Annotated in this window: 101 protein-coding genes, 2 tRNA genes and 6 pseudogenes (1 of these 109 cut by a window edge); 54 read left to right on the top strand and 55 right to left on the bottom strand. The window is 38.3% G+C overall.

Going from position 1 to position 115,343, the window contains the following annotated elements:
- The first annotated feature begins 384 nt into the window (after nt 1–384).
- Nucleotides 385–2,082 (top strand): SulP family inorganic anion transporter, encoded by a 1,698-nt coding sequence (locus tag PLEUR7319_RS0127895; RefSeq protein ID WP_036800967.1) that lies wholly within the window; start codon nt 385–387, stop codon nt 2,080–2,082.
- A 58-nt stretch (nt 2,083–2,140) separates the two neighbouring features.
- On the opposite strand, the gene PLEUR7319_RS36940 is transcribed toward PLEUR7319_RS0127895, so the two are convergent.
- The 3 genes from PLEUR7319_RS36940 to PLEUR7319_RS0127880 all read right to left on the bottom strand — a co-directional run bounded on the left by PLEUR7319_RS36940 (nt 2,141) and on the right by PLEUR7319_RS0127880 (nt 4,712).
- The gene (locus tag PLEUR7319_RS36940; protein WP_036799177.1) at nt 2,141–2,728 is read right to left on the bottom strand and encodes an MFS transporter; all 588 of its coding nucleotides are present in this window, start codon (nt 2,726–2,728) and stop codon (nt 2,141–2,143) included.
- A 390-nt stretch (nt 2,729–3,118) separates the two neighbouring features.
- Nucleotides 3,119–4,078 carry an LCCL domain-containing protein gene (locus PLEUR7319_RS38625; protein ID WP_019508521.1) on the bottom strand — a complete coding sequence of 320 codons (960 nt, stop codon included), beginning with the start codon at nt 4,076–4,078 and terminating at the stop codon, nt 3,119–3,121.
- A 151-nt stretch (nt 4,079–4,229) separates the two neighbouring features.
- Nucleotides 4,230–4,712, bottom strand: a complete 483-nt coding sequence (locus PLEUR7319_RS0127880) for a hypothetical protein (protein WP_019508520.1) — start codon at nt 4,710–4,712, stop codon at nt 4,230–4,232.
- 147 nt (nt 4,713–4,859) lie between these two features.
- Here PLEUR7319_RS0127880 and PLEUR7319_RS0127875 point away from each other — a divergent pair.
- Nucleotides 4,860–4,931 (top strand) — tRNA-Asn (locus PLEUR7319_RS0127875).
- Nucleotides 4,932–5,040: 109 nt separating this feature from the next.
- On the opposite strand, the gene PLEUR7319_RS0127870 is transcribed toward PLEUR7319_RS0127875, so the two are convergent.
- A complete protein-coding gene (locus PLEUR7319_RS0127870; RefSeq protein WP_019508519.1) occupies nt 5,041–6,177 on the bottom strand; it encodes a hypothetical protein in 1,137 nt (378 codons plus the stop codon).
- Nucleotides 6,178–6,720: 543 nt separating this feature from the next.
- Here PLEUR7319_RS0127870 and PLEUR7319_RS0127865 point away from each other — a divergent pair.
- Together PLEUR7319_RS0127865 and PLEUR7319_RS0127860 are read left to right on the top strand one after the other, a co-directional pair.
- Complete coding sequence (locus PLEUR7319_RS0127865; protein WP_019508518.1) at nt 6,721–8,190, top strand: dihydroorotase family protein; 1,470 nt, start codon at nt 6,721–6,723, stop codon at nt 8,188–8,190.
- On the top strand, nt 8,187–9,170 hold the full coding sequence (locus PLEUR7319_RS0127860; protein ID WP_019508517.1) for a zinc-binding dehydrogenase: 984 nt from the start codon (nt 8,187–8,189) through the stop codon (nt 9,168–9,170). The genes PLEUR7319_RS0127865 and PLEUR7319_RS0127860 overlap by 4 nt, the downstream gene beginning before the upstream one ends.
- A gap of 25 nt (nt 9,171–9,195) precedes the next feature.
- Here PLEUR7319_RS0127860 and PLEUR7319_RS0127855 read toward each other — a convergent pair whose 3' ends face one another.
- From PLEUR7319_RS0127855 to PLEUR7319_RS0127835, 4 genes are all read right to left on the bottom strand, one after another.
- Nucleotides 9,196–11,307: a bifunctional diguanylate cyclase/phosphodiesterase gene (locus tag PLEUR7319_RS0127855; protein ID WP_019508516.1), complete on the bottom strand. Its 2,112-nt coding sequence runs from the start codon at nt 11,305–11,307 to the stop codon at nt 9,196–9,198.
- A gap of 3 nt (nt 11,308–11,310) precedes the next feature.
- On the bottom strand, nt 11,311–11,700 hold the full coding sequence (locus PLEUR7319_RS0127850; protein ID WP_019508515.1) for a response regulator: 390 nt from the start codon (nt 11,698–11,700) through the stop codon (nt 11,311–11,313).
- Between the two features lie 37 nt (nt 11,701–11,737).
- Entirely contained in the window at nt 11,738–13,381 is a 1,644-nt protein-coding gene (locus tag PLEUR7319_RS0127845; protein WP_019508514.1) for a sensor histidine kinase, read from the bottom strand.
- A gap of 572 nt (nt 13,382–13,953) precedes the next feature.
- Nucleotides 13,954–15,138 (bottom strand): sensor histidine kinase, encoded by a 1,185-nt coding sequence (locus PLEUR7319_RS0127835; protein ID WP_019508512.1) that lies wholly within the window; start codon nt 15,136–15,138, stop codon nt 13,954–13,956.
- 269 nt (nt 15,139–15,407) lie between these two features.
- Here PLEUR7319_RS0127835 and PLEUR7319_RS0127830 point away from each other — a divergent pair, with 269 nt between their 5' ends.
- The 4 genes and pseudogenes from PLEUR7319_RS0127830 to PLEUR7319_RS43705 form a co-directional block, all read left to right on the top strand.
- Nucleotides 15,408–16,055: a hypothetical protein gene (locus tag PLEUR7319_RS0127830; RefSeq protein WP_026102830.1), complete on the top strand. Its 648-nt coding sequence runs from the start codon at nt 15,408–15,410 to the stop codon at nt 16,053–16,055.
- Between the two features lie 169 nt (nt 16,056–16,224).
- Entirely contained in the window at nt 16,225–16,788 is a 564-nt protein-coding gene (locus PLEUR7319_RS0127825) for a YdcF family protein (protein WP_019508510.1), read from the top strand.
- Between the two features lie 115 nt (nt 16,789–16,903).
- Nucleotides 16,904–17,233, top strand: a pseudogene (locus PLEUR7319_RS0127820) (RNA-guided endonuclease TnpB family protein); the annotation flags it as partial.
- Nucleotides 17,232–17,303 (top strand): annotated as a pseudogene (locus tag PLEUR7319_RS43705) (transcriptional regulator); the annotation flags it as partial. The pseudogenes PLEUR7319_RS0127820 and PLEUR7319_RS43705, both read left to right, overlap by 2 nt.
- Before the next feature lie 150 nt (nt 17,304–17,453).
- On the opposite strand, the gene ilvB reads toward PLEUR7319_RS43705, so the two are convergent.
- Nucleotides 17,454–19,307, bottom strand: coding sequence for a biosynthetic-type acetolactate synthase large subunit (ilvB, locus tag PLEUR7319_RS0127815; protein ID WP_019508508.1), 1,854 nt, complete (start codon nt 19,305–19,307; stop codon nt 17,454–17,456).
- A 194-nt stretch (nt 19,308–19,501) separates the two neighbouring features.
- Entirely contained in the window at nt 19,502–20,038 is a 537-nt protein-coding gene (locus PLEUR7319_RS0127810) for a hypothetical protein (RefSeq protein WP_019508507.1), read from the bottom strand.
- Between the two features lie 77 nt (nt 20,039–20,115).
- Here PLEUR7319_RS0127810 and PLEUR7319_RS0127805 point away from each other — a divergent pair, with 77 nt between their 5' ends.
- From PLEUR7319_RS0127805 to PLEUR7319_RS36920, 12 genes and pseudogenes are all read left to right on the top strand, one after another.
- Nucleotides 20,116–20,946: a metallophosphoesterase gene (locus PLEUR7319_RS0127805; RefSeq protein WP_026102828.1), complete on the top strand. Its 831-nt coding sequence runs from the start codon at nt 20,116–20,118 to the stop codon at nt 20,944–20,946.
- 141 nt (nt 20,947–21,087) lie between these two features.
- Entirely contained in the window at nt 21,088–21,507 is a 420-nt protein-coding gene (gene msrB / locus PLEUR7319_RS0127800; protein WP_019508505.1) for a peptide-methionine (R)-S-oxide reductase MsrB, read from the top strand.
- Nucleotides 21,508–21,844: 337 nt separating this feature from the next.
- Nucleotides 21,845–22,507, top strand: coding sequence for an isoprenylcysteine carboxylmethyltransferase family protein (locus PLEUR7319_RS0127795; protein WP_019508504.1), 663 nt, complete (start codon nt 21,845–21,847; stop codon nt 22,505–22,507).
- Between the two features lie 332 nt (nt 22,508–22,839).
- Nucleotides 22,840–23,841, top strand: a complete 1,002-nt coding sequence (ccsB, locus tag PLEUR7319_RS0127790; protein WP_019508503.1) for a c-type cytochrome biogenesis protein CcsB — start codon at nt 22,840–22,842, stop codon at nt 23,839–23,841.
- A gap of 58 nt (nt 23,842–23,899) precedes the next feature.
- Nucleotides 23,900–24,109: a hypothetical protein gene (locus PLEUR7319_RS0127785; RefSeq protein ID WP_019508502.1), complete on the top strand. Its 210-nt coding sequence runs from the start codon at nt 23,900–23,902 to the stop codon at nt 24,107–24,109.
- Nucleotides 24,110–24,678: 569 nt separating this feature from the next.
- Nucleotides 24,679–25,203, top strand: coding sequence for a type IV pilin-like G/H family protein (locus PLEUR7319_RS0127780; RefSeq protein ID WP_019508501.1), 525 nt, complete (start codon nt 24,679–24,681; stop codon nt 25,201–25,203).
- Between the two features lie 94 nt (nt 25,204–25,297).
- Nucleotides 25,298–25,798 carry a type II secretion system protein gene (locus PLEUR7319_RS42915; protein WP_019508500.1) on the top strand — a complete coding sequence of 167 codons (501 nt, stop codon included), beginning with the start codon at nt 25,298–25,300 and terminating at the stop codon, nt 25,796–25,798.
- A 32-nt stretch (nt 25,799–25,830) separates the two neighbouring features.
- A complete protein-coding gene (locus PLEUR7319_RS0127770) occupies nt 25,831–26,625 on the top strand; it encodes a hypothetical protein (protein WP_019508499.1) in 795 nt (264 codons plus the stop codon).
- Between the two features lie 166 nt (nt 26,626–26,791).
- Nucleotides 26,792–27,262, top strand: a complete 471-nt coding sequence (locus tag PLEUR7319_RS36925) for an IS5 family transposase (protein WP_019508498.1) — start codon at nt 26,792–26,794, stop codon at nt 27,260–27,262.
- 121 nt (nt 27,263–27,383) lie between these two features.
- Nucleotides 27,384–28,784: an IS4 family transposase gene (locus tag PLEUR7319_RS0127760; protein WP_019503395.1), complete on the top strand. Its 1,401-nt coding sequence runs from the start codon at nt 27,384–27,386 to the stop codon at nt 28,782–28,784.
- A 95-nt stretch (nt 28,785–28,879) separates the two neighbouring features.
- Complete coding sequence (locus PLEUR7319_RS0127755) at nt 28,880–29,272, top strand: hypothetical protein (protein WP_019503396.1); 393 nt, start codon at nt 28,880–28,882, stop codon at nt 29,270–29,272.
- A gap of 125 nt (nt 29,273–29,397) precedes the next feature.
- A pseudogene (locus PLEUR7319_RS36920) lies at nt 29,398–29,662 on the top strand (transposase); the annotation flags it as partial.
- Nucleotides 29,663–29,924: 262 nt separating this feature from the next.
- Here the strand turns inward: PLEUR7319_RS36920 and PLEUR7319_RS0127745 are convergent.
- Complete coding sequence (locus PLEUR7319_RS0127745) at nt 29,925–30,116, bottom strand: hypothetical protein (RefSeq protein ID WP_019508496.1); 192 nt, start codon at nt 30,114–30,116, stop codon at nt 29,925–29,927.
- A 196-nt stretch (nt 30,117–30,312) separates the two neighbouring features.
- Here PLEUR7319_RS0127745 and PLEUR7319_RS0127740 point away from each other — a divergent pair, with 196 nt between their 5' ends.
- Nucleotides 30,313–32,103, top strand: a complete 1,791-nt coding sequence (locus tag PLEUR7319_RS0127740; RefSeq protein ID WP_019508495.1) for an SLC13 family permease — start codon at nt 30,313–30,315, stop codon at nt 32,101–32,103.
- 319 nt (nt 32,104–32,422) lie between these two features.
- On the opposite strand, the gene PLEUR7319_RS39720 is transcribed toward PLEUR7319_RS0127740, so the two are convergent.
- Both PLEUR7319_RS39720 and PLEUR7319_RS0127730 read right to left on the bottom strand, forming a co-directional pair.
- Nucleotides 32,423–32,638: a hypothetical protein gene (locus PLEUR7319_RS39720; protein WP_071592944.1), complete on the bottom strand. Its 216-nt coding sequence runs from the start codon at nt 32,636–32,638 to the stop codon at nt 32,423–32,425.
- A gap of 284 nt (nt 32,639–32,922) precedes the next feature.
- The gene (locus PLEUR7319_RS0127730) at nt 32,923–35,544 is read right to left on the bottom strand and encodes a chloride channel protein (protein ID WP_019508493.1); all 2,622 of its coding nucleotides are present in this window, start codon (nt 35,542–35,544) and stop codon (nt 32,923–32,925) included.
- Nucleotides 35,545–36,047: 503 nt separating this feature from the next.
- Between PLEUR7319_RS0127730 and PLEUR7319_RS0127725 the strand changes: the two genes are divergently transcribed.
- The 3 genes from PLEUR7319_RS0127725 to PLEUR7319_RS0127715 all read left to right on the top strand — a co-directional run bounded on the left by PLEUR7319_RS0127725 (nt 36,048) and on the right by PLEUR7319_RS0127715 (nt 39,946).
- Nucleotides 36,048–36,962 carry a ParA family protein gene (locus tag PLEUR7319_RS0127725; RefSeq protein ID WP_036799176.1) on the top strand — a complete coding sequence of 305 codons (915 nt, stop codon included), beginning with the start codon at nt 36,048–36,050 and terminating at the stop codon, nt 36,960–36,962.
- A complete protein-coding gene (locus PLEUR7319_RS0127720) occupies nt 36,949–39,261 on the top strand; it encodes a putative PEP-binding protein (RefSeq protein WP_019508491.1) in 2,313 nt (770 codons plus the stop codon). Before PLEUR7319_RS0127725 ends, PLEUR7319_RS0127720 begins: the two co-directional genes overlap by 14 nt.
- Before the next feature lie 88 nt (nt 39,262–39,349).
- On the top strand, nt 39,350–39,946 hold the full coding sequence (locus PLEUR7319_RS0127715) for a DUF4126 domain-containing protein (protein WP_019508490.1): 597 nt from the start codon (nt 39,350–39,352) through the stop codon (nt 39,944–39,946).
- Nucleotides 39,947–40,065: 119 nt separating this feature from the next.
- Here PLEUR7319_RS0127715 and pstA read toward each other — a convergent pair whose 3' ends face one another.
- Both pstA and pstC read right to left on the bottom strand, forming a co-directional pair.
- Nucleotides 40,066–40,965, bottom strand: a complete 900-nt coding sequence (gene pstA / locus PLEUR7319_RS0127710; protein WP_019508489.1) for a phosphate ABC transporter permease PstA — start codon at nt 40,963–40,965, stop codon at nt 40,066–40,068.
- Nucleotides 40,966–41,004: 39 nt separating this feature from the next.
- Nucleotides 41,005–41,901, bottom strand: coding sequence for a phosphate ABC transporter permease subunit PstC (gene pstC / locus PLEUR7319_RS0127705; protein WP_019508488.1), 897 nt, complete (start codon nt 41,899–41,901; stop codon nt 41,005–41,007).
- A 215-nt stretch (nt 41,902–42,116) separates the two neighbouring features.
- Here pstC and PLEUR7319_RS0127700 point away from each other — a divergent pair, with 215 nt between their 5' ends.
- Entirely contained in the window at nt 42,117–42,554 is a 438-nt protein-coding gene (locus tag PLEUR7319_RS0127700; protein ID WP_019508487.1) for a peroxiredoxin, read from the top strand.
- Between the two features lie 389 nt (nt 42,555–42,943).
- Here PLEUR7319_RS0127700 and PLEUR7319_RS0127695 read toward each other — a convergent pair whose 3' ends face one another.
- Both PLEUR7319_RS0127695 and PLEUR7319_RS0127690 read right to left on the bottom strand, forming a co-directional pair.
- Complete coding sequence (locus tag PLEUR7319_RS0127695) at nt 42,944–43,570, bottom strand: CPP1-like family protein (RefSeq protein WP_019508486.1); 627 nt, start codon at nt 43,568–43,570, stop codon at nt 42,944–42,946.
- Between the two features lie 64 nt (nt 43,571–43,634).
- Entirely contained in the window at nt 43,635–43,850 is a 216-nt protein-coding gene (locus PLEUR7319_RS0127690) for a DUF2839 domain-containing protein (RefSeq protein WP_019508485.1), read from the bottom strand.
- 100 nt (nt 43,851–43,950) lie between these two features.
- Between PLEUR7319_RS0127690 and PLEUR7319_RS0127685 the strand changes: the two genes are divergently transcribed.
- A complete protein-coding gene (locus tag PLEUR7319_RS0127685; protein ID WP_019508484.1) occupies nt 43,951–44,601 on the top strand; it encodes an HAD-IB family phosphatase in 651 nt (216 codons plus the stop codon).
- 167 nt (nt 44,602–44,768) lie between these two features.
- A complete protein-coding gene (locus tag PLEUR7319_RS0127680) occupies nt 44,769–46,412 on the top strand; it encodes a CTP synthase (RefSeq protein WP_019508483.1) in 1,644 nt (547 codons plus the stop codon).
- 131 nt (nt 46,413–46,543) lie between these two features.
- Here the strand turns inward: PLEUR7319_RS0127680 and PLEUR7319_RS0127675 are convergent, their stop codons facing one another.
- On the bottom strand, nt 46,544–47,323 hold the full coding sequence (locus tag PLEUR7319_RS0127675; protein ID WP_019508482.1) for a hypothetical protein: 780 nt from the start codon (nt 47,321–47,323) through the stop codon (nt 46,544–46,546).
- An 869-nt stretch (nt 47,324–48,192) separates the two neighbouring features.
- Between PLEUR7319_RS0127675 and PLEUR7319_RS0127670 the strand changes: the two genes are divergently transcribed.
- On the top strand, nt 48,193–49,644 hold the full coding sequence (locus PLEUR7319_RS0127670) for a CIA30 family protein (protein ID WP_019508481.1): 1,452 nt from the start codon (nt 48,193–48,195) through the stop codon (nt 49,642–49,644).
- 556 nt (nt 49,645–50,200) lie between these two features.
- Here PLEUR7319_RS0127670 and PLEUR7319_RS0127660 read toward each other — a convergent pair.
- The 3 genes from PLEUR7319_RS0127660 to PLEUR7319_RS0127650 all read right to left on the bottom strand — a co-directional run bounded on the left by PLEUR7319_RS0127660 (nt 50,201) and on the right by PLEUR7319_RS0127650 (nt 52,410).
- On the bottom strand, nt 50,201–51,112 hold the full coding sequence (locus PLEUR7319_RS0127660) for a hypothetical protein (RefSeq protein ID WP_019508480.1): 912 nt from the start codon (nt 51,110–51,112) through the stop codon (nt 50,201–50,203).
- 19 nt (nt 51,113–51,131) lie between these two features.
- Nucleotides 51,132–51,887, bottom strand: coding sequence for a trans-aconitate 2-methyltransferase (locus PLEUR7319_RS0127655; RefSeq protein ID WP_019508479.1), 756 nt, complete (start codon nt 51,885–51,887; stop codon nt 51,132–51,134).
- Nucleotides 51,888–52,116: 229 nt separating this feature from the next.
- Nucleotides 52,117–52,410 (bottom strand): hypothetical protein, encoded by a 294-nt coding sequence (locus PLEUR7319_RS0127650; RefSeq protein ID WP_019508478.1) that lies wholly within the window; start codon nt 52,408–52,410, stop codon nt 52,117–52,119.
- 111 nt (nt 52,411–52,521) lie between these two features.
- Here PLEUR7319_RS0127650 and PLEUR7319_RS0127645 point away from each other — a divergent pair, with 111 nt between their 5' ends.
- From PLEUR7319_RS0127645 to PLEUR7319_RS0127630, 4 genes are all read left to right on the top strand, one after another.
- Nucleotides 52,522–53,028, top strand: a complete 507-nt coding sequence (locus tag PLEUR7319_RS0127645) for a hypothetical protein (RefSeq protein WP_019508477.1) — start codon at nt 52,522–52,524, stop codon at nt 53,026–53,028.
- 313 nt (nt 53,029–53,341) lie between these two features.
- Nucleotides 53,342–53,956, top strand: coding sequence for a hypothetical protein (locus tag PLEUR7319_RS0127640; protein WP_019508476.1), 615 nt, complete (start codon nt 53,342–53,344; stop codon nt 53,954–53,956).
- Nucleotides 53,957–54,291: 335 nt separating this feature from the next.
- Complete coding sequence (locus PLEUR7319_RS0127635; protein WP_158441886.1) at nt 54,292–56,472, top strand: glycosyl hydrolase family 28-related protein; 2,181 nt, start codon at nt 54,292–54,294, stop codon at nt 56,470–56,472.
- 294 nt (nt 56,473–56,766) lie between these two features.
- Nucleotides 56,767–57,678 (top strand): tetratricopeptide repeat protein, encoded by a 912-nt coding sequence (locus PLEUR7319_RS0127630; RefSeq protein ID WP_036800951.1) that lies wholly within the window; start codon nt 56,767–56,769, stop codon nt 57,676–57,678.
- Nucleotides 57,679–58,228: 550 nt separating this feature from the next.
- Here the strand turns inward: PLEUR7319_RS0127630 and PLEUR7319_RS41490 are convergent.
- On the bottom strand, nt 58,229–58,402 hold the full coding sequence (locus tag PLEUR7319_RS41490; RefSeq protein WP_019508473.1) for a hypothetical protein: 174 nt from the start codon (nt 58,400–58,402) through the stop codon (nt 58,229–58,231).
- A gap of 453 nt (nt 58,403–58,855) precedes the next feature.
- A complete protein-coding gene (locus PLEUR7319_RS38620) occupies nt 58,856–59,740 on the bottom strand; it encodes a hypothetical protein (RefSeq protein ID WP_019508472.1) in 885 nt (294 codons plus the stop codon).
- Nucleotides 59,741–60,241: 501 nt separating this feature from the next.
- On the opposite strand from PLEUR7319_RS38620, the gene PLEUR7319_RS36910 reads away from it, so the two are divergent.
- Entirely contained in the window at nt 60,242–60,652 is a 411-nt protein-coding gene (locus PLEUR7319_RS36910; RefSeq protein WP_019508471.1) for a hypothetical protein, read from the top strand.
- A 23-nt stretch (nt 60,653–60,675) separates the two neighbouring features.
- Here the strand turns inward: PLEUR7319_RS36910 and PLEUR7319_RS0127610 are convergent, their stop codons facing one another.
- The 4 genes from PLEUR7319_RS0127610 to PLEUR7319_RS0127595 all read right to left on the bottom strand — a co-directional run bounded on the left by PLEUR7319_RS0127610 (nt 60,676) and on the right by PLEUR7319_RS0127595 (nt 64,416).
- Entirely contained in the window at nt 60,676–61,506 is an 831-nt protein-coding gene (locus tag PLEUR7319_RS0127610) for a class I SAM-dependent methyltransferase (RefSeq protein WP_019508470.1), read from the bottom strand.
- Nucleotides 61,507–61,515: 9 nt separating this feature from the next.
- Entirely contained in the window at nt 61,516–62,283 is a 768-nt protein-coding gene (locus PLEUR7319_RS0127605) for a phytanoyl-CoA dioxygenase family protein (RefSeq protein ID WP_019508469.1), read from the bottom strand.
- Between the two features lie 113 nt (nt 62,284–62,396).
- On the bottom strand, nt 62,397–63,719 hold the full coding sequence (locus tag PLEUR7319_RS0127600; protein WP_019508468.1) for an aminopeptidase P N-terminal domain-containing protein: 1,323 nt from the start codon (nt 63,717–63,719) through the stop codon (nt 62,397–62,399).
- A gap of 58 nt (nt 63,720–63,777) precedes the next feature.
- Nucleotides 63,778–64,416 (bottom strand): phosphatase PAP2 family protein, encoded by a 639-nt coding sequence (locus tag PLEUR7319_RS0127595; RefSeq protein ID WP_019508467.1) that lies wholly within the window; start codon nt 64,414–64,416, stop codon nt 63,778–63,780.
- A gap of 202 nt (nt 64,417–64,618) precedes the next feature.
- Here PLEUR7319_RS0127595 and PLEUR7319_RS0127590 point away from each other — a divergent pair, with 202 nt between their 5' ends.
- The gene (locus tag PLEUR7319_RS0127590) at nt 64,619–64,948 is read left to right on the top strand and encodes an N-acetyltransferase (RefSeq protein WP_019508466.1); all 330 of its coding nucleotides are present in this window, start codon (nt 64,619–64,621) and stop codon (nt 64,946–64,948) included.
- 111 nt (nt 64,949–65,059) lie between these two features.
- Entirely contained in the window at nt 65,060–65,584 is a 525-nt protein-coding gene (gene ilvN, locus PLEUR7319_RS0127585) for an acetolactate synthase small subunit (protein ID WP_019508465.1), read from the top strand.
- 310 nt (nt 65,585–65,894) lie between these two features.
- On the opposite strand, the gene PLEUR7319_RS0127580 is transcribed toward ilvN, so the two are convergent.
- A complete protein-coding gene (locus PLEUR7319_RS0127580) occupies nt 65,895–66,692 on the bottom strand; it encodes an alpha/beta fold hydrolase (RefSeq protein WP_019508464.1) in 798 nt (265 codons plus the stop codon).
- Between the two features lie 307 nt (nt 66,693–66,999).
- Nucleotides 67,000–67,722: a 1-acyl-sn-glycerol-3-phosphate acyltransferase gene (locus tag PLEUR7319_RS0127575; RefSeq protein ID WP_019508463.1), complete on the bottom strand. Its 723-nt coding sequence runs from the start codon at nt 67,720–67,722 to the stop codon at nt 67,000–67,002.
- 646 nt (nt 67,723–68,368) lie between these two features.
- On the opposite strand from PLEUR7319_RS0127575, the gene metG reads away from it, so the two are divergent.
- The 3 genes from metG to lptC all read left to right on the top strand — a co-directional run bounded on the left by metG (nt 68,369) and on the right by lptC (nt 72,102).
- The gene (gene metG / locus PLEUR7319_RS0127570; RefSeq protein WP_019508462.1) at nt 68,369–69,967 is read left to right on the top strand and encodes a methionine--tRNA ligase; all 1,599 of its coding nucleotides are present in this window, start codon (nt 68,369–68,371) and stop codon (nt 69,965–69,967) included.
- Nucleotides 69,968–70,246: 279 nt separating this feature from the next.
- Nucleotides 70,247–70,843, top strand: a complete 597-nt coding sequence (locus PLEUR7319_RS0127565) for an NYN domain-containing protein (protein WP_019508461.1) — start codon at nt 70,247–70,249, stop codon at nt 70,841–70,843.
- A gap of 107 nt (nt 70,844–70,950) precedes the next feature.
- The gene (gene lptC / locus PLEUR7319_RS0127560; RefSeq protein WP_019508460.1) at nt 70,951–72,102 is read left to right on the top strand and encodes an LPS export ABC transporter periplasmic protein LptC; all 1,152 of its coding nucleotides are present in this window, start codon (nt 70,951–70,953) and stop codon (nt 72,100–72,102) included.
- Between the two features lie 105 nt (nt 72,103–72,207).
- On the opposite strand, the gene PLEUR7319_RS0127555 is transcribed toward lptC, so the two are convergent.
- Both PLEUR7319_RS0127555 and PLEUR7319_RS41720 read right to left on the bottom strand, forming a co-directional pair.
- Nucleotides 72,208–72,411, bottom strand: a complete 204-nt coding sequence (locus tag PLEUR7319_RS0127555) for a hypothetical protein (RefSeq protein ID WP_019508459.1) — start codon at nt 72,409–72,411, stop codon at nt 72,208–72,210.
- 135 nt (nt 72,412–72,546) lie between these two features.
- On the bottom strand, nt 72,547–72,702 hold the full coding sequence (locus PLEUR7319_RS41720; RefSeq protein WP_019508458.1) for a hypothetical protein: 156 nt from the start codon (nt 72,700–72,702) through the stop codon (nt 72,547–72,549).
- A 463-nt stretch (nt 72,703–73,165) separates the two neighbouring features.
- On the opposite strand from PLEUR7319_RS41720, the gene trmFO reads away from it, so the two are divergent.
- The 4 genes from trmFO (at nt 73,166) to PLEUR7319_RS0127530 (ending at nt 77,726) form a co-directional block, all read left to right on the top strand.
- Entirely contained in the window at nt 73,166–74,530 is a 1,365-nt protein-coding gene (gene trmFO / locus PLEUR7319_RS0127545; RefSeq protein WP_019508457.1) for an FADH(2)-oxidizing methylenetetrahydrofolate--tRNA-(uracil(54)-C(5))-methyltransferase TrmFO, read from the top strand.
- A gap of 16 nt (nt 74,531–74,546) precedes the next feature.
- Nucleotides 74,547–74,804, top strand: a complete 258-nt coding sequence (locus tag PLEUR7319_RS0127540) for a hypothetical protein (RefSeq protein WP_019508456.1) — start codon at nt 74,547–74,549, stop codon at nt 74,802–74,804.
- A 173-nt stretch (nt 74,805–74,977) separates the two neighbouring features.
- Nucleotides 74,978–77,239: a transglycosylase domain-containing protein gene (locus PLEUR7319_RS0127535; protein WP_026102822.1), complete on the top strand. Its 2,262-nt coding sequence runs from the start codon at nt 74,978–74,980 to the stop codon at nt 77,237–77,239.
- Between the two features lie 25 nt (nt 77,240–77,264).
- Nucleotides 77,265–77,726: a DUF29 domain-containing protein gene (locus tag PLEUR7319_RS0127530; RefSeq protein WP_019508454.1), complete on the top strand. Its 462-nt coding sequence runs from the start codon at nt 77,265–77,267 to the stop codon at nt 77,724–77,726.
- Here the strand turns inward: PLEUR7319_RS0127530 and PLEUR7319_RS0127525 are convergent.
- Together PLEUR7319_RS0127525 and PLEUR7319_RS0127520 are read right to left on the bottom strand one after the other, a co-directional pair.
- Nucleotides 77,723–77,953: a hypothetical protein gene (locus PLEUR7319_RS0127525; RefSeq protein ID WP_019508453.1), complete on the bottom strand. Its 231-nt coding sequence runs from the start codon at nt 77,951–77,953 to the stop codon at nt 77,723–77,725. The genes PLEUR7319_RS0127530 and PLEUR7319_RS0127525 overlap by 4 nt on opposite strands.
- 58 nt (nt 77,954–78,011) lie before the next feature.
- Nucleotides 78,012–78,350 (bottom strand): P-II family nitrogen regulator, encoded by a 339-nt coding sequence (locus PLEUR7319_RS0127520; RefSeq protein WP_019508452.1) that lies wholly within the window; start codon nt 78,348–78,350, stop codon nt 78,012–78,014.
- Nucleotides 78,351–79,135: 785 nt separating this feature from the next.
- Between PLEUR7319_RS0127520 and PLEUR7319_RS0127515 the strand changes: the two genes are divergently transcribed.
- From PLEUR7319_RS0127515 to PLEUR7319_RS38615, 3 genes are all read left to right on the top strand, one after another.
- Complete coding sequence (locus PLEUR7319_RS0127515) at nt 79,136–79,402, top strand: hypothetical protein (RefSeq protein WP_019508451.1); 267 nt, start codon at nt 79,136–79,138, stop codon at nt 79,400–79,402.
- Between the two features lie 225 nt (nt 79,403–79,627).
- Nucleotides 79,628–81,178 carry a DUF1194 domain-containing protein gene (locus tag PLEUR7319_RS0127510; protein ID WP_019508450.1) on the top strand — a complete coding sequence of 517 codons (1,551 nt, stop codon included), beginning with the start codon at nt 79,628–79,630 and terminating at the stop codon, nt 81,176–81,178.
- A gap of 353 nt (nt 81,179–81,531) precedes the next feature.
- Nucleotides 81,532–83,394, top strand: a complete 1,863-nt coding sequence (locus PLEUR7319_RS38615; protein WP_019508449.1) for a hypothetical protein — start codon at nt 81,532–81,534, stop codon at nt 83,392–83,394.
- Nucleotides 83,395–83,474: 80 nt separating this feature from the next.
- Here PLEUR7319_RS38615 and PLEUR7319_RS0127500 read toward each other — a convergent pair whose 3' ends face one another.
- The 6 genes from PLEUR7319_RS0127500 to PLEUR7319_RS0127475 form a co-directional block, all read right to left on the bottom strand.
- Nucleotides 83,475–83,939, bottom strand: a complete 465-nt coding sequence (locus PLEUR7319_RS0127500) for a DUF29 domain-containing protein (protein ID WP_019508448.1) — start codon at nt 83,937–83,939, stop codon at nt 83,475–83,477.
- Between the two features lie 77 nt (nt 83,940–84,016).
- The gene (locus tag PLEUR7319_RS0127495) at nt 84,017–84,799 is read right to left on the bottom strand and encodes a pentapeptide repeat-containing protein (protein WP_019508447.1); all 783 of its coding nucleotides are present in this window, start codon (nt 84,797–84,799) and stop codon (nt 84,017–84,019) included.
- Between the two features lie 235 nt (nt 84,800–85,034).
- Nucleotides 85,035–86,747 carry an IS1634 family transposase gene (locus PLEUR7319_RS0127490; RefSeq protein ID WP_019503630.1) on the bottom strand — a complete coding sequence of 571 codons (1,713 nt, stop codon included), beginning with the start codon at nt 86,745–86,747 and terminating at the stop codon, nt 85,035–85,037.
- A 154-nt stretch (nt 86,748–86,901) separates the two neighbouring features.
- Nucleotides 86,902–87,795, bottom strand: a complete 894-nt coding sequence (locus tag PLEUR7319_RS0127485; protein WP_019508446.1) for an ABC transporter permease — start codon at nt 87,793–87,795, stop codon at nt 86,902–86,904.
- Nucleotides 87,796–87,889: 94 nt separating this feature from the next.
- The gene (locus tag PLEUR7319_RS36900; RefSeq protein ID WP_019508445.1) at nt 87,890–88,516 is read right to left on the bottom strand and encodes a hypothetical protein; all 627 of its coding nucleotides are present in this window, start codon (nt 88,514–88,516) and stop codon (nt 87,890–87,892) included.
- 34 nt (nt 88,517–88,550) lie between these two features.
- Entirely contained in the window at nt 88,551–89,507 is a 957-nt protein-coding gene (locus PLEUR7319_RS0127475) for an ABC transporter permease (RefSeq protein WP_019508444.1), read from the bottom strand.
- 224 nt (nt 89,508–89,731) lie between these two features.
- Here PLEUR7319_RS0127475 and PLEUR7319_RS38610 point away from each other — a divergent pair, with 224 nt between their 5' ends.
- Entirely contained in the window at nt 89,732–90,301 is a 570-nt protein-coding gene (locus PLEUR7319_RS38610; RefSeq protein WP_158441885.1) for a pentapeptide repeat-containing protein, read from the top strand.
- A 29-nt stretch (nt 90,302–90,330) separates the two neighbouring features.
- Here the strand turns inward: PLEUR7319_RS38610 and topA are convergent, their stop codons facing one another.
- Nucleotides 90,331–93,030 (bottom strand): type I DNA topoisomerase, encoded by a 2,700-nt coding sequence (gene topA / locus PLEUR7319_RS0127465; RefSeq protein WP_019508442.1) that lies wholly within the window; start codon nt 93,028–93,030, stop codon nt 90,331–90,333.
- Nucleotides 93,031–93,311: 281 nt separating this feature from the next.
- Here topA and PLEUR7319_RS0127460 point away from each other — a divergent pair, with 281 nt between their 5' ends.
- The gene (locus PLEUR7319_RS0127460; RefSeq protein WP_019508441.1) at nt 93,312–94,889 is read left to right on the top strand and encodes an NAD(P)H-quinone oxidoreductase subunit N; all 1,578 of its coding nucleotides are present in this window, start codon (nt 93,312–93,314) and stop codon (nt 94,887–94,889) included.
- 508 nt (nt 94,890–95,397) lie between these two features.
- On the opposite strand, the gene PLEUR7319_RS0127455 is transcribed toward PLEUR7319_RS0127460, so the two are convergent.
- Together PLEUR7319_RS0127455 and PLEUR7319_RS38605 are read right to left on the bottom strand one after the other, a co-directional pair.
- Nucleotides 95,398–95,883 carry a DUF29 family protein gene (locus tag PLEUR7319_RS0127455; RefSeq protein ID WP_019508440.1) on the bottom strand — a complete coding sequence of 162 codons (486 nt, stop codon included), beginning with the start codon at nt 95,881–95,883 and terminating at the stop codon, nt 95,398–95,400.
- Between the two features lie 160 nt (nt 95,884–96,043).
- Nucleotides 96,044–96,946, bottom strand: a complete 903-nt coding sequence (locus tag PLEUR7319_RS38605; protein WP_019508439.1) for a trans-aconitate 2-methyltransferase — start codon at nt 96,944–96,946, stop codon at nt 96,044–96,046.
- 648 nt (nt 96,947–97,594) lie between these two features.
- Here PLEUR7319_RS38605 and PLEUR7319_RS0127445 point away from each other — a divergent pair.
- Nucleotides 97,595–98,338: an SRPBCC family protein gene (locus PLEUR7319_RS0127445; protein WP_019508438.1), complete on the top strand. Its 744-nt coding sequence runs from the start codon at nt 97,595–97,597 to the stop codon at nt 98,336–98,338.
- A gap of 44 nt (nt 98,339–98,382) precedes the next feature.
- Here PLEUR7319_RS0127445 and PLEUR7319_RS36885 read toward each other — a convergent pair whose 3' ends face one another.
- The 5 genes from PLEUR7319_RS36885 to carA form a co-directional block, all read right to left on the bottom strand.
- Nucleotides 98,383–98,937 (bottom strand): FAD-dependent thymidylate synthase, encoded by a 555-nt coding sequence (locus tag PLEUR7319_RS36885; protein ID WP_019508437.1) that lies wholly within the window; start codon nt 98,935–98,937, stop codon nt 98,383–98,385.
- Nucleotides 98,921–99,337, bottom strand: a complete 417-nt coding sequence (locus PLEUR7319_RS36880) for an HNH endonuclease (RefSeq protein WP_019508436.1) — start codon at nt 99,335–99,337, stop codon at nt 98,921–98,923. The genes PLEUR7319_RS36885 and PLEUR7319_RS36880 overlap by 17 nt, the downstream gene beginning before the upstream one ends.
- Before the next feature lie 87 nt (nt 99,338–99,424).
- Nucleotides 99,425–99,679, bottom strand: a complete 255-nt coding sequence (locus PLEUR7319_RS0127430; RefSeq protein ID WP_019508435.1) for an FAD-dependent thymidylate synthase — start codon at nt 99,677–99,679, stop codon at nt 99,425–99,427.
- Between the two features lie 2 nt (nt 99,680–99,681).
- Nucleotides 99,682–100,284, bottom strand: a complete 603-nt coding sequence (gene dcd / locus PLEUR7319_RS0127425; RefSeq protein ID WP_019508434.1) for a dCTP deaminase — start codon at nt 100,282–100,284, stop codon at nt 99,682–99,684.
- Nucleotides 100,285–100,379: 95 nt separating this feature from the next.
- Nucleotides 100,380–101,519, bottom strand: a complete 1,140-nt coding sequence (gene carA, locus PLEUR7319_RS0127420; RefSeq protein WP_019508433.1) for a glutamine-hydrolyzing carbamoyl-phosphate synthase small subunit — start codon at nt 101,517–101,519, stop codon at nt 100,380–100,382.
- A gap of 282 nt (nt 101,520–101,801) precedes the next feature.
- Here carA and PLEUR7319_RS0127415 point away from each other — a divergent pair, with 282 nt between their 5' ends.
- The 3 genes from PLEUR7319_RS0127415 (at nt 101,802) to cutA (ending at nt 104,665) form a co-directional block, all read left to right on the top strand.
- The gene (locus PLEUR7319_RS0127415) at nt 101,802–102,857 is read left to right on the top strand and encodes a hypothetical protein (protein WP_019508432.1); all 1,056 of its coding nucleotides are present in this window, start codon (nt 101,802–101,804) and stop codon (nt 102,855–102,857) included.
- A gap of 507 nt (nt 102,858–103,364) precedes the next feature.
- On the top strand, nt 103,365–104,318 hold the full coding sequence (locus PLEUR7319_RS36875; protein WP_019508431.1) for a pentapeptide repeat-containing protein: 954 nt from the start codon (nt 103,365–103,367) through the stop codon (nt 104,316–104,318).
- Nucleotides 104,319–104,344: 26 nt separating this feature from the next.
- A complete protein-coding gene (gene cutA / locus PLEUR7319_RS0127405; protein WP_019508430.1) occupies nt 104,345–104,665 on the top strand; it encodes a divalent-cation tolerance protein CutA in 321 nt (106 codons plus the stop codon).
- Nucleotides 104,666–104,728: 63 nt separating this feature from the next.
- On the opposite strand, the gene PLEUR7319_RS0127400 is transcribed toward cutA, so the two are convergent.
- Together PLEUR7319_RS0127400 and PLEUR7319_RS0127395 are read right to left on the bottom strand one after the other, a co-directional pair.
- Complete coding sequence (locus tag PLEUR7319_RS0127400) at nt 104,729–105,103, bottom strand: phosphomannose isomerase type II C-terminal cupin domain (protein ID WP_019508429.1); 375 nt, start codon at nt 105,101–105,103, stop codon at nt 104,729–104,731.
- Between the two features lie 215 nt (nt 105,104–105,318).
- Entirely contained in the window at nt 105,319–105,696 is a 378-nt protein-coding gene (locus PLEUR7319_RS0127395) for a DUF4359 domain-containing protein (RefSeq protein WP_019508428.1), read from the bottom strand.
- An 84-nt stretch (nt 105,697–105,780) separates the two neighbouring features.
- On the opposite strand from PLEUR7319_RS0127395, the gene PLEUR7319_RS0127390 reads away from it, so the two are divergent.
- Nucleotides 105,781–105,853: transfer RNA gene (locus tag PLEUR7319_RS0127390), tRNA-His, on the top strand.
- 40 nt (nt 105,854–105,893) lie between these two features.
- Here PLEUR7319_RS0127390 and PLEUR7319_RS43700 read toward each other — a convergent pair.
- The 4 genes and pseudogenes from PLEUR7319_RS43700 to dnaE (PLEUR7319_RS43685) form a co-directional block, all read right to left on the bottom strand.
- Nucleotides 105,894–107,699, bottom strand: a complete 1,806-nt coding sequence (locus tag PLEUR7319_RS43700; RefSeq protein WP_371265403.1) for an LAGLIDADG family homing endonuclease — start codon at nt 107,697–107,699, stop codon at nt 105,894–105,896.
- Nucleotides 107,694–108,812: pseudogene (gene dnaE, locus PLEUR7319_RS43695) on the bottom strand (DNA polymerase III subunit alpha); the annotation flags it as partial. The pseudogene dnaE (PLEUR7319_RS43695) and the gene PLEUR7319_RS43700, both read right to left, overlap by 6 nt.
- 27 nt (nt 108,813–108,839) lie before the next feature.
- Nucleotides 108,840–110,033 (bottom strand): annotated as a pseudogene (locus tag PLEUR7319_RS43690) (LAGLIDADG family homing endonuclease); the annotation flags it as partial.
- A gap of 12 nt (nt 110,034–110,045) precedes the next feature.
- Nucleotides 110,046–111,179, bottom strand: a pseudogene (dnaE, locus tag PLEUR7319_RS43685) (DNA polymerase III subunit alpha); the annotation flags it as partial.
- Nucleotides 111,180–111,347: 168 nt separating this feature from the next.
- Between dnaE (PLEUR7319_RS43685) and PLEUR7319_RS0127380 the strand changes: the two are divergent.
- A complete protein-coding gene (locus PLEUR7319_RS0127380) occupies nt 111,348–111,929 on the top strand; it encodes a Uma2 family endonuclease (protein WP_019508426.1) in 582 nt (193 codons plus the stop codon).
- 197 nt (nt 111,930–112,126) lie between these two features.
- Nucleotides 112,127–112,720 carry a hypothetical protein gene (locus PLEUR7319_RS0127375; protein ID WP_019508425.1) on the top strand — a complete coding sequence of 198 codons (594 nt, stop codon included), beginning with the start codon at nt 112,127–112,129 and terminating at the stop codon, nt 112,718–112,720.
- Between the two features lie 100 nt (nt 112,721–112,820).
- Here the strand turns inward: PLEUR7319_RS0127375 and PLEUR7319_RS0127370 are convergent, their stop codons facing one another.
- A complete protein-coding gene (locus tag PLEUR7319_RS0127370) occupies nt 112,821–114,647 on the bottom strand; it encodes a hypothetical protein (RefSeq protein WP_019508424.1) in 1,827 nt (608 codons plus the stop codon).
- A 198-nt stretch (nt 114,648–114,845) separates the two neighbouring features.
- A protein-coding gene (locus PLEUR7319_RS0127365) for a vitamin K epoxide reductase family protein (RefSeq protein ID WP_019508423.1) crosses the window boundary here: on the bottom strand, nt 114,846–115,343 show its 3' portion. Its footprint extends 495 nt past the window's final position; 498 of the gene's 993 nt are visible here — the last part of the coding sequence; its start codon lies off the right edge, out of view — the gene reads right to left on this strand; the stop codon is at nt 114,846–114,848.

Raw genomic sequence — 115,343 nt, 5'->3', positions numbered from 1 at the left:
ATTTCTTTATATTGGTTAATGCAGTTTATTTACAATGTCATGATTTATCTACAAAGCTAATTTAAAAACTATTTTTTCTTGACTTACCAAAAAATAGGGAAAAATTTATTGATTAGTCAAAACTGATACGAAAAGAGCGGGTTAATTTGTCTAATATCAAAGATTAGAGATTTAACATTTTAAATATCATTGCTTGATTTTTAAGCCATTTAAATAGCATATTCGTTCGGATCGCAATTTTTAAAAAGCGATTAAACGTTGTGATCAGAGCAATCTATGAAGCTAGTGTGCAGAGCGCGAGCGTTGTCCGTAGCTTTCACGATCGCAGCTATGAATTGGCATACAAAAATCAAACAACCAAATTTGTTACTTGGTTTAGGTAATATGCAGCTAATTAACCGCTTTAAGTTCGATAATCTAAAAGGAGATTTGTTTGGCGGATTAACCGCCTCCATAGTTGCGCTACCCTTAGCCTTAGCTTTTGGGGTGGCTTCGGGAGCAGGAGCGATCGCGGGGCTTTATGGAGCTATCTTTACAGGATTCTTTGCCGCTTTATTCGGGGGTACTCCATCTCAGGTAACGGGTCCGACTGGTCCAATGACTGTAGTAATGGCTACTGTGTTTACCAAGCTGATAGCTGAAAACCCTGAAAATGGCATGGCTATGGCTTTTACGGCAGTGATGCTAAGTGGCGTGTTTCAAATTTTATTTGGCATCCTGCGCCTGGGACAGTTTATTACTCTAATGCCTTACACAGTAGTTTCTGGCTTTATGTCTGGTATTGGCGTAATTATCGTTGCACTACAACTTGCACCTTTGTTGGGTCATCCAGCTCAGAGTAGCGTCCTTGCAGGACTACAGCAGTTACCCGAAGCTCTGACAAATCCCGATCCCGTAGCAGCAGGATTGGGCATTTTCACCTTGGCAATTGTGTTTGGGTGGTCTGGAAAACTGGCGAAAATTGTTCCCTCACCTCTACTAGCACTTATTGTTTGCACTTTAATCTCAATTTTTGTATTTCCCAACAGCGATATTGCTCGTATTGGCGACATTCCCCAGGGATTTCCTCAATTGCAGTTGCCCCGACTCAATCTCAATCAGATTAGAGATATTGTCAGTTATGCTTTAATGCTGGCTACCCTGGGAGCTATTGACTCATTGTTAACCTCTTTAGTCGCTGACAATATTACCCGCACTCGCCACGATTCTGAACAAGAATTAATCGGTCAGGGAATTGGCAATTTACTATCTGGATTGTTTGGTGGGCTTCCTGGGGCGGGAGCAACCATGCGTACGGCTATTAATGTACAGGCGGGAGGAAGTACGCCCTTATCGGGAATGTTTCACGCCCTAATTTTGCTCTGCATAGTTCTCTGGGCTGGAGAAACTACAGCTCAAATCCCTCACGCTGTGCTGGCTGGTATTTTAATTCAAGTAGGGATTAAGATTGTTGACTGGAGCTTTTTGTGGCGCATATGTCAGGTGTCTATGCGAGCTACACTGGTTACATATGGGGTGTTGCTCCTGACAGTGTTTGTCGATTTAGTCACGGCTGTTGTGGTTGGAGCTTTTGTGGCAAATATACTCACTATTCATCGCTTAACCAGCATTCAAGTTAATCAGGTTCGGGCGATCACCAGTACTGATGATGAGTTCATAACCGAGTTAACCCCATATGAATGCGAACTTCTGCGTCAGGTTCAGGAACGAGGGCAAATTATTTTAGTTCATATGAGTGGTCCAATGAGCTATGGGGCAGCAAGAGCGATCTCTTTTCATATGGGGCAAAATTTTGACATTCTAATTCTCGATCTGACCAATGTACCATTAATCGGTGTAACAGCAGCGATGACTATTGAAGCGGAAATTAAAGCAGCCCGTCGCCAACAGCAGGGAGAGATTTTTATTGTTGGGGCTAGTGGTCAGGTGAAACAACGATTACGAAGGTTTCGCGTACAAGATACGCTGCCAGCAGAGAATTTTTTACCTAGTTGCGATTCTGCTTTGAATGTAGCACTAAGTTTTTTCGATACTCATGCTTCAGAGCAAGAGATCTTGCATCATTCTCAAATAGTAAAATGATTTGTACCCGATACAACAATAACTTGATAGACACGACTTGGAAGGTTAGGGCGATCGCTTAACAATTTCGGCAGAAAGTCTTAATTTGTTTTTTGAGAGCGAAAAAGGCGATCGCCACAAACAGCAAAGCAATTCCTGTAAAAACGTAAGTTTGATCTAAGCCAACCATATTAGTGATGGGTTGAGAAACTAGGGGAGATAAAAACTGACCCAGAAAGAAAAAAGTAGTTAGACCGCCCAAAGCCCTACCTCTCAAACTATCGGGAATAATACTGGACAGCCAGACATTAAGATTGGGCATCAACAAGCCAAAGCCTAAACCAGCAATAATCAAACCAATAAGAACGATATTGTAACTGCCAGCTATCCCGATGACTAAATAGCCTGCTGCTGCAATGCCAAAAGCAGTTACCACAATACTGACAAAGCCCAAACGTTCTTTAACAAAGCCATATCTCAGCGAAGCGATCGCACTAGCTAAAGTAGAACCAGCGATCGCCAGACCAGAAGCAGAAGCAGTAGAATTATTAAGGTTTTGCAGATAAAACGGCAGCTGTACGGGAATTAGATAAAACGCCACCATATAAAATAGAGCTACACCATAAATCATTGCCAGCACGCCAATGGGCATACTAGGCTTACTCATGGTTGATTGTTAATAATTTTTGTTTATTAATAGTTACTGATATATTTGACAAGGTTTAATAAAATAGTCTAATATCGAATTAATCACCAAACTGTATATTGATTTACAGTTACACGCAAGAGAAGAGTCCCACTTTGTATGGAGATATTGTCTCTTTCTCTCTTGCTAGTATTGATTACAGTCTATGACTTAGCTGTTAACAGTGAGTACTAAGTAGGATTTGTAGGGGTACTAGTAACATGAAGCTACTAAAACTTAATCGGGGAAAAGACAAAGAGAGATGAAAATTTGTGCTTCAATGTAATGATTTTCCCGCTTTAACCATAATTTTATTAATCATCAATTTTTGTACAGCGCTGTCTTAACTATAGGCAGCGCTTTTTTAGGCTATTAGAATAAACCTCGAAGTGCATCTCTGACACCATCTTCAATACCATCTTCCACGCCTTTTCTAACTCCCTCTTCAACTGGATTAGGACGACCAGAAGCAGGGGAATTGGAAGTGGATGAAGTAGAAGGATTAGAGTTATTATTGACTACAGGACTACCGATAAAAGCAAAACTCATATTAGTAGCTCCATAATCCCAAGTTTTAGCACCATTTCGTTCGCTACCAGTATAAAAGGGCTGTCCGTTATTTAAACGTAGAGTGACAATTCCCCCTTGGATAGTAATCAATCCTGCATTAAGAGCTGATTTACAAATACTGGAATTAGTTGTGTAATTATCAGTTCCCCAGCCCGAAAAACTCGAAGGTCTAAAATCAATCGGGGCAGGACTACATTCAAAAGTATATTGACGACCAATGTATGCTTGTTTATCAAGATCGAAGCTACTAATACTGCTACGCCAATCAATTTCTCTAATGACTTCTGGAGGTTGTTCTTGGTTGGTTGAAATATGTTGCGAGGCCACTGGAGTACCGATAAATGAAAAACTGTTATCTGTGGCTCCATAATCCCAAGTTTTAGCACCATTACGCTCGCTACCAGCATAGAAAGGTTGTCCGGGATCGATACTTAAGGTGACAATTCCCCCCTGGATGCTAATCATCCCTGCATTAAGAGCTGATTTGCAAATGCTGGAGTTGGTCGTGTAGTTATCCGTTCCCCATACCGAAAAACTTGAAGGTCTAAAATCAATTGGGGCAGGACTACATTTAAAAGTGAATTGTTGACCAATATTTTCTGGTTTATCTAGTCTAAAACTATCAATACTACTACGCCACTCAATTTCCTTAATATTAGTAGGTTGAGTGGTTTGGGAGTTGACTTGGTCGATCATCAACAAGTTCAAACTACAAGAAACCGCAGTTAAGCCCAAAGTTGTTCCTAAATATTTGTAGATCATAAACAAATGAAATGCATACTATACTTGGGTTAATCGTTGAATTAAAAATTTTAATATAGTTAGATTATCAACCTAATATACTACAAAAATACACCTAAGGGAAGTCCAAAAAATAAAGCATCCTAACTTAACATTTTTATTCGATGTCTATTTAAGACTCGATATCCAAATGTAAAATATAAGAACCCAAGTGTACTTTTTCTGACCACATTTCATATTCAATCTGGAGATTTTTAGGAAAAGGAGCGTTCTCAACTTTTAAGTAACGGGTAAAGTTGCGAAAACGTATTGATTTACTCGGTTGATTAGAATCAGTATTAAGGCAATATCGGCTCACACCGTATACTCCTCTTTCCCAAAAGTGTCTATAACTTAACTGGCTATTACTCTGCATTGTTAGCATCACTCGATAAGGAGAGATTTCTAACCAAAATAATCCTTGATTAGATTTAGGTTTATCTTCTTCATCTAGTACAAGAGAGTCTGAACAAGGTAAATTTTGTTGATTTAGTAGTAAATGGAATCTCTCTTGATCTTTTTGATAAAGAGATGCCGTCGCCTCAATCACATTCCAGACAGGTAAATCTGTAGAGATAAAGGAAAGATAAACACTTTTATAGCGGTTCACTAACATGTAGAAAAACAAGTATTTTTGCCGAAGCTCATATTCTCTCTAGGATATCCTCAAAATAATGTAGATTGGTAGACTCGAAAATAGTTTTATTAAATACTTGCTAATTGTTTTTCCATTCGTTATTATTGTTTATGGCTACAAAAGCTTTCCTCAGTAGCTCAGTGGCAGAGCGGTCGACTGTTAATCGATTGGTCGTAGGTTCAAATCCTACCTGGGGAGTTTTAAAACATCATCATTAGGTGGATACAAAGGCGCGCTGAGAAAATCCAAACTATTGAGAATCTTAGCTTTCACCACTTGTCCTGTACTAATAATTTGCTGAGTACGGTTAATCAACCATGTAAAAAAAGCCCAGGGTAAATAACGCAACTACATATATAGTTGGAAATGCAAATCGACATATACGATCTAATTGAATGGCAATAAACTTTAGATTTGCCTTATTTAATCCATCAATCACAATATTTTCGGCAACAGTTAACGCCATTACAACAAAGGAAAGAGATAAAATTGCATCCATTAATGTTAGGTAGGAAATGTTGGGAAGATTTTCTGAAATTAGAAATTGATAAGCAACAACTGTCAAAATACCTGTTAAGGAAAAGCTAATGCGATCAGCTAAGCTTTCTTCCCCCATCCAGAACACAGACCAAGAAATTATTACCAATATAACTAGAGGGATTATAATTTTCCACAGATAAAACCCTGGTTTTCGGATTAGTTTGATGTGCATTAAAAACTTGGAAAATGGTTCTATTCCTCTTACTTCCTGCTTTTGCTCTATCCGACTTTTTAAATCTCCAATTTCCCACTCAGGCAGATTAAGATTAGGATTAAATCCTATTTTTTTCTCTTCTCTATCTAATTCCAAATAATTCTCACTCCAAGCAAAAGACTCAATCTCAACATCCAGAGTTTGCTCGTCAAAAGGGAACTTCGTTAAGTCGAAGAAAGATTTAAGTTCAACACTAAATTTTTCTTGATACTCAACAGTACCGTCAGCCAAGATAATCAGTTCTTCATTTTTTCTAAAATATTCTTCTACTTGATTAACGAAAGTAATACTGGGCCACCAGATTCGTTTGAGCTTGACTGCTGCATCTTCTTCCAGATAGGTCTGTTTTTGGAGTTGTTGATCTTGACTATTGTGTTGGAGGCGTGGGTCACACCAAACTAAATTGATTAAACCTTCAAGCCTATAAGTAGTTTCCACAGCATTGACATTAGAAATATTGATAACGTAGAGACCTATATCAACCTTTGTTGTTCCATTAGGGTTGGGCGAATTAACAAAAACTGCTTCCTCAAAGTCAAATTGTGCTTCAGGATTTTTAGCTCCAGAAGTTTTGGGTAATTTATAATCTACCTGTGAGCAAGCAGCAGAGGATACTTCTCTTGGTTGCTGAAGGCTAGGATTATCTTGAGCACTTATTCCAACTTCAATGGCAGAAATAAAATTCACCATTAAAGATGAGGTAAGGCTTAACACGAAACACATAATCAACAATAAACTTTTGTAACCGATTAATCTAAATTTCATTGGTTTCGTAAGTAAATATAATTATGTTGTCAAAGTTGTTGGTAACTCCTAGCTGTATTGAATTGAATAATTTTGATATGTTTTTTCTGCCATCAATATCTACAAATTACCTCCTGATAAGAGACAAACTAGAGACAAGAACACTAAATATTTACCTTTTTTAACTTTAAATATGGCTCTTTATAGATTCGAGGGGCTGAAGCCGAGAGACACTCAAGTAATTATAGCAATAGGGTTTTCACCTTTTTCTCTCGATTGAAAACAGCTTTGTCGCTACTAAAAGAAAGCCGGTATATGTTTTGTTCTCTACAAGATGTAGCTAGGGCTAAAGCCCGTTCTAAATCTTTGATTTAGGATGGGTAGTTTACTGTTCCTTGATTCCAATAGCTAAAACCCTTGATTTTTCTTTGCACTGCTTAGTCTTAATCTTGTCTCTAGTCATTCTCATGCAGAAATGTGAGGTTTATCATGTCTGAAGTTCCAAAATTAGATCTGATTATCAAAAATGTACGGCTAATTCGTCCCCATGATGATACTGTGCAACCAGTCGATTTGGGAATTAAGAATGGCAAATTTACCCAAATAGCACCCGATCTTAACCCAGATATAGGGAAAGAAGTTTTTGATGCCCAAAACTTGCTGGGATTTCCTGGAGTGGTAGATGCCCATATGCACATTGGTATCTATCAACCGCTCGATCGCGATGCAGTTACTGAAAGCAAAGCAGCAGCAATGGGAGGAGTCACTACTAGCCTGAATTACATCCGTACAGGACAGTATTATCTTAATAAAGGCGGTTCTTACAGAGATTTTTTTCCGGAAGTATTGGCATTATCCCAAGGAAATTTTTTTGTTGACTACGGCTACCATATTGCCCCCATCAGTGGAACTCATATTGATGAGATGCAAATGCTGTTTGAGAATTATGGGATTGGGTCATTCAAAATTTTTATGTTTTATGGTGGTTATGGTTTACATGGACTATCTGACCAACAGAACCTCTTTTTGATGATTAATAAAGAGGAAAGATATGACTTCGCCCACTTTGAATTTATTATGCGCGGTCTAACTAAACTGAGAGAATTACACCCCGAAGCAAGCGATCGCCTCAGTCTCAGTTTACATTGCGAAGTAGCCGAAATTCTCAATGCCTATACTAAAATTGTCCAGTCGGATTCAAGCCTTACAGGGCTCAAAGCATACAGTGCTGCCCGTCCACCCCATTCTGAAGGATTAGCTATTTGCATCGCTTCTTATTTGGCACATGAAACTAATTGCCTGAATATAAATCTCCTACATCTCAGTTCTCGTAAGGCAGTAGAAGCAGCTTTGATGATGCAAACCGTTTTTCCCCACATCAATTTCCGTCGAGAAGTAACTGTCGGACATTTATTATTAGATGTAGATACTCCTACAGGCAAATGGGCAAAAGTTAATCCGCCGATTCGTTCCCGTACTGACGTAGAATACCTATGGCAAGCTGTACTGGAACGTAAAATTGACTGGATTGTCAGCGATCATGCTTGTTGTTCGGCGGAGAAGAAAGCTAGTCTACAAGAGCCTAATAATATTTGGCTAGCCAAATCAGGCTTTGGCGGGACTGAATATCTGCTTTCTGGTGTGTTTAGTGAAGGTAGTAAGCGTGGTATGTCTTACAATCATATGGCTGAGTTATTATGCTGGAATCCTGCCCAAAGATTTGGCTTGAGTACCAAAGGGGATATTGCAATTGGTTACGATGCTGATTTAGTATTGTTCGACCCCGATGAAACGTTTGTCGTGAGTGCTAGTGATTCGTTATCACAGCAAGGCTACTCACCGTTTGAGGGGGTAGAGTTGACAGGACGAGTCAAAACAACTTTTTTACGAGGTAATAAAATTTACGACCGAGGACAAGTAATCGGTGAACCCACTGGACATTATTTAAACCGCAAATGAAAGTAGCTCGTATTCATAATTTTAGTGGTCCAACTGCTGTACAGATAGATGAAATAGATGTTTTGGAACCTGGTTCAGGTGAAGTCAGGATTCGGGTAGGTGCTGCTGGAATTAACAATTCTGACTTGCAGACAACCTATGGAAACTATCGAGGACCTGGCTATGAAGGACTGCCCCATATACTAGGTCAAGAGGCTGCTGGTGAGGTTGATGCTGTGGGTTTAGGAGTTACGGATTTTGTACCAGGAATGCATGTCGTGGGACACGTTAAGGGAACTTTTGGCGAAATGGCAATTGGGTCCGCAACCGAGTTGCTACCCTTGGCAGATGAAGTTCCATTTTCTGTAGCCGCTAGCTTACCGATCGCCTATATGACTGCTAGCATGGCATTAATTCATAAAGCGAAGATTCAGAAGGGGGAATGGGTGCTGATTCACCCTGGTAGTGGGGGAGTTGGTACCGCAGCAGTTCAACTTGCTAAATTGTTAGGAGGGCGGGTTATTGCCACTGCGGGCAACAAGTCCAAGATGCAGCGAGTAATAGAATTAGGTGCAGATTACGGAATTGACTATAGCTGTCAAGATGTAGCTGCCGAGGTTTTAAAAATTACCGATAACTCTGGAGTCCAAGTAGCACTAGATGGTGCAGGTCAAGCTACCTTTGCCCAATGCTTAGAAGCGATCGCCAATAATGGTCGTATTGTTTCCTATGGTACTACTACTGGTATGGATGCTAGGCTGCCAATAGGGAAACTATTGGGACGCAATGCAACAATTTACGGGATTGCTCTCTGGTATAACAGCGACTATCAAACGGCTTTGTCCACACTAGGTAATCTGGTAATTCCTGCCGTGGCTGAGGGAAAGTTACAACCGGTGATTGATCGAGAAATTAGTCTAAAAGATGTGACTGAGGCACTGCTTCAGATGGAAAAGCGTCTTATTATGGGCAAAATCATCGTCATCCCACAATTTTTTTGAACAATTTTGTCGGTGCCAGCCTATATCAAGATTCAACTAGTAAATTAGTAGCTTGATCGACAGTTACAGGTGGACTGAAAAAATAACCTTGCATATATTCACAATGTAAATTTTCCAGTAATTTTTTTAATTGTTCTGATTCCACTCCTTCGGCAATGATTTGCATATTTAGCTCTTTCCCTAGGGCAAGAATAACATTGATAATTGCTAAATTCTTAGAATTGGTTCTTAAATCCTTAATAAAAGAACTGTCAATTTTGATGGTATGAAAAGGAAAATCTTTGATATAGCTAAGAGAAGAATATCCTGTGCCAAAATCATCCATTGCCAGAGAAACTCCCATTTGATTTAAATCAAGTAGGATTTCCTTGGTTATATCTGTATTTTGTATGGTCGTCGTCTCGGTAATTTCTAACTCCAACCAATAGGGATTTAAGCCAGTTTTTTGTAAAATTTTAGCTACTGTTGCTACTAAATAATGGTTGCAAAATTGACGCACAGATAGATTAACTGCAACTTTGACGGGGGATAAACCCATCTCCTGCCAAATTTTATTTTGAGCGCAAGCTGTTTGTATTACCCATTCTCCTAGGGAGATAATTAAACCATTTTCCTCGGCAATAGGAATAAATAAATTGGGAGAAAGTAAACCAAGATTCGGGTGCTGCCAACGTATTAAGGCTTCCATTTTTACTATCTTTCCCGTAGTAACTTCAACAATGGGTTGATAGTAAAGAATTAATTCTTCCCTCTCTAAAGCGAAATGTAAATCATTTTCTAAATTCAATAATTCATAAGCTTGAGAATTAATGGTTAGAGTGTAGAATTGATAATTGTTTCGCCCTTGGTCTTTAACTCGATACAAAGCAGCATCAGCATTTTTTAGCAATGTATCAGCATCCTTACCGTCATCAGGAAAAATAGCAATCCCCATGCTAGAAGAAATGTGTAAATAATGTCCATCCAAATCAAAACCTGGTTTGAGAATTTCTAAAATTCTGCTGGCGATCGTAGTAACATTTTCTCGATGACTAATTTCAGGCAGTAGTAAAGTAAATTCATCTCCTCCCCAACGAGAAATAAAATCCTGTGGTCTCAGACAGTGCTTAAGTCTTTCAACTACTTTTTTTAGGAGAAGATCGCCCACTGCATGACCCAAGGTATCGTTAATGATTTTAAAGCGGTCTAAATCTAGAAACATCACCGCTAACATTTGATTGTTACTGTGAGCTTGGTTCAAAGCTTGAATTAGTTGCTGCTCGAAAAAATGACGATTAGGTAAATTGGTCAAAGAGTCATGAAAAGCTTGATGTTGAATTATGGTCAGGGCTTTCTTTTGTTCGGTAACATCGCGAAAGCTCCAGACACGACCCACTGTTTGTTCTTGAAGCTGCTGTGCTTTGGAATAATATTCTAAAATTCGACCATTTTTCAATTCCAGACAATCATAAATATTCTCAGCAGATTGAGTCAAATTTTTTCTCAAACTATCAGCATAGGGGTCAGCCAGCTGTTCGAGGAATAAATTAAGGAGTTGTTGACGATCAATTTTAACTGCTGAAGGTACTCCCCAAATGTCAACCAATTTCTGATTGTAACTGACGACTTGACCACCGTTGTCTAGAACTAAAATGCCATCAGCTGTAGCCTCTAAGGTAGCTTGTAGTAAAGAGATTGAGCTAGTTAATTGCTGATTAACGTCCCTTAAGATTTCATTTTGTGCGGCTAACTGTTGTTCTTGGTGATAGCGTTTTAAAGCTTCTTTGACAGTTAGAATTAAGTCGGTTTCATTCCAGGGTTTAGTAACATAACGATAGAGAGCCGCGGCATTTACAAGACTCCCCACTGCATCAGCGTCAGCCTGTCCGGTTAAGAGAATTTTTAAACTTTTCGGATAAAGGGAATGTAGTTGAATCAGTAATCTGTCTCCTGTCATTCCAGGCATGATTTGATCGGAAATAATCAGAGGAATCTCGATTTCTTCTGCTACTAATTCAGCACAAAGTGCAACTGCTTCGGCAGCACTATCAACCAGTTCGAGGTCATATTCTTGACCAAGACTACGTTTCAGTTGTTCTCCTAAACTATTGAGAATTACAAAATCATCATCCACACAAATAATTGCGGCCTTAGTCATTATTTACTCCAAAGCTGAAGCGATCGTTTGGTATAACTCTTTTTCAGTCCAAGGTTTGTGTAGACAAGCATAGAGATTAGCTTCTTTTTGCGCTCGTTCGATGGCAGTTTCGTCTGCTTGTCCGGTGAGCATTACAGTAATTAGTTGAGGAAATTTTTGATGGACTTGAATCAGGAATTCATCTCCTTTTATCCCTGGCATTAACCAATCTGAGACAATTGTGAGAATTTTAATCCCATCATCATGTAACTCCTCAATTACTTCCCAAGCTTCTTCGGCACTTTCGGCTACTTCATAAATATATTGCTCGCCAAAACAACGTTTAAGCTGTTCTTTGAGGCTATCTAATATGACTATTTCATCATCAACACAAAGAATTGCTGCATTAGACATTGTTAAAATTTCTCCTTTCTCAATTGTCCCCTTCTAATTAAGCACAACTAATTGGAAGCCAAACACTGAATTTAGTCTGTCCAGGATGACTTTCAACTTTGATACTTCCTTGGTGCTTCTTAATAATTTTTTGACAGATATGTAAACCTAAACCGCTCCCTTCTCCCATTGGTTTAGTGGTAAAAAAAGGCTCAAAGATTCTTGCTTGTATTTCTGAATCGATACCAGAGCCAGAATCAGTAATTTGAACTTGAACACCTTTTTCGACCTGCTCCGTAATAATTGCTATCTGACCTTTTCCTTTGATCGCCTGAACTGCATTGTGAATTAAGTTCGTCCAGACTTGGATTAGCTCATCAGGATAACACTTTACCTCAGGTAAAGATTGATAATTACGAATTATTTCAATGTCTCGTTTGATCTGATTATGATAAATTTCCAGGACGGTTTCAATCCCATCAGTAATTTGTATCAGTTGTTGTTCGCCAGTTTGATCTTGCCGAGCATAGTTTTTAAGTGCAAAGACTACTTTGGATGCTCTTTTTATTGCGGTCAAAATAGTATGATTATTGCCAAGTAGGCGAGTTAAGTTGTAGGCAAGTTGTAAAATCCAATCAACTTGAGGATGTTTCAGTAGAGGTAAAAATGAAGACAGATACTGATTATCTGTTGCCATTTTTCTCTCATAGATTCCAATATCGAGCAAAATATCAGCTATATTTCTGGCGTTATCAATCTTTTGCTCTTGCAACCACTTAGTCAGCTTTCGTTTTAAGGGACGTTTTTCACTGGAAGTCAGAACGGTTTTATTCTCTGTGGCCTGAGCTAATAAATCGAAAAAGCATTCTTGTTGAGCTGCATTAAGAATTTGATTGAGTTGTGGTAATTCTGATAGAGCTTCTCTTAATGCTTTGGTGATATTATTGGCAGAAGCTTGAATTGCTCCTAAAGGAGTATTGATTTCGTGGGCTACTCCAGCTACAAGCTGTCCTAATGCTGCCATTTTTTCTTGTTGAATTAACTGTCCTTGAGTTAGTCTGAGTTCGGTTAATGTTGTTTCTAAATCTTGATTTTTAGTCCATAGCTGACGATTAAACTGCCAAAATCCTCCTCCTAAAGTCAGACCAGCTAACAGTAAAGATAAAGTAGTACCAAAACTGGCAATTGTTCTTGCTTGTTGCTCTCGATCTAGATAAACTTTTTCTAAAGTAACAATTTCTGCATATAACTCATCGTAGATTTCATCTATTTCTTCTTCACTAATTTCGAGAACTTTTTCTAATTGTTGAGCAGCTATTAAATTTAAAGCTCGTTCTACTTCTGTTTGATAGCGATTGTAAAGCAGAAAAAAGCGATCAAATTTATTTTTTTTCAGGTTTATTTGCTGAATTTGAGCGAGTAGTACCTCGGTATCTTCCTCATTCTCGGTTAATTCTTCTCTGACATTATCATCTAGTTTTCCTTTGGCAATAGCTTCCCATTCCAAAGAATTAGTCCTACTCAACTGTTCTTTCAGGTTTACTAAAAGAGTTTGAATATGTTTGTTTGTTTCTGCCCATTGATTAATACGATTGATTGAAATCGCTGTAGCAGTAAAGATAAAAGTCACTCCTATTAATACCAGCCATACTGGTACGCGGTGTTTCTGGTCTAAATTTTCCTCGTAGAATAAATTATTCATATAACTGGCAATGGCTGAAATATCTTTTATTTCGTTAATTAGCTCTCAAAAGACAAGCACATTAAAAGTAAAATTTGTAATTGCTGAAAAATGCTATTTTTAAGATTCCCAAAATAGGGATCTAAATTTATATTTTTTTCAGTAAAATCAAATCCATAAATCTCTAGACGATCTGGGAATTGTCGAGGTGATATTAATCCTTTCAATTCAGAAGAATTTCCACGGAGTTTGGGCGAAGTGGTTGGAGAACCAATCTCGGCAAAAAGTGCCAAGATAGACTGTGCAACTCTTCTAGGGGTCAATTTTGGTTGAGGAGATTGCCTTGGCAATCAAAGTGTCAATACTTAAACAAAAAGTATAAAGCTCTTAAACCCCGTCCACATTGAAAACTGGAGTTTTGCTGGTTAAATAGGGTTTGAGTTAGAAGGGTCAACAACAACTTTTTACTTGCTACTTGCTACTTGCTACTTGTTACTTTCTCGAACAGTTACATTAAAAACTACAGGTTTCAACAGCGTGGTTGGATATGCTGAACTAAATTCAGCATCCCCCACGCTCAAACTAGATGCGGTCTAAACAGTAGGAATTTCAACTTCTATACGACAGCCATTTCCTGGTGAAGCGTGTAACTGGATATGACCTTGGACGGCAGTTACTCTCTCTTGCATTCCTTGAAGTCCGTATCCAGAACGTTTTTGGTTTAAATCAAATCCTTTACCGTTATCTTCTACGGTCAAATTTAGTCCTTTTTGGGAACTGCTCAGTTGAATTTGTACTTCTGTAGCTTGGGCATATTTAAAGATGTTGGTCAATGCTTCTTGTACGATTCGATAAACAGTTTGGGCTACTGGTAATGGAACTGAGCCACAGCGACTAATGTTAGCACAAATTTCTAGACCAGTTCCTTTGCGAAAATCATCAACCAAAGTATCGATTTTGACTTCGAGAGGTGGTTCGTCTTGAGCATCTTCTCTAAGTGTACTAATAGATTTACGCACTTCCTGCATGGCAGTCTTACCTAGTTTTTGGGCTTGCGTTAAAAACGAATGAGCTTGAGCTGGTTCTTTGTCCCAGAGTTTGACAGCAGTTTGCATCTGAATGTTTAAACTGGTGAGGGCATGACCTAAAGAATCATGGATATCGCGAGCAATACGATTACGCTCTTGTACCGTTGCCAGTTCTTCTATCTTCTGGGAGTACTGCTGTAACTTCTCGTGAGCGTGAGCTAGCTTTTGCCGCATCTGACGTTCGTTGAGCATTTTATTAGTCAGCTGCAACACAAAAAAGATCGCTAAGCCAAAAACAAGAGTTTCAGCTATTATGTGCATCCCAAAATTAACCTGATCTTCTGGTGCTTCTGGTAATGCGCGCTGAATATATTTAAACTGGTCGCTCAGAAAGAGAAGAAAGACCACACTAGTAACTACCCATCGACCAAGATTTTCAAACAAAAAACAACTCCGCATTACCACAATTAAATACAAGGTCGGTAAGACATGAAGATATCCCAAAAACGTCCCGTAAAAAATTAAGCCAATTTCGAGGACAGTATAGATAATTTTGACGAGAAGTCTTCCAGTAGGCAAGATTAAACCCATCAAACCCAGCACAACTAGAATTGAGATATGTCGGACAGGAATCATATGACCCTGCCAAGCTTCCACCACAGCCAAAGCACCACAACTGGCAAGCATGATCCATTCGGCAATAAGCAAAAAGCGAAAAGGATTGGGCAGAAATTTGATAGAGGAAAGCATGGTAACTATAATGAGCAGCTGAATATCTCTTTATTAAACTGCGAAATGTTTTCCGATCGCTAGTACAAAGCGGGAATTTATCACTTTAGTGGCAATTGATATTGCAGCTAGTAAGCTTTAGTCTTAGGTAAATACACTTAGGTTTCAGCGAAAGTTGCAGGAGGATTACTTCTTTCGTTGATGGTAGATTCGAGACGTTTTTCAGATGTTTTTCCCTAGTCGAATCTCTACGATTAATTTAAATGAATTTGAATCAGGAGAAATTAATTATGAAATCTACAGTTGCAATTGTTGGTACTTTATTAATTACAACTTTCGGCTTTAATAGTGTTGCTACAGCTAATGATAGTTTGGTCGATACTATCAAGCAACAGAACCAGCAAGAAATTCTTATAGCAACTAGAAAAGGAAAAGGAAAAGGAAAAGGAAAAAAAACTGGAGGAACTAGCACTAACCCTAACCCTAACCCTCCTAAACCTAGCTCTATCACTAACCCTTCTCAACCTAGCTCTAGTTCTCAAGATAGCACTTCGTTAAATGGGAAGCATAAAGAGCAAGATATGGACACTAAAGGTTATAGACCAAATAAAAAAACCAAGGAAAAAGCCGAGGTTGCAATAGATGGACTTCAATATGCAGATCTCGCACGTGGATCTGGTTCAATTCATAAGTCTAATAACTCAACTGACCCTAGGATTGATGTTCAAGGTAATACTGGTACACACCAAAACATTCAAGTTCAAGTAGGAAAAAGTACTATAGCTGGGGTACTGATACCAGATGAATATCTCAATTCCAACAAACCGGAAGAAATGGAGCAAGTTGAAAACACTGTGAAAAAAGTCCTCAAACAAAGTTTACAAACTACTGCCGACGGTAATCCTAAAATGTATACACTTGGAGATAAGTCATTCTAAACTCAATAAAGCAGATAACAGAGTATTAGCAACATCACTATTGAGCCGCTCACCAATACGTTAACGCTGAATTGATAGAGAGTGGCTCGCTCTAGAAAAGCGAATCAAATAAAAAGCTTTATATCTCATTCAGATTATTCCGCAGGGATGCAACGCCAAATTTCCTTTCGTGAAAATATTATTGAAAAACCAGAAGTTAATCCTCATCACAACCATAAGTGTTCTAATTAGTATCATTAGTATTATTCCCCTCAAGCTAGCGATCGCCCGTTATCAATCACCTAGTCCTCAAGCAATTTTGACTCTTGGTGGTGGTCATCAACGGGAAGTATTTACCGCAGAATTTGCTAGGTCACATCCTAATTTACCAATATGGGTTTCTTCAGGTACTAACGAAGTTCGAGCTAGAGAAATTTTTGAGAGTGCAGGTGTTGACAATCATCGATTTCATCTTGATTATCGGGCAACAGATACAGTAACTAACTTCACAACTGTAGTTGCTGATTTTAAACAACAAAATATTAACCATATTTATTTAATTACTTCTGATTTTCATCTTCCCAGAGCAAAAGCGATCGCGTTTGTGATTCTAGGTAGCCAAGGAATTACTTATACTCCTGTTTCCCTAGCCACCAATAGACCATCTGAACCAAAATTCAAAATTGTACGGGATTTTGGACGAGCTTTTCTGTGGGTTTTTATTAAACGCACAGGATCCAGCCTCAATTTTTAGCAACATATTCATTAACCAGACTGTTTATTACAAATATTTTTTAACTCATTCTGAATGCGATAAGGATAAATGGAAAAATGACCCTTATTTTTGATAAGATTGCTTACTCTAATTTATGAAGTACATAGGCGAAAAAACTGGTGCTTCAGTTGTCGCAGTAAATCCCGCGTATACCTCAATGATATTGCCTTACAAAGACGAGTTTGTCTTTACCGATGTCAGTATCAGAAAGTATTGGGATGAAGAATTAAAGCTCTGGGTTGACCGAGATATTGCTTCTTCGGTCAACGTGAAGAGGGTTGGGCTGGATGTGTTCCCAACCATAAAACGGCGTAGAGGAAATCCAGTAGTTATCTCATCTACTACTAATAGTACCTCCAAGCTAGTTCTCTCTTCCCTACGGGGTCTGGAGAAGCCTACATCCGTATGCGAAGCATCGGTGTAGGTACATCACTAAAGCACAGGCAAAAGCACTGGGAGAATATTTTAAAGTTTCACCGAGTTTGTTTATTTGAATCAGGTGATCGTTTTTGATTGGCTCTATGTCAGTGCGATCGCCCTTAACTTTCCAGTTCTATGAAGATCAATATCTGCTTTAGAACATCTTGAATTGAGATTTATTTAACAATTAGCACAAACTGAAGTTTGGGCATCTGCATAAACAATTACAACTTACTACCACATTCAGGACAGAACTTATTAGCAACAGGGTTAGTTGTACCGCAGTCAGTACAGTTAATAAACTCAGCAGCAGGATGTTCTTTCTCAGGTAATCCCAACATTTGAGAATTGCTTTTGCCAGGGGCAATCATTGGATAACAGTTTTCATCCTTGGTTACTTGGACATCCATTAATACCGGACCATCGTGGGCTAACATCTCGGCAATAGCTGGAGCCAATTCAGAGCGATCGCGCACAATCATTCCTTTGAGACCGTAAGCTTTAGCCAAAATTTCAAAGTCTGGAGCACCTACTTCCATATTGGATGAAGAATATCGCTCACCAAAGAAAGTCTGCTGCCACTGACGAACCATTCCTTGCCAACCGTTATTGATGATTACGGTTTTAACATTGATCCCAAACTGAGCTAAAGTCCCCAACTCTTGAGGATTCATTTGGAAACTGGCATCCCCACTGATACAGATAGTTTCTTCATTGGGAATAGCAACTTTAACACCCATAGCTGCAGGTAAACCATAGCCCATAGTACCTAAACCAGCACTGGAAATCCAACGACGAGGACCATTTTTCAAAAATTGCGCTGCCCACATTTGATGTTGTCCAACATCAGTAGTGTAATAAGCGTGGGGTGCTTGATTATTTAGTTCAACAATCACTTCCTGAGGAGAGATACCTTGTTCAGGGTGGGGAGCAACCAAGGGATATTCTTCCCGCCAGTGATTAATTTTATCTAGCCAGGGCTGAGTAATGTTGGAGTTAGAACTAAAGTTAGCTTCTTTCGCTCTTTCGAGCATTTGCTCTAGCACCTTGCGAACATCCCCCACAATTGGCACTTCAGGAGCGCGATTCTTGCCAACTTCGGCAGGATCGATGTCGATGTGAATTACTTTAGCTCGATTGGCAAATTCGTCTAATTTACCTGTAACGCGATCGTCAAATCTGGCACCAATGGCAATTAACAAATCACATTCACTGACGGCAAAGTTAGCATAAGCTGTACCGTGCATGCCTAACATTCCTACCGATAGGGGATGATATTCATCAAAAGCTCCTAGGCCCATCAGAGTAGTAGTTACAGGAATCTGAAATTTTTCTGCCAGTTCTTTAATTTGACCATGAGCATCGGCAGATATTGCGCCACCACCAACATACATCAGAGGTCTTTCTGCTTTGGCTATCAACTTGAGAGCAGCGCTAATTTGGCGAGGATTTCCCCTGACAGTAGGTTTATAACCTCTGAGGTTTACCTGTCCTGGCGACACAGGTACATAATCAAATTCTTCATAGCCAACATCCTTGGGTACATCAATCAAGACTGGTCCAGGACGGCCCGTACTAGCAATATGAAAAGCTTCGGCAACAATTCTTGCCATGTCTTTAGCATGACGTACCACATAAGAGTTTTTAACTATGGGTGTAGTGATACCAAAAATATCTGTTTCCTGAAAAGCATCCGTTCCAATTGCCGGACGAGTTACCTGTCCCGTAATTGCCACCATGGGAATAGAATCAAGATGAGCAGTCGCAATACCTGTAACGAGATTAGTAGCTCCTGGCCCAGAAGTCGCAAAACAAACTCCCACTTTCCCTGTCGCACGAGCATACCCATCTGCTGCATGGGAAGCAGCTTGTTCGTGACGAACTAGAATATGCTGGACTTCTCCCCTTGCTTCTGAACGATATAATTCATCATAGATCGGCAATATTGCTCCACCAGGGTAGCCAAAAATATGCTGGACACCGTGACGACGTAGACTGTCCATTAATGCAAATGCACCTGTCTGACGCTGGGGAGTCTGGGTTGATTGTGAGCCTTTGGGAATACTTGTAGATACCACGCTTGCTATCCGCCTAATTTTCTTATCTTTTATTGTAAATTTTGCTGTCTAATCTGCAACAAAAAACTAGCTTAATTTTTAAGGTTAAATTTACTAATATAAGTTAGTTTGTTCTCTCTGTCGAGGGAGCGACCCTCGAATAATTATATATTGTGGTAATCATAGGTTCCTTATTTCAGCGACTAATTACTTGATTAATGTGAGGAATCGATGATATTTATCAAGTAATTAGTTAGAGAATCACGAGTCTTTAGACCAGAATTATTTACTCGCCATCCGCTACAATTGCTGGGCGATCGCCATAAGTCTAGATGTTCGACCTCAGGATCGGCATAAAAGCCTTCTTTTCCAGCACCTAAAAGAGCCGAACTCCAATGAGTAAAATAATCATGGCTAATTCGATAAATTGGGAAATTACCTAATAAAGGCATTCCCCAGCCATCTAAAGCAACAAAGCTGGCAATCTTCCCTCCTTGAAACTGCCAAGCCCAAGCTGCACCAATTGCCCCGACAACTCCAGCACTAAAGGCGATAAAGTGTAGAGGTTGAGACTCAGCAGGCATAAGTTGATTCTGTTTGAGCCATAGATAAATATCGATAGCAAGGTAGGGTCGATATTTGGTAGTTGGAAAAATCAACCAATTTTGGTCAACTGTGTTGTTTTTAATGTCTTGAACAAAATCCTCTGTTAATTGAGGTGCATGAATACCAGGACAAATAACGACCGACATAAAGATCTATATCTTAAAAAGACCTCAGAAAATGATTAATGTTGGTTAAAGTAATATTAATTCCAAAAGGGTATGAGATGAGCTTGATTATTACTGAACCAATTAAAGTAGAGAAAATTGCGATCGCCATTAAGAATTTACCCTCTCATTTGTCTGGCACCAAAATAGTTCAACTATCAGACTTACACTATGACGGGATACGTTTATCAGAATCAACTCTACAACAGGCGATCGCTCTCAGTAATCAAGCCAATCCAGATTTAGTTATTATCACGGGAGATTTTGTTACCGACAACCCCCAACCCATTTATAAATTGGCGACACGCCTAAAGCAATTAAAAAGTAAATATGGAGTGTATGGTTGTTTAGGCAATCACGATGCAATTCCCCCATCTGCGGGACAGAAAATAATCGAAGCTCTAGCTCAAATTAACCTCAAGATATTGTGGAATGAAGTAGTTTATCCACTGGGTGATGGTTTGGCGATCGCCGGTTTAGCCGATTTATGGTCAGGAGAATTCAACCCAGCCCCTGTACTAGAGCAAATTCCCACGGATATTCCCCGTATTGTCTTGTCTCATAATCCTGACTCCGCTGTGGTACTGAAGCAATGGCGAGTAGATCTACAGCTTTCTGGACATACTCACGGTGGACAAATCGTGATTCCCGAATACGGTCCCCTAATTGCTGTTTTACCCAAAATCAGGAAATATGTGCCTAAATCTCTGCGTAATCATCTTCCCTACCTCAAAGACTGTGCCAAGGTTGTCAAGCATTGGAATTGGTCGGAGGGTTGGCACCAGGTAGGTATCAACCAACTGTATGTTAATCGAGGCTTAGGTACTTATCTTCCTGGTCGTTTTTTCTGTCCCCCGGAAGTTACGATGATTACCTTGGAATCTAGATAGCTTAAACTTCGGTAACGATGGTAAGTACAGAACAATTGATTTATCTAAAAGTCTATTTTTTAGATCTGATTCCCACCTAGATTAAAAAGTGAATCATAATAATAATATTTGCAATTCTTCATAATTATCAATTTAGTTATTATGGCAACTTCAGAAAATCAATACGAAATTCAAAAAAGCGAACAGGAATGGAAAGAAGCTCTTACTCCTGAACAATATCGAGTCTTACGCAAACATGGCACAGAGCGAGCAGGAACAAGTCCTTTGGATAAAGTATACTCAGAGGGAACTTATTTCTGTGCTGGTTGTGGTCAACCTTTATTTAGTTCTGATACTAAATTCAATAGTGGTACAGGATGGCCCAGTTTCTATCAACCACTTGAAGACGCAGTCGGTACAACTGTTGATCGCTCTTTATTTATGACGAGAACCGAAGTACATTGCGATCGCTGTGGTGGACATCTAGGTCATGTGTTTAATGATGGACCTAAACCTACAGGTCAACGCTATTGTATGAATGGTGTTTCTTTGAAATTTGTCCCTGAGGAATCAGCTAGTTAAAATTAAAGGAAGGAATTAAACCCCAAAAATATTTCTTTTAGCTGAAATTCTGGAAACAATACTCTTTTGACACTCCCCTGCCTAGAAGGCGAGGGGATTCTTGATTCATCCCAAGATAGCTAGATCCGTCTTTGACGCATCCCCCTAAAGGGTTCAGCAGTTCCTTTAAGCGGGTGAACCCCGCCAACGGACTGCTTCACCGCTAGAGCTTGATCCACAAGCATGTCTTGGTGCGCGTTCCTTGGGCGATTGAAAATCGCCAGGGTCGCACCGCAACACGGTCTGCCCGACCGCTAAAATATTTTTTGCTGAAATAAATAATTTAGATAAAAAATAAATGAAGATAAAACACGCAATTAATTTACATAAATTTCTCACCTTTGCCTATATTTTAGGATTAATGGCTTTTTATCAAAATTTTACGATCGCTCCTTGGGTATACCTTGCTCTTCATGGAACTTACGGTATGTTGTGGTTAGTTAAAGACAGTCTTTATCCAGATCCTAAGTGGGAAGAAGACATATCCGTCCCGATGGGAATTTTTACTTTCATTCTGTTGGGTTTATATTGGGTTGCTCCCTATATCCTGATTAGCAGTAATATCACACCTTCTGCTGCTTTAATCTGTATGGCGATCGCCACTAATCTAACGGGAATAATGCTTCATTACGGTAGCGATGCTCAAAAGTATTTCACTCTTAAATATCAAAAAGGCTTAATTACCGAGGGTTTCTTTAGTCGTAGTCGTAACCCTAACTATTTAGGCGAAATCTTAATTTATCTTGGTTTTGCCATGTTAGCGCAACACTGGCTACCCTTTTTAATTTTGGGAGTTTTTGTTTCCTTAGTATTTGTGCCCAATATGCGGAAGAAAGATCAGTCTCTTTCACGCTATCCAGAGTTTGCTGCCTATAAAGAGCATTCGGGTTTACTATTACCAAAATTATTTATCAATAAATTAGCAAAGTCCGAGCAATCAGAAGCAGCAATTAATAGTTAATCAATCAATTTTAAGTATTTTTGAGATTTTGTCTACTAGCTATCAGCTATCAGCTAAGTAGCAGAATGGAGCTTAAACTCCTCCCTACTATATACTCCTTAAAGAGCGAGGCTTCTAATCCATACTAGCTATAAATTATCAGCTACTATGCGGGTAGTTTATTAAAGCTTAAAGATTATGGCTTAGAGCTTACAGCTTCAAGAGTGACCTAGACTACCGACTTGCCTCTAAACTAAAGTAAAGAGAGATAATAGCAAAATACACTGATTGGATGATACTGAATATCAAACAATTGCCAGTCGGGAATTTAAGAACGGTTCTAGAACAAAATTATGGATTTAATTGCACTTGAGAGTTTTTTAGATAACACCTCTTTTGGGGTTTTACTAGTCACTATGTTGATCTACTGGGGTGGTGCAGCTTTTCCGAACCTTCCCTATTTAGCAACTCTGGGAACTACAGGCATGGCGATCGCCAATCTTTGTATGGCTACCTTATTAGGTTCCCGTTGGTTAGAGGCTGGTTATTTTCCCCTGAGCAATCTTTATGAATCTTTATTCTTTCTGGCTTGGGGCATTACCACTATTCACTTTATCGCCGAAAGAATGAGTCGGAGTCGTTTAGTCGGAGTGGTTACTAGCCCAGTAGCGATGGGAATTACAGCTTTTGCTGCCTTGAGTTTACCGGTGGAAATGCAGCAGTCTGCACCATTAGTACCAGCACTAAAATCAAATTGGTTAATGATGCACGTCAGCGTTATGATGCTCAGCTATTCTACTTTGATGGTGGGCAGCGCGATCGCTATTGGTTTTTTAATTGTGACTCGTGGACAAAAAGTTGAACTAAAAGGTAGTTCAGTAGGTACTGGTAGTTTTCGCGATCGTGTAAAGCAAAAGACGAGCTTAAATCCTGCTTCCAGTGCAGATAGTGTTTTTGCGAGTACTTCGGCTACTGGTAACACCGCAGTTCTAGATTTACCTCAAACCGAAACTGTCAAACTGTCTCCCGAACGCCTGAGTCTGGCTGACACTTTGGATAATATTAGCTATCGCGTAATTGGTTTAGGGTTTCCTTTATTAACTATCGGTATCATTGCTGGCGGTGTTTGGGCGAACGAAGCTTGGGGTTCATATTGGAGTTGGGACCCTAAAGAAACCTGGGCATTTATCACCTGGTTGGTATTTGCGGCCTATCTCCATGCTAGAATTACTCGCGGTTGGCAAGGTAGAAAACCTGCTATTTTGGCGGCGATCGGCTTTGTCGTCGTTTGGGTTTGTTACTTAGGAGTTAACTTATTAGGTAAAGGTCTACATTCCTACGGTTGGTTTTTCTGATAATAATTTTAATTTTTCGCTCTAAATTAGAGGATGTCTTTCAGAGCATCCTTTTTTTATGAAAAGTTTTTTGGAAACTTGGAGTAAAAACGACACAAACTCAGGCAATAAAGAAACTGCAAGTGAACTACAACATAAAAGTGAGTATCAACATATAAATAAGCAACAACAGCAGTATCAAGAGATTTTTGATTTTTGTCAGCAGAATAATCTGGACGTAAGCAATATCAATGCATTTAATTCTGCGGAGACGATAGTATTGGGTTAGTTTTTTTGGCATTGCATCTCTGCGGGATGATATTGTGGCGGGGACTCAATTCATTCTCCGTGTCCCCGTATCAAGGGTGTGGTCAAAAGCGCTTGGTTCAAGTCGCGATCGCTGTTGACCTCTAACCATCTAATTCGGATTTCATCTCTGATGAATGCTTGTCTTGGGATGAATCAAGAATCCCACAGCTTCTAGCTGTGGGAGTGTCAACCTCCGAATTGTAGCCAAGACATGAATGGCATCCGTACGTTGTTGACCTCGTTTTTTGATTAGCGCTTAAATCGATTACGTCGAGAAATTAATTAATTTGTCTGGACACGGTAGCCCATAATTTGTAAGGCTAAGTAGGCAAAATAATCAAATCTTTCAATTTAATCGTGTTTAAATATCCTTCTAAATTGTGATTTAGATCGCTGTTAACATTTTATTTAACTATTAGCAAATATTTCTAAAAAAAAGTTTTTAAGGGTGATATGTTTTGCTGATCTTTGGGGTAATTTCTAAATAGGAAAACAAAACCCTAAACAAACACACAAAACACAAACACTTATTAACTGAAGGATATAAACATGAATAACGTATTTACTGCTAAATTATTACAAAACCTAAATAACAAAAAAGGTAATAAAGGTTTTACTTTAATTGAATTATTAGTTGTTGTAATTATCATCGGTGTACTAGCTGCTGTTGCTCTTCCCAACCTACTAGGTCAAGTTGGTAAAGCTCGTGAAACTGAAGCCAAAACTACTGTTGGTGCAGTTAATAGAGCTCAGCAAGCTAATCGCATCGAAAGACCTACATTTGCTGATAGTATTAATTTGACTCTTGCTGATAACCTACTGGGAGTTGTAGTTCCTACTTCAAGTATTTATAGTTATACCATCGCTGGTGATGCTGATCTCGGTACTGTTACAGCAGATGCAGGGACTGCGGCAGCCGACAATGGTGTCAGAAATTATGCTGGTGCTGTTTCTTATGGTTCGGGTGCTTTTGCTACTATCGTCTGTCAAACTGACACTGTAGGAGGTACTGTAGCAGCCCCTGCGGGTGCGACTGCTACCGATTGTCCTACCGATACTACTTTGATTCGCTAGTTATTGGTATTAACTTAAATTTGGAAAAAACAGGTATTATTTACCTGTTTTTTTACTTATTTCATAAACAAAATCTGATTTAAAAAAACTAAAAGTGAATGTTAAATATTTATATCTTTTATTACAGAAGAAGAAATCTAGTCACGAGAGTGGTTTTACCTTAATTGAATTGCTAGTAGTAGTTATTATTGTCGGTATCCTAGCAGCTATAGCCTTACCTAGTTTTTTAGGTCAAGTTGGAAAAGCTAAAGAGTCAGAGGCAAAAAATAATTTAGGAGCAATGGCTCGCGCTCAGCAAGCACATCATTATGAAAAACAAGTGTTTGCTGATACTTTAGTCAAGTTGGCTGGTAATTTTGTTGGGGAATACTATAATTATCCTAATCCTGACATAGCTACTAATTCTTTAGTAAAACAAAAAGCTACTTCAATAGACTCTATCAATAATGTAACTAGAGATTACGCTATAGGTATTTACTATGATGCTGGTGCTTATGAATTCGCTTTTTGTCAGGCAGCAAAAGTCGGAGATACTGTTGAAGCGCCTAATATTGCTGGGAATTCTTGTACTAATGGAGGATTTAAAATTCGTTAAATAAAAAATCTAAATTACTTGGTAGGAAAATAATGTTAATTTTAAATCAAAAATTTGGTAAATATGTTTCTATCTCTCTTAGTATAATTTTGATTTTTGTAGGCTTGATTCAACTTCAAAAAAAACAACTATCTCAACTAAGGGCATTTGAAGAAAAAAGTAATTATCTTGAAGAAGAAGAATATTTAAAGACCAGAGTAAAATTTCAAAAAAAGATGCCTGTATTTGGCTTTGATAATCTTTTTGCTGATTGGAATTATTTACAATTCGTTCAGTATTTTGGAGATGGAGAAGCAAGACAAGTTACAGGTTACTCTTTAGTAACAGATTATTTTGAAGATATAGTCAATCGCGATCCTAATTTTATTCAGTCTCAATTGGTCATGTCTACTGCTAATTCTCTATTTGCAGCACGACCTGAAAAAACCATAGATTTAATTAATCAAGCTTTAGAAACAGTTAATCCAAAAAATCCTTATTATCCTTTTTTTCTCTGGACGTATAAGGCTACAGATGAAATTTTATTTTTGGGTGATATTGAAGCAGCTAAAAATTCTTATAAAATGGCTTCTAAATGGGCAAGTTTACGCCAGGATGATTTAGGCAACAAAATGGCAGATCGCTTTCAAAATACAGCTAAATTCTTAGCGACCGGTCCCGATCCAACTGAAGCAAAATTTGGAGCTTGGATGACTGTTTTATCTAATAGTCAGGATCCTAAAACTCAGGACTATATTCTCAATAAACTCAAAGAATTAGGGGCAGAAATTAATATTTCTCCCGATGGCAGGTTAGACATTAAACCCCCGAAATTAGATCGGGCTTAAGGCTTGGTATCTCTATTTTCAAAAATATTACTCAGAGGATGTCTAAAAAGTCAAAATAAATGCGATTGCGCTCCGCGTACCAGCAAAGCTGATCGCTGATAAAAATTAGAAAAACTCTCGTTAAATTAAATCTGTCAATAGCTTAAAAAGACAGAAAACGAGAGTCATGAGACAATCATATCGCAGCGATTTAACCGATGAACAATGGGAAATAATCAAAAGCTTAATCCCAGCAGCTAAAACTGGCGGTCGTCCTCGAACGGTAGATATGAGAGGAGTAATGGATGGAATTTTTTACGTCTTGGTGGCTGGATGTGCCTGGTGTTTACTGCCACATGATTTTCCGAAATGGAAAACAGTCTATCATTACTTCAGACAATGGCGCATCAGTGGGGACTGGGAACGTATTCATGAACAGTTGAGAAAATGGGTTCGAGCAATTGAAGATCATCATCCCAGTCCATCGGCAGCCGTTTTGGATAGTCAATCTATTAAGACAGCAACAATGATCCATCGTGATGTTGGATACGATTGTGCCAAGCAAATCAAAGGACGTAAACGTCATGTTCTGGTTGATACTCTAGGACTTTTGATTGTGGTAGTAGTCACAGCAGCTAATTTACCTGAAAGAGCCTGACTTTTCACGGCATCTTTTGGAGGAAATATAAGTTGTGTAACAATATTCGCTAACAATTACTCATTTAGAGAAATCTGCGCTCTCGATAGAGCAAAATAATTGAGCCGATTGTAAGTTATGAATGAATCAGACCAAAAATTCAATAACGGAAAAATGCGACTTTGGAGATCAACGTTTAACCAAAAGGGCGATGTTCATCGAATCAAGATTATCGTTAAAATATGGCAAGCCACTCTCAGAGATTTTTGAGAGAGCAAGTGACCTGAAAAGAGCTTATGAATTCTTTGCCAATCCGAAAACTAGCTTAAGCAGTGTGTGCCAACCCTATCATCTTCAAACAGCAGCTCAGATTAAAGCACTCCCCATCGTATTAGCAGTGGGAGATACAACCTATCTCGATTACAAAAAAATCCTCGACAAAAGAGCCGAATATGGACCGATTGGCAATGGGGGAAATGGACTAATTCTACATAGCACCTTAGCCCTTGATGCCGACAATGGACAACCAATAGGATTACTAACAGAAAAACTGTGGCATCGAGAGCATGAAGAAAAAGGGGAAAATCTAACGAAGAAACAGAGGAAGAAAAAACAAGCAGAAGCCAGAAAACGCCCAATTGAAGAGAAAGAATCTTATAAATGGATAGAAGCTCTCAAAGAAGTCGAAAAACTCTTAAAAATCTCCGTTCCAGAGCCTACAAGGCCCAAAATTATCCATGTATTTGACCGAGAAGGGGACATTGCGGAAGTCTTTGCTCAAGTCAGTAAAACCTCAAATACAGGGTTAGTAGTAAGAGCAGCACATAATCGAGCACTTGAGGGAGAAAACAGTTATCTATGGTCATGGCTACCATCCCAACCGATCAAGATGGAAGTAGCGATAGAACTAGCCAAAACCAAACAGAGGACAGAGCGAATCGCAGTTTTGGCAATTAGATATGCACCTATTAAACTTCGTAGTCCCGCCAGAATTAAAGAACCAGAATCTTTTGAAGTTTATGGGGTTTATGCCGTAGAAATTGACCCCCCAGAGGGCTGTGAACGCGTAGAATGGATGATCTTGACTACAGAACCCGTTACAAATGAGGAACAGGCACAAACCATTTTACGGTGGTACACTTACCGTTGGCGAATTGAAGAATATCATAAAATTCTCAAGTCAGGATGTAAGGCGGAAAGCTATCGTCTATCTGGAAATAGTATGCAGGTATTATTAGGATTTTTAACAAATATTGCGGCACAATTGTTAAAAATGACTTATTTAAATCGAACCGAACCAGAAGCACCGGCATCTTCGGTTTTAAATGAGGTACAACTTGAGGTTTTAGCTGCCAAAGGAAGAAAATCAGTCCCCGTAGTAGATTTGACGGTAGCCTGGGCGATGCAAGCTGTAGCTCGTTTGGGCGGTTACTTGAGTCATCGAAAGAAAAGTAATATTGGTATTACCGTTTTATGGCGCGGATTTTTAGAATTGCAATCTTTGTGTGAAGGATGGCAATTACGCTCCCATTTTAAAGTTTAGGAGGGAGTTGATTGCTACGAGGTGCGGGAGTAGGATAAGGATTTGGTTAGCGAACTTTATTACATAATGAATTAGGACTTTTTCTGGTCTTAACTATGCCCAATGCCCGTCAACAGAAGGATGTAGCCAGTCGTCTAGATGAACTTAAACATCTTCTCAAACAACTCCAACAAGATATTGAAGACATCCGCTCTGAAGGAGAAATTGCTCCGTCTGGTTGTTGGATTGTCCGTTACCAAGCCAAAGGACAAAAGGGGGGTCGTTATTGGTATTACAAATGGATGTCCCATGAACCGATTTTTGTCACCAAAAATGGGACTCCATCTCGTCATCGATATTTAGGCAAAGCTGGAAGTAAAGATTATTTGAACGCGGTTGAAGCTCTATCTCGTCGTGGCCGAATTGAAGCATTGGAGCGAGGGATGAGTACACTTTCAATGGGGTTGGAGGATTTGGTAGAGGAAGCATCAAGATTCAGCAAAGGTTAGCGAACATTGTTACCTAACTTATACTCTTTTCCAAAGATGCCGTGAAAAGTCAGGAAAGAGCAGGTGCTAAGTTAGTCTTGGCAAAAGTCAAAAAAGAACAGACAAAATTTTGACCAAACGCCAAAATTTGGGTTGATGGGGGATATAGAGGAGAGGAATTTATGAAATGAATGGGTCATGGACACCTATCGATGGATAATAGAAACTGTCCTACGTTCAGACCAACAGAAAGGATTTAAGATTTTACCCCGACGTTGGGTAGTCGAGCGTACTTTCGGCTGGTTCAATTGGTGTCGCCGTTTGAACAAAGATTATGAAGTTTTACCTGCCACTTCCGAAACTATGATTCGAGTCGCTATGATTCGTTTGATGTTAAGAAGGTTGGCATAATCTAATACTTTTCAGACATCCTCTCAGACTGGACGGCAAGATTCAAATTACCCACAACGGTGTAACAGTTTATTTTTTAAATTCAGAACAAAACCTAGCAGTACATCTTCTCCATGAAGAGTTGTGGGATTCTGTCTCAAAAAATGAGGTGCTTCTAAACTAGAAATACACCCCATTTCTTAGGTAATGCCAAATGCCTCAAAATAAGTCGCATTTGCTTTAAAGTTAAGTTATTAAATTTTTTTGAAAGTTAGTTTAGTCTTTAGCTCATCGCAGCGTTGCTACGATTACTACCTATATCGTTAATTGTTTTACCTTGAATATGACTGTGAAATTGGGGATCGACATCTACGCCAATTTCGGTAGCAGTCCGAGCCAGCATAGATTGTTTACGCTTCATGACTAATTTTTGTTGGCGCGTTAGCAAAGAGCGAGCTTGGTTTTGAATAGACATTGGATTTTTTTGATTTTCTTTTTACACATTCACAAATATATCATAAATTCTGTATCAACCGCTACTTTTTGTTCCTCATTATACAAAATCCGCTTGTAAAATATCTGTTCTAACAGGGTTCGATATTGCAGCGAGCTTAAGTTGACCATGAGTATAATTAACAGGTTTATATTATTGATTACTCAGACCAAGCTAAATGGAGATTTATCTGACTTTTAGTATTCTAACCCTAGCTTTGGTTGCGTTTATCTTCGAATGGTTTCCTGTGGACTTAACAGCCATCATGGTTGCAATCATTTTGATGTTGCTGGGGTTAGTTACCCCCGAAGAAGGGATTGCAGGGTTTGGAAACACGGCGACAATTACAGTGATGGCGATGTTTATCCTTAGTGCAGGTGTGACTCGAACGGGAGCAATTCAGGTTGTGCGAGATTTACTGTTGTCCTGGAGTGGCAAAAATATTTATCAGCAGATTGCTGTAATGGGTATAATCGTGGGACCGATTAGTGCATTTATCAATAATACGGCAGTAGTGGCAATTTTTATTCCCATCATTGAAGATTTTGCCCAAAAGAGAGGAATTGCCAGTTCTAAATTGCTGATGCCCTTGTCTTTCGCCTCTATTTTAGGGGGGACATTAACTTTAATTGGCACTTCAACTAATATTTTAGCCAGTAGTTTATCGAAAAAATTAGGTCAAGGAGAGTTTCAATTATTTCAGTTTACAAAGTTAGGAATTATTATTTTTTTTATTGGTTTATTGTATATCGTGATTGTCGCACCGAGAATTTTGCGTAATCATAAAACTGGTAAGACCGGCCGTTTGAGTGAAGACTATGAAATCAAAGAGTATGTCACTGAGGTCGTAGTTTCTCCTAGATCTAGTCTTATTGGGCAGACGCTACGTCAAAGCGAGATCCAGCGTAAGTTTGATGTTGACGTATTAGAAATGATCCATAATGGTACTCATTTTCCCCAACCAATTGCCGACAAAAAAATTAGAGCTGGAGATATTTTAATAGTAAGAGGTAGCAAAGATACTCTTCTACAAATTAAAGCTGAAAGAGGTATTGAAATTTTACCTGATGTCAAGTTCAATCAAGAGCAATTAGAGGCAGAGTTAAATACGGGAGAAGAAAAAATTGGGGAGGTTTTGATTCTATCTAACTCCCGTTTTATTGGCGCAACCCTGAAAGATTTGCGTTTTCGCCAACGACGAAATGCTACCGTATTGGCAATTCGCCGAGGACAGGAAGTACTAAGAGACAGACTAGGGAAAGTTCCCTTACGTTTTGGTGATTTACTCTTAGTTCAAGGTCCTAAACAAAGTTTTTTAGGTTTGCAGACTTCCCGTGAATTACTAGTCTTAGAGCAACGAGATGTAGAAAACTTAAGGCTAGACAAAGCTATGGTTGCAGTTTTTATCTGTTTGGCGGTAATTCTGACTGCGGCATTTAATTTAGCACCAATTTTGGTTAGTGCCTTGGCTGGTGTGGTCTTGATGGTTTTAACTGGCTGCCTCAAACCAGGAGAAATTTATGGTGCAGTGCGTTGGGATGTGATTTTTTTATTAGCTGGATTAATTCCTTTGGGGACAGCAATGCAAAATTCCGGTGCAACGGCATATTTAGCCAAGCCTATATTATTTATTGGCAACAATTTATCAGGTTACTGGATTTTGTTGTTCTTCTATCTGATTACAACAATCTTGACCTCAATTTTGTCTAATAATGCCGCTGTTTTACTGATGATTCCTCTTGGTGTTCAAGTAGCTCAATCACTAGATTTAAATCCTTTTGCCATTATGATGGCAGTTACTTTTGCTGCTTCCAATAGCTTTATGACTCCCATTGCCTACCAGACAAATACTATGATTTATGGACCAGGGGGATATCGATTCATTGATTTCATTCGTTTAGGAACACCATTAAGTCTTATTATCACTCTAATTACTCCCGCCCTAATTATTGGTTTGTATGGTTTATAAACCATATTTGCCAAGTTTTCTAGCTCAAAATTATCATGATTAAAAACAAATGTGAAACATCAAAATTTTACATTACATTTATTAATGTGAGTCTATTCAAAAAAAGTGGAGAATAATACAGATATTTATCAAAGGTTATTCTGATAATAATTTGTTTTATCTGTTAAAATCTTGAAGTTTGTGAAAAAATATTTCAGTGTATTTTTAGATATAAGCTGTAGCTTAACATCTCAAATGTTAAAATCATAGCCAAAAACTAAGTTATCAAGTCATGACAATTATCTACTTGTAAATAAAGCAACTAAATAAATTAATAATTTCACACAACTGGTATTGGTTCAGTTTTTTGCTGAGAAGATATTGCCGCTTGAATTAAAGATGAATTAAGCTGAATTTTATTTTTTGTGGTTGCTGTAGCTTTTGTCTCTAAGTCGGGCATCTCTTGACGACAATGAGAACAGAACCAGTAACTACGCTGGTTTCCTAGGTGGCGAAGCATTGAGCCGGAACAGCAGGGACAAGAGTTATTATTCATGGGTCTTATTTACCTTGTATTTACAATGATTTAGTTAAAGAAATATTTAAAATTTAAAGAGTTCGTAACGGATATATATATCCAATATAAAGAATATTTTTGAGATGTAAGTAAATTGTCAAAATCTGCAACAATACAGCTCCACAAACTTTAAGTTTTAATTAAAGACCACTGTCATTTTTGACAAGCAAATGCTAAGCAACCCTTAAAAAAAAATTGCTTCCTAAAATAACTTAGAGATATTTTGATTTAAATCATTAAAATGATCTGTAGTGTTAGACACTTTACTGATTAAAACTACGAAAAATAATTACTGTGGTTTCTGTCTGTCTAGCGATCGCATGAGGAATATTGCCTTTGACAGCATTTTGGAGCATACCTTCGTTACTAGCCCCTAAAATGACTAAACCATACTTTTTACGTCGAGTAAGGTGAACAACAGCCTCAGAAACCGAGTAGGAAGGAATTAGTAACGGAATAATTGGGCAGTTCATAGCGTTTCTGAGCAACTCAGTAGCTTGCTGAAAATCATTAGTAGAAGGCTTAGATTCGTCTGGAGGATAGATATGACATAGCTGTAACTTTGGCGGTACACAATCCAAACCAGCCAGAGGGGGTAAAATAGTTAATAGTTTCTTAATGCGATCGCCTCCTGTAGTCGGAATAAGCCACTTATGTCGCAGATCGCGTTCTTGAGGAAAAGCATGAGGTGATTTGCCAAGTTTGACTAGCATCAAATCACAACTTGCTTGTTTAATCAAAGAGTCAGTTACAGTTCCAAAAATTGACTCAATACTAATGGTTTGACTTTTCCAACCCATCAAAAGTAAATCTATATGTTCTCTGGCAACGGTTTCCAAAATTGCTTCACTAACATCGGTAGCAACGCGAATTTGAGTATGCACGGGAATAGCTAATTTGCTGCCCCAGTTTTCTAGACTTTGCATCAACTGTCGATTTTTGGCGGTTTCTACCCCTGCCTGTGCTGGAAAAATATGATTGGGTACGCATATGACCTGTAAAAATTCAATTTCATACTGATGGTATCTGGCAATTACACCAGCAATTTCTACCAAGGCCTGAATATTCTCAGGATTAGCTACGGGCAATAAAATCCGACCTTTTCCTGTAGCTGGGGAACGAGTTTGATAGACCACATAGGAAGGTTCAAATCTAGCCTTTGGTTGATGCTCGCAATTCAACTGTTTGGCTTCAGCTTTAATAATATCGCTACGGGTAATAATTCCCAGTAGTCTATAACCTTCCGTTACCGGCAAACGTGACAATTGATAACGGTTCAGCAGATAAAGTACATCAGCTAGAGAAGTATCAGGACTAACTGAGATGGGCTGGGAGGTCATAATATCTTTAAGTAAAGTAGCGGCGTTTTTTTGGCTATCTTCAGGAATATCTGATTGAGTAATAATGCCTACTAATTTTCCTTCCTCCACCACAGGAAAACCACGATGATGCGATCGCGACATAGCTTGAATTAACTCTGGAAGAGTTAGGTTGCTGGGAAAAGTTTCTACCCTTGACTGCATGACATCATCTGCTGTCAGTTCTGCCATAAAGTCGTTTTGGGGATGCTCTTCGGTTAATTCAATGCCACTAGCTTCTAATAAATGTTCATATAAAGACCCCTGAGAAACACTTTCTGCGACAATATAGGCAATTGCACAACTAATCATCAGAGGCAATACCAAGTTAAAATCGGCAGTCATTTCAAAGACAATGATAATTGCCGTGACCGGAACTCGCACCACTGCCGTAAAAAAAGCTCCCATACCTGCTAGCGCAAAAGTATAAGCAGATTCAGAACTAATTAGGGCAACTTCAGCAGCCCCTACTAGATATCCTAAAGCCGAACCCAAGACCAAAGCCGGAGCAAACAAGCCACCAGGCGCACCGGCACTATAAGCTAAGATGGTGAGACAAAACTGGGCGACAAATACTAAAGCTGTCATTTGCCAAGAGAATTGTCCGGCAATCAGTAGTTCTCTTAAACCAGCATTATCCTGAAAAAAGGGCGGTAGCCAAGCGACGATGGTTCCCGAAATCAATCCTGCTAAGCCAATACGAAGTGGGATGGGAAACGGCAAACGGCGACTAAACTTCATGCCTCTAATAATGGCACGGTTAAAAACCCCTCCAAGGATACCCGCTAGGATACCCAGCAAGATATAAAAAGGAATTTCGGGAGGGGCAAAACTGCCCCGACGAGCCGAGTCGATTACTGCCAACGGCACATTAAGATCCGCTGAACCTAAAATCCGAGAAACAACCGCTCCCGTAAAAGAGGCAGCGATCGCCGTTTCGAGAGTTAAACCGGAAATATCTCGCATCAACTCTTCGACTACAAACAAGACTCCGGCAATAGGAGTATTAAATCCTGCCGCCAATCCGGCTGCTGCCCCCGCCGCAATCATTTGACGACGATTAGTAGGGGAATTAGGAATCCAGCGACTAACTTGCGCCCCTAATGCCGCACCAATATGTACTGTCGGGCCACGACGACCTAAAGTAAAACCTGCCCCAACAATTAAGATAGTTGCCAGAGTTTTCACTAAAGCTGTTCTGAGGTTCAAAATAATGGGGTATTTAGCCAAGGCTGCTTTTACTTGAGGAATACCACCACCGGCAGCAGAGGGAGATAATAGCTCGATAACCGCCCCTGCTAAAGTGCCTAAAATCAAACCTACCAAAGGTAAGACGATTTTTGCCCCTACTATATGGACTGTCCGAATGCGCCATCCTCCTAGCCAGCTAATCCCCTGCTTAAGTAATACAGCAGCTAACGCCGAAAACAACCCAATTAAACAAGCTTCGATCAGTGCGTAGCGAGTATCTAGAGAACTACTTGCGAACCACGAAGATTTACGCCAGTTGGCAAGCAGATTTTTCATTCTTCTAAGTCAAGCTGTAGTTTGAATTATTGCTACATCTATCCTAAACTGCTAACTGCTCGATAGTTAATAGTCTATTGTCAATTAGTTGATCTAGCGATCGCCTAAAGGGAACCAAGATTTATCCTTAATCATGAAATTTTGCCTAAAATACCGCCATTAATAGACCCTCAATTTACAGCTTAGAATTCAAAACTACTAACTAAATAAAAGCTGCCAACTACTATGTTCTAATTTTTTAAAAAAAACTGCATTTAATTAACTATTCTAAAATTAACTTCATATTTTATAGCTCTCAAAAATTGTTTTAGATTGATAAAAATCAGCAGTATTCGATTAAATACGAGTTCGCCAAAGTAAATTATTCCCACAAGTCTCCAGATTTATTGCTAGGTATAGTTATCTTTATTGACTTAAAAAACTTTAGGAAATATTATGATTTATCCTTGTCACAATATCTTCTGGCACACTTACGTTAACTGAGACTGTTAGGAATTTCAAACATGGGAACTATCATCAGCACCGTCAACATGAAAGGTGGAGTAGGTAAAACTACTCTAACTGTTAATCTTGCTACCTGTTTGGCTAAAAGACATAACAAGCGTGTATTAGTTTTAGATTTAGATTCACAAATTAGTGCCACCTTGAGTTTGGTCTCGCCCCACGATTTTGCAAAATTACGTAAGAAGAAACATACTTTAAGCTATCTCCTGGATAATGTAATTAATCCTAATCCTTGGAGTAAATTAGAGATTCAAGATATCATTGTCCCCAATATTTGCGAAATAGATGGTTTAGAATTACTTCCGGGAGATATTGAACTTTATGATGAGTATCGAGTCTCAGAAATGTTACATCAACAAGCTGTTGAAAATGATGAACAAGAGTTTCAAAAAGTTTGGGATAACTTTGAGAGAATTCTGATCAAACAAATTATTGAACCAGTCATCGATCAATATGATTTCATTATTCTTGACTGTGCCCCAGGATATAATCTACTAACCCGTAGTGGTATTGCTGCTAGTAATTATTATCTGTTGCCTGCGCGACCCGAACCTTTATCTTTAGTGGGAATTCAACTATTAGAAAGGAGAATTGCCAAACTAAGAGAAAGCCATAAAAATATTCAGCCTCTAGATGTAAATCTTTTGGGAATTGTGTTTATTCTCTCTGCCGGTGGACTGATGGGCAGATATTATAAACAGGTTATGAAAAGAGTTAAAGATGACTTTTATCCTGAACAATTATTTGAACAATCAATTCCGATGGATGTTAATGTTGCCAAGGCAGTTGATTTATTTACCCCTGTCACTTTAGCCATGCCAAATTCTGGAGGTTCCAAGGCATTTATGAAATTAAGTGACGAATTCTTAGCAAAAGCTTTAGTTAAAGAGCAAGAGTTGGTTGCTGTTACGTAAAACAGTGAGCTATATTTACTGGCTTTCACAAATTCAGCATTCAGAACAGTTTTTGGTTGGGGAACAACTATTTATCCTCAGCCAATTACTTCAACACGAATGTTCAATTTTCCCCGGATTAGTTTTAAGTAATGACCTATTACATCAGTTTTTAGCCAATCTAAAAGAGGAACAGTCTTTAATTTATCGTTTGTTTGATTCCTGGAAATATTTAAATGTTAATGACTATCAAGCTCTACAGTCACTTGCCAGCCAAAGCCGGCAAATAATTAACCAGGCTAAATTGCCGATAGCATGGCAAACAGAGATCTTTCAAGTAGTACAGCAATTAAATGCGGACAGTTTTATTCTGCAACCTTTTGTCACCATTCCCCATCATCAACATCTAGATAGTAACGGTTTATGGCGATCGCATACTTGCAATAATAATCCCGAAGCTTTAGCTCAAGCAATCAAACGAGTTTGGTCAGAATTATTTACTGCCAAAAGTTTATTATATTGGCATAAATTAGGGGTGAGTGTCGAAAAAATCGAGCTGGCGATTTTAGTTAGACCATTAAAATCTGCTTATGCTTCGGGTAGTATTGAAGTTGCTTCGGGTTTGTTCCGAATCAAAGCTAGTTGGGGTTTAGAGCAGAGTTTAATCCAAGGAGACGTAGAACCAGATGAATATTATGTAGATCGTCATTCAGGCTATGTAATATCACGCCATCTGGGACATAAAAACTATGCATATCGTCCCCAAAAAATAGACCTCACCTCACCATTATCCGATTGTTTGGAAGGCTATATTCCTCAGGAAACCTCCTCGGATACTTATGTTTTAGAGCCAAAGGCGATCGCCAGACTACTTGAGTTGACCCAAGATATTTTAGAGAAACAACCACAGATTAAATATCTAATTTGGGTAGCGCCAGAGATAAAAGATCAATCTGAGTCGATATCACATTTTTACTTCACTCAGTTTAATCATCTTTTAGCTTCGTCTACCAATCTACTTCCCAAGAAAGTAACTCAAGTTTTACTACCTTCATCATCAATACGACCCTTATTAACTGGTATTGCAGCTTCTCCAGGTAATGTTCTAGCGAAGGTGATCGTCATTGAGAATTTTGAAACTCAATCATTCTCTATTCCTGCTGCTAGCATTTTGGTCACTAAAAACATTACTCCCGATCAGGTATCTTTGATTAAGCACGTTAAGGGAATCATTACCGAAACAGGTGGCAAAACCAGTCATGGAGCAATTATCGCTAGAGAATTAAGTATTCCGGCGGTGGTTAATGCTGTCAATGCGACTAAGATTCTTCACAATGGATTAGAGGTGTTATTGAATGGGAATGACGGCAATGTTTATCCCGCTGCTGCGGCCAAACAATTATCACGGTCTCATCTGTCTCCTGACCATTTGTTTACGCCCAACTATCCCATCGCTACTAAGCTCATGGTTAACCTTTCTCAGCCGGAAAGCCTTGCCAATGCTCTTGATTTACCGGTGGATGGAGTTGGGCTATTACGTTCAGAATTGATGCTGGCAGATTTATTGGCTTCTCAGTCAATAGACCATTGGCGAGAAGAATTATCTCGAACTCAGTTTCTCTCTGCCTTGACTGATTCTCTCTATCAATTTGTGGCAGCTTTTGCCCCTCGTCCTGTATTTTATCGCTCTCTTGATTGGTATGCTAAAGACTCACACCATCCTAGTTTAGGTTCTCGAGGTACATATAGTTATTTAGCCGATCCTACTTTATTCTCTTTAGAATTAGAAGCACTAGCAAATATTACAGCAGAAGGTTATTCAAATCTAAATTTGATTTTGCCCTTTGTTCGCAGTGTCGAAGAGTTCAAATTTTGTTATCGTTGTTTAGAAAATACTGGTTTAACTGCTGAAAAATCATTTCAAGTCTGGATTATGGCAGAAGTCCCATCGGTAATCTTTTTACTCCCTGATTATATCCGTGCCGGGGTTCAAGGTATTGCTATTGGTACTAATGATTTAACCCAGTTACTTTTGGGGGCGGATCGAGAACAGTCTGATTTGAGCGATCGTGGTTTAAATGCTAATCATCCAGCTATGCACAAGGCGATCTCTGAGTTAATTACTACTGCTAAAGATAACGGTATCGATTGCTGTATTTGTGGTCAAGCACCAGTAGAGTATCCTAATCTGATTGAGGAACTGGTGAAATGGGGAGTTACTGCAATTTCCGTTGAACCAAATGCAGTCGAAAAAACTTATCAGGCGATCGCTCGTGCGGAAAGAAAAATACTGTTAAGTTCTCTGAACAAACAACTATAGTTCTATCGTTCGTTGTTATTTATTCGTCGTTACTTATTACTGAAAAATTTTACTGAAAAATTTATTTTAATTCTATAGCCGAAAAGATATGGAAATTATATTAGCTCTCTGTTTGGGAGTTACTCTGAGTGCAGCTTCTGGATTTCGCTTATTTTTGCCACCATTAGCGATGAGTTTAGCCTCTCTTTTTGGAGATTTGCAATTATCATCTGGATTTGAGTGGTTGGGAACTTATCCAGCAGTGATCGCCTTGGGAATTGCTACGATTGTCGAAATCTTAGCTTACTATGTTCCCGTTGTAGATAATCTACTAGATACGATTGAAATCCCTACCGCAGTTGCTATTGGGACGATTTTAACTGCCGCTAACTTAGGTGATATAAATCCCGTGTTGCAATGGGGTCTGGCAGCGATCGCCGGAGGGGGAACAGCAGGAATAATTGAAACCTTTACGGCTATGACTCGGGCAGCTTCTACAGGAATGACAGGAGGAACAGGCAATTTCTTGGTCGCAACTATTGAAGCCTTAAGCTCTGGAGTTTTGTCTATTTTGGCTTTAACTCTACCTTTTCTGGCTGCTGCTTTAGTAATTAGCCTTTTGATTATGGCACTCACTAAATTACCGAGGTTGATTGCTTCTCGCCGACGCAAACAAACCAGGGCAAATGATACCCATTTAAATTAAAAACACGATCATTACCGTTTGTAGGGGCGAACGGTCGTTCGCCCTTATGATTTATTTGTCGTGAATACCATTGTTTTGTAGGGAAAAGATTAGAGCTGATAGCTAATAGCCAAGCTTGATTAATATGTACGTTTTGCCGTTGCTAAACGAGAAATGATACTGGTTGCTAAAACCAAAAGTACCAAAATAAATGCTGCCCCCCAAGCTAAATCCTGCTGATTTTTAAAAGGAACGATCGCAAAATTATAAACTAATACTGCTAAAGAAGCAGTCGGTTCAACTAGTAAGTTGTCCCAGTTGGGCCAATATTGAGTAAACAAAGCCGTAAAGAGTAATGGTGCAGTTTCCCCAGCAGCACGAGCGATCGCTAATGTTACCCCTGTAATAATGGCTGGTATCGCCGCAGGCAAAACGACTTGTAAAACTGTTTGATATTGACTAGCTCCAACACCGACCGATGCCTGACGAACTTCTTGAGGCACAAGCTTCAGAGATTCTTCAGTTGTGCGGACAATAATTGGTAACATCAAAATCGCTAAAGCAAAACCACCTGCCCATGCCGAATAGTTTTTGGTAGTCAAGACAATAGCACTGTAGGCAAATACGCCCACAATGATTGAAGGTACACCACTCAAAACATTAGTCGCAAAACGGATCCAGTCGGCAACTTTGCCCTCATTAAATTCTGAGAGATAAATCGCCGCCATAATTCCCAGAGGAACGCTTATCAGTGCTCCAATTCCCACCATAATAACTGTTCCTAAGATGGCATTACCAAAACCACCTCCATCGACTAGAGGAGGAGGGGGTAATTCCGTAAAGACAGAGGCTGAGAGAGAGCTGATCCCTTTGGTTAGGAGATAAGTCAGAATAATAAATAGAGGCACAATTGCTATGAAAGTAAATAAACCAGCAATGCCACTCATAACTAAACCGAAAAGGGTACGAGGCGAGGTGGGATTGCGTTTTAGGCTAACTACTTCAAAATCCTCATGTTTTGGGGTTTGTTTTACAGTCATTATTTTATTAACTCGTTTTACTTAATCTCGATGATGTTTTTAAATTTTTTGTAGTCTGGTTACTAGTAACTGAGCAAGCACATTTACCACCAAGGTAATGACAAATAAAATTAATGCTGCATACATTAACGCCGCTACCTGTAAACCACTGGCTTCCGCAAATTGATTAGCTAAGAGAGAAGAAACTGTATTTGAAGGTGCAAACACTGAAGGGTCTACTTTATTGGAGTTCCCGATCAGCATTGTGACAGCCATTGTCTCTCCTAATGCACGCCCTAAAGCCAACATAATGCCACCAATAATACCTGAAGACGCAGCTGGTAAAATGATTTGTAAAATTGCTTCCCAACGAGTCGCCCCTAAGCCTACCGCAGCTTGACGTAGACCTATATCTACATTAGTTACTGCATCTCTTGAAATGGCAGCAATAGTAGGTAAAATCATTACCGATAGAACTAAAGCGGCTGGTAACATCCCTGGACCCCTTAAGGGGGTAAAACCTTTGAGAAAAGGAATTAAAACAAAAATGCCCCAGAGTCCATAAACCACACTAGGTACAGCAGCTAATAGCTCTACCAAAAAAACGATAATTCGCTGAACTGCCGGGGGAAAATAATCTTCACTGAGAAAAATAGCTACTCCCAGACCAATCGGCACAGAAATTGCCAGAGCAATTAATGAACTGACCAGAGTACCGTAAATTGCCGGCCAGACTCCGTATTGATTATTAACAGGGTTCCAGCTACTAGTAGTCAGAAAGTCTAAACCAAATTGTTGAACAGCAGGCATGGCTTTAATCGCTACTTGGATTGTAATCCAAACCAAAACACCTGCGATCGCAAAAGCTAAAATTTTGGCGATCCAATAAAAACTATTATCTAAAATTCTTTCAATACTAGAACGGGGTTCAATTCTCGGCTCGTAACTTTTATTCATAAAATTTATTTATTTACTTTTAATTGTTGCCAAAGATACTATTTCTAATTAGAATTTGAAGTTTCGTTAATTTCAGTATTTTACTAAATATTTTTTTACCATATATTTATTAAGCCCAGTTAAAGCTCGAATTATTACACACCTAATTAATCTGTCATCGTCTAATTACGTTAAAGTTTAAAAGTGAAAGCCAGATTAAATAGGATTTTTAGACTATGACTTTATCAGTAGGCACAACTGCTCCAGCTTTTACAACTACCGATGATGAGGGGAACAGCATTTCTTTATCAGATTTTGCTGGCAAAATAGTTGTTTTGTATTTCTATCCTAAAGACGACACTCCCGGATGCACCAAACAAGCCCAAAGCTTCCGCGATAATTTTGCGGAATACCAAGATAAAGACATGGTAGTTTTAGGTGTGAGCATGGACGATCAAGCATCTCATCAACAATTCAAAGAAAAGTATGGCTTGCCCTTTAAGCTTCTAGTTGATAGCGATGGAGCAATTACCAAAGCTTATGATGTTGATGGTGGGGGGTATGCTAAACGCGTAACTTACATTATTGATGGCAACGGTAATATTACTCATGTTGATGACAATGTAAATACTAGTACCCATGCTACTGATGTATTATCCAGTGTTGGAAAATAGATTGCTGTCAGCTATTAGTATCTTATCTCTCAACTTATCTTGAGAACTAAAAAAGTAACTGATAGCCTTCATAAGCGGAACTGTTCAGATGAGACCTCTATCTCCATCTGAACAAGATAACTTTTCCAACAGCTTTTTTCTTGGCAAGCTAATAGGGCAACAGGTTGGCTTTTAGAATCAAATAAATTCGTTATTGGATAAAAAATACTTTCATAGCAAATCGTATTTAAAATAAGTGGCTATAGACATGAAAAGCAAGCCTCTTGGGAAACAACCAAGAAAGCAAGTGTCGTAAAATTATTGTTTATTCTTCCTCTAGTTAACTGGCAAGTAGAGGTTTATTCTCTGCATAAATGAAAATATTATCGAATCGACATTGAGATTTAAAACTAACGTAAAAAACAGCTAACCAGCCAAAAAAGACAAAAAGTCACTGCTGAAGTAAATTGATCTCCTCCTAAGACTGTCACATTACCTTGGCTAAAAAGCAAGTTAACCAATACTGTGCCAAGAGCAATTCCGGCAAATAGAGTAACAAAGCTCATTAAAAACGCTCGCCCAGAACGACCTTCTTTGCGATTAAGAAAATAGATATTAGCAATAAAGCCTAAAGCCATGAGCAGTGGCACTATGGAGGCCTCTGTATTCTGAGAAAATACAGCGATCGCTGATAAAGTCAAGAAAATTCCAGTCGGCCACAAAATATCAGCTTGAGAGGGAGTATCAATAAAATCTTGTAACCAAGCAGCTGAATTATCGTTGACCATCTGCGGTACTTTCAAGGATTTTTCAACTGTACGTTCAGGAAAGCGAATCTTCTCTGGCACTTTAATCTTGCCTTCTTGGCGTAACCGCAAACGGTCCATAATAATGGTATCGTAAGCGATTTCGACACTTTCTAAAACAGTACTATCATTCCCGTGTTGTTCATACAGCCGTTTTTTAGCAGCTTGTATTTCTTCAAAAGAAGAATTTTCCGTGACCCCAAGTTGTTCGTAGGGATTTTGTTCGCTCATCTCTTAACCTGCTTTATGTACCTAAACTAATTTTAAATTTTTCAAGTCTGCCAGATTGTTTTTTTTAATAAACTTCCCAAAACCCAAATGCTGGTCCAATGAATCTAACCGTTACCCAAACAGCGATCATAATCCCAATACCAATCCAAGCTCCTGTACTTGTCAGTTTCAGAAATTTTTCTGATTGAGCCTTGGTGATGGGTATCCAGGGCAAAATCCTCTCAGAATTTTGTCCATATTGTTCTCCCAATGCTTCTTTCCGGCGCTTTGCTTCTCCCATAATATAAACTATTGATTATCAATGAGATAGTTATGAGTCGATCATAACGTTTTCTGGTCCTGCAATAAACTAGTCTGTTGAACACTTTGTATTAATAATAATGAAATTTTCAAGAGTTGTTTTCTGTGATTTTGATGGCACAATAACCACTCAGGATACTTTTGTCACTATGGTCAAAAAATTTGCTCCCGAAGTATCCGTTCAGCTACTTCCGATGATTTTCAGCCGTCAAATCACTCTAAAAGAAGGTGTTCGACAAACTCTAGAGTCAATTTCAACTAATTATTACCCGCAGATTATTGAACATACTGCTAATCAACCAATTCGTCCAGGATTAAAAGATTTTTTAGATTTTCTTAACTATGTCAAAACTCCTTGTGTCATCATTTCTGGGGGATTAACAGACGTTGTCAAAGCATTATTAGAACGTCAACAGCTAATAAATAAGATAGCTGGAATTTATGCGGGAGAAGTCGATCAAACAGGTCAATATTTACGAGTTTATTCCTCAATTGAAAGTGATACCGAACTAGTGGCTAAAGTTAAAGCGATGGCTAAATATCCAGCAATAGAGAAAATTGCTATTGGTGATTCTGTAACTGATATTAATATGGCATTGGCGGCTGATTTGGTTTTTGCCCGCGATCGCCTCACGGAATATCTAGATGATGAAAAAAAATCCTATGTTCAGTGGCAAGATTTTTTTGATGTGCGAGATTATTTAGCATCTCATTGGCAAATAGATTTTTAGAAGTAATTTTTTAGCTAAAATACCAAGAAAAATACTTGTATGAAGTACCTGATTCCAGTAACGTTATAAGCTTATGGACTAAATCAGTCCTGATTTTAGTCTATTTGATTAGTCATAGATTACTAGATTAATTTACTTACCATCCAATAAAAATATGAGAAATTATTATGACTAAATTTGTATTTATTACTGGTGGTGTCGTCTCCAGTATTGGTAAAGGTATTGTTGCTGCTAGTCTAGGTCGGTTATTAAAATCTCGCAACTACTCCGTATCAATCCTCAAACTTGACCCCTATATTAATGTTGATCCTGGTACGATGAGTCCTTATCAACATGGAGAAGTATTTGTAACTGATGACGGAGCGGAAACCGATCTAGATCTAGGACATTATGAACGTTTTACTGATACATCCATGTCACGTCTTAATAGTGTAACTACTGGGTCAATATATCAATCAGTAATTAATAAAGAAAGGCGAGGGGACTATGATGGCGGTACGGTTCAGGTAATCCCCCATATTACCAACGAAATCAAAGAGAGAATTCATCGCGTTGCCAGTAACACTGGTTCCGATGTAGTGATTACTGAAATCGGCGGGACGGTTGGCGATATTGAATCTTTACCTTTTATGGAAGCAATTCGTCAATTTCGTAAAGATGTGGGTCGGAATAATGTAATTTATATGCACGTTACCCTAATTCCCTGGATTCCCGCTGCGGGAGAAATGAAGACAAAACCGACTCAACATTCAGTCAAAGAATTACGTTCAATTGGTATTCAACCAGATATTTTAGTCTGTCGCTGCGATCGCCCTTTATTTCCTGGCATCAAAGAAAAAATTGCTGAATTCTGTGATGTAGCTGTAAGCTCAGTGGTTACATCTCTCGATGCCAGTACTATCTACGAAGTGCCACTTATTCTCGAACAAGAGGGATTAGCGCAACAAACCCTAGAATTATTACACTTAGAACAACGTCAACCCGATCTAGAAAATTGGCGTAATTTGGTGATTAAGATGAACTCCAGTCGCACCAAAATTGAAGTGGCGATTGTGGGTAAATATATACAACTGAGTGATGCCTATTTATCGGTAGTTGAAGCTTTAGGGCATGGTGCGATCGCCGCTGATTGTGAAGTGAATTTACGCTGGGTGAGTGCGGAAGATATTGAACTTCATGGCGCAGCTAAATATTTACAGGATGTGGGCGGAGTGATTGTACCAGGAGGTTTCGGCATTCGGGGAGTAGATGGCAAAGTCGCAGCGATTAAATATGCCCGTAATGAAAAAATTCCCTTTTTAGGCTTGTGTCTGGGAATGCAATGTTGTGCGATCGAGTGGGCGCGAAATGTAGCCGATCTTAAAGATGCGAATAGTTCTGAATTTGATCCTGAAAGTTCCAATCCGATTATTAACATACTACCAGAGCAGCAAGATGTTATCGACCTGGGAGGAACAATGCGCTTAGGAACTTATCCATGTCGTCTCAAACCTGATACCTTAGCTTTTTCTCTATATCAAAAGGAAGTAATTTATGAACGTCATCGTCATCGGTATGAATTTAACAACGCTTATCGCAATCTATTTCTAGAAACAGGTTATGAAATTAGCGGTACATCTCCTGATGGACGTTTAGTAGAAATAATTGAAATGCCAGAGCACCCCTTCTTTATTGCTACTCAGTTTCATCCTGAATTTCGTTCTCGCCCCAATAATCCCCATCCTCTTTTTTTAGGTTTTGTCCAAGCAGCATTTAACAAAAGTCGTCATTCAGAGGAAGTACCTATTTCTTTTTCAGCTCCCACAGCATAGTTCAGAAATTTAGTTGATGAATGTGGGCAAGCAATAAAAAGAAAATCTTCCTAAAAATTTTAGGAAGATTTTTTTAATAACTCTAATTAAAATTCAGTTAAATCTCATCATATTCGACGAGTGAATTGAGACTATTGAGCAGGTTCTAATTCAGGAACAACGTTATCAACTGCTTCTTCACCAGTTTCTAAAGCATTATCGCCAGTTTCTAGAGCATTATCAACAGTGCCTTCAATGCTTGATTGATCGGTAGGTTCTGTTTCTTCAGTAGCTTCTAATTCAGGAGTTTGAATTTCAGCATTTTCAGCGTCTTCGATTTCTTCAGTAGCTTCTAGTTCAGTACCTTCTAGCTCTTCGCTAGCTTCTAGGTCAGTACCTTCTAGCTCTTCGCTAGCTTCTAGGTCAGTACCTTCTAGCTCTTCACTAGCTTCTAGGTCAGTACCTTCTAGCTCTTCGCTAGCTTCTAGTTCAGTACCTTCTAGCTCTTCGCTAGCTTCTAGGTCAGTACCTTCGATTTCTTCACTAGCTTCTAGTTCAGTACCTTCTAGTTCTTCACTAGCTTCTAGTTCAGTACCTTCTAGCTCTTCAGTAGCTTCTAGTTCAGTACCTTCTAGCTCTTCGCTAGCTTCTAGGTCAGTACCTTCTAGTTCTTCGCTAGCTTCTAGGTCAGTACCTTCTAGTTCTTCGCTAGCTTCTAGTTCAGTACCTTCTAGCTCTTCGCTAGTTTCTAGGTCAGTACCTTCTAGTTCTTCACTAGCTTCCATTTCAGTGCCTTCGATTCCATCGGGAGATACTTCTACTGCACTGTCAGTATCAGAAATATCAGGAGTTCCACTTTTAACAGAAGTACAAGCTCCTAAAAGAGCAACTAAACCGAGAGTAATAGATAAAGCTTTAAATTGAAGTTTCATGATTATTCTTTAGATTAATTTTTTGCTTGGTTTCTACAAGATAGAATCAAAAAGTAAAGAAAATGATAGTTAGAGAAATATTTTTTCTTGATAAATCAGAAAGCTTTTTAAAACAATAAATAGTAGTCATGTAACAACAAAAGTGAAAAAACAGATAATCCCCAAAAACCTTTAATAAAATACTTTTCAGCAAAAATTAAATAAATATAAAGCTCTAGAGATGAAAAATTAGAAAATTGATAAAAACTGGATAGTAATCTTTGTATTTATTCGAATAACCCTTTACCTTTTACTAACGACTAACAATCAATCAATAATTTTTTGCTCAGATATACAAAGTTGTTTAATGGAAATAAGGTCAGCTATTCACATTAAGTAAATAAAGCTTATTAACTAGTGAAGAAAACATAAGCAATTATTTTAGTTGCTTTAAATAGTTGGTTCTGGGGATTCTTAAAACTATTGAGTTTAATCAAATAAGCCCACAGTCAAGTTTTCGTATTTAAGCTAATTGATTTGATGTTCTTGATTATTCCCTAATAATTATTTTAAAGTTTCAACCGTAATCATTCATGCCCTCTCAAAAAATGCATCCTAACGAGATCAGCACGAATGTATTACTTATAAAAAAATCAAGATAGTAGGCATGGTTTAAATTAGGATTATAAAATTAAACGGTTTTGGTGGCTTGAAATCAAAAAACGGAATAGACTTCTAAGACTCACTTGTTAAAACACAATCTCCTAGCATCTTCCTTTTAATCATCGTATTTAACTATTTAAGTAACCTGGTATAACCAAGAAGTACCTTTAGCAAAGAACTGACAAAAAAGTTTAAGATCAATTTATTATTGCGCGCAAGGTGATGTTGTGGCGAAGTGGGAGTTGGGTAGACTTTGGCAAACTCTAACTTATTTTGAGGTTATTCCTTTTATTAACTGCTGGCAACGTATATTTAAACGTAGTCAATTACAAAAATCTAAACAACAAACAAGTATGGTAATTCTAGTAGCTGGAGCAACAGGTGGAGTTGGCAAGAGAGTCGTCAAAAATTTACTAGAACAAAATTACCAAGTGCGAGCTTTGATTAGAGATGTAGCTAGGGCTAAAGATATGTTAGATAGCCGGGTTGAATTATTTGAAGCCGATATCACTATTCCAGAAACCTTAAAACCAGAAATGATGCAGGATGTTAGCACAGTTATTTGCTGCACAGGAACTAAGGTACAACCAGTAGAAGGTGATACGCCAACGAGGGAAAAATATTATCAGGGAATCAAATTTTATCTGCCTGAAGTAGTAGATACTCCTGAACTAGTGGAATATGAAGGCATGAAAAACTTAGTCAAAGTTGTTTCTGCTCATATTCCTCCTGCGACTAACAAACTAATTTTTGATTTTACTAATCCCAATGCCGAGATTAAAGAAACTTGGGGAGCAATAGATGACGTAGTTATGGGAGGCGTTAGTCAAAGTAATATTCGTCTAGCGGATGGTAAAGCTATCTTTTCCGGTATTGTCTCTACAGATAATAATGGGGGGTTTGCTTCTGTACGTACTCGAAACTTTGATACTCCACTAGATTTATCAGATTATGAAGGAATTGAATTAAGAGTCATTGGTGACGGCAAACGTTATAAATTTATTGCTCGTTGTGAAGGTAAATGGGATGGTATCGGTTACTGTTATTCCTTTGATACAGTTTACAATTTTCCCACCACTATTCGGATTCCCTTTCAGGATTTGATTCCTGTATTTCGGGCTAAAACCGTTGAAGATGCCAACAAGATAGATGCCAGCAAAATATATTCAATGCAGTTGATGTTGAGTAAGTTTGAATACGATGGTGAACTAAATCCAAAGTTTGAAGCTGGTTCATTTACCTTACAAGTAGAATATATCAAAGCCTATGGTGGTCAAGCTAAACCCCAATTTATTCAAATAAGTTCAGCGGGAGTTACCCGTCCTGGTCGTCCAGGCATAAACCTCGAAGAAGAACCACCTGCTGTGCGCATGAATGAGCAACTAGGAGGAATCTTAACCTGGAAATTGAAGGGAGAAGAAGCTATTAAAGCAAGTGGCTTAACCTACACCATTATTCGTCCTTGCGCACTTACCGAACAACCTGGAGATAAAATTTTATACGCTGAACAAGGGGATAATATTAGAGGGCAAGTTAGCCGAGATGCGATCGCCGAGTTATGTATCCAGGCAATGAATTTACCCCAAGCTGTCAATAAAACCTTTGAGGTGAGAGAGGAATCACAACAGGGAAAAACCGACTGGCAGAATTTGTTTGCTAATTTACAACAGGATAGTTAGTTAATGCGCCAGCAGGATGAGTAGTTCATTGAGAGTAGCTTATGCTCTCAATTTCATCTTCATAAAATAAGGAACTACAGAGTTTTTGCTCGTCAAGTCGGATATTTCTGAGTTTACCAAGCGAGTTTCTAAACATTGGACGATCTTTTGACAAGTATCAAAGCAGCCTATTGTAGCAACTAGTTGGTGATCGATATAAATACCCCACCGTCCATTTTCTATTTGTTTGGAATAATATGACATTATCTAAATTTGAGACTTATTTTAAATAATTTAATTTGATTGAAAAATTAGCAATAAATTTGGATCTCGTCTATTTCTTTCTCATATCTGTAGCCCAAAATACAGTCAATATATGTTGCTAGAGTGCATTCTTCATTCATATTATGACTTTATCTTCTGATAACTGCCAAGTCTAAGTTTTAATTTTAGATCTTGGTATTATTTATTAGCTTTAAGTGCCTTGATAAAGAAGCGTTTAGCAGTATTGAATTGCGTAAGGAACTAAATCGAGTTCTAAAATCAATTGGTTATCGTGGGCGGAAGTCTGGTTGACTTAACAGCCATCAGAATATGATTCAAGCTGCTGCCAAATCTTGTGTAAACCAGCAGCTATAGTCTTGATTACACTTTCACTAGTCCAATAACTACAGTGGGATAAAGGATTCCAAGATTCTAATAAACCCCCGTCGTTAACTTCTCGGTCTTTCGTCACCGCATTGGAATAAGCTTCGTTTAACGATCTCAATGGATATCCCAGAATATCGCTCTTATTGAAAAAATTTATCCATTCACCCTTCAAATCTGGATGGTGACGATCAAGTTTTTCTGAGGGGACTTGAATAGGATGGTCGAAGTTAGAATGTCGCAAAGACCAAAAAGGAATTTGACTGGCTAAAGTATAAACAGAAGTAAGGGTTTCTCCTCTTTCTAGTGGCGTATCGCCAATATCGATTTGACTTTTTTGGGTTTGCATATCGTAGATGTAGTTACTTGCAATTACAGTTCCCAAGCTATGAGCAATTATACATAACGGTGCATCTTTTCCCGCTTGTTCTTCCTGTGCCAAACTATTTAAACTCTCTGCAAAACAACGATGAATACCGTCATAACCCCAAAGATCCTCCATCTTAGAGTGAGTAACTTGATAAGTTAAGCTATCAGCGATCGCTTGAAAGACGAATTCTCGTAGACCGAAAAAGCTATCTAGCTGATTTACTCCTAATCTTTCATAAAGATTCTTGCGTTCATCTCGTAATACGGGAGTCCAATTGATTGCCGAGATAGCTAACTTGGAATCAGCCCATTCTATTTTTTGGTCTTCACTTCCTGATTGTCCTGCTATATCCGCTACTTTTAGCTTTAGGGCTTGTGCCATTCCACTAGTGAATTTATAACTTTCCACCTCATCAAACTCTGTTCCGACACAAATTCCATGAATGATCGCTACTGCAATTTTAGATGACATAACATTTTTTTATCTTGTACTAATATAAAAGTTGATTATCTGGTTTAGTAGCGACAATACGTATTCTTTGATAATCTGCCCACCAATGACCATCTCGAAATAGAGCAGAATTCAATTCAGACTCAATCTGACTCATGATGGCCGTTCTCTTTTTTGGTTCCAGGGTAGAAAAACGATCGCCAGCAAACATTTTGAGCCAGTTTGACAACCCATTTTCACCGTCTAATTTTGTTGGACGAGGAAATAGCGATGCATAACCAACATTAAATCCACATTGTTCGAGGAGACTGCTATATTCAGCAATACTAGGGAAATACCAAGGATTGTATTGAGGTGTTGCCAAAGCTCGATTAATTGCTTCAATGATTTGTTTGATATTATTTTTGCCACCAAATTCTGCTACAAATCGTCCTCCTGGCTTTAAAGCTTGATAAATACATTGAGCTGCAGCTTCTGGAGGATGAATCCAATGTAAAGCTGCGTTAGAAAAAACGGCATCAAAGGGTTGTTGGCAGGAAAAGTTGGCACCATCGGCAACTCTAAATTCAATCTGAGGATAATTTTGAACACATTGAGCGATCGCTGATTCTGAACTATCTAAACCGACTACTTCTGCACCAGTTGCCGCAATCTCCGCTGTTAATTGCCCAGTTCCACAACCTAGATCTAGAATACGCTCTCCTGACTGAGGTCCAAGTATTTCTATGATTTTTGAGCCATATTGCCAAACGTAGCTATGTTTTTCTTCATAAAGTGCCACATTCCATTGATTCATATGTCAATTATGCTTCTAAATTACTAACACAGAGTAAACTTTATCCTGATTAGGAAACAACCAACCGCATATCAATCGTCTTTACATCATATCTAAAACTTGTGATGCAAATTTTTATGAAAGAATAAGGATATAGACAATCTCTGACATCGTCTTATTTCTGAAAATCTTATTTAAACAATAGCTAAAAAAAGTTGCGCAAGGGATAAATCACATAACTAGCAGTCTATCAAGGTAATAAAATGCTACTAAACCAACTTACTGCAGAAATGATAAAGCTGAGACAAGATTTGACTTTTGTACGAAATTTATCTTTAACTGGCTTATTGGCGATCGCCTGTTTATGTTGTTTATCTGATTTACAACGGTACAATACTGGAGTGACTAATCGAGCATCGATTACTAATATTTCCAATTCCACCTCATTTAAGCTAATTGTTGAACATAATTGACCTACTCCCACTGCTTTTAGCTGTGGGATTCGAGGCTCAAACAGAAATTGCAACCTGTGGTTGACTAACATTTCCTACCCTCAGAGGTAAACAATTGACAATTACATAATTAAATAATGAATTTTCAATACTCTACTGCGCTAGGATTTTAATTGATGTTTGATTGGGTTAAGAGTTAAGAAATGAATTATCTAATTGCTGTTGTACCTGATCGCTTTCAGGCGGAAGAAGCTTATACAGCGTTAGAAAAGGGAGGTATTCCTCTAGCGAAGATTGCGATCGCTGGAAAAGGTTATAAAACTGCTGATGAGCTAGGCTTAATCGATCCTGTAATACAGGCCAAGAAAAAAGCGATTTTTATGGCGTATTGGTTGATCCCCTTTGGTTTTTTCGGCGGGTATGTATTTGACCTAATTACGGGGTTAGATACCTTCAGTTGGGCAGGAGAACCAGGCAACCATATAGTAGGTGGAGTTTTGGGTGCTATTGGAGGCGCAATGGGCAGCGTCCTAGTCGGTGGTGGTGTAGGTTGGGCGACAAACACAGGTAGTGATACTGTTCCCTACCGTGAATATTTAGAGGCAGATAAATATTTAATACTCGTAGAAAATTTGGGTGATTTAGGCGATCGCGCTGTTCCCATTCTACGGAAGTTATCTCCTGAGACGCTTCAAAGTTACGAGTCCTAACTAGTAGTCTGCCAATTGTAAAATGATGGATACTAAACAAGTTCGGAGTTCAGAGTCAGAAGATTACCCCTCAATTCAAACTTATTCTGGTACTAGATTCCATAGATTAACTGCTGTTCGCCAATGATAATCGGTTATTTTACTTTTGCTAACTAATGTCTAAAAGTTAAGGAAATAGTAAACGAAAATTCAATAGTTGTGCATTCAAATGCAGGACATTCTAAAGCATAAGCAAGCCGTTAAATCTGTGACAGTTATGTAAAGTAAACTTGGCTATCGATCAACTTAATTTCTGCATTTGATTTTAGGTTTTATGACCAGCTTTAATGAATTGCAGATGCATATTAGTAAAATGAGGAAAAATTCAGAAAATTTACCAGTAGTAATTGGGGTAGTGATGCTTTCTGTTGCTGTCCTTGGGCTGGGGGGAATAATATATTACTTTACTCAAAGTGAAGCTGTTCAAGAACAAACAGAGAATTCACCAGATTTTGCTCAGAAGAATAGTCAATTAGAAGCGGAAAAATCAGACAAGAATATTATAGTTGCACCTGCGCCGACAGAAGTTGAAGGAGGTGGTAGGTCAGGAATAGATCCTAGTTCTGAAACGGGCATACCTACAGGCACCTATTCTAATCCTCCCACTTCAGTTAATTCTTTTGATTATTCAGATGATTATTCATCTAGTTTGTCCGAGCAATATGGTTCTAGTGTAGAACGCAATCGCTTGAGACAGCAAAATTTTGATATAACCAGACCTGATTATAGTAGTCCGTCTTCTAATAATAACTTTAATCAATCTGATGACAACAGTTTAGTTGAGCCGATAGCAGAAGATAGCTTACTAGGAGTACCCAATAATGATAGTAATGAAGATTCTCCAGGAATTACTACCATTGAAGAATCCCCATTTGAACAATTGCCGTAAGGGATCTGAGCTCCTAACCATCAGCAATCCAAAATTCCCCCATCTGAGAAATATCGAAGCGACGGAGAAAGTCCACTTTTTAAAATTTAGGATCATCGCACCTCACCTTGATCCCCACATTAGGCACGTTACGAATGTAGCACAATAGATAATTGTAAAAATCACTATTTTTGTCAGATTTTCATTATTATGTCTTGAATTATTTTTAACTTTTTGCGATGACACATTTTCTATTCAAATCGCCAAAACTGCTTTAAGGTAAGGGACTTGAATCGAAACTTCTTAGAAGTATAATGCAACTCGCGAAATGTGGGATTCAAGCAAAGGAGAATGGAATGAAAACACGGTACTGGAAACGATGGGTTAAGGCAATGCTGTTGAACAGCTTCCTGCTGCTCGTACCAGTCTTACTCTGGCAAGCCTCGCCTATGCCTGAGAGTTCCCCAGTCCAAAGCAGGCTTGGGGTTGGAGATCGGGGAGAATGGGTTGATTTCAACTTGTTCTATCCATCTGAGGTTGTCTGGGAACCCAATTCTAGCTGGAGCGGTACAGCCGACAATGGCTGGGGAGATGGCGATAATCCTTGTAGTGGAGCCCTTAACTATGAGGGGGGTCGGGTGATAGATGTAACTAAACTTGGCGTACATTCGGCCGTTCCCAATGACGGCAAAGATGATACCCAGGCCTTGATCACTGCATATGACTGTGTCGTGTGGAAGTATCGGGCGGTGTTAAAAAATCCCAAATACCCCTGGTCGCGAGAGTACCTGAGTAACATCATTTACTTGCCCGAAGGGATCTATGAAGTGAGTAGACCAATTCTCTTCACTGGGGGACAAATGCTGCGTGAGAATGATCAGGGTGCAGAGCATGCTATCCGCTTCGTGGGTCAGAACCGGGAACACACAATCATCAGACTGACAGGTGATCCCGAGGGATATTTCAACAATAGGGACGAGCCTACGCCACTGCTCAGCTATGCCCATCCGGATACCGAGGTAAACAACGAAGTCGCTACTAACGTTTTGCGTAACCTGACCATCGACACTGGCAAATATAGGGGAGCGGTTGGAGTTCGCTTTGGAGGAGCCAACACCGCAGAAATCAGTAATGTGACTGTCGCGGGCAACGGCGTGTGCGGCATATGGTTCTCGATCAGCGTTACTCAGGGATATTATCGCGATATTACCGTGTCTGGCTTTGACCGGGGGATTTTCGTGGATGAGCAATCCACGGCTTTGCCCACACATCCCAACTTTGAGTATGTTACCCTTCGCAATCAGGAGAATGCAGGGTTTGTCATCAACAATACCTCTGCTTCGATACGGAGACTGGTGAGCGAAAACACCGATCCCAGCGTCAAGTCGCTCCAGCTGAACGAGAACTCTTTTGTGGTTGTCATCGATAGCGAGCTGAACAGCGGTTTTCCAGCCATCGTCCAAAACGGCGGCAACTTTATGACGCACCATGTCTTTACGCCAGGGGGCTATATTGAGGAGAAAGTTTCCTATCCACATTGGCCCAAGGTGCTGTCTCGAACCCAAGCCATGAGTTCGCTCAATTTACCCATCGAAGACGCGCCGGGCATACCTTATCTAGACCCAAGCCAATACCCAGACCTGGCCATGCCCTACCCCGACCTCACAGCTCCTTCTGAGTATCAGGTGGTTCATCCGAACGACGACATTCAGGCTATCCTAAATTCTGGGGCCTCGACCCTTTACTTTGTGCCTTACCCAGGGCGTTTCGAGATCTCTAAGCCCTACACCATTCCACAGACCGTCACTCGAATCAATTTTCTCTTTTCGATAGTAACGCATCATAGCAATTTCGGTAAAAACGAGACGGCGGCGTTTGTGGTTGAGACAGGTGATGAAAACAGTCCGCCTTTAGTGCTCGAGGATGGGTTTACGCCCAATTACACCTCCGATAGCCAAGGCTTTAGAGACGCAGGGGTCAGGTATGAGGGATCCAAAATGGTCTGGTTCCGTCATGTGTCCAAGCGTACTCTTGTGCTACGTCACAGCATGAATATGCGTAATGTCGTCTATCAGGGTACTTCTGGGGCAGGTAAGGCGTTTCTCGATAATGTCAGTGGAGGTCCGAACATTCTGGGTCCAGTCTTTCAGTTTCGCGAGGGTCAAAAGATCTGGGCTCGACATATTAATCCGGAAGACACAAACCCGGCGGTTTTGAATGAAGGTGCCACGACCTGGATTATGGGCTATAAAGTGGAAGGACATAGTGTAACAGATATGCAAAACCACAACGGCGGTTTTTTAGAAGTGTTGGGTGGAGTTCACAATGAGTTAACAAGGGGTACTAAGCCTGGATCTGTACCAGTATTTATCAACGACAATTCCCATACTTCGCTGACTTTCCGCGAGACGTTAAGAGCCCCGGTCTACTATCTAGTGCGGGAGACACGCGACGGCGAGACCAGGAACCTGACAAGGAGGCAAGTCCCCAATCTTGACGGCGAGGCTTTGGTGCCGTTGTACGTCGGTAGTCAGTGATAAACACTAGTTTTATCAAAATCTTTCATTTATGAGAGGAATTAGCTTAAGGCTGAGAATGCCATTTGGTATCAGTATTCCTATTTCTACAGCGTTTTTTGCCAGATGAAGATTCAATTGAACTTACAGCTAGTTGTTGCGCCTACAAGCAAAAATGAGAAATTTAGTGATTTATTACAAAATAAAACAAGTTTGACCAGTTGTCTCTTGAATTTCTTTGTAAGTTTAGGCAATTTATTAAGCAGTAAAAGTAAAACTACTCAAATAGTAGCTTTCTTATCTACCTATATATATATGAAGATTGTTTTACACCGATGCTTATTAGGTACTTTGTCCTTAATTGTGACAATTACTTTCTGGCTTAATTCTCCTGTTTGGGCTGAATCTAAGGTAAATAGTTCCAAAATTTTCAACTCTGCCCTAGACCATGTTCATCAACATAACTATCAACAGGCTTTGATTGGCTTTACTCAAGTAATCAATCAGCAAGACAGCTTAATTGGATCTGCTTATAGCAATCGCTGTCTAGTTAATCTACAATTACAAAACTATTCGGCAGCTGAGGCTGACTGTACTTTTGCCATTCAATATAATTCTGAGAATACAGAGGCTCATCTTGACTTGGGGTTAGCTTATTATCTCAGGGAGAAATATGAGCTAGCGATCGCGGAATATCAAGAGGTTATCCAACGGGATCGGCAGGACTATAGAGCTTATTACAATCGCGGTTTAGCTCATTATGCTATACGAGACTATGAGCAAGCAATTGTAGATTACAATTTGGCGTTAATGTCCCCTAGCCTAATCGATAAAGAACAAAAAACACTAATCTATAATGATCGTGGTTTGACTCATATGATGCTCAAAAATTATAGTCAGGCGATCGCTGATACTGAGCAAGCCATTGATTTAGAACATCACAACTATAATGCCTACTTTAATCAAGGCTGCGCTCATCATCGACAAGGAGATTATTTAGCAGCCATTGAAGATTTTACTCAAGTAGTACAATTAAATCCCGACCTTACACAAGCGTATATTAACCGGGCAGTATTACATCATCAATTAGGACACAAGCACGCTGCATTATCTGATATCAATATTGCTTTACAACAATATAAAAAACAAGGCGATCATCTTGCTTACGCTCAAGTTGTCAACCTGAAACGGAAGCTTTTTTACTCTCAACCGAGTCAATTAGCCTGACTTCCAAGCGTCCTTGCCTGCCATTGTTTATTCTTTTCTGACAACTACTAGACAACAAAACTTTATTTTCTTAAAGTTTCAACACAGGTTTCAATCAACTACAGTCTTATTGGAGTTTTTGTTGTCAAAGTAGTTGAATTCTTGTTTTAATTATCTGAGTCAATTACTTTTTTGAATCACATTTTGGTTTAATTCAAAAAGTTTTTAAGTTATTTTCCAACAACAGAAAATAAGATTGATTTTTTAAAAAACTTAAATTTATATCTTTGGTAATTTTCTGCTACTTTTGTTTAATATTAAGCTCTCATCACGATGATGACCTGACTGACTGACACATATAACTCAAACAATCATTTTTTAGGTTTGATATTTTTAGATTCAAAGCTAATTTTAGAATTATCAAATCTTATCAAACCTATGCACCTCAGGTGTATTGGCAACCTTGAAAACAAGAATTGCTTCGTTATTATTAGAGATGTGTCAGACAGTCAGGATAATGAAACTAGCATGGTAAAATGTCTTAGAACTCAAATGTTTAAGTTAAAGAACATTAAGCTGCTTTTCTTTCTTCTTGGATAATATTGTGTTCCTTAGTAACAAGTCTTAGTCGGTTGAATTTTCTAGTTCTTTGTGTATAAGCTTTGCGACCTTTCATTGAAAGCTGATGTAATTTAACTTGCTTGTCAACCATGTTTATTCTTGTTAGGTTTTCGTTAGAGCTCATAGTTTTTTATCTCTTTACTTATCATTTCTATGAGTATAAAAGAACAAAAGTGACAATTTAGGAACAAAATAATATTTAGGCATGTTTTTTTAATAATAAGTAAAAATACTCAATTGATAGATTGAGTATTAGTTATGAATAAAATTGAGCTTAATAAATAAACTCAAAGAATATAATGATATCAAAAGTACAAATTATAATTTTTAAAAATCTACACAAGTAACAGTAATACTAGGTAAAAATTGGCTTTTAGAAAAATAGATTAAATTGAGTTTCTCTCTTTAAAAGGCTTTCAGCTAAGCTAATTCACATTTAATAACTGATTGAGAGACGAATAAACCCGCCTCCGAATGGAGCCGAGGTTTGGGAAACCACTATCTCAGTGAAATTGAATTAATCACGGCGGGAGTGCGACGTAATTAAAATTTCTCTGGGGGCTAAATAGACAAAAGCTTAATGTGTCATTACTGCTGATTTTTGTTTTTCTTGGTTTAAAATCATTATTTCAGACTTTAAATCATTAATTTTATCGAGTATTTCTCTCTTTCTCTGGTTATCTTTAATATGAACTAAAACACTAGACCAGGCTCTGATTTGAGTCAGTTTAAGATCTACTTCGCTAGTAGACTCTAAAGCTTGTTCTAGATCTTTAATAGTTAAACTATGTCGGCGTTCGTGCTTTGCGCGGTGGGTTTGCCAATCGTCTTTGTCAGTGGGATATTCCCGATCGCTTTCGGTTAAAGTAGCCCACTTAGCCGCCATTTTATAAGAGTTAATCGCCGCATCTTTATCCCCTAAAAATAGTAATTCATCTAATCCTTTAGAAGTCCAAAGTAACGAAGCTTCCTCTTGCTCGGGATTTACTGACTTTAAAACTTGCTCCATTAAGCCAACAGTTTGTTCTGGATGACCTGCATACATAGTGTTGGCAATGGAAAGCCTCAAATGTGCCTGGGTAAAGTGAGGATCGATCTTACTGATAGCTTTAAAGTAATCGGGAACTAATTTGTAGCCTATAGTCTCTCTCGCTTTTTTATCACCAAAATACTGAACAAAGTTTAGGTACGACCAATCAGCCATCAAGTTACTAAAGCCGTGGTTTGAACTTTGCTGTTGCCAATTAATTAGTCTCGCTTGTTCTTCTTCCTGAATCAGATAATTAGCACGATTAATCGATTGTGCTGACTTTTTATACTCTTGACTCTGTAAAATTACAATTCCTGCTAAACAAATATATAGTGCAATCAACCTATTATATTTGGCGATTGGCTCTGCCAGTGCGCTTCGCGCGATCGCAGATAACACTTGAGTAATTCTCCCTGATTGATCGAAGAGCATATCAAAATCAACTCAAAAAAAGATAGTATTCAGTAGTTTCTTTTACAAGATTACACTGATAATATCATTGAAGTTTTGGCTCGCCATCAATGCTAGTTAAAATTTTAAGTCTTTGTTAAATCTACTCAGTTCTTGAAATCATAGTGCTTTTAAGCAATAGTTATAATTATTTTCGGCATTTGCAGTTTATAGAAAATTTATTTTTATTCCGCAAAATTACTTACAATCGACATAATTGTCATAATTGAAGAAGAAAGACAGACAGAAATTTTCCTGCTATCCAAAACTTTCAGTGACAAATTAGCTTCTTGACTTGCTTAATGTGCGACTAAATCATACTAGTGATTGGCTCTGCCAGTGCGCTTCGCGCGATCGCTTTTAAATACCAAGTTCATATTGTGATTTGGCTCTAAACCCCTTCAACAGCATTCTTACCTCCAAAAGATGAAGCGCCCTAAGTTTGACAGTGAAATAATTTTCGCAACACCAGGAGCAAAACCTATGAGTAATTGGTTAAATTGGCTTTTGAAATCAGGATTAACTTGCACGGTATTGTTAACCAGTGTGTTGACAAGTTCTGTTGTAGGAAACACTTTGCAAAATAGCCAGATCAATCGAAATAAGCTAAACGAAGCGATATTACGTCAATCAACAGAGCAAAAAGATCGCCAGGAAGACTGGAAGAGACAACAAGAACAAATTCGTCAACAACGACGCCAAGATCAAGATCTAAGAATTGATCAATATCAACAATGGCAACGAAACCAAGAACAGAATCTGGAAAGAGCCAGACAGCAACAGCAGGAAAGTCAGCAACGCCAGAATGATTTGAGACAACGGCAACAGCAGGAAAGACAGCAACGTCAAGATGATTTGAGACAACGGCAAATTATTCAAACTCCTAGACTTTAGCTAGAACACCAATTCATTAATCCCTATTTTTCACCAATTACAAAATAGGTTGTAATATCATTCCAAATGCCTCGATCAGTCACTAAAGATTCTAATTCAGTTATGTATTCAGCTTTAGCCTGTTCCAATTCCTGAGGGCTTAACTGTAATAAAGGATAACAATGAGGATGCTGTAGGCTAGTATCCCAAGCTCTACTGGCTGATGATTCTAAGGTTATGTAACTACCGTATTGTTCAGTTGTAATCTGGATATTTTTAAATCCTGCTGTTTGAAGTAGGGAATGGCATTTTGCTTCAGTTCCAGTTAAATCACTCATAATTATTTCAATTCCATAGCGTCTAGCTACTGTTTGCAATACAACTCCAAAAACGAAAGCAGTTTCAGCAAAAACACATAAACCTAATTTACCTCCTGGTACGAGAAAACTATGCCATAGACGCAAATCAGCAGGAACATCGGTAAATAAAGGAAGTGCAGAACAACACAATATATAGTCATAGCTATTTTCAGCCAAGTCTAGTTTTTCGACATCTGCAAGCTTGAGTTGGATAATGTCATTTAATCCGGCTGCATCAATTTTCTGTTGAGCGACGGAAAGCAAACCAGAAGAGATATCCAGTCCCATCACCTGACCTGTTATTCCTACTTGTTTAGCAGCTTCTATAGCTACCATTCCCGTACCTGTCGCTAAATCTAAAATCTTTTGACCGCTTTTTAGATCTGCGCACTCTACCAGACTACAGGCTAACTTATAGTGCCAATTTTCTTTTCCGCCTAGATCATAGGAGTCTTTACGGTGATCGTATACCGCAGCTATGGCTTGCTTGAATTGATTAAGCTGAATTTCTGTCATCGCAAAAGTTCACTTATCGCTCATATTAAACTTCATACCATATATAGGTTTGTTTCTGGACATCCAGGTATGTCTTAGGAGTTTTCTTAACTGAGGACTTGAGTTGGCAATTGTTTCTTCTTTAAAGTCAAATAAATTATTTTCAAGAGGGTGAATGTATTGAGGAGTATAATTCCCTAATAGAGATACTCTAGGGCGATCGCTGGAATTTTCGGAAGTATCGTGCCAACACAGTCCGTGAGAAATGATTGCTGTTCCCGCTGTTCCAGTAATTTTTTCCGCCGTATTTTCAAACTGTTTGAGATCGGGTTTAGTAGCTAAAGTTTGTGTTCCCGCCGCAAATAAAGGCGAACCATTATCGGCAGTAAAATCTTCCATCATCCAAATAACCTGAATTTCTAAAATTGGATATGTGGGAAAAGGAGAAGACATTGCCCAATAAGGATAATCTACATGAACACCCATTCTTTGCGCCCCTGGATGAAGAATATGGGCTGAAAACCCTCCTAAGATGATATCTTCACCTAAAATGGCTTCAATAACTGAGAGTATTAGTTTGTCTTGCACTAATTTGGTAAAAAATTCCCCTTTGTAAATCAAACCATATAGTCTTTCTTTTGCTCCCTGAACAATCAATTTACCTTCTTGTTTTTCCTGTTGAGCAAGTTCTAGGATCAAGTTTCTCGCTTCTGTTGCTTCTTGAAGACTCAACAAGTTGGGTAACACAACATATCCTTTACCCTGAACAATTTCCTTCGTTAATTCAACAATTTTCACTTTAAAATAACTCGATACGCCTGAGATGAAATAATCATAATTCCGAACTCTGAACTCCGAACTCCGAACTCCGAACTCACGTTTGACTGTTTAGGAACATCGATTGTCAATTTTTAACCTCTCTCCATTTCTTCAATGGATTTAGGCACGTCGGAGGTGAGAATGTCATGTCCATCGCTTGTTACTAGTACATCATCCTCAATACGAATACCAATGCCTTTCCAATTATCAGGAATTTCTGGCTGTCCTTCAGCGGGTTTGATATGGGGAGAAATATAGATTCCTGGTTCTACTGTGACTATATGTCCTGGTTGTAGATTTTGCCAAGTTTCTTCATTGTGTTTATAAACACCGACATCATGGACATCTAGCCCTAACCAATGTCCTGTACGGTGCATATAAAACGGCTTATATTTTTCTTCTTTGATAATTTCTTCTAAGTCCCCTGTGAGTAGTCCCAAGTCTAATAAACCTTGAACAATGACACAGACCGCCATATCGTGAAACTCATTATAAGGTTTTCCTGCTTGTACTTCGGCGATCGCTTTTAACTGAGCCTCTAAGACAATTTCATATATAGCTTTTTGCTCAGGGGTAAACTTGCCACCGACAGGAAAAGTACGAGTAATATCGCCATTGTAGTAACCGTAGGAACAACCAGCATCTATTAATAGTAATTCGTTGTCTTGCAACTGACGATTGTTTTCAATGTAATGAAGAATGCAAGCATTTTCACCTGAGGCCACAATTGAAGGGTAGGCAATTCCAATCGCCCCCTCTTTTCGGAAAATATGTTCAATTTCTGCTTGTACCTGGTATTCATATAGTCCTGGTTGAGCAAATTCGCGGGCTCGATTATGTGCCATTGCCGATATCTTAGTCGCCTGACGCATCATTGCTATTTCACCAGGGCTTTTAACTAATCGCATCGGGAAGATTAAGGGGCGAGTATCTTCAATTGCCAAAGGGACTCTACCGCGTTTTTGATATCCCTGCATCAATTGTTGCCAATGAGAAATTACTAGATTATTAAATTTCTCATCATGACCCAAATGATAGTAAATGCGATCGGCATTTGTTAGATACTGGGGCAGCTTTTCGTTTAACTCTTCAATGGGATAAGCTTCGTCTGCACCATATATTTCTTTGGCTGCTTCTACACCACAACGATAGCCCGTCCAAGTTTCTTTTTCAGGATCTTTGGGCTGTACAAATAATACATATTGATGTTCTTCGTGATGGGGAGCAAATACCGCGACCGCTTCAGGTTCGTTAAAACCCGTCAAATAATAAAAGCTACTATCTTGACGGTAAGTATACTCAACATCGTTGTGCATAGTTGCCATGGGCGCGCTCCGAAAAATTGCTGTACCATCACCTATCTTGGACATTAATTCTTGCTGACGTTGACGGTATTCCTGTTGCTCAATCCCCATTTTGTTTTAACTTCCCAGCAATGTAAACAAACTTAATATAGTTTATTATGCAGCAAAACTATGTTTTCTTACGACTCAAGAATTTTAAAAAAGTCAAACTAACTAGCAACCAAATATAGCCAAATAGATAACCTGCTAGAATGTCGGTCGCCCAGTGAGCATTAACGTATATACTACCAAAACCAATTATCAAGATTAAGATAGTAGCTACAGCATAGATATATTTAGCTGATTGAGGATACTGAGCAGCAAGTACAAAAGATAAATAAAAGTAAAAAACCAAGCTCCCAGCTGCATGACCACTGGGAAAACTATCCCAACTTAAATCGTCTACCAATCTTGGTTTTGGAGGACGACGACGATCAAAAAATGGTTTGAGAATTTCATCTATCAGGATGATAATACCTAAAGTAGCAACGACTAGTGCTTTGGCTTCTGCCCAGTAGCGTTTGTAGAGCAACATTATTAGTGCCATCAAGACGATAGACCCTGTAATATAAGCACCACCAATTTGATAAGTAATTTTGAAAAAAATATCAAGTATGAGGATTCTTTTTTCTTGTATGGTTAACTGAATTTGTGAATCAATTTCAGGATAAATTTTATTGAATATTTGATGACAAAGCTTGAATAAAGGAAATAGCAAAAGTAAGGCTAAATAGTAGTTTATTTTGCTAATACTTGAGATTTTATGCATTATAAAGTGGAAATAACTATTTGCAGCCTCTTAAATAGGCATTTGTATAGCTCATTTTGAGGATAATCGCCAATCTTTATATTTATTACTATGTTGGCGACTAATATAGCAATCCTGATGATATGCTTCGTCAATCTAAGTCGATAGCGATCGCTACGAGCGTGAAAATTTTTAATTTTGGTCTAACCACAATAATTACCAGATGAACATTCAAACCAAAGTTGTTGCTGCCAAAGGAATTAAATTTTCTATCTTTGAAGACGAAGTAGAAATAGCTAGGGCTTATCTGTACGTGATGCACAACGATCTGCATCAAGAGCCTTTTGGCTTACTCGAAGATGTTTATGTTTCTGAACAAAGTAGAGGTAAGGGTATGGGAACAAGATTAATTAATCAGGTCATGGCAGCAGCTCAAGAACAAGGTTGTTATAAACTAATTGCAACTAGTAGAAAATCTCGTCCTAAGGTTCATCAACTATACAAGAACCTTGGTTTCCAAGAACGAGGTTTAGAATTTAGGATTGATTTTTAAAGCTTTTAATGGCGATCGCTTTCACTGGTTCCAGTCAATTTCTTGCTCCAGTCAATTTCATTTTATGATAGGAGACTAACTCTATTAAATACCACCAATCTTTCAGCTATGATGAAGCACACTATTTCTGTCTTAGTAGAGGACGAAGCAGGAGTTTTAACGCGCATTGCCGGATTATTTGCCCGTCGAGGTTTTAATATTGAAAGTCTGGCAGTAGGTTCTGCCGAACAAATGGGGATCTCGCGTATTACTATGGTTGTGCCTGGAGATGAACAGGTGATTGAGCAGTTAATTAAACAACTCTATAAATTAATTAGCGTCCTCAAAGTACAGGATATTAGCCACCAACCTTGTGTAGAGAGAGAACTGATGTTGATTAAGGTTAATGCTAATGCTGCTAATCGAGCAGAAGTAATTCAAATCACTCAAATTTTCCGTGCTCGGATTGTCGATCTTTCGGAAGAAGCTTTAACCATAGAAGTTGTGGGCGATCCAGGTAAAATTGTAGCGATTATTCAGATGTTAAATAAATTTGGTATTCGTGAAATAGCTCGTACCGGCAAAATAGCCTTAACTAGAGAATCCAGAGTTAATACAGAATATCTGAAGACGTTGGAAGCCAAAGTTACTCTTTAACGCTTGATATAAAATAGCTTCTTCAGATTAAACGGTTTTTAACTATCAGCCATCAGCTCTTAGCCTCTTCGAGCGATATATATGGCACTCTTCTTCGCATTTGTAAATTTAGCTGTTATCTCGCACAAACTTGAATGAGTTATGGAGTTTGCCCTCTGAACTTAAGATTATGATCTAAAAAGCTGATAGCTGATGGCTAGTAGCCGATAAATATTAATGCTATATGAAATTTTTTTAATTCACATTAGGCGTTTTTAATATTTGAGCATTGAGTTTTTTGTCCTTAATTTATTTAGTCCAGAAGAATATTTCAGCAAACAGCATATCTAGCAGGAATAAAATTTTGTTCTACTAGGATTTGATAGAGGTTAACTTCAGTTTCTAAAAGACAGGCATGACCACTTTGGGGTAGCACTGTTATTTGTGCGTTCGGTAAAATATTAACCAATTTTTTGCCCTCATCTACTGAAGGCAACAAGCTATCTGATGCACCAGCAATAATGAGGCAGTGAATATGTAAACTGCGTAATTCTTCATCAGCAACTTTAAAATCTGTGAGGAGAGATAAACGCCAGCTAACCACTTGGGGAGGCAGTGCTTTCATACTTTCTAGAAGCTTGTGGCGATCGCCATCATTAATTCGGTTTAATTTAGCCAGGAAAGGCAACAGCCCAGCAGCAGAATAGCGATGTAACCAGTTTGGCAGCCAAGGGGTAATATTCGCTCCCAGACCCAAAATTGGTAGTCGATTAGAAGCATAGGCAGGATTAACTAAAATTAGTCTTTCAATCAAAGATGATTCAGCTAAAGCTGTTTTTAGTGCTAAGCAACCACCAAATGATTCGCCACATAAATATACTTCTTGATTAGTCTTAGTGGTTAATTCCGATTTGATTAATTTGACGGTGTCTCCAGCTAAATCTTGCCAATTACTATAGTTATCAATACGAATTGCAAGACAACGTAAATCAAAACAAGTAGCTAGTTTATCTGCCTGTTTTTGAAATAGTTTACCTGTACCATCCATACCAGGTAAATAAACAAACAAAGGTAAATCGCGATTGACTTTCTCAGGAGGAATAAAACTTACACTAAATTCGGAGTTCATGGATTATGTGAAATATAAGATTTAAAACTTAATATTACTTAATAATATCTATTGTTGTACGTTTTACCCTTAAAGATAGAGTTCAATCATTTTTTTTTAATATTTTGTTTAATTCAATGCCAAGAGCTTACCAAGCAGTTGTTAATTAGCAGCTAATCGGAAACCTTAGTTGGTCATTTTAGAGGTCACAGCTTGATTTTTCATGAGCAGAACTGGAGCATGTCATAAAAAAAACAATTTAGATGTCAAGCTGATAGCTGATAGCTCATGTTCATAAAATGCCGAAGATAGTCATTTTATCGCTTCTTTAGAAACAGCCTTCTTGTAATAATTCTGTAATTTGATTCTGGCAATACTGAGTTAAATCTGTTGCCAACTTTTTAGCTTGTTTTCCTTTATACTGTTGTTTTTTATTGACATCAATTAAGTAAGGGCGACCGATCAAGACTTGGACGCGATGATAGATCAACATAGGATGAAAACCCTGACGTTGAAAAAATGGTTCTTCTTGGTCAAATTTTTTGAGCCAGTGGATCGGGATAGTTGGTAAGGTAGTCTCAGATAAGGAGGCGATCGCTACTGGTAACACTGCCAAACTAGGTACTGGAGTTTTCCATGCTAAATGAGCAAAACCACGTTGGAATTCACTAATCTCATGGGGAGCAGTAGGTTCAATCATGGGTTTAGTTCCTTCAGGAAATAAACCGACCCATTGGCGAGAAGTCAATAGATTACTGGCTTGGCTTAAAAATTGTCGCTGCCTTTGACTCGTTTGGGCTAATGGAAAACACCCTAGAGAGTTAACAAGCTCCCTGACTAGGGGAGTTTGCCCCATGTAATGATGACAGGCAATACGCAAAGAATAGGGAAAAGCTTGAATTAAAATCGGCGCATCCAAAAAACTACGATGATTGCTCACAACAATAGTAGGAAGATCTTGAGGAATGCGATCAGCATAAGACAAGGTTAAATTAAGATTAGCTGCCGATATTAAAGAATGAGCTACTAAACGTGGTGTAAAAGATAACATGAAACTAATTTTTTTACTTTATTCTGCGAATATGAGGAATACCCTATTTAGACTGCTCGATAAAAACTATTTTTAGTATGAAGCAATATTTAACAATTAACAAAAGTTTAATCTTTTTCGATTGACGGACGCTATATTGAAGCTGAAATATATCAATCATGACTAAATTAGGTCTTTCTAACCAAACTTTATTAACGAAATCGAAAATTTATTAAGTATTTCTCTTAAAGTTAATTTAAACCGTTGTTGTAATTGATACTAATATGAGGAGTTCTCAAATCTTGCTATTTTAATTAAATTTCTCCAACTTAACCAACGGTCAGAGCAGCGCGAAGTTACGCGATGCGATGCGAGTACATGCGGCGAACTATACGCCTTTGTCTAGGGTTGCTGGGGTAAGATGCGGCCATAAGGCTGGCCTTTGTCCCCGTTGTCCCAAAGGGATACCGCAGGCATAAGCAAACTTCGTAAGAAGGCTCCGTCGCTGTACGGGGGAGTAATCTCTGACTAAAAAGACTGGTTTTAGGGCTATTAAGAAAAATAGATTGTGGCGCATTATGCTTCGATTTATTGATTATTGCCATCGAACTAGATTAGGTTATGAAATCTATACCTTATTAGTTTGAGCAATTGTCCGCTAATTTAAATGAATAATTCTACTGATAACCATAAATTTGCTTTAACTACCCCCCTTTATTACGTCAACGGTGTGCCTCACATCGGTAGTGCTTACACCACTATTGTGGCAGATGCCGTAGCTAGATTTCAGCGTTTGCAGGGTAAATCTGTCTTATTTATTACCGGGACAGATGAACATGGACAAAAAATTCAGCGCACTGCAACTGAACAGGGTTTAGAACCTCAAGTTCATTGCGATCGCATTGTTGAGAGTTTTAAATCCCTCTGGGAACAGCTCAATATCCAATATGATCGCTTTAGCCGTACCACTGCGTCAGAACATCAGACCATTGTTAACGAGTTTTTTGAGCGTGTTTGGAAACAAGGGGATATCTATCTTGATCGTCAGCAGGGCTGGTACTGCGTCTCTTGCGAAGAGTTTAAAGAAGATCGGGAGTTAATTGAAGATCATCACTGTGCTATTCACACCAATAAACAGGCAGAATGGCGTGATGAACAAAATTATTTCTTTCGCCTTTCCAAATATCAGCAACAACTGGAAGAACTGTGTGAATCTCAACCAGATTTTATTCAACCAGTTAGTCGACGCAATGAAGTCCTCAATTTTATTAAACAAGGTTTAAAGGATTTTTCAATTTCTCGTGTCAATTTAGATTGGGGGTTCCCAATCCCTGTAGATGAGGAACATACTATCTATGTCTGGTTTGATGCTCTTTTAGGGTATATCACAGCATTACTTGAGCCAGGTCAAGAACCTAGTTTAGATAATGCTTTATCTCAGTGGTGGCCAATTAATTTACATTTAATCGGTAAAGATATATTAAGATTTCATGCGGTTTACTGGCCAGCTATGTTAGCTTCTGCTGGTTTGCCTTTACCAAAAAGAGTGTTTGGTCATGGTTTTTTAACCAAAGATGGACTCAAAATGGGTAAAACTTTGGGAAATACCATTGACCCCTTTGATTTAGTCGATAGATATGGTTCAGACGCTGTACGCTATTACTTTCTTAAAGAGATCGAATTGGGTAAAGACGGCGATTTTAATGAAACTCGTTTTATTAATGTGCTTAATGCCGATCTAGCTAACGATCTGGGTAATTTGCTTAATCGAACTTTGGGAATGTTGACCAAATATTGCCAAGGAAACGGACCGCAATTAACCAGCACCGACTATAGTTCAGACCATCCACTGAAAAGTATTGGTATGGACTTGGGCGATCGCGTTATCCAAGCATATAAAAATCTTCAATTTAGTCAAGCTTGTCAAGAAATTTTAACTTTAGTGCGTGCCAGCAATAAATATATTGATGACAGTGCACCCTGGAGTTTATTTAAACAGGAAAAACAAACTGAAGTCGAGCAAATCTTATACGCTGTCTTAGAGTCTGTCCGTTTGTCGGCTTATTTGCTATCCCCCATTATTCCAAACATCAGCAGTAAAATATATCAGCAATTAGGATTTGATTGGGATTTTAATAGCCATCAGCAAGCACAAGCGAAAGAGAACTTTCCGATTCACTCATCTTGGGGCAAACTATCAACCAATAAGACTTTGGGCAAAGCCAGTCCTATATTTTCTAAGCTGGAATTACCGTCAGAAGATTAAATTATGGCAATTAATTTAGCATAATAGGGTTTTTTATTGGTATAAAACTACTAAATTAAAGTACAAAACAAGTTAAAGTTAAAACGTTTTTATAACAGTTGAACAGAAGTATCTAAATCTTAAGCTAAATGATTAGCTGTCCTGACGATCAAAATTTAATAAGCTTTGTCGTCGCCTTTATAACTAGAAAAATTGGTTTGACTACCTTAGTAGTCAGTAATTATGGGCTAATCCACCCACATAGAAAAATTTTTTTCATAAGAAATGAGGCTTTACACAATGTTGGATAATTTCGGAAGCGACCCTATTTTTACACCAGAACAAATTCTAGAAAATAGGGGACGCGTAGCTATTTTTATCGACGGTTCAAATTTATTTTATGCCGCGTTGCAACTAGGTATTGAAATTGATTACAGTAAACTTTTATATCGCCTTACTGGAGGTTCAAGACTACTGAGATCCTTTTTCTATACTGGAGTAGACCGTACTAACGAAAAACAGCAAGGTTTTTTACTCTGGATGCGCCGTAATGGTTATCGCGTTATTGCCAAAGACTTAGTACAGTTACCTGATGGCTCAAAAAAAGCCAATTTAGATGTAGAAATCGCTGTTGATATGATGGCTTTAGTTGGTGCTTATGATACTGCCGTCCTTGTCAGTGGTGATGGAGATTTAGCTTATGCAGTAGATGCGGTTAGTTATCGAGGAGCACGAGTAGAAGTTGTGAGCCTGCGCTCAATGACTAGTGATAGTCTAATTAATGTAGCCGATCGCTATATTGATCTCGATCAAATCAAAGAAGATATTCAAAAGACTATAAAACACAGCGATCCCTATCGAACTTTTACTGGATTCGGTATCATGGATGAGCATTGATAGGTAAAAATAATCGCTTATACTTAAGTAATAATAAGCAGTGTTAGACAGAATCAAGTAATTATCACGCTTGAAGATGCCTAATTTCTTTACATCAGAATTTAAACATGAGCTTAGGAGGCTTAGGTCGCCATTTATCTCTGGGAATATTAACAGCTAGTATTATTGCTATACATAGTTGTCAGTCATCTCCGCCTAATAAACAAGAATCATCTTCCGTTAACATAGAGCGACTGGATACCCAGCTAGTGTTAAATAACGCTATTTTGGAGCAATCTAACAGTTCAGAAAATACAGTCTGGAAAATTAAAGCTGATAGTATTGAATATAGCGAGGATCAAAAAACCGCTACCTTAAATCAAGTACTGGGCAACTTGTTACAAGATGGAAAACTAATTTTTCAGATTAGTGCCAATAAGGGAGAAGTCCAAGACAACGGTAATCTAATCTTCCTCAAAGACCAAATAGTTGCTAGTGACCCCCGCAATGAAAGTGTGGTCAAAACTGACGAGGTGGAATGGCGACCCCAAGAAAATCTACTACTAATTAAACAAAAATTACAAGGCATTCATCCAAATTTAGTTTTAAGTGCTGCTGAAGGACGTTATTTTACCGATCGTGAAAGTTTAGAAATAAAGGGAGATGTGATTGCAACGAGTCATCAACCGGGATTACAGTTAAAAAGCGAGCATTTGGCTTGGGAGATTCCTCAAGATAAGATCTCAAGCCCTGGTGCAATTCAAATAGTTGGCTATGACCAAAATGAAACCATAACCGAGAAATTAGTAGCCGATTATGCTCAAGTTAATTTAGCAGCTCAAACAGCCATACTCAATAAAAATATTGAATTAATTTCTCTTCAGCCAAAACTACAAATTGCTACCGAATCTTTAACCTGGAATTATCAACAGCGCCTAGGAAAAACCGAACAGCCAATTCAAATCTTAGATCGCGAGCGTCAAATCAGTCTTACTGGAAATGGAGGAGAAATTAACTTACAGCAGCGAATAGCTAAGTTAAACAATGGAGTACGAGGAATAAATCAACAAAAACCTTCAGAATTATATGCTCGTCAATTAACCTGGAAAATAGACTCAGAAGAAATTGAAGCTCAAGGTGATGTGGTTTATGAGCAAGTTGAGCCAGAGGTTAGGTTAACAGGGGAAAAAGCAGTTGGTACTTTGAGAGACAACAACATCGTAGTTACCAGTAACGGAAAAAAACAAGTCACTACAGTAATTAAAAATGGAAATAATTAAGAAAATAATTAAAAATTAATGCTAACAATAAGGGCGATCGCTTTTTTCTGTTGCGATCGCCCTAATACTTCTCATAATTCTTTTATTGTTAACTAATGTTGTTAACTAACCTCCTAAATCACTCCACAGTGTAGCTTGGTGAGGAATGACAAAATCAGGGCTTCCAGGAGCTACATTTTGACTTTGAGGCTGACTCATATAAGTACGAGTGACAGTGTAACCAACCACAAACATAGAGAAGGCCGCTAAAGAAAAACCAATAGCTCTATCTAAGCTGGAAGTATTTTCGCTAGATGTTTGTAACCGCATTTTTAAAGCCTCAACAGTTCTAATTATTTCTATTGCTATTATTTCAGAAATAACTGTAACAATGGCTACTTTTCACAAAACTTGATTAACGGTTCAAACTGTGTGCATCGCCTTACACTAGAGTAGTATTTGCCTCTAATTGAAAGAGTTCGATCTGTCTCCTCTAACTGACTCTATAACTTGCTCGGATAGAGAGAAAGGAAGATCTTGATGATGAGAAGTAATACCATGTCCAATTCCTGCTACAAATCCTAAAATTGAGGGAAGTAAAAGTGATGCCAAACTTTTCATCTGTATTTTCTGCTTGTTTTACTCTAGGATGGCATCGAAAAACACAATATTTTGTAGCTAAACTTACTAAAGCTCAACAATAGTTAATCAAAAATGCGTATGATACATCATACTTATTTAAAAGTGGCATAAACACCAGAATATAGCTGCTGAATGTTAGCCAAAACAATCAAAACTTGAACCTGGAAACTAAAAAAACCGTGTATCAGTGGCTGGCTAATACACGGGATAATTTACGACTTCACTTTCAGATATATTGCCTAAGCTGTAGTCCTATAATGATATTTAGGGTGTTACATCTCAGCAACAAAATCAACGCGACTCTACACTAAATCAAGCGACTAATTTCGTCGTCAGTAAATTTGTGGATATTATTACTTTTTTGTATTTTTTGCCCAAAAAAATTTTTTATACTAAATCCTATTCGTATCATTAGTTAACTAGCAATCGGCTTAGAGATAGTATGATCCAAGACAAAATAATTGTAATTGGTGGTGGTTTGGCAGGGACTGAAGCTGCCTGGCAAATTGCTCAAGCAGGGATTGCGGTAATCTTATACGAGATGCGTCCTGTAAAAACTTCTCCCGCTCATCATACAGAAGAATTAGCAGAATTAGTCTGTAGCAATTCTTTTGGTGCCCAAAATAGCGATCGCGCAGCGGGTTTACTTCATGAAGAACTTCGCCGTCTTGGCTCTATAGTCATTTCCACAGCAGATGAACAGTCAGTGCCAGCAGGAGGCGCTTTGGCTGTTGACAGAGCTGTTTTCAGCAGTCACTTAACTAGTACTTTAGCTAATCATCCCCTGATCGAATTAAAACGAGCAGAAATCACTGCAATACCGCAGGATCAAGTTGTGGTTTTAACTACAGGTCCTTTAACTAGTCCTCAACTAGCTTCAGACCTACAAAAGTTCACGGGAATGGAGTATATGAGCTTTTTTGATGCTGCTAGTCCGATTATCGTTGGCGAATCAATAGATCGAGATATTGCTTTTTTGGCATCTCGTTACGATAAGGGAGAGGCAGCTTATCTCAATTGCCCCATGAATCAAGAGCAGTATCTTCAGTTTCAACAAGAGCTATGTAATGCCGAACAAGCAGAACTCAAAGATTTTGAACGGGAAAATGCTAAGTTTTTTGAAGGTTGTTTACCCATTGAAGAATTAGCACAACGGGGAGAAGATACAATGCGCTATGGACCCCTCAAGCCTGTAGGTTTATTCGATTCTCGTTTGGGAGATTTTCGGGTGCCAGAAAATAAGGGGAAACGACCTTACGCTGTAGTGCAATTGCGTCAAGAGGATAAAGCAGGACAACTCTGGAACATGGTCGGTTTTCAAACCAATCTCAAATGGGGGGAACAAAAACGGATTTTTCGTCTTATTCCTGGACTAGAAAATGCTGAATTCGTCCGTATGGGAGTCATGCACCGCAATACCTTTATTAATTCTCCGCAATTATTAGAACCCAGTTTACAATTTACCAGCAAAAATACTGTTTTAGCTGCGGGTCAACTGGTGGGAACGGAAGGCTATACAGCAGCAGCAGCCGGAGGTTGGTTAGCAGGGACAAATGCGGCGCGTTTATTATTGGGGCAAGAACCGGTAACTATGCCTGAAACAACGATGATGGGCGCGCTATTTGGATTTATTAGTTCTGCTTCCCCGAAACATTTCCAACCCATGCCCCCGAATTTTGGTATTATTCCTCAATTACCTACCAGAGTCAAAAATAAGCGAGAAAGATACGGTCAATATCGCGATCGCTCTTTGTCCGATTTAGAAACTTGGAAACAGTCCCTATTAAAGCCAGTTGTAACCCTATAACGCGTCAAAACAAACTATGAAAGAACAAATTGTAACTTGGATCAACCGCATCCTGATTGCCGACGTATTCTTAGTTCTCTTTGGCTTTATCTGGTTTGCGATCGCTGTTATCGGACGTTATCTCAATATTCCTCTGGGTTTTGAGCTGTGGTATCGGTTGTGGCAACCAGTTTTCAATCCAGCGATCGGAATTCTTTTTCTAGGAGCATTTGCTACTTGGTTGATTAATAAAATTTCTCGTCAATTTGGCTCTGATTCAACGATGGACAATTGATCATAATCGAAATTCTTGCTTAATGTTCTTTTCTTAATGGATTTAGAGTAGTGCTAGGTGTCATCTTCTGCCTTAACACTTCAGTCTTTTTATCAATTAGTGTAACTATTTCTTACAATTGGAAATATTGACATCAAAATATTGTGGCGTTCTTTTTGTGAGATGACAACCTAATGGCTACTAAACCTCCTTCTAATGGTAAGAGATCTAAATCGCCCATGAGCAAAGTTGTTACCCAAGCAGTACAAAAAATCCAAGGGAAAGTTAACTTTAATGCTGCTAATTTTAAATCAGGTAAACCAACCCCAGAATTAAGAATTAAAGAAGCTAAGGGCAAAGAACAAATCTATCCCTTAGTGGGCGATCGCTATACTTTAGGTAGAAGTTCTCGTTGTGATATTAACATTCGCAATCCAGTAGTCAGCCAAACTCACCTAACTCTCAAGAGAAACCGCAAAAAGACCCGTTCTTTTGTTGTCCAAGACGAAAAATCGACTAACGGTATCTATCGAGGTAAAAAACGTTTCAAAACCTTCTCTCTATTTCACGGTGAAAGCTTTACTCTTGGACCACCAGAGCTAGCGGCTGGTGTTACGGTCAAATATTATAACCCTCCTCCATTTTGGTTATATATTCTTCGTTATTCTCTCTACAGTATGGGAGGTATGTTAGGGTTACTGTTGCTGTTGTTGAGTATTGAATGGGTCAAAGTACCTGTGTATCCCATACCAAAAGAATCAACTCTGCCGATAGTAGTCTATGCCCAAGATGGCGAAACCCCGATCAACCCTACTGCTCAAAACAATACTCACCGAGAACTAAAAAAACTGTCTGATTTTTCTCCCTACTTACCTCAAGCGGTAATTGCTTCCGAAGATAGTCGTTTCTATTGGCATTTTGGGGTCGATCCCATAGGAGTCACTAGAGCAATGGTAATTAATCTTTCTTCAGCTGAATTACGTCAGGGAGCCAGTACCCTTACCCAACAATTAGCCCGTAGCCTCTTTCCCGAAGTCGGCAGACAAAATACTGCGGGACGAAAAATTCGGGAAATGATGGTGGCGTTGAAATTGGAGACATTTTATAGTAAAGATTTTATTCTCAAAACTTATCTTAATCGTGTATATCTTGGTATTGGTAGTTATGGCTTTGAAGATGCAGCTCAATTCTATTTTGAAAAGTCCGCTTCGGAGCTAAATCTTTCCGAGGCTGCTACCTTAGTAGCTATTTTACCCGCCCCTAATCTATACAATCCTGTTAAAGATTATGATACTGCCGTTGGCTTGCGCAACCGTATTATCGATCGCATGGTCAAAATGGGTATGGTCAGTGAATCAGAAGCAGATCGAGCCAGGAGGTCGCGTATTGAAGTTAGTCCCAAAGCTCGTGAAACTTTTTCGAGTACTGTTGCGCCCTATTTTTATAGTTATGTCTTAGATGAACTTCAAACACTATTAGGTTCAGATGTTGCTCAAGAAGGCAACTTTATTATTGAAACTGCTTTAAATACCCAACTACAAAAACAAGCTGAATTAGCTTTAGATTACTCAATTAATAATGATGGCGATCGCCTGGGTTTTTCACAGGGGGCAGTAGTTACCCTAGATAGTAGAAATGGCAATATTCTGGCTCTGGTTGGCGGACTTAACTATGAACAAAGTCAATTTAATCGAGTAGTACAGGCAAAAAGACAACCAGGCTCAACTTTTAAAATCTTTGCCTATGCCGCAGCTCTGGAACAGGAAATAGATCCCGACAAAGAATATTCCTGCACTCCCTTATTTTGGAAAGGACAACAATATCGTGGATGTGAGCGTAGCAATGGGGATATTGATATGTATCGTGGGGTAGCTCAGTCAGAAAATGTTACTGCCCTGAGAGTTGCTCAAGATGTTGGCTTAAAAAGAGTTATAGATGTAGCTAAACGCCTAGGTGTGACATCCTCTCTCATTGAAGCTCCTGGATTAGTGATTGGGCAAAGCGAAACTAATGTTTTAGAGATGACTGGTGCCTATGCCACTATTGCTAATGACGGAATCTGGAACAAACCCCATGCCATTAACCGCATTTTAGATGGAAGTGACTGTCAAGACTCTAGCGAGCGCGATAGCTGCCGTGAGATCTATGTTTTTGAAGATGATACAGAAACATACCGCGATGTAATTTCCCAAGACGTTACTGATAAGCTTACTGATATGTTGCAAGAAGCAGTCGAAAAGGGGACTGGAAAAGCTGCCTATATCGACGAAGGGGAAGCAGGCAAAACTGGTACTACAGATAACAATGTAGATCTCTGGTTTATTGGCTATGTTCCCAAAAAAGACTTGGTGACTGGCGTTTGGCTAGGCAATGATGACAATTCCCCCACCAATGGCAGTAGTTATCATGCAGCAAGCCTTTGGGGGAAATATATGAAGCAAGCGGTTAGTAATTAAGTGAAGTGAAGACAACGTTAATGTCATGACTGCCAAAATACAAAATCTTAGCCAACTATATAATCGCGATTATTATTTATGGCTGAAAGAAACCACACAATTATTAAAAACTAAAAACTTTAGTCAACTAGACATAGAAAATTTAATCGAAGAATTAGAAACCTTGGGCAGAAGTGAACGCAATAAAATAATATCTAGTCTCAGATTAATCTATCAGCATCTACTTAAATGGCAATATCAGCCAGAAAAACGCAGTAAAAGCTGGACAAACACTATTGATCGCGAACGAGATAACATCTGTGACTATATAGAAGATATGCCCAGTCTAAAAAAAATGTTAGACGATTCAGAAATAATAGCAAAAGGCTATAGTCGAGGTAGAAGAGATGCGATTAAAGAAACAGGAATAACAAATCTGCCGACAGATTGTCCTTTTACGATGCAGCAAGTTCTCGATTCTAACTATTTACCATCTTGCGATTTCTAACTATTTTGGAAGTCAAATTGAAAGTGCTGCTTTTTTGCCCCCCTAACCCCTACCAATTCTGCGGCTACCGTGTACACATAAGTCTCTTGTGTTTCGTTTTTGAGATTTTTGCCCCCTAAATCCCCCAATTCTGGGGGACTTTGAGATCTTGTTCCCCCCAAGTTTGGGGGACTAGGGGGGCTAGATTTAGTGTTGCTAATTCTGGGGAGAAAATATGCAAAAGCCACCAGGCTAGCTTACTTTAGGGGACTACAGTCAATTGCCAACGAAGCAAAGAGGATCTAACTAAACTGCTTCTAGGTTTTTCTCTCCAGTACGAATCCGCACCACTTGATCCACTGGATAAACAAAAATCTTACCGTCACCAATTTCTCCAGTACGTGCAGCAGCAATAATTTTATCTACCACCATATCTACCTGATCGTTTTCAATCACGATTTCAATTTTGAGCTTTTGCAGAAACTCTACGGTATACTCTGAACCTCGATAACGCTCTGTCTGTCCCTTTTGGCGACCAAAACCCCGCACCTCAGAGACGGTCATACCTACAACTCCAGCGTTTACTAAAGCGATTTTGACTTCATCTAATTTAAAAGGTCTGATAATAGCTTCTATTTTTTTCAACTTGCAATCTCCTGTCTTTACTATAGAAGTTTGACTTTCACTATTTTACGTATATTTATCTAGAAAGCCAGTCCAAATATTCATAGATTGTAATTGATTAGTTTCGACATTGGAGTTCAATGGGTACAAAATATATTCAATAAACTTGCTCTTGAGCATACTAATTTGATTTGTGGTAGTCAGAAGTTAAGAACTGGATTTAGTTTATAGGCATTCCAAATCCATTCCTAAGAGACTTTTTCGAGCTTTTTTGAGAACGCACCATAATATTTAATTTATTAGATTTTACATTCAACGATTCTAGAAGCTATCAATAATATGCACCTCAGTACATTAAAACAGCACATATTTTACTGTAAGTAAACTACGAAACCTTCACTTCAAAGATTTTTTAGTTTTCTCATCTCATAGTTCATAGCCTAAATAGATTGAATAATCAAAAGCCAAATAATTAAAAAGCATCTGAAAAGCTACTATTTTAATCGCTATAAAATCAATTATCTATTTGTGGAATAAGATTTTATTCAATCACTTACGTGTTTCTATGTAATATTCTTTTCTCGTCGATAAAGTTATGAAATATTATATGAAATCAATATATTTCGACTCTTTGCTTCATACTAAATCTAAACTAAAAAGCAGTGATTTTGTCGATTACGTTATCCCTGTTAGGTTGTTAACTTATTAGAGAAGCAAAATAATTATTGCTTTCTAAAAATATAAAAGTAATTTATAAATTACTTGTTTAAGTCAACCAATCGTATTTATTTTATACAGGTGTAAACATGAAAAAGTTATTTTGTCTTTCTTTTGCCTTATTAGCTTTCGGTTTTCAAGGTGCAGTATCAGCTCAAGATTCACCAGATGAGTTAGTAAATTCATTTTGCCAGGAAGTAGAAGATCAAAATATAACTGATGAAAGTGAAATGGCTGAAATGGTTCGTTCATACATTGCTGAATTAGAAGAACCCACAATGGAACAAATCATTGCTTTAAGTCAAATTGCTGAAAAAGTGGAAAATGGTCAATCTATTAATTCCATTTGCAACTAATAAGTTAAGTAGTATTTATATTGCTTAAATTTTACCAGTAGATATTTACTTAGATCTCAGAAAAATTTTCCAATATTTTACATAGCAATTCTAAATAGATAAATCTGATAAGTGCGAGGTTGTTAGTTACAGGCAATTCTCTCGCACTCGATTTTTCTTCTTATTGAATATTGCTGTGTATACAAACAATTCAAATTAATCAAGTACAGTCAAGAAATTAGATATATGTTTCATACTAATACTCTTAAGAAAATTACCACTGGTAGTTTGTTAACTTTTATGGCGTTGAGCTATCTGACAGCTAAGACTGACACAGCAGTTGCTACAGGTAGTCAAATAGATGTCTCAGCAGAATTAATGTTATCTATTGATATCTCTGGAAGTGTTAATTCAGATGAGTATAATCTCCAGATGGATGGTTATGCTGCTGCTTTTAGAGATAGTGAAGTAATCTCAACTATCGAAAGTCTACCTAATGGTCTTGCAGTTGGAGTTCAGTTTTGGGCTAGAAGACCTGCTCCTGCCCAGCCTTGGCGAGTTATTAAAACAGAGCAAGAGTCGTTAGACTTTGCCAATTATCTTGATAATTTAGCCAGACCCAGTAGTTCGACCACTAGTATCTATCAATGGAATGGAGAAAATAGAAGTGTAGGTAGCGGTACAAATGTCACTGGTGCGATCACTGCTGCCACAAGTGAAATTGTCAATAATGATTACGATGGAGATGTTTTAGTTATTGATGTATCTGGAGACGGAAGATCTAATGGTTCTCAGCATAATGGAAATACCTCTAAAGACGGTTATTGTTCCAGTAGTGACTTTGTTTGTCAAGGCGTAAAAAATGCTAGAGATACAGCAGAAAATCTTGGCATTACCATTAATGGTCTACCAATTGAAAATGGTACTAATACCACTTATATAACTGACTTCTACATTGAAAATGTTAAAAGTGGTACCAAAGGCTTTGTCGAAACTGCTGCTGGTTTTGATGATTTTACTAGAGCAGCAAAAGCTAAAATTTATCAAGAGATTAGTGGTGCCCTTGATCCAAACGCTCAAGATGACGTTATTTCTACTGATGAAAATACAGTTGCAACTTATAACTTAATTGCAGGTGATCCCAATAATGCCAACGCTGGACAAGATACCGACCCTAATGGTGACAATCTAACTGTGACTAAGTTTTATGTTAATGGAGCTGAAAAGACTGTTGGACAACAAATAACAATGCCCTCAGGTGCATTGTTAACTGTTGCGAGTAATGGTGATGTTACTTACGATCCAAACGGGTTGTTTGAATCATTCAGTGAAGGAGATCAGTTGCCTGCACCTGATGAACTCACTTACGTTGTGAGCGATCCTTCTGGTTACACAGATGGTGCTACAGCCACCTTAAATATCAATGGAGTGGCAGACGATCCTGATGCAGTAGATGATGCAGTAACTACTGATGAAGATACTATTACAAGTATTGACGTACTGGCGAACGATACGGATGTAGATTCTGAATCCAGTGAATTGTCAGTTGCTGAAATTAATGGCTCAGCTGCAAGTCCTGGAATGGTTTTTGAACTTACTTCTGGTGCCACAGTTACTTTAAATAGTGATGGTACATTAGATTACGATCCAACAAGTAGTAATGTTTTACAACTTCTAAATGATGGCAATAGTCAAGATGAAATATTCACTTACACTGTAAGCGATGAAGTAGGTAATACTGATACTGCTGACGTTACAGTAACAGTTCAAGGTATTACAGACACTTTTGCTGACTAATTTCTCAATATCTAAAAACTTTAAATCGATAGAATTTGAGAAAGCGATCGCCCTAGTAAGGCGATCGCTTTTTTATTACTGAGTACAATTTCTAAATGCAAAAGCTAGTATTAATACTTGCTCCTTAGTTTTATTTTTATTTGTATTGCGAACTATCTTCATAACAAATAAATAAAACTTACTGATTTTACATCAATTCTTATTATTGAAATTTAGGTATTTTCAGGAATTTACGTTATTTGTTTGGCACTGTTATTGTTGATTTACTGGAAAATAAATTCCAAGAAATATCCAAAAAATCGAGTAACTAGTCACAAATTACATTTATTTCTAGACAATTAAACATTATTAATATGCTTAAACTTATTAATCTTAAAAGACTTACTAGCAAAACTCTTATCGGTATATTAATAGCAGGAAGTCTGTTTGCACAATCAGAAACAAAGAAAGCAATAGCTGCTCCTTGTGAAAACCAAGGTCATGGAAACAATGCGCCCATTAAAATCACACTGGATTCGGGAAAAGAAGTTGTCTTGGAAAAGTTCGATCCCAGTAATCCAGGTAAAGGAGGATATTTAGAAAAAGAATTAGGCAAACTTAATCTTAATACATCTGAAGTTGCCGAAGCTGTTCAAATAATTCTCCAGGGCGATTTTGATTTTGAGTTGAAACCCAGTAAGAACAAAAATTGTGACACAGATGCTGATGGCATTAACGATCCCACGGAAGCGGGAAGCAATCTTGATAATCCATTAGATACAGATCAAGATGGTATTCCAGATTTTGCCGATCTTGATAGCGATAATGACGGCAAACTGGATAGTGTAGAAGGTACTTTGGACAATAATAGTAATGGAGTTGCTGATAGACTTGAAGCTAATGGCATTACTGTTTCCATAGAAGCACCTACAATTCAAACTAGTCAATTACCAAGTACTAGTGATTATTATGTAGTTGATTTCAACGATCAAAGTACTGGTACAGCAGGATTCACCAAAACTAATGGTGGCACTACTTATTCTTATGGCAGTGACCTAGATATTCAAAATGCAAATGAATGGGGCGGTGCAGAAGGTTCTAAATTCATTACTCAGGAACTTAAGCAAACTATCAGGAGTTACAACATTAAGGTTGACCAAGATCAAAAGTATTTTGGTTTCTGGTGGTCGGCAGGCGATCCTTACAATCAAATAACTTTCAAAAATAATGGCAATGAGGTAGCTGTCTTTAAAACCAAGGATTTGGTAGATTTTATTCAAAGCTCTGGAGTTGAAGATACTCAAGCCTATTATGGAAATCCTGCTTATAGTGGTGGTGGCGGTCATGAAAATGAACCTTTTAGCTTTGTCAACGTATTTTTCAATGACCTAGAGTACGATGAAATTGTAGTTGCGACTTTAACCGAAGGTGGAGCAGCTTTTGAATCAGATAACCATACTTTTTCGGCAATTAAACAAGATATTAGAGGAAATGTAATACTTGGTGTTACTCCTGATGCAGACTACGATGGCTTAATTGATGGTCAAGATCCCGATCCTAACGATCCTGATATGGATGACGATGGCTTACTAGATGGTAACGATCAATATCCTCAAGATTCTGACCATGATGATGACGGCTTAATCGATGGTCAAGATCCCGATCCGAATGATTCAGACTTTGATGACGACGGCTTGCTAGATGGAGAAGATCCTAATCCAGAAGATGCCAACGCTGATTCAGATAATGATGGTTTAAACGATGCTGAAGAGATAAATCCCTCTACAGGTAATCCTCCAACAGACCCGAATGATCCAGACAGCGACGACGATGGTTTAACTGATGGCGATGAAGTAAATACTCATCAATCCGATCCAACTAAGGCAGACACTGACGGTGACACAATTAATGATAATGCCGAACTCAATTTAGGCACTAGTCCGACTAATGTGGATACTGATGGCGATGGTTTAAATGATAACGATCCCAAAGACCCCGATCCAACTAACCCTGATACTGACAATGACGGTATAAACGATGGAAATGAAGAAAACGGTGATTACAATGGTGACGGGCAACCGGATTATGAATTAAAACAAGGTGGGACTTCCAATGATGTAGATGGTGACGGAGTTGATAATAATGAGGATGATGACAGTGACGGCGATTTCGTCAAAGATAAACAAGAAATAAATAGGGGATCAAATCCCTATAGACACGATTATTATGCTGATTAGATAAATACTTATTTTCTAGCACTAAATTCGATTAAAAAAGCGATCGCCCTAGTAGAGCGATCGCTTTTTGTTATTAATGGTTAATCTGGAGGTAGATAATCAGGATTGAGAGTTTCGGCAGCAGTAAAGGGAGATTTGAGGGGAAAAGTATCTAGAGACAATCCTGTCTCATCGGTAGCTTGTTCTTTTCCATCTTGATAACATTCATCAAAAACATCTTCTAAGTATCGTTTTAAGCTAGGACTGGCTTTCAAGTCATCTCTTAATCTACGTCGATGTTCTCTGATACTTGCTTTCCAGCTATTAGTTCGTTTAGCTGGCTGATATTTATACTTGAGCAGATGGAGCAGCACGATAATTAAATTACTTTTTACTGCTCGTTTCTCACTTCTGCCCATATCTTCAATTTCTTCAACTAGGCTCACTGCATCTATCTCAGAAAATTTACCTTCCTTGATTAGTTGAGCAGTGTGTGACAGCCATAGATAATAATCTCGTTCATATAGATTGGCTGTATTAGTAGGAGAAGATAATTGAGTAGTCATAGCAAAACTCTCATTGATGTAACTCTAATGTTATGGCAAACCTGTTCCAAATAGCAGCCATATCTTTAATGGAAGAATTAAAGCAATAACTGTAATAACAAAGAGCCTACACTACCCATGAACTTGCCTACATGACCGATGCCACCTTGATTTTTCTCTGCATTTTCTTCTGCTTTTTGAATTAATGCCATTTGCTGCTGAAAATTAGTAGCTGTTTGATAACCAAGTTGATGCTCTTGCTTTTTAAATAGTTTGGCAGCAATCTGCGTATTTTTTTTCGCCTCTGCTCGATGATCGAAATTATATTGAACAATACCTAATCCTAAATATGCCGGGGCAAATTCAGGATCGACCTTAATTGCTCTTCGATAATGGGCGATCGCAGCATTATAATTTCCCCGCTCAACTTCTTGTACTCCCCAACGGTGAAATTGTTCTGGAGTACCTGCTGTTTCGGAGATGCCTTTGATGCCTTCTAAATAAGCAGAATCCAGATCGACTTCGCTTAAATCAGTATTACCTACATAAGCATTTCTCAGATCTGTTCCAGCTAAATTTGCTCCTGTGAGATTTGCTCCTGAGAGATTAGCCCCATGTAGAGATGCTCCTGATAAGTTAGCTCCCCGCAGATCTGCACCCATTAAATTTGCTTGGCTCAGATTAGCTCCAGTTAAATCGGCTTGGACTAAATCTGCTCTAGTTAAATTTGCCTGTACTAAACCAGAGTTAATTAGATCGCATTGAGAGCATTTTTTAGTATTTAAAAGTTGATTGAGATCGCTTAAACTTTCAGCTTGAATGGGCAGAGAAATAGTGGCAGTAATTAGTGTAGCTATTACTGTAAATAATTTAGTTTTCATAGACTTTAAAATAGAGTGCCAAGATTACGCTATTCTAGCCTCTATGATGAGAATCAGCTTGATTAGAATTAATCCTGTTGACTAATAGCCGATAAACAATTTTCAACAGAAATTATTGCTCATTACTTGTTACTCATCACTTGTTACTCATTACTCACGGTTCGCTTAAATAAAATGCATTGAATCAAATAAAGAGGATAGAATCAAGTCACAGCAATTATTTGCTGGATTGGAGTCAATCAGGAACTAGCTGGGGAAGAATGTAAATCGATTCAGGAATCTTCATCAGATTTAAAATCTGTCTTTGAAGAGAATTAAGAGAACTAATTTCAGTAGAGCCATCAGGATAAAGATACAAAGTTAGATCGCCAAAAGCAGCTAGCAATTGTTCAGCAGTGGGACGAAAAGTAGTGCGCTTGGGATTGCCTGAATAAAGTCCAGGAAGTGATTGCTTTGTCACCGCTAGTTGGCGACGAACCACAAATTCCATCAAGGTAAACAGAGTCAGGGCGATCGTTAGTAAAAACATCAGCCCTCGAATCCGTTCTTCATCTTGAAAATAGATGGGTAAAGCGGGAAGACGACCTCGTTTAAAACGATGAAAACCTCTTTCAGGTTGCCATTGCTCCCGATAAGAGTTAACAGCTTGCTCAAGAGAAAGACGCTGTGAATTAGCATTAGTTACATACAATCTCCAACCAGCGATGGATTGTTGATGGGTGATAGCGGTCTCACAACGTTGATAAGTCAAGGAAAGAGTAGTTTGACGAACACGACGAGAGGGACGATTCTTACTTCCTCGACCAGCACCTTGATAAACTTTTTGATAGCCAATTTTCTTCTCAATCGCAGTTAAGATCTGCCCCGTAACTCGATAACGTTTCAGAATAGTCTCCACTTTGGTTTGTAGAGCTACCTCATCTTGTGGTGGTTTTTTAGCGAGTTTTTCTAGGGCAAGTTCCGCTTTACTCAGACGAGCTGACAAGCTTTTAAGTTGACGCTGTTGTAAAGCATAAGAACAAACCACTAACCATCGTTCTGACCAACGATGCCACTTTTGATGTTCTTTTTCATACCAGAGACTGCCCAACGGAACTTCAAAACCCTTACCAATGGGAGATTCTGACTCGGCTTCGGAGTTGAGACAAATTTCTTGCACTGCTGTTGGTGGATTAGCCACCCATTGCGATAACAGTTTGGGACGAGGCTGATGCATCGCTAGCGGAAAACAGTAAATTCCTCCTTGTTGATTAATTTTCCCCCGATTATTCCAAGTAGAGCCTTTAGAATCGGCGAGAAACAAGAAATCTTTGTGACCAATAATCTCCACCAATTGTTGCCATGTTGGTAGATAATGAGATTCATCTGTTCCATTTCCTGATAATGTAGCTCCCAATAGAGGCATTCCCATGGGGTCGAGAGTAGCTAACATTTGACGATATTGAACCAAATCAGGGCGGCGGTCTTTACTATAACCAAAATTCAGCAAGTTAGTTCCTTCTGTTTCTTTTGTGGGCTGATGATAGACACTAAAACTTGTGGTATCGCTTCTGGCTTTGTCCGTTGGTAATTCATAAGCTCGTATTGTGCTTTGTCCCAATTGAATTGCTACTTTCTCTCGCCCTTGATTTTCCGATGAACCGATGACACTTAATAAGTCAGCTAGTCGGTCATCTGTGGCATCTTTGCCCCCAATGTTCCATCCTGTTGCTATTTCTAAGGTTTGCCGATGTTTTTCTACCCATGGTTCTACGGCACATAATCGATGGTCTGATTGGCTCACTACATAACTTAGAAATAGGACTGATAATTGACCGTAGCTTAATCCTTTTCGATTCCCATGAGGAACAGGTAGCTCTCGATCAATTATTGATGCTATTTCCATTTGCTTTAGCCAATGAATAATTAGAGGAAGATCATCTGCTCTTTCTGAGTTAGTTCCTTTCAAGACGGGTTGGTCTCTCTATTCTTTCAACTTCTTTCTCAGCATACAGTTGAGCTGTTTTATTTTTCTAGCCATCTTTGATTTAAGCGAACCGTGAGTCATTACTTGTTACTCATCACTTGTTACTCATTACTCGTTACTTATTAGTTTTTCCAACTTAACTCTTAGGATCGAGAGCATCTCTCAGTCCATCTCCAATATAGTTAATACTTAAAACAGTTAAAAATATTGCCAGACCAGGAAAAATTGCCATATGGGGAGCAGAGGTTAAATAGTCTTTTGCCTCGAATAACATTCGTCCCCAAGTAGGTACATCGGGGGGGAATCCTAAGCCTAAAAAACTGAGAGTAGACTCGGTAATAATGGCGTTACCAACTGATAGAGTAGCAGCAACAATAATTACGCTTAAAACATTGGGCAATAAGTGTATCCAAATCAGTCTATTCGGTTTCGCTCCAATTGCTTTAGCCGCACTCACAAATTCCATCTCTCTTAGCTTGAGAAAATTTGCCCTTACTAATCTGGCTACCGACATCCAGTTTAAACCACCAATTAGCAAGATAATCAACATAAATACTCCTAATTCCGCACCCACAATTTTCTTGATTGAATCGCGAAAGAGATAAACAATTAAAAGTAATAACGGTAACTGCGGGAGAGCTAAGAATAAATCTGTAATTCGCATTAAAACGCCATCAATGATACCGCCATAAAATCCGGCGATCGCACCAATAAGTGTTCCCAGCAAGATTGCGACTAACATCGAAGCAATACCTACCGTTAAAGATACTCGACCTCCCTGTAAAACTCTGGCAAATTGGTCTTGTCCTAAATCATTAGTACCAAAAGGATGCTGCCAGCTAGGAGGAGCAGAAGAAGAAATAAAGTCGATTTTATCGGCAGACGTTGTATAAATAATCGGAGCAAAAATAACCGTCAAAGTAATAATTAAGATAACTATTAAGCCCAAAACAGCAGGGCGATCGCGCTTAAATCTGCGCCAGCTATCTAACCACAAATTACTTTCAGATTGGACTTTTTTTCCTCTCACCTAAAATTACCCCTTATTTTTTATCAGAGCTTCACCATTTAGAGATGAATCATTCATAAATACTCTAAAGAATGCCTTTGAGCAAGATAGGGAACTAACTAAGCAGTCCCAATAAAACAGCAAAAAGTTCTTCGCTATTTTTCGGGAAAGTGTAGAAACTTATATCTTGAGTAATAATAATGTCAAAGCTACTGTTTTCTGGAGCTTTTTGGCGATTCTTTAGGGGTCGAGCAGCGCGATCGCATTGATAAAACTTCCATAGAATACCATTGCTGACTGAACCATAAAGTAAATCTTGATTTTCCTGTTCGGCTGTGGCAACAAGTTCGGGAATAATCTGATTAGCCCCAGCATCAAAATTATCGTTTTTGGCTTCAATTATAAGTAATTCTTTTTTGCCAGTAATTAAATAGTCTAGCTTACCTTTTAATCGATTGATATCAACGTAATATTCAGTTTCAATTTCCAGTTCAATCCAATCAAACAGCAGCAAAAGTATTGGCGCAATTAAAAACTCTCGCTTAGCAAATTCATTATTGGTAGAGATTTTTTTAAAGCGACGATTAGTTTTAGACTCCAATAATTTAATCTCATCAAGATAAGCAGTAATATCTACCGCAGGAAAACTCAAATTGTCGATGATAAACTGACAACCTAGTTCTCTAGCAATCCTCTTGGGATTAATATTACTTCTGCCAAATTCGCTGAAGGTAACAAACATCAAAAAAATCCAAATTGTATTGCAATTACTTGTTTTAATACTTAACTCTCGGATCGAGCAGGGCATAAACTAAATCAGCCATTAAATTAAAAAATACTATTAGACAACCATAAATAAAAGTAATAGCCATCACCACTGGAGTATCGCTACGATAAATAGATTCTATGAGTAAGGCACCGATACCTGGTACGCGAAAAACCTGTTCTGTTACTAATGCGCCTGTAAAAATAGTGGGGATATCTAAAGCAATTAAAGTTACTACAGGTATTAAGGCATTACGTAAGACATGATTTTTAATGACGGCAAACTGACTCAATCCTTTAGCAAAGGCTGTTCTAACATATTCTTGTTGTAACTCTTCTAAAACAGCTGAGCGGATAAAACGCATTAAAATTGCCGCATGATATAAGGCTAAAACCGATATAGGCATAATTGATTGTTTCATCTGGGCGATAAAACTTGTCCAATCTGTTACTTGTAAGGTGCTGTTAAAAATGAAGGGAAACCAGCGTAACTGAACACTGAAAATAATGATAAATAGTAACCCTGTAAAGAAGGGAGGAATGGAAAATCCCAAAAAAGCGATCGTGGTAATGATTTGATCTGTAAGAGAATATCTTTTGCTAGCTGAAATAATACCTAAAGGAAAGGCAATCAATAAACCAATAATATAGGCTGTCCCAACAACAAAAAGAGTAGTCGGTAAACGCTGCAATATTAGTTGCAAGACGGGACTTCGACTATTGAAAGAATAGCCCATGTCTCCACGTAAAAATGAGCTAGCCCACTTAAAATAACGGACATAAGCTGGCTGATCCAAACCAAAGGATTTACGTATATTCTCTCTGACTTCGGCAGTAATTGCCGGATTAGAAGCAAATTCACCTAATGGATCCCCCGGTGCTAAGGCCAAAATCGTAAAAATTACCAGACTAATAGCTATTAAGGTAGGTATAGCTATTAATAATCTTTTTATAAAATAGTGACCCATGTATTGTTTTGATGAAGAAAAATAGGTATAGAGTAATTATTTTTTTTGATTATTTTTTGTATAAGCAAGGTGATTATAGTTCTCAAAGCAATTATTCTTGAAATTTATTTATGATTACTATTTATGATTGAAAAATTCAGCAATTAGACTGATTATTGTTTTTTGTAAGATGTATTAAGATGAATCAAGATTGTGAGTTTACAAAAATTTATATATTATTTATTATGCTTAAATTACAAAATAAAGTTGAATTTCTTCAAGCCTATCAAGCTGGAGTTAGGAATTTTCAGCAAACAATTTTAACAGCAGTAAACTTGACAGGAAATAATTTCGAGCAAATCAATTTAGATGAGTCTAATTTAATTGAAATCAACTGGAGTAATTGTAGTTTAAATCAGGCTAGCTTGAGAAAGGCTTATCTCGGTTTATCTAGTTTTCAAAACTGCTGTTTAAGCAAAGCTAATTTCCAAGAAGCAAATTTGGCAGAAGTTAATTTAGTACAGGCTAATTTAGAAGGTGCAGACTTAAGGGCTGCAAATCTACAAAAAGCTAACCTACAAGGAGCCAATTTAAAAGGGGCTAAACTTGATAATGCTTCTCTTGTGGGAGCAGTTTATGATTCTCAAACTATCTTCGATTCTGATTTTGCTCCTCAAGTAGCAGGAATGATTTTAGCAAATCCGGATTCATCTCAAGCCAAAGTTAAGACTAATTCAGATTCTCAGAAAAACAAAGGTTCCTTGCGGAAGATTTTATCTTGGGGTCGCTCTGCCAAATCAATGATGCCAACTTAGGATTTAAGTTCGAAATAATCTTCCATTCTTCAAGACGCTTCTTTATTTGCAGCTGTCTTTTTGGTAGAACTTTTCTTCGCTGTTGTAGTCTTCCTCTTAGCTGTGGTTTTTTTCTTAGTAGTTTTCTTAGTAGTTTTCTTTTTAGTAGCAGCTTTTTCCGCTAGTAACTCTAGAGCTTTTTCCAAAGTAATCTCTTCGACAGATTCATCTTTGGGTAAACCAGCGTTTATCTTGCCGTGTTTTACATAATTCCCGTAGGGTCCTTTATAAATATTAACTGGCTCTTTGTCTTCAGGGTGAGGACCTAATTCCCGCAGGGGTGTCTTCTTACTGCCTCCACGAGAACGTTTAGGTTGGGCTAATAGTTCTAGGGCACGTTCCAAATTTACAGTCAGAACATCATCTTCTTTTTTGAGGGATCTATAGTCCCGTTGTAATTTGGTATCCTCCGGTCCTTTAAATTCGTGAACGACATAGGGACCAAAACGTCCTAATGCTGCTTTAATTTTGCCTTCTGTATCGGGATGACGACCTAATAAACGTGGTAAAGACAACAAACCCACGGCCATTTCTAGAGTTACATCCTCTATTGTGACATTTTCTTTGTTGTCCTTTTTAGGAATCGAACTCATTTTAGGTTTGGGATTGTCGTCAGTTTTATCACCCAGCTGAACATAAGGACCATATTTACCCACTTTGAAGTAAATTGGTTCACCAGTTTCGGGGTGTAATCCTACTTTTTCTGGTCCTTCTTTTTTCTGACGAATTAAAGCTTCAATTTGCTCTGGATTTAGATCGGCAGGGGTTAAATCATCGGGAATAGAAACTTTTAACGCTTCTTCTTCTTCTTCTGTTCCATCGCTATTTATTTCAATATAGGGACCATACTTACCGATACGGACTATGGCATCCAGATTTTCTAATTGGATTGTTTTAGCGATAGAAGGTTCAATTTCATCGATTTTGACATCAATTTGGGTTTTTAATCCGGTTTCTCCTTGATAGAATTTTTTTAAGTAAGGTATCCACTCTGCACCACCTCTAGCAATTTCGTCCAGAGTTTGCTCCATCTTTGAGGTAAATTCCGTATCTACTAAATCGGGAAAATGTTCTTCTAGTAAAGCTGTAACTGCAAAGGCGGTAAAAGTGGGAACTAAAGCTTTACCTCGCATCTGAACGTAACCGCGATCAATAATTGTGCCCATGACAGTTGCATAAGTACTAGGACGACCAATACCTTCTTTTTCTAGGGTTTTAACCAAAGATGCCTCAGTATATCTGGCAGGAGGTTGAGTTTCGTGTCCGATCGCTTCGAGTTCTTTGCATTCTGGTCGATCTCCCTTTTTCAGCGGTGGTAAAGGAATTTCTTGATTTTCTAAGGCGGCATCAGGATTATCTGAACCTTCAACGTAAGCTCGGAAGAAACCGGGAAATTCAATTCTTTTGCCGTTAGCCCGAAAAACAGCATTTTCGACGCTGACATCGACCGCAATCTGGGTAAGCTGGGCATCTGCCATCTGACAGGCAACTGTGCGCTTCCAAATCAAGTCATATAGCTTAAATTCACGATCTGTAAGTCCTGTTTCCTTGGGCGTACGGAAAGTTTCTCCTGCAGGGCGGATTGCTTCGTGTGCTTCTTGAGCCCCTTTACTTTTGGTGCTGTATTGACGAGATTTAGGACTAAGGTATTCTTTGCCGTACATTTGTTCGACACAATTGCGAGCAGCGGCGATCGCCTGTTGGGATAAATGTACCGAATCTGTCCGCATATAAGTAATAAAACCCTTTTCGTAGAGTTTCTGGGCAACGCTCATGGTTTCTCTGGCGGAAATACCCAGTTTACGGTTTGATTCTTGCTGTAGAGTAGAAGTTGTGAAAGGAGGAGAAGGGCGACGCTTAGCAGCTTTTTCTTCTCGATTTGTTACCGTCCAAGTTTTGTCAAAAATCTTCTCTTTGAGTTTATTTGCTTCAGTTTCGTTTAAGAGAACGACATCTCTACCTTGAGCAATTTTGCCTGTATCGGGGTCAAAATCGCTTCCAGTAGCTATACGTTTGCCATCGAGGGTGATTAACTTAGCTTCAAAGGGGTTTTTGTCCTGTTCTAGGTCAGCTTTTAAATCCCAATAACCTCCAGATTGGAATGCTCGACGTTCTCTCTCTCTAGCTACAGTTAAGCGTACTGCAACTGATTGTACTCTTCCTGCCGATAGACCCCAGGATATTTTTTTCCAGAGTAGAGGTGAAACAGTATAACCGACTAAACGATCTAGAATTCTTCGCGTTTCTTGGGCGTGTACTAAATCCTGATCGACCTCACGACAGTCTTTTAAAGCCTTTTTAATTGCCTCTTTAGTGATTTCATGAAATACCATGCGTTTGACGGGCACTTTCGGCTTGAGAATTTCCAACAAATGCCAGCTAATGCTTTCTCCTTCTCTGTCTTCGTCTGTCGCCAGAATCAATTCATCTGCGGTTTTCAATGCAGTTTTTAATTCTTTAACTACCTTTTTTTTCTTCTCGGGGACAACATAAATTGGTTGAAATTTGTCTTCCACATTGATCCCCAAAGTTGCCCACTTTTTGTCTTTGTAGGCAGGAGGAATTTCTTTAGCTGAGGGAGGCAAATCACGGACATGACCCATAGATGCCTGAACTTGATAGCTAGAAGGTAAATAATTACGAATAGTACGTGCTTTTGTAGGAGATTCGACAATGACTAATGTTGACATATAGATGGAGTTAACGCAGTAAAATAGCAGATGTTGATTTTTCTAATAGAGGTTTATTTCCTAATCTATAGTTATATTCGCTCAAACGACAAACATTCTTTATTTTGCATTAGTTTTAATTTCACCATAACCAAGATTCACTAAGAGTTTAGGTTCAAGTTGTTAAAAAGTAAAAATATAATAAGCTTCAATAGAAGGTAGATAGAGAGTTACAATCCTTTGTAAAGCTTTTTTAGCAATTGTTCAACTTTAATCTATTTCTGACAATACCCAAAAACTCTATGGATTTTTCTAGTAATGTAGCTTCTCAGCTTCATGCAGGGACGATTTTGCCTGAAGGCATTGTCATTTTGACCCTGATGATTATTTTAGTTATCGACTTAATAGTTGGGCGTAGTTCCTCTCGTTGGCTACCATATCTGGCGATCGCTGGTTTATTGATCTCAATTGTGGCTTTGATCCTGGGATGGGATAATCCTGAGGCGATCGCTTTTCTCGGTTCCTTTAATAGTGACAATCTCAGCATTGTCTTTCGGGGTATAGTAGCTCTCTCAGCAGCAGTTACTATCCCGATGTCAATCCGTTATATTGAACAGTCTGGAACATCTTTGGCGGAGTTCATTGGCATTATGCTCACCGCCACTTTAGGAGGAATGTTCCTTTGTGGGGCAAATGAGCTAACGATGGTGTTTATCTCTTTAGAGATGCTGAGTATTTCCTCCTATCTGATGACAGGTTATATGAAGCGAGATCCGCGCTCTAATGAAGCAGCATTAAAATACTTGCTGATAGGAGCTGCAAGTTCAGCGATTTTCCTTTATGGTCTATCTCTACTCTATGGTCTGTCAGGAGGAGAAACAAATCTTAATGTAATTGCTACCAAAGTTCCCGAAATCAACGGTGTACAGTCGTTGGGATTAGCGGTATCTTTAGTATTTATTATTGCGGGGATTGCCTTTAAAATCTCGGCTGTTCCTTTCCACCAATGGACTCCTGACGTTTACGAAGGCTCTCCTACTCCCGTTGTGGCTTTCTTGTCAGTAGGTTCTAAAGCAGCCGGTTTTGCTCTGGCGATTCGCCTGTTGGTAACGGCATTTGGTTCTCTTACCGATCAATGGCATTTTATTTTTACTGCCCTAGCAATTCTCAGTATGTTGTTGGGCAATGTGGTAGCCTTAGCGCAAACTAGCATCAAACGGATGTTGGCTTATTCTTCTATTGCTCAGGCTGGTTTTGTGATGATTGGTTTAATTGCTGGTACTGATAATGGTTACTCCAGCATGATCTTTTACCTGTTCATCTATCTATTTATGAACTTGGGAGCATTTACCTGCATTATTCTTTTCTCCCTCCGTACAGGTACAGATCAAATTAGTGAATACGCTGGTTTACTTCATAAAGATCCCCTACTCACTCTTTGCTTAAGCATCTGTTTACTATCTCTGGGTGGAATTCCCCCAATGGCGGGCTTTTTTGGTAAAATTTATCTCTTCTGGGCTGGCTGGCAAGCTGGTCTATATGGTCTAGTATTACTGGGTTTAATAACTAGTGTGATCTCAATTTACTACTACATTCGCGTAGTCAAAATGATGGTAGTAAAAGAACCCCAGGAAATGTCTGAATCTGTCCAAAATTACCCGACAATTAACTGGAAACTCCCTGGTATGCGTCCCCTACAGGTGGGTCTTGTGGTTTCAGCAATTGTTACTTCTTTTGCGGGAATTTTCTCAAATCCTTTATTTACTTTGACTACTAATTCGGTTAACAGTACGCCCATATTGCGATCGGCAATTATCACTCAAGAGGTACCTCAAAATAATATTCAAGTCTCCACAGTAGAAGATTTAATTAAGAATTAACCCTATTAATTATTCTGCTCGGATAATACAATCATTTGGTCTGCTTTGGCAGGCTATTTTTTTGGCAATAAAGCGGTTCTCATAGTTATGAGGTACACTCTAAAATCCTGATTTTGGCTAATGGCTAATGGTGAAGCACTTGCGTTGGGCGGGTTCCCCGACTTGAGCAAAGCGCGAAAGTGCGGTCTTGGGGGTTTCCCCCATGAGCAACTTTCGTAAGAAGTGCTGAACCCGAAGGGCTAATGGCTAATGGCTAATGGCTAATGGCTAATGGCTAATGGCTAATGGCTAATGGCTAATGGCTAATGGCTAATGGCTAATGGCTAATGGCTAATGGCTAATGGCTAATGGCTAATTGTCCATTGTTAATTAAGATGTATCTCACAAGTCTGAGAATTGCTATAAAACTAATTGTTTGCAGCGTATAGCAGAAGTAGGTTTTATGCAGGGAGTTGATCGTCATAAAATTTTCTTCATTTAATTTTCAATAGCGATCACTCTTGGAAATTTATTCTTGTAGCCCAACGGGAAAGCGATCGCAAATTAACTCAACCATACTATCTCCATCCAGGGTGTAGGTAAGATTGAGTAATTCTAAAGCAGTCCTTTTTAAGAGACTGAAATTAACCAAAGATTTGAGTTCTTTAATTTCAATTCCACCAAAAGCTTCATCTGCGGCTTTAAAAATAGCATCTGGATATGTAGACTCAAAATGTTCGTCCCATTGATTTGATTTAATATATTGGAACTTTTTACCTAATTTGTTGCGTTTTTGAATTTCTCTAAGACTATTTAAAATCGAACTACGCCAACTTCGAGTTACTCTTTTTTCTACTTGAATTTTAATTAGATGGATCAACAAAATAATGAGAAAAGACTCTAAATTATTGATTTTATCCTGCCTACCCATCTCCTCTAATTCTTCGACTATAGACATTGCCCGCTCATATTGATGATTTAGAAGACAGTTTTTTAACTCCAGTATTTCTTCCATAATCTACTTGGTAGGTGATAAGAAAGGCTATGGAAAGTATGATAGCTTTTTGAATAAAAATATTAAGATAAATAAAAATATAAGATGCAGATCTTCTTTCGTGTATCTTTGAAATCGCCAAATAACTATAAGTGAATCATTCTTAATCTAGTACTTTGTTTCAGATTTTTTCCGCAGGAAAAGGAGTAGAATTCATGATTACCGAAACGGCAGGATCTGGTTTACGTAGTACTAAGAAATCTTGTCCACCAGGAATATAGTCGACTATTTGAAAAAATGAACCAAAAACCCTAATCACTTCTGCGCGAGTTTGGAACACATCCCAAGCAGAACCTCCAACACGGGTTGAATAAGTAGCTTGATCGTCATCCGAAGTCAAGGTAAAACTACCATCAGTTTTTAATTTCTGCATCTCTTCAGAACCCAACAGCAAAGAGGCATGATTCTGACCTAATACAGAACAGATAAATATTCCACCAGGATGCAAAATTCGCTGCATTTCTGCCAGCCATAACTCTTGAGTATCTAGAGGAATATGGGTAAAAACCGAAGAGGCTAACATCAAATCAAAAGAGTTATCTTCTGCGAAGTTTAGAGGCGGAACAAGTTCATTCTGATAAAACTCAATTTCCGGCAAATTTGCTCGGCACCATTCGATCATTTCTGGGTTAACATCAGAACCCACTAGCTTAACTCCATCCATACAGCGAAAATGTCTCAAAAGTCTGGCTGTACCGCAGCCTAACTCAAATATAGAACCAATAGTTCTAGGATTGATTGAAAAGTGTTCTAAAATTTTGAGTAAGCGCAAAACAGAGTAGTAACCAGTCTCAAAATAAACATCACTATTACTTTGTCTTGCTAATTCTTGTTCATTTAAGGCAGCGGTCTTGGCAATAAGTTCTTTTGGGGGAACTGGACCAGGACTGACCAAGCGAAAATTAAGCTCTAGTTTTTCTTTGGCATATCTTTCAAAGCGATTTTGCTCAATTTGGCGTTTTAGACGGTAAACAGTAGACTTTGGCAGTAAAGTTTTGGCTGTTTTACGAGCAATTTTCAGCATAATTATCTTTTTGTCAGACTAGTGGGGTAATTGATACTATAGCTTTGGTTCATCAATTTGCTGCTATGAAATTAGCATTTATAGTATTCTCTTATTTTGATTGTTGAGCATAATGTCAATATATAGCTCAAGTAAAATTACTCTAAATATTTTAGTTAAATAGCTAATATTGACAAGCTAAGAACTGCCTAATAATCTTAGAATTACAGTCTCATTTACTAAGATAGTATGAGGTCAATTTATCGAATAAATATTTAAATGATTGTTAATAATTTATAAAACAAGGTGATTATATAACGCCTACTGAAGCAGTCAACATGACAATTTTTTATTTAATACATTTATTTAATAAGGTGCAATAGTTCACAGCTCATATTAAGCTATAAGATAATTAATTAATGAGCAAACTTTGCTATGTATTGCAGGTAAAAATACTTATTAAAATATTAATTTAGGAAATAGAATTTTATTGATTTATAAAATTCAAGCAATTTCTTGAGCATTAAAGATTTTAGGCTTACGCAGAGTATTTAATTTAAAGTATTCCCCATCTACTTTATATTGAGCTAAGAGCTGAGCGCAAAGCAGTTCAAATACTTGACTTGACCGAAATAGCTATCGCTATCGCGCATCAAGGCAATTCACATCATGGATGTATTGGTTACAATAGGCAAGGCTCCATCGAATATTACGGAATGCTACAAATTGATTAATAAACTTTATCGGCAAAAACATCGTTTCTTAGTTGTATTGTTCCTAGGAGCGATCGCTTTTTTGATGAGTACTATCTTTAGTTCCACCGCTACAGCCAAATTATTTGATGGTCCGGTGGATCTATTGCCCGTACAGCAAAGGGTTGACCTCAGAAAAGGTAACGTGATTTTGTTAGGTGATAACGGAAAATATACTTGTCGCGTTTTGGTAAAATCTTCAATGGACGATGCTTGGCAAGTTTTAACTGACTATGATCGTTTTGCTGAGTTTTTACCTGGGGTTTCCAGCAGCGCACTACTTGAAAATAATGGCGATCGCAAGGTATTTGAACAAACTAATAAGGTTAAAGCTCTAGTTTTCAATATTGAGTCTCGTGTCGAGATTGCCACAACCGAAACTTATCCCCAGGAAATTGCTTTTGAAGCCATTGACGGTGATTTGAAAACTTTGAATGGAAGCTGGATTTTAGAACCTGTCTCTCCATATCCTAGTGCGCCTCCAGATCAAGTTTTAATTACACATCAGGTTGTTGTAGAACCTGGTAAAACACCTAGCGATAGTCTCTTTTTTGGCATCTACGAAGACAGTTTAGAAGAGACCCTCTTAGCGATTAAACAAGAGACAGAAAAGCGATCTAATGGCGCAAATTCGGAGTTAGGAATTCAGAGTTTGGAGTGAACAGTAGGTGGAAGGTAGTGATCGGTAAACTGCGATCGCTATTCTTAATTATTAATTCCTGAATGATTAGACCAAGCTTCTATAGATATGGGCACAATTGGTTCTATTAACTCGACAATTGCCTGGGCATAAGCTCCAATTTCACTTTGCGCCCCAACTCCTAAACGCAAGCCGATGAAATTTAGCAATGCTTGCAAAGAAACTGTCCACACCCAAGATGTATAAACAGAAGGAATTAATACTCCTCTAGCTTGTTCTCTTCCGACTCCTAGCTCTAGGAGCTTAGTATAGGCTTGATAGCTATTTTCACATTGTTCTTTATATATGGCGATCGCCTGGTCGTTCAACTCTTGATCTAAGCTACCTCTAGTTGCTTGTTTGTTGTTTTTCGATTGTTTTCTAAAGGTTGGAGGAATGTAAAATTCGTTGCTATCATCAATTGCTACATAGCGAAAACTTTTCTCATTCCAGCCTAATTGTTCATCGTTATGATTACTGGCAATCACATGTTTCCCGTTGATGTTACGAGCTATTCGTTTCCAATAGCTCTCTTTATGTTTCCATAAAGACCAGACTATATCATCAACCTTCTTTTTCAAGGTAGGCTGTCGTGCGCTTCGAGATCACTTGATCTCTACTCCCCAGAGGGATAGTCGTTGCACCTTCCGATCTAAGATTGGCTTGGCTCAGGATTGCCATATTCTCTACGTCAAGAACGTAGGTTTCTCCTGAATTCACACGATACGCATCTAAAATTTCTTTTAGATGGGGCATTCTATAGCGATTAGTTTTCCTATCAAATTGAATAACTCCATTAGCAACTAAAATCATAGCTAATTTTTCAAGGTCATCATGTACTCTTCTATGTTCCTGAGTACTTTTGCAAATCACCAAATTATTAGGGTTATTATTTTGTTTATCTCCATCAATATGATGAACTAATTCATTCCTTTGCAAAGGTCTATTTAGAATAAGTTCTGCAATTAGACGATGTAACAACTCTAACTATGGGTAGATACTCTAGAATCATATTAAAAACTTGCTGATTTCAATTTTAATAGGACACTAATATATTACTATTGAGGTTTACCACTGACGACAAATGTAGAGGGGGGCTTTTACTTTGAACTTGAAGACAACTCCTCGAAAGGGACTAGTATGTTGATGTTTAATTAAGTAATTAATTAATTTAATATCTCTTTCATTTAATGAATCAGAACTCTTGGCAAAAGAAGCTCTAGCATCATTAACTATGCTCAAATCGTTACCCATAGAATCGATTAGCTCAATTCTACTTTTGCCGTCATTTAAGGGGTCTTTTGATAATTGAAGGTTATTCATGGCTAAACTTTAGGTAATGTAACTTTATTAGATTGATTTTGATATTTACCACCGCGGTCGGCATAGGTAGTTTGACAGGGTTGTCCTTCAAAAAACAATAACTGTACCACTCCTTCTGAAGCATAAATTTTGACATCAGCACTAGAGGCATTAGAAAACTCTAGAGTAATTGCTTCTCCTTTCCAAGCTGCTTCTAAAGGTGTAGTATTGGCAATCACGCCGACTCGAGCATAAGTAGATTTACCCAGACAAATTGCCGTGACATTTGGAGGCATATTGATGCTTTCTAAGGATGCCCCCAAGCCATAGCTATTGGCAGGAATAATAAAGTAAGATGAACCATCTTCATCTGTGTGTAACTCTGCTTGTTCTAAATTTTGGGGATTAAACCTTTTAGGATCTACCACTGTGCCAGGAATGTGTCTAAAGATCCGAAAATCGTGTGGTGACAGACGAATATCGTAACCATAGGAACTCAGTCCCCAACTAATAGTGGGGACTTCTTGAGCTGTTCCTAGAACTGCTTTTCTGATGGATTTTTCTTCAAAAGGAGAAATCATTCCCTGTCGGGCTTGTTCAATAATCCACTTGTCGTTTTTAATCATGTTTTAAGCAGTTTTGCCAACTCAAACTCAGTAATAAAGAAAGTAGTATAACAAGCTATTTATCAAAATTCATCAGATTGTATTTCTTTATTTTTTTAAGCATTCTTCGCTTCTCGCATTAATTTCACAAATTGGGCAAACAAATAATCTGCATCGTGAGGACCAGGACTAGCTTCAGGATGATACTGTACCGAAAAGAAGGGCAAAGTCTTATGACGTAATCCGGCTACGGTTTTATCGTTGAGATTCAAGTGAGTTATTTCAACATCTGCTCCTAAAGAATTCTCGGCGATCGCAAATCCGTGATTCTGACTTGTAATCTCCACTTGTGTTTGTAAACCTGCGGGTTGGTTTAAACCACGATGCCCAAACTTGAGCTTAAATGTCTCAGCACCGAGGGATAGTCCCAGAATTTGATGACCCATACAAATACCAAACGTTGGCTTTTCTGCCTTTAATAGCTCTTTTGTAGTAACAATGCCTTCTGTAACAGCAGAGGGGTCTCCAGGACCATTAGAGAGGAAAATACCATCAGGATTATGAGCTAGTATCTCTTCACTAGGAGTATTGGCAGGAACCACAATTACCCGACAACCATAGCTCGCCAAACGACGGAGAATATTGCGTTTAATGCCAAAATCGATCGCCACTATTGTGAGGGAGTGATCTTGAGCAGTTGCAGCAGCAAATTCCCACTCAGCGTCTGTCTCCTCCGACCACTGATAAACCTCACTTGTGGTTACGTTTTTGACTAAATTTAAACCAGTCATATCTGGTGCTTGTTGCACTAAATCTAGTAATCTTTGAGGATCGAGAACTTCACTCGATACCCCGCCATTAATTGCGCCATAATCTCTTAATTTACGGGTTAAAGAACGAGTGTCAATGCCATAAATTCCAGGGATATTTCTCTCTTGAAGATAATCTGGCAGAGATTGGGTAGAACGCCAGTTACTAGGGCGAGAAGCAATATTACGAGCGATTACAGCTTTTGCCTGGACAGTATTTGATTCTTCGTCAGTAGGATTTACTCCCGTATTACCGAGTTCAGGATAGGTAAAAGTAATGATCTGACCAGAATAACTAGGATCGGTTAAAACTTCCTGATATCCTGTCATTCCTGTATTAAATACCACTTCTCCCACGGCAGTTCCTTGGGCGCCAAAAGACCAACCAGAATAAGAAGTTCCATCAGCTAAAACGAGTAAGGCAGGTTTGGCATTGGGTTTGAGCATATTCACCATTCGGTTTATGATCTTGACTAAATTACTCTAATCAACAAGTAAACAAGCAATTCTTGGCTAAATAAAGACTTTTTTCCCGAGAAAAGCAAAAAAAATATTATGTTGACTCTAGTTAACATTACCAAGATTAACCCAACAAGATAAACTATTGAAATAACGTTGATGACATTAGTTACGAGTTTTTGATCCTTGCGGATTAAATTATATCGTTACTGATAATTGATCTTGTTATCATAAGCAAAGCCAAACTAGCGCGAGTTTGATTAAGAAAGCATGAGTCCAAGAAAATTAACTGAAGACGATAAGCAAAATATTCTTAAGCTATATCGTAATTCCGAAGCTACTACCTCAACGTTGGCAAGTCGCTATGAGGTCAGCAGTTCTACGATCAGTCGCTTTCTTAAAAATAAGTTAACCCCAGCAGAATATGAAGATTTAATTCAGCAGAAACGTTTGGCGCGGACTCCACGAGGAGAAAAATCAACTCCTAAAGTGGAGCAGACTGCTACTAGCACTAAGAAAAAATCTCCATCTAAATCGACAAAAACTAAGCCGAAAACTGTACCCGATCAGACGGAAGAAGTAGTTGCGGATGAAGATGCCAATGTTGCGGATCTAACAATCGATTCTGCTGCTACAGATCCTAAATCAATTCCTGTTCGTCGTCGTCGTTCTTCAGTTAATCTTGAGCAAGAAGAGTTTATCGAGGAGTCAAAGCTTTCCGAATTGGCAATTGAGCAATCGAACGATGACACATCTGAAGTCATAGCAACCGATCGCCCTTCCACAACCCTAAGCGATCGCGGTCCAATTCTGAAGACAGATCGTGTTGATCTTGAAGAGCAAGATGAAGATGATGAAGATAACGAAGTTGAAATCATTACCCTCAAGGAGATGCTGGGGGAAGACTTAGAAGATATTAATGAAGAGGAGGATGACGAGGATGATGAAGATGTGTGGGAAGACGATACTGAGGAAAGTATAACTTTTTCCCGCAATAGTGAAAGTTTTAGTGATATTCAAATTCTTCCTCTCTCGAAAGCTTCTCTTCCGAGAAGTTGTTATTTAGTTATTGATCGTTCGGCAGAGTTAATTGTTAAACCCCTAGCTGATTTTGCTGACTTAGGATTAATTCCTCAAGAAGAAACAAAACAAAGAACTCTTCCTGTGTTTGACAATCATCGTATCGCTAAACGCTTTTCTCATCGGCGCGAGCGAGTGATCAAAGTTCCCGATAGTCGAATGCTTCAAAAGACCTCCCGCCATCTTCAAGACAAAGGAATTACGAGACTCTTAATTGATGGACAAATTTATTCTCTTTCTAGTTAGTATCAATATCGATTTAGTTAATTCAAAAATACATTTTATCCAAAAAGCTTTTAGCTTCTAGCTATTAGCTTCTTGATGTAGTCACTCTTTGCTGGAAACCAACAAGACCGCGCTACATCGCTTTTAGCTCTAAAGATTACTTAAGTTAATAGCCAAGAGCTTGTAGCTACGGCGTAGCTGTTTTATCCAAACCTAATATTGCTTTACAACAGTCAGAATATGACTGTTTTTTAATTTGTAATCAATAAGTCATTTCAATTTAGATTGAGACAACTATTTATTGCTATGAGAAGGGTTCAGCCGAAAAAGTGTTCCATTATTATTTGAAATGACTATAATCACATAATTAATAGATAACAAAATCCATAAAAAAAAATACATCGATACAAAATTTATTATTGATCTACCCTCAATCAAAATGTAGGTAATAATATTAATTGTCTGCTCAAATAATACGTGGCAATTAAGATTGGCTATATATACCTGAAATTAGAATTGATAATAACCATGAAAGTTAATCAGCTATTAAAGTTTTACGAGCAAGGTTATCGAGACTTTACGGGAGTAGATTTACGGGGAGAAGATTTATCAGGAGTAATGTTAATTTCCGTCAATCTAACCGGAGCTAACCTTATGGGTGCTAACTTAAGTCGTGCATTCTTAACGAAATCTGATTTGAGCGAAGCAACTCTCAATTGGGCAAACTTTAGTTACGCCAAAATGAGTGAAACCAATTTAACAAAAGCGAATTTAACAAAGGCGAATTTGACTGGTGCTTTTATGGTTAAATCGCAATTAGTTGAGGCGCAACTTAGTGGAGCGAATCTTTCTCATACTAATCTTAGGAGTGCTAACTTATTCGCAGCCAATATATGTGGCGCTAAACTACAAAAGGTTAATTTAAGACAAGCTAATTTGAATCAAGCCAATTTTAATTGGGCGAATTTATACGAAGGAAGATTAACAGGAGCGCAGCTACAAAATATCTCTTTAACTGATGTTAATCTTAGTCAGACATTTATGATCGATGTTGATTTAAGTGGTGCTGATTTAACGGGAATTAACTTGACTCAAGCTAAACTGGCTCGGGCTAATTTAAGCAATGCCAACTTAAGCAATGCTAATTTAGCCAATGCTCTACTCAAAGAAGCTAATCTCTGTAACGCTAACTTGAATAATGCCAATTTAGCCAATGTCCGACTTCAAAAAGGTAATTTAAATCACGCCAATTTAAATCAGGCTAATTTGAGTAGTGCTAGCTTATGTGGAGCTTCTTTTAAGCAGGCGAATTTAAGTAATGCTAATCTAACTCAAGCAGATATTAAAAATGCTAATTTTGAACTCGCGGTTTTGCAGAACACTATCTTAGATAAGACTCCATTAGTCGAAAGAAGTTTTTTATATTCAGCTAAAAAAATCAACTATGTTCATTCCCTTCAACATCGAGTACAGACTGCTTAATTGACTTAATTAACAAGACTATAGAAATGAACTCTAATAACTACGGTGTAGTTTTTGTAACTTTTCCTTCATTAAAAGAAGGAAAAGAAATTTCTCAAAGCTTACTTGATTCTAAACTAGCAGCTTGTATTAATTTGTTTCCAGTTAATTCTCTGTATATTTGGCAGGGAGAAGTAAATGATGAACAAGAATATCAATTAATCATTAAAACTGACTTGAGTAAGTTTAACGAGTTAACAGCCCAAATAAAAACACTTCATAGTTACGAAGTGCCAGAGATTGTTGCGCTTCCGATTTGTAATGGCTCAGCATCATATCTTAACTGGCTTGGTGAAAGTCTGAGGTAACAAGGATATTTTTATTTTTTGGTTGTATTAGATGATTATCAGCAAAAATTTTGTATTTTGAGCTTAATCATCAAAACGAATAATGTCGTCATCCCCTAGATATTCGCCATTTTGTACTTCAATCATCACTAGAGGAATTACCCCTGGGTTCTCTACTCGATGGGCAGTGTTCATTGGTACATAGGTAGACTGATTTTGCATGACTAAAGTTTCTTTACCGTTGCAAATTACTTTGGCTGTCCCAGAAACAACAATCCAATGCTCACTGCGATGATAGTGCATCTGGGTGCTCATGTGTTCTCCTGGTTTAATTTCGATGCGATTAATGCAATATCTTTCACCTTTATCCAAAGATTTTACTTTTCCGTAAGGGGGATTGCGGGTTGCTTCCTGTTTAGATTTAGATAGAATATTTTTGGCTTCGTTTGCTTCACTCATAATCAATTCCGGCTTTTACGTTATATATTATTGCAGTTTGGTTAAATATAGTAGCTTGACCATCTGAATTCAGAACTCAGAATTCAGAATTCAGAATTTAGGTACAAGCCCCGTCCTTAAGGACGGAAGAGGTTTGGGAGAGGTTCAAGCCTTCTTCCAAACAACTCTGAATTCTGAATTCACAATTCTGAATTCGAGCGAAGCGACTTGACCCATCAAAGTTTTTTGGCTTGGTAGGTATAATAATTACCTAGTATCCCAAGAGTTTCCAAATGATAACTTGGTAGAGGCGAAGGCAGAGGTATATCTGCTTGATAAATACTAAATAACAAGAAGTTTTGTCGTTGTGTTTGTTGATTGACAACTTGAGCTAAATAAGGACTAGCAGTATTAATTAGAATATGACACTGACCTTCTAGCCAGGGGTTAACTTCTTCCCTAACCTGTGAGCAAACCTTGTCCTTGAGTTTGGTTTTGAGAGTAGCGTCTGCATACTTTTGATAACCTTCTTGCCCTGGGTTGGTAAAAAAAGCGATCGCACCTAACCCCAGAGTAATCATTCCACCAACACTTATAATTCTCAACCTTGTCATGCAGTTTGATTGTAGTTTTTTCAATTTTAAACTATGGAATATAAATCTTGGTAATGGTGCTATAATATCTAAGCGATATATATGGCGGGCGTAGCCAAGTGGTTAAGGCAGTGGTTTGTGGTACCACCATTCGTGGGTTCAAGTCCCATCGTCCGCCCTAAAAATAGATTTTAGAGACTCGATCAGTGTAAATTGCTTTACCCTTTTAATGCTTCAGCAGATTGAACTAGAGGGTCGGCGGGGTTTCCCCGACGGGACCAATCAAATTGTTGAATTTCCTTTAGTTCTAGACCTAGTTCAAATATTTCATCGATTGGTAACATTTGTCCTTCAACAGTCATGAATTTATGATCTTTAGTGGCGCGAATAGTTGCACCATTATCTAGAGTATATTCAAAAACTTCTTGTATGCCGCGGTCGTGCCATTGGACTATCGGTTGCGAGTAAACCAAACCGTTTTTATCTACGGTCAAAACTGTACATTTAATTCTGGACTCAACTATTTTGCCAATCGGTAATGCTCCATATTCAACGGTATATATTTCCGTGTCATAACTAAGACAATACTCGGCAAACAATACCATTTGATCGAATAGTTCATTTGCTAATTCTTTTCTGACTCCATTTTTAGCCGAACCATCAATAAACTTTTCTCGATGCTTTTCCATCTCCGCTAATTTCTTTTTTCCCATGCAGTTGTGGGTAATAAAGTCATTAGCAATAAAGTTATGATGTTCGGGAATAGTTAAATCGAATACTTCTTCTTGACCCACATATTCAATACTAACTATTTCATCCCAAAATACTTCTGAGTTGGCAATACTATCTAACCGTTGGCTATTGAAAGCTTTAGCAAAGTTTTGTACTCGATGTCGTGCTAAACTTTGATTTGGTTGTTTGAAGTTTAAGCCAGATGACATCGTTCCCTTTGCTAAACCTACAGCCATATCTATCTCTTTCCAAGTCATACCGCTCGAATATTTTTCGTCCCGGATTAAATGAATGACATCGCTAGGAACTGTATGCTTAGAATTGCACTTAAGTTTATGTTCTACTACTTGGTAACAAGCTGTTGCTTGCTGAGATTTAATATTACTCAGATAAGGTTTAATAAGTTCACAGAACTTACTAACTTCTTCTCTTCCCGTTACTTGAGCACGGTAAGAAATATAAGGCTTGTTGTTATAGGTAATTTTCTTGACGTTAAATAAAGCTACAATTCCCAAACGTAATAAAAGATGCTGTATTTGTTCCACTAAAACTTTAGAAGTAGAATTATAAGCAGTGTGTCCTGTTTTATTGTCGAAACTACCATCAGTTGACCATAAAGTACCTAAAAATAGCTGCAATTGCTGTTTTGATAAGCTAAATACCCATTGAGGAATTTCTTTGTCCCTTGAATGAGCGCGTTTAACATTACTATCCACCCATTGATTAAACTTACTTAAGAAACCAATTCGAACATAATGAACTGTTTTTTGATTAGTATGTGTCTGAGAATCTATTGGTGCAAAAGAACCGAATAGTTTATTACAACATTGACTGAAATCTTTAATTAGCTGTAGATCGCTATTACAAAAATAACTATTGGAGGGAGATTTAGTAGATAAATGTCCATCACCGATTAAATAGGCGATTAATTTAATTTTTGCTGGGGAAACATTACTAAAATGACTTATGGGCAAGTTTTTAGCCAATCCAATGCGATCGCCCGTCGTGAAATCTTCTAATTTTTGCCAACCTAATAAAGTATAGAAAAGATGATCTTTAGTAGCTTTGATTTTACGATTTGTTCTGGTAGTTATTTCCCAAACATCTTTAACACCATTGGGATAAATTGCCTCTATTAATTGTGACTCAATCTTCTGATTTGTTTGATTAAGAGTAAATATCTGTTTGTCGAGCCAATGTTCAGGGTTGCTTGCTATTTCTTTTAAAGTTACTAATTGTCCTGTCTCAGTATCAATTACCATTGTCGAGCCAGATAAACACCTACGGAGCAAATCAGCTTCTCCTAAAGAATAGCCTGCTAATTCTTGAGCAATCTTCATGATCTGCTCTTGATAGACAATTACGCCGTAGGTTTCTTTGAGGATTGATTCTAATAAGGGATGTTGGTAACTAACTTTTTCTCGACCATGTTTGCGATCGATAAAAATAGGAATTAATCCTGCATCTAAGGGTCCTGGACGATAAAGAGCTGAAATAGAGGAAATATCTTCAATTCCTGAGGGTTTTAAGTCTCTAGTAATCTGTTTCATGCCGTCAGATTCTAGTTGAAAGATACCTTCTAAATTTCCAGCCCGGAATAGTTTATGGGTTTCTTGAATATCCGCAGGAAGTTTCTTCTGTTTCCCTTTGGCAATAATTTCCAGGGCTTTACGTTCATCTAGAGGAATTTGGTCTAAATCCAACGCAATTCCTTTAGTTTTCTGAACTAAATTAGCAGCTCGCTGAATAGTAGTCAGATTTTTTAAGCCCAAAAAGTCCATTTTTAATAGACCTAAAGCTTCAATATCCTCCATATAATATTGTGTAATTACTGAGCCATCATTATTCTTCTGTAAGGGCACAATTTCGTCTAAGGGTTTGGAAGAAATTACCACTCCCGCAGCATGAACTCCAAAGGTTTTATTGGTTCCTTCGATCCGTATTGCCATATCAACCCAGTTACGAATTTTAACTGAGCCAACTTCTTCTTTATTGTCGTTAAAAATTTTGACACTTTCTTTCTCGTATGCTTGCTTGAAAGCAGGCTCGGGAGTATCTTCCGAGATCATTACCTTGAGTTTGGTTGGTTTGCCACGCACCACAGGAATCATCTTGGCAATGCGATTTTGATCCCCAAAATCAATCCCCAGTACCCGACCTACATCTTTGAGTACCGCCTTGGAAGTCATGCGGTTAAAGGTAATAATCTGGGCGACATTTGCCTCACCATATTTTTCGGTAACATACTTGATCATGTCGCTACGGCGATCAGGACAAAAATCCGTATCTACATCAGGCATGGATTTTCGTTCAGGATTGAGAAAACGCTCAAACAGTAACCCATGATGGATCGGATCGATGTTAGTAATTTTGAGGCAATAGGCGACTAAGGAACCTGCTGCGGAATTGTGAATCGCGATCGCATTTCCTACATAGGAAGTATCTTCAGGAACAGTAATGTCATACACTTTCCCTGTATGGTGGAATTTAGTTATCGATCTAATTTTTAGATAGATATAGCGATCGTCTACAAAAAAGCTATCGTTGCGATAGAATTTCTGCTGTTTGATACCGATGGGAAAATCAAGAAAGTCGGCATTCCAATCTAATAGTTGTTTGCCCGATAATTTAACCGAGTATTCTGGCTGCCAATCAATATTTTGCTTGTGCTTTCTGACAATAATTGATGCCCAATAGCCAAAGCGAGCAAGTAATAATCTTAACTGAGAAGATAGTACTTTAGATGTGGTTGTATATTTAATGCAGAGGGTTTTTTCTTTATTTCCTGCATGACCATCACCACGAAATAGGTAGGCGATTAAAATTTTAACTAATTCCGATCTACCGTGAGTAATAATTTTGTTACAGATTCGTTTGTTATTTGCCCCTTTCCCAGCTAAAGCAGTTAGAAACTCACCGACAATTCGGGAGTAACAAAAGACTTGTTGAGAATAGCGAGTTTTATGAGGAATAATTGTAGCTTCTAAACCAAAAATGCGCTCGATTAGAGAGACAATTTCTTCCGCATAATTAGTTTCAGCTTTTGATAAGCCAAAACCAACAGCACATTCTCTTTCTCCCAGTCTCGACCACCCTTCTGCGATGTAATAACCTAGCAATCGCGCAAAATCCTCATTGAATTGAATATATCGAGGAATCTTTTTGGTGGCTAAATGATTTGTGCCGATTTCATACCAAATAGATTTATCATCGAAATATAAATAATCTTTTTGTTCGACAAAATCTAATACGTCAAAAGTAATTTCTGATTCGGCAGAAGATACTCGCGGAAAAACCACAAAATCATTTTCTTTGAGTTTTCCTGCTTCAATCCATTGCAAAGAATAACTTTCAAAAGGTTTAGGTGTACAGTACCGATCGCAAGTGGGTTTGCAAACCGTAGCCGTCTTAGCACTGTTAACTACACAATCTTCAGTTTTAACCGCCCAAATTTTATGATCTTGAGTTAAAGCTAAATCTAGATTACTAACTTTTAATCTAACAATTTCCTCATCGCAATCATATTCATGCTTTTGGGTAATTGTTTGTAAATTTCCTTGGTGGGTAATTATTTCTTGCCCTACTTTAATATCTTTAATTGCTATCTCTTTACCGTTAGATAACATGACCTGAGTATCCCCTAATACGCATCCCCTACCAGGTCCCACGGGGATATTATTGTCTCGAGCGTATTTAATATAATCCCAAACCACTAAAAAATAAGTAGAAAAACCCTTTTCCTGCATCACCTTGAGTTCCACTTCCAGTCTTTGCATATACTCAGGAGGAACTTCAGTGTGATTACGACACTTGAGTCTTTCTAGTAAACCTTTACGGGTAACTTCTTCTAGATAACTATCAGCGGTATGTCCTAAAGGAACTGGGTAATCAGGAATACGAGGCTCGCCTAAAATATTGTAGGGTTGGACTTTTTCGGCAACTTCTACAGTATTGGCGATCGCCCTTTCAATGACATCATCTTCTAGGTGATCTCGAAATAGCAGTTTCATCTCCTCGGCAGATTTAAGATACTCTGTACCGCTATAGCGCAACCGTTTATCATCGGTAATTCTTTTTTGGGTCAGAATGCACAATAACGCGTCGTGGGCTTCCACGTCATAACAGGAGATAAAGTGGGAATCATTAGTGGCGACAATTTTAATACCTAATTTACGGGCAATATTGACAATTGCCACATTGACGATCCGATCTTCTGGCGACCCGTGATCTTGTATTTCTAGGTAATAATCATCTCCAAATAATTTTTGATACCATTTGGCTACTTTCTCCGCGTGAGCTAAATCTCCTTTTAAAATTGCTTGAGGAACTTCTCCTCCCAAACAAGCACTGGTAACAATCAATCCTTCGTGATATTTCTCCAGTAATTCTTTGTTGATACAGGGACGAGCAAATATACCACTACCCTGATAACCTTTCAGGTGGGAAATCGTCGTTAACTTAACTAAGTTTTTATAACCTTGGGTATTTTTTGCCAGTACTACCTGATGATATTTACGATGGCGTTTTTTCTTTTCGGTGATGTTAACTTCTATGTCGCCATTAATCACATACATTTCGTTGCCAATAATCGGCTTAATACCCTTATTGCGGCAGACTTTGATTAGCTCGATCGCCCCATACATCACTCCATGATCCGTTAACGCGATCGCTGGCATATTTAATTCTAAAGCGCGGTCAATTAATTGGGGTATCTGGGATGCACCATCGAGCAAGCTATAGTCGCTATGAATATGTAAGCCAACAAAAGACATATTTTCAGTAAGCAGTTATCAGTAAGCAAATATCCATTATTAACGATTTATTACTGTTGTGGGGCGAGGGAATAAGAATATTTAATTTAGACTGGAGGCAGGGGAGGGCGATCGCTATAAAAATCTACTGGATATATAAAATAAATAAAAGAGATTCAAGTAACAACGATGGAAGCAATTTCCGTACCCAAGGGATTCAAAGTAACTCCAGAACAATTCGATTGGCTAGCTGATGTCGAACAAATAGCAAGAATGGAGTTGACTCAAGATGGAGAATTGATTGTCATGAGTCCTACTGGTGGTGAAGCAGGGAGAAAGAACTTTAATTTATATTTGGATTTGGGTAATTGGAATCGTCAAACAAAACTTGGTGAGGCGTTTGATTCTTCAACTATTTTTGTCTTGCCTAATGGTGCCAGAAGAAGTCCAGACGTTAGCTGGATTGAATTAAATAGATGGAACAATCTTACTTTGAAAGAAAAACAAGGTTTTCCTCCTCTTGCTCCCGACTTTGTAATTGAACTGGTAAGTCCAAGCGATTTAAAAAATCAACGATATGAAGATTTACAGACGAAAATGCAGGAGTATTTAGATAACGGTATAAGACTTGGCTGGTTAATCGAACCATCAGCAAAAACAGTAGAAATATATCGTCTTAACCAACAGGTAGAAATTTTAAACAATCCTCAGACTTTATCAGGAGAAAAGGTATTACCTGGGTTTATTTTAAATTTAAGTGAGATTTTTTAGATACTTTTTCTTTTGTTGATCGCCCCATACATCACTCCATGATCTGATAAAGCGATCGCTGTCATCTAATTATCATAATCAAGATCTGCAACACAGCCGTTTAAAAATGTTAATAGTCAAAATATTTTACAAACAAAGATATCTTACTAGAGAGTTTTATACTAGGAGGACATCAAAAAAAAGTTCTAACTCATGCTATGACTGGAAAAAATACTTGGCTTACCACCGAGAATTCTACTCCTAAAGAATTTTTGGATCAATCTAATTCAGAATTTTCCTTAAATGACTTAGTTTGGAGGAAAGTTGATAACTTTAAACATAATCAAATTCTAGAAGTATTAGATATTTGTCAGAAATACAACGAATTAGATGTTAACACTTTTGTAGTAAGAAGTCAGGAAAATTTGACAATTTGGATTGAGGAAACATCAAAATTACCCTCCAGCCATAATAATCCAAATACTAAGGTCAACAAAGATCAAACTGTACTGCAGACCCCTCAATCAATTTCTACCAAAACAGTAGTAAAAGATTTTCAACCAATTCCTACTCAAACGGTAAGACAAAATTCTCAGTCAATTCCTACTGAAAAAGTTACCAGAAAATATCGTGGTCAGATGTATGAAGAAGAACAATTAGCATCCAATCATGATTCAATTCCAACTAAAACAGAGATTAAGAAATATCGCGGTAAATTGTATGAGGAAGAAATAATAGATTGGACAAAAATGCAACCACCAAGTCCACAAAATAAGCCTCGCCGTAAATATAGAGGACATTACATTGACTAGTTGCTAGTTGCTTGAAAGTAACTCAACTGACCAGATAACTCTTAATTTTCAGTTTATTTTTTTGTGAGAAAAGACCCTCGCGTCCCGCGACGGGAAAATGTCAAAAGGAAAAAGGAATGGATAAACCAACCCCAACGCCGACTTCGTTGTTTTCTCTTACTCTTAATTGATGCCAAGTAGAAGACCCAACACGGTTGGTTAAGAACAACTCTAAATAAGGGTCGCTATTATCAGTAGCAGCTTCTCGATTCAATAAAGACAATGGTGTCCAGCGCGCTCCGATTGACCAAGGAATTTTATCTTCCAGTTGTCCATCAATAAAAGCATTTCCCTCTCCGGCAAAGTTTACTCCCACTTCGCCGATCAAATTAATCTCTGAGCTAAGAGCAATCGAAGTACCAAGATTAAATCCTCCTATTTCTAATCCTTGGCGTTGGACGTAACCTAAAATTGGTGTCGCCCAAACTGCTGTCCCCTTACTTATTTCATAATGAATAGGCAGAGAAATGGTAAAAATTATCAGCTTACCTTCAAATCGTTCATCTCCTCCGGGAGTGAAGAAAGGAACACTTTTATTCAAGTCAAATCTTTCAAAGGCATTTGTGTCGTTCTCAATGAAATTGATAAAGGGTTCGTTTGTCAGACTTGCAGTAGCGGCAACACTAAGAGTTACTGGGGCATTCTCCTCTTGATTTAAGAACCTCACTTTACCGCTAATACCTTGTTCTGATTCATCTATTTCTCCCGCTACATAATCGAGGAAAATTCCCGCTTCAAAATCTTTAAGTAAACCAAAGCGAAGTGCAGTCAAAACACCTTGGCTACCACCCTGTAGTTGAAAGGCAAACTTACCGCTAGGTAATGTTCCACCATCAAAAAAGCCCAAACCGTCAGTAGTTAAAGATTGTGTCTCGTTTTTAGTTGCTTGAAAACTATCTCCATAGCGACGATTTGCTTTAAATACATCAGGCATAAATACTAAATTAGCTCCCAAACCCATAAAATCTCGATCGGCAGTCAGAGAAAGGGGGGCATAACTAGCAAAGGTATTGGAGGCATAAACATCCAATGCTAGACGAGGATTGGTTAAATAACGTAGCCCTGCATTATAAGCGATCGCCTTATCGGGATCGCCTGAATCTCGATTAATGCTGTTATTACCTGTTAGAGGGAAAAATACATCACCAAAAATAGATAATCTGGAATTTACTCGATAAGAAACACCACCACCTAAACCCAGAACCGTGCCAAAAGAACTTTCGTCATCATCCGGCAGACGATGAAAAAAAACGGCACTCTCATCTTTAAAGAAGGCCAAAGTCGGGGATAAGTTAAATTCCCAGCGATCGCCAACACTAGCAGAAAAAGGTACGGCAAGAGAGACAAAAATATCACGATTGTTGATTTCCGTAACTTCCTGGTCTCTGGTAAACATAAACCCCCTGGTTCCCCAAGAGGCAGATAGCACACCACTCAAAGATTGGGTTTGAGCTTGATTACTCCAAAGACGCTGCTTCAGTTCCAGCGCTGCTTCATTATCTTCTGTTCGTTCTGAAGTAAATTCCCCTTGTCTAACCGGGGAACTACTGTCAACATGCTGAAATTGCAATGTTAGTTGCAAATCGTCTGTGATCCCCCAACTAAAACCAGTATTAAAATTGACGGCACTGTCATTATCATCGACCCCATTCTCAACCAGATCGGGGAAGAAGAAGGTACGGGTATTTAAATTGATTAAAACTTCTCCTTGACCCAAATGCTGAGCTGTTGGTTGAGAAAATAACTGTTTTGCCAAAGGAGTAAAAGTTATTCGAGCCTGATTTGATTCTTGATTGGATAAATTTTCTGAAGATTGAGCTTGAGCGATAGATGTTTTGGATAGGAAAAAAATAATCGAACTAACCAGCCCCAATAGCAGTTTATTCATGCGATCGCCTTCTACTCCCCACTAAATTGAAAACCACTGCTAGTTTCAATAAGTCGATTAATGAGACCAATAAAATTAACGCCTCTGTCGACTTTAATTTCAACTATATCGAAGTAGATTCTAGCAGCTTGCTGGTTTAAATCTTGTATAAATCAAAGATCAGAAGTAGAAATTACGGTGATGAGGAGAAAGATAAAACTACAATTTATATTTAAAATTTTTGTCGCCCTGATATTTAGATAATTCAGCTAATTCGGCTAGAGTTTTTGTTCCTGGGTAAAACTGACCATCAATTTCCCAAGTAGGGAAAGATTGGATTCCTGCTGCCATACAAACATCTCTTTGAGGATTTTTGCCCTGATTGTCGCATTCAATATAATTAATTTCACTAAATGCATCTTTCCCAAACAACTGCTTCTGTTCATAGCAGTGAGGACACCAAAACGCACCATATTTTTTCGCTCCAGTGGCAGTTAAATGTTTTGCCAAAGCGATCTCTGCTTCTTCAGATGTAGTGTTAATTTCCCAGCCGATAGGCGGTTTCGGATCTCCTACTGGTTCTGGAATAGCAATTAAACCATCGGCATCCACTACTTCTTCCTGGGATCCATTAGCTTGGGCAATCGAAGAATTGACGTTAGAGTAAATACCTAAAGTCACTACTATGGTAAGCAGCGCTACGATAACTCCGGTAAA

Origin of the sequence: Pleurocapsa sp. PCC 7319 (assembly GCF_000332195.1) — a bacterium.
Taxonomy (GTDB): domain Bacteria; phylum Cyanobacteriota; class Cyanobacteriia; order Cyanobacteriales; family Xenococcaceae; genus Waterburya.
This window is presented reverse-complemented; position numbering and strand designations above follow the sequence as displayed.

Excerpts from the sequence above, each read along its gene's own strand:
- PLEUR7319_RS0127895 (WP_036800967.1), top strand. The coding sequence starts at position 385 with ATGCAGCTAATTAACCGCTTTAAGTTCGATAATCTAAAAGGAGATTTG.
- PLEUR7319_RS36940 (WP_036799177.1), bottom strand. The coding sequence starts at position 2,728 with ATGAGTAAGCCTAGTATGCCCATTGGCGTGCTGGCAATGATTTATGGT.
- PLEUR7319_RS38625 (WP_019508521.1), bottom strand. The coding sequence starts at position 4,078 with ATGATCTACAAATATTTAGGAACAACTTTGGGCTTAACTGCGGTTTCT.
- PLEUR7319_RS0127880 (WP_019508520.1), bottom strand. The coding sequence starts at position 4,712 with ATGTTAGTGAACCGCTATAAAAGTGTTTATCTTTCCTTTATCTCTACA.
- PLEUR7319_RS0127870 (WP_019508519.1), bottom strand. The coding sequence starts at position 6,177 with ATGGTGAATTTTATTTCTGCCATTGAAGTTGGAATAAGTGCTCAAGAT.
- PLEUR7319_RS0127865 (WP_019508518.1), top strand. The coding sequence starts at position 6,721 with ATGTCTGAAGTTCCAAAATTAGATCTGATTATCAAAAATGTACGGCTA.
- PLEUR7319_RS0127860 (WP_019508517.1), top strand. The coding sequence starts at position 8,187 with ATGAAAGTAGCTCGTATTCATAATTTTAGTGGTCCAACTGCTGTACAG.
- PLEUR7319_RS0127855 (WP_019508516.1), bottom strand. The coding sequence starts at position 11,307 with ATGACTAAGGCCGCAATTATTTGTGTGGATGATGATTTTGTAATTCTC.
- PLEUR7319_RS0127850 (WP_019508515.1), bottom strand. The coding sequence starts at position 11,700 with ATGTCTAATGCAGCAATTCTTTGTGTTGATGATGAAATAGTCATATTA.
- PLEUR7319_RS0127845 (WP_019508514.1), bottom strand. The coding sequence starts at position 13,381 with ATGAATAATTTATTCTACGAGGAAAATTTAGACCAGAAACACCGCGTA.
- PLEUR7319_RS0127835 (WP_019508512.1), bottom strand. The coding sequence starts at position 15,138 with ATGCTTTCCTCTATCAAATTTCTGCCCAATCCTTTTCGCTTTTTGCTT.
- PLEUR7319_RS0127830 (WP_026102830.1), top strand. The coding sequence starts at position 15,408 with ATGAAATCTACAGTTGCAATTGTTGGTACTTTATTAATTACAACTTTC.
- PLEUR7319_RS0127810 (WP_019508507.1), bottom strand. The coding sequence starts at position 20,038 with ATGTCGGTCGTTATTTGTCCTGGTATTCATGCACCTCAATTAACAGAG.
- PLEUR7319_RS0127805 (WP_026102828.1), top strand. The coding sequence starts at position 20,116 with ATGAGCTTGATTATTACTGAACCAATTAAAGTAGAGAAAATTGCGATC.
- msrB (WP_019508505.1), top strand. The coding sequence starts at position 21,088 with ATGGCAACTTCAGAAAATCAATACGAAATTCAAAAAAGCGAACAGGAA.
- PLEUR7319_RS0127795 (WP_019508504.1), top strand. The coding sequence starts at position 21,845 with ATGAAGATAAAACACGCAATTAATTTACATAAATTTCTCACCTTTGCC.
- ccsB (WP_019508503.1), top strand. The coding sequence starts at position 22,840 with ATGGATTTAATTGCACTTGAGAGTTTTTTAGATAACACCTCTTTTGGG.
- PLEUR7319_RS0127785 (WP_019508502.1), top strand. The coding sequence starts at position 23,900 with ATGAAAAGTTTTTTGGAAACTTGGAGTAAAAACGACACAAACTCAGGC.
- PLEUR7319_RS0127780 (WP_019508501.1), top strand. The coding sequence starts at position 24,679 with ATGAATAACGTATTTACTGCTAAATTATTACAAAACCTAAATAACAAA.
- PLEUR7319_RS0127770 (WP_019508499.1), top strand. The coding sequence starts at position 25,831 with ATGTTAATTTTAAATCAAAAATTTGGTAAATATGTTTCTATCTCTCTT.
- PLEUR7319_RS36925 (WP_019508498.1), top strand. The coding sequence starts at position 26,792 with ATGAGACAATCATATCGCAGCGATTTAACCGATGAACAATGGGAAATA.
- PLEUR7319_RS0127760 (WP_019503395.1), top strand. The coding sequence starts at position 27,384 with ATGAATCAGACCAAAAATTCAATAACGGAAAAATGCGACTTTGGAGAT.
- PLEUR7319_RS0127755 (WP_019503396.1), top strand. The coding sequence starts at position 28,880 with ATGCCCAATGCCCGTCAACAGAAGGATGTAGCCAGTCGTCTAGATGAA.
- PLEUR7319_RS0127745 (WP_019508496.1), bottom strand. The coding sequence starts at position 30,116 with ATGTCTATTCAAAACCAAGCTCGCTCTTTGCTAACGCGCCAACAAAAA.
- PLEUR7319_RS0127740 (WP_019508495.1), top strand. The coding sequence starts at position 30,313 with ATGGAGATTTATCTGACTTTTAGTATTCTAACCCTAGCTTTGGTTGCG.
- PLEUR7319_RS39720 (WP_071592944.1), bottom strand. The coding sequence starts at position 32,638 with ATGAATAATAACTCTTGTCCCTGCTGTTCCGGCTCAATGCTTCGCCAC.
- PLEUR7319_RS0127730 (WP_019508493.1), bottom strand. The coding sequence starts at position 35,544 with ATGAAAAATCTGCTTGCCAACTGGCGTAAATCTTCGTGGTTCGCAAGT.
- PLEUR7319_RS0127725 (WP_036799176.1), top strand. The coding sequence starts at position 36,048 with ATGGGAACTATCATCAGCACCGTCAACATGAAAGGTGGAGTAGGTAAA.
- PLEUR7319_RS0127715 (WP_019508490.1), top strand. The coding sequence starts at position 39,350 with ATGGAAATTATATTAGCTCTCTGTTTGGGAGTTACTCTGAGTGCAGCT.
- pstA (WP_019508489.1), bottom strand. The coding sequence starts at position 40,965 with ATGACTGTAAAACAAACCCCAAAACATGAGGATTTTGAAGTAGTTAGC.
- pstC (WP_019508488.1), bottom strand. The coding sequence starts at position 41,901 with ATGAATAAAAGTTACGAGCCGAGAATTGAACCCCGTTCTAGTATTGAA.
- PLEUR7319_RS0127700 (WP_019508487.1), top strand. The coding sequence starts at position 42,117 with ATGACTTTATCAGTAGGCACAACTGCTCCAGCTTTTACAACTACCGAT.
- PLEUR7319_RS0127695 (WP_019508486.1), bottom strand. The coding sequence starts at position 43,570 with ATGAGCGAACAAAATCCCTACGAACAACTTGGGGTCACGGAAAATTCT.
- PLEUR7319_RS0127690 (WP_019508485.1), bottom strand. The coding sequence starts at position 43,850 with ATGGGAGAAGCAAAGCGCCGGAAAGAAGCATTGGGAGAACAATATGGA.
- PLEUR7319_RS0127685 (WP_019508484.1), top strand. The coding sequence starts at position 43,951 with ATGAAATTTTCAAGAGTTGTTTTCTGTGATTTTGATGGCACAATAACC.
- PLEUR7319_RS0127680 (WP_019508483.1), top strand. The coding sequence starts at position 44,769 with ATGACTAAATTTGTATTTATTACTGGTGGTGTCGTCTCCAGTATTGGT.
- PLEUR7319_RS0127675 (WP_019508482.1), bottom strand. The coding sequence starts at position 47,323 with ATGAAACTTCAATTTAAAGCTTTATCTATTACTCTCGGTTTAGTTGCT.
- PLEUR7319_RS0127660 (WP_019508480.1), bottom strand. The coding sequence starts at position 51,112 with ATGTCATCTAAAATTGCAGTAGCGATCATTCATGGAATTTGTGTCGGA.
- PLEUR7319_RS0127655 (WP_019508479.1), bottom strand. The coding sequence starts at position 51,887 with ATGAATCAATGGAATGTGGCACTTTATGAAGAAAAACATAGCTACGTT.
- PLEUR7319_RS0127650 (WP_019508478.1), bottom strand. The coding sequence starts at position 52,410 with ATGTTAGTCAACCACAGGTTGCAATTTCTGTTTGAGCCTCGAATCCCA.
- PLEUR7319_RS0127645 (WP_019508477.1), top strand. The coding sequence starts at position 52,522 with ATGAATTATCTAATTGCTGTTGTACCTGATCGCTTTCAGGCGGAAGAA.
- PLEUR7319_RS0127640 (WP_019508476.1), top strand. The coding sequence starts at position 53,342 with ATGACCAGCTTTAATGAATTGCAGATGCATATTAGTAAAATGAGGAAA.
- PLEUR7319_RS0127635 (WP_158441886.1), top strand. The coding sequence starts at position 54,292 with ATGAAAACACGGTACTGGAAACGATGGGTTAAGGCAATGCTGTTGAAC.
- PLEUR7319_RS0127630 (WP_036800951.1), top strand. The coding sequence starts at position 56,767 with ATGAAGATTGTTTTACACCGATGCTTATTAGGTACTTTGTCCTTAATT.
- PLEUR7319_RS41490 (WP_019508473.1), bottom strand. The coding sequence starts at position 58,402 with ATGAGCTCTAACGAAAACCTAACAAGAATAAACATGGTTGACAAGCAA.
- PLEUR7319_RS38620 (WP_019508472.1), bottom strand. The coding sequence starts at position 59,740 with ATGCTCTTCGATCAATCAGGGAGAATTACTCAAGTGTTATCTGCGATC.
- PLEUR7319_RS36910 (WP_019508471.1), top strand. The coding sequence starts at position 60,242 with ATGAGTAATTGGTTAAATTGGCTTTTGAAATCAGGATTAACTTGCACG.
- PLEUR7319_RS0127610 (WP_019508470.1), bottom strand. The coding sequence starts at position 61,506 with ATGACAGAAATTCAGCTTAATCAATTCAAGCAAGCCATAGCTGCGGTA.
- PLEUR7319_RS0127600 (WP_019508468.1), bottom strand. The coding sequence starts at position 63,719 with ATGGGGATTGAGCAACAGGAATACCGTCAACGTCAGCAAGAATTAATG.
- PLEUR7319_RS0127595 (WP_019508467.1), bottom strand. The coding sequence starts at position 64,416 with ATGCATAAAATCTCAAGTATTAGCAAAATAAACTACTATTTAGCCTTA.
- PLEUR7319_RS0127590 (WP_019508466.1), top strand. The coding sequence starts at position 64,619 with ATGAACATTCAAACCAAAGTTGTTGCTGCCAAAGGAATTAAATTTTCT.
- ilvN (WP_019508465.1), top strand. The coding sequence starts at position 65,060 with ATGAAGCACACTATTTCTGTCTTAGTAGAGGACGAAGCAGGAGTTTTA.
- PLEUR7319_RS0127580 (WP_019508464.1), bottom strand. The coding sequence starts at position 66,692 with ATGAACTCCGAATTTAGTGTAAGTTTTATTCCTCCTGAGAAAGTCAAT.
- PLEUR7319_RS0127575 (WP_019508463.1), bottom strand. The coding sequence starts at position 67,722 with ATGTTATCTTTTACACCACGTTTAGTAGCTCATTCTTTAATATCGGCA.
- metG (WP_019508462.1), top strand. The coding sequence starts at position 68,369 with ATGAATAATTCTACTGATAACCATAAATTTGCTTTAACTACCCCCCTT.
- PLEUR7319_RS0127565 (WP_019508461.1), top strand. The coding sequence starts at position 70,247 with ATGTTGGATAATTTCGGAAGCGACCCTATTTTTACACCAGAACAAATT.
- lptC (WP_019508460.1), top strand. The coding sequence starts at position 70,951 with ATGAGCTTAGGAGGCTTAGGTCGCCATTTATCTCTGGGAATATTAACA.
- PLEUR7319_RS0127555 (WP_019508459.1), bottom strand. The coding sequence starts at position 72,411 with ATGCGGTTACAAACATCTAGCGAAAATACTTCCAGCTTAGATAGAGCT.
- PLEUR7319_RS41720 (WP_019508458.1), bottom strand. The coding sequence starts at position 72,702 with ATGAAAAGTTTGGCATCACTTTTACTTCCCTCAATTTTAGGATTTGTA.
- trmFO (WP_019508457.1), top strand. The coding sequence starts at position 73,166 with ATGATCCAAGACAAAATAATTGTAATTGGTGGTGGTTTGGCAGGGACT.
- PLEUR7319_RS0127540 (WP_019508456.1), top strand. The coding sequence starts at position 74,547 with ATGAAAGAACAAATTGTAACTTGGATCAACCGCATCCTGATTGCCGAC.
- PLEUR7319_RS0127535 (WP_026102822.1), top strand. The coding sequence starts at position 74,978 with ATGGCTACTAAACCTCCTTCTAATGGTAAGAGATCTAAATCGCCCATG.
- PLEUR7319_RS0127530 (WP_019508454.1), top strand. The coding sequence starts at position 77,265 with ATGACTGCCAAAATACAAAATCTTAGCCAACTATATAATCGCGATTAT.
- PLEUR7319_RS0127515 (WP_019508451.1), top strand. The coding sequence starts at position 79,136 with ATGAAAAAGTTATTTTGTCTTTCTTTTGCCTTATTAGCTTTCGGTTTT.
- PLEUR7319_RS0127510 (WP_019508450.1), top strand. The coding sequence starts at position 79,628 with ATGTTTCATACTAATACTCTTAAGAAAATTACCACTGGTAGTTTGTTA.
- PLEUR7319_RS38615 (WP_019508449.1), top strand. The coding sequence starts at position 81,532 with ATGCTTAAACTTATTAATCTTAAAAGACTTACTAGCAAAACTCTTATC.
- PLEUR7319_RS0127500 (WP_019508448.1), bottom strand. The coding sequence starts at position 83,939 with ATGACTACTCAATTATCTTCTCCTACTAATACAGCCAATCTATATGAA.
- PLEUR7319_RS0127495 (WP_019508447.1), bottom strand. The coding sequence starts at position 84,799 with ATGAAAACTAAATTATTTACAGTAATAGCTACACTAATTACTGCCACT.
- PLEUR7319_RS36900 (WP_019508445.1), bottom strand. The coding sequence starts at position 88,516 with ATGTTTGTTACCTTCAGCGAATTTGGCAGAAGTAATATTAATCCCAAG.
- PLEUR7319_RS0127475 (WP_019508444.1), bottom strand. The coding sequence starts at position 89,507 with ATGGGTCACTATTTTATAAAAAGATTATTAATAGCTATACCTACCTTA.
- PLEUR7319_RS38610 (WP_158441885.1), top strand. The coding sequence starts at position 89,732 with ATGCTTAAATTACAAAATAAAGTTGAATTTCTTCAAGCCTATCAAGCT.
- topA (WP_019508442.1), bottom strand. The coding sequence starts at position 93,030 with ATGTCAACATTAGTCATTGTCGAATCTCCTACAAAAGCACGTACTATT.
- PLEUR7319_RS0127460 (WP_019508441.1), top strand. The coding sequence starts at position 93,312 with ATGGATTTTTCTAGTAATGTAGCTTCTCAGCTTCATGCAGGGACGATT.
- PLEUR7319_RS0127455 (WP_019508440.1), bottom strand. The coding sequence starts at position 95,883 with ATGGAAGAAATACTGGAGTTAAAAAACTGTCTTCTAAATCATCAATAT.
- PLEUR7319_RS38605 (WP_019508439.1), bottom strand. The coding sequence starts at position 96,946 with ATGCTGAAAATTGCTCGTAAAACAGCCAAAACTTTACTGCCAAAGTCT.
- PLEUR7319_RS0127445 (WP_019508438.1), top strand. The coding sequence starts at position 97,595 with ATGGATGTATTGGTTACAATAGGCAAGGCTCCATCGAATATTACGGAA.
- PLEUR7319_RS0127430 (WP_019508435.1), bottom strand. The coding sequence starts at position 99,679 with ATGAATAACCTTCAATTATCAAAAGACCCCTTAAATGACGGCAAAAGT.
- dcd (WP_019508434.1), bottom strand. The coding sequence starts at position 100,284 with ATGATTAAAAACGACAAGTGGATTATTGAACAAGCCCGACAGGGAATG.
- carA (WP_019508433.1), bottom strand. The coding sequence starts at position 101,519 with ATGCTCAAACCCAATGCCAAACCTGCCTTACTCGTTTTAGCTGATGGA.
- PLEUR7319_RS0127415 (WP_019508432.1), top strand. The coding sequence starts at position 101,802 with ATGAGTCCAAGAAAATTAACTGAAGACGATAAGCAAAATATTCTTAAG.
- PLEUR7319_RS36875 (WP_019508431.1), top strand. The coding sequence starts at position 103,365 with ATGAAAGTTAATCAGCTATTAAAGTTTTACGAGCAAGGTTATCGAGAC.
- cutA (WP_019508430.1), top strand. The coding sequence starts at position 104,345 with ATGAACTCTAATAACTACGGTGTAGTTTTTGTAACTTTTCCTTCATTA.
- PLEUR7319_RS0127400 (WP_019508429.1), bottom strand. The coding sequence starts at position 105,103 with ATGAGTGAAGCAAACGAAGCCAAAAATATTCTATCTAAATCTAAACAG.
- PLEUR7319_RS0127395 (WP_019508428.1), bottom strand. The coding sequence starts at position 105,696 with ATGACAAGGTTGAGAATTATAAGTGTTGGTGGAATGATTACTCTGGGG.
- PLEUR7319_RS0127380 (WP_019508426.1), top strand. The coding sequence starts at position 111,348 with ATGGAAGCAATTTCCGTACCCAAGGGATTCAAAGTAACTCCAGAACAA.
- PLEUR7319_RS0127375 (WP_019508425.1), top strand. The coding sequence starts at position 112,127 with ATGACTGGAAAAAATACTTGGCTTACCACCGAGAATTCTACTCCTAAA.
- PLEUR7319_RS0127370 (WP_019508424.1), bottom strand. The coding sequence starts at position 114,647 with ATGAATAAACTGCTATTGGGGCTGGTTAGTTCGATTATTTTTTTCCTA.